This window comes from Parasphingorhabdus sp. (assembly GCF_965233695.1).
Classification (GTDB): domain Bacteria; phylum Pseudomonadota; class Alphaproteobacteria; order Sphingomonadales; family Sphingomonadaceae; genus Parasphingorhabdus.
Genome location: NZ_OZ247497.1, coordinates 2965409 through 3080751, shown reverse-complemented (window position 1 = coordinate 3080751; position 115343 = coordinate 2965409). Strand labels below are relative to the sequence as shown.

The 115343-nt window shown below is 52.9% G+C and carries 107 protein-coding genes and 1 pseudogene (2 of these 108 running past the window's edge); 36 read left to right on the top strand and 72 right to left on the bottom strand.

Features of this window, described 5'->3' with window-relative positions; all coding sequences use genetic code 11:
- Positions 1-840, top strand: partial view of an alanine/glycine:cation symporter family protein gene (locus tag ACO6S1_RS14635; protein WP_422343366.1) — the 3' portion only. Its footprint begins 588 nt before the window's first position; only the last 840 of its 1428 coding nucleotides appear in the window; its start codon lies beyond the left edge, outside the window; its stop codon occupies positions 838-840.
- Positions 818-1810, top strand: coding sequence for an aldo/keto reductase (locus tag ACO6S1_RS14630; RefSeq protein ID WP_422343365.1), 993 nt, complete (start codon positions 818-820; stop codon positions 1808-1810). Before ACO6S1_RS14635 ends, ACO6S1_RS14630 begins: the two co-directional genes overlap by 23 nt.
- 540 nt (positions 1811-2350) lie before the next feature.
- Here the strand turns inward: ACO6S1_RS14630 and ACO6S1_RS14625 are convergent.
- The 3 genes from ACO6S1_RS14625 to ACO6S1_RS14615 are packed head-to-tail and all read right to left on the bottom strand — an operon-like array spanning position 2351 to position 6659.
- Positions 2351-3646 carry an amidohydrolase family protein gene (locus ACO6S1_RS14625; protein WP_422343364.1) on the bottom strand — a complete coding sequence of 432 codons (1296 nt, stop codon included), beginning with the start codon at positions 3644-3646 and terminating at the stop codon, positions 2351-2353.
- Positions 3643-5043, bottom strand: a complete 1401-nt coding sequence (locus ACO6S1_RS14620; RefSeq protein ID WP_422343363.1) for an amidohydrolase — start codon at positions 5041-5043, stop codon at positions 3643-3645. Before ACO6S1_RS14620 ends, ACO6S1_RS14625 begins: the two co-directional genes overlap by 4 nt.
- A 29-nt stretch (positions 5044-5072) precedes the next feature.
- Positions 5073-6659, bottom strand: coding sequence for a peptide MFS transporter (locus ACO6S1_RS14615; RefSeq protein WP_422343362.1), 1587 nt, complete (start codon positions 6657-6659; stop codon positions 5073-5075).
- Between the two features lie 161 nt (positions 6660-6820).
- On the opposite strand from ACO6S1_RS14615, the gene ACO6S1_RS14610 reads away from it, so the two are divergent.
- Positions 6821-7411, top strand: a complete 591-nt coding sequence (locus ACO6S1_RS14610; protein ID WP_422343361.1) for a nitroreductase family protein — start codon at positions 6821-6823, stop codon at positions 7409-7411.
- Between the two features lie 80 nt (positions 7412-7491).
- Complete coding sequence (locus ACO6S1_RS14605; protein ID WP_422343360.1) at positions 7492-7836, top strand: GntR family transcriptional regulator; 345 nt, start codon at positions 7492-7494, stop codon at positions 7834-7836.
- A 7-nt stretch (positions 7837-7843) separates the two neighbouring features.
- Here the strand turns inward: ACO6S1_RS14605 and ACO6S1_RS14600 are convergent, their stop codons facing one another.
- From ACO6S1_RS14600 to ACO6S1_RS14580, 5 genes are all read right to left on the bottom strand, one after another.
- Positions 7844-9847 (bottom strand): tetratricopeptide repeat protein, encoded by a 2004-nt coding sequence (locus ACO6S1_RS14600; RefSeq protein WP_422343359.1) that lies wholly within the window; start codon positions 9845-9847, stop codon positions 7844-7846.
- Between the two features lie 4 nt (positions 9848-9851).
- Complete coding sequence (prsR, locus tag ACO6S1_RS14595) at positions 9852-11234, bottom strand: PEP-CTERM-box response regulator transcription factor (RefSeq protein WP_422343358.1); 1383 nt, start codon at positions 11232-11234, stop codon at positions 9852-9854.
- Position 11235: 1 nt separating this feature from the next.
- The gene (gene prsK, locus ACO6S1_RS14590) at positions 11236-13332 is read right to left on the bottom strand and encodes an XrtA/PEP-CTERM system histidine kinase PrsK (RefSeq protein ID WP_422343357.1); all 2097 of its coding nucleotides are present in this window, start codon (positions 13330-13332) and stop codon (positions 11236-11238) included.
- Position 13333: 1 nt separating this feature from the next.
- Positions 13334-14722 carry a TIGR03013 family XrtA/PEP-CTERM system glycosyltransferase gene (locus ACO6S1_RS14585; RefSeq protein WP_422343356.1) on the bottom strand — a complete coding sequence of 463 codons (1389 nt, stop codon included), beginning with the start codon at positions 14720-14722 and terminating at the stop codon, positions 13334-13336.
- A gap of 133 nt (positions 14723-14855) precedes the next feature.
- On the bottom strand, positions 14856-16247 hold the full coding sequence (locus ACO6S1_RS14580; protein ID WP_422343355.1) for a helix-turn-helix domain-containing protein: 1392 nt from the start codon (positions 16245-16247) through the stop codon (positions 14856-14858).
- A 290-nt stretch (positions 16248-16537) separates the two neighbouring features.
- Here ACO6S1_RS14580 and ACO6S1_RS14575 point away from each other — a divergent pair, with 290 nt between their 5' ends.
- Positions 16538-16957 carry a hypothetical protein gene (locus ACO6S1_RS14575; protein WP_422343354.1) on the top strand — a complete coding sequence of 140 codons (420 nt, stop codon included), beginning with the start codon at positions 16538-16540 and terminating at the stop codon, positions 16955-16957.
- Between the two features lie 96 nt (positions 16958-17053).
- On the opposite strand, the gene ACO6S1_RS14570 is transcribed toward ACO6S1_RS14575, so the two are convergent.
- The 4 genes from ACO6S1_RS14570 to ACO6S1_RS14555 form a co-directional block, all read right to left on the bottom strand.
- A complete protein-coding gene (locus ACO6S1_RS14570; RefSeq protein ID WP_422343353.1) occupies positions 17054-17434 on the bottom strand; it encodes a hypothetical protein in 381 nt (126 codons plus the stop codon).
- Between the two features lie 4 nt (positions 17435-17438).
- Positions 17439-18767, bottom strand: coding sequence for an amidohydrolase (locus tag ACO6S1_RS14565; RefSeq protein WP_422343352.1), 1329 nt, complete (start codon positions 18765-18767; stop codon positions 17439-17441).
- Positions 18768-18835: 68 nt separating this feature from the next.
- On the bottom strand, positions 18836-19462 hold the full coding sequence (locus ACO6S1_RS14560) for a DUF4893 domain-containing protein (protein ID WP_422343351.1): 627 nt from the start codon (positions 19460-19462) through the stop codon (positions 18836-18838).
- Complete coding sequence (locus ACO6S1_RS14555) at positions 19459-20244, bottom strand: 3-hydroxybutyrate dehydrogenase (protein WP_422343350.1); 786 nt, start codon at positions 20242-20244, stop codon at positions 19459-19461. Before ACO6S1_RS14555 ends, ACO6S1_RS14560 begins: the two co-directional genes overlap by 4 nt.
- A 127-nt stretch (positions 20245-20371) precedes the next feature.
- Here ACO6S1_RS14555 and ACO6S1_RS14550 point away from each other — a divergent pair, with 127 nt between their 5' ends.
- Complete coding sequence (locus tag ACO6S1_RS14550; protein WP_422343349.1) at positions 20372-21274, top strand: neutral zinc metallopeptidase; 903 nt, start codon at positions 20372-20374, stop codon at positions 21272-21274.
- Between the two features lie 9 nt (positions 21275-21283).
- On the opposite strand, the gene creD is transcribed toward ACO6S1_RS14550, so the two are convergent.
- On the bottom strand, positions 21284-22708 hold the full coding sequence (creD, locus tag ACO6S1_RS14545) for a cell envelope integrity protein CreD (RefSeq protein ID WP_422343348.1): 1425 nt from the start codon (positions 22706-22708) through the stop codon (positions 21284-21286).
- Between the two features lie 152 nt (positions 22709-22860).
- Between creD and ACO6S1_RS14540 the strand changes: the two genes are divergently transcribed.
- Genes ACO6S1_RS14540 through ACO6S1_RS14530 form a run of 3 tightly spaced genes read left to right on the top strand, consistent with a single transcriptional unit; the run spans position 22861 to position 25109 of the window.
- Entirely contained in the window at positions 22861-23988 is a 1128-nt protein-coding gene (locus tag ACO6S1_RS14540; RefSeq protein ID WP_422343347.1) for an alpha-hydroxy acid oxidase, read from the top strand.
- Positions 23989-24005: 17 nt separating this feature from the next.
- Entirely contained in the window at positions 24006-24518 is a 513-nt protein-coding gene (locus tag ACO6S1_RS14535) for a hypothetical protein (protein WP_422343346.1), read from the top strand.
- A gap of 45 nt (positions 24519-24563) precedes the next feature.
- Positions 24564-25109: a hypothetical protein gene (locus ACO6S1_RS14530; protein ID WP_422343345.1), complete on the top strand. Its 546-nt coding sequence runs from the start codon at positions 24564-24566 to the stop codon at positions 25107-25109.
- 16 nt (positions 25110-25125) lie between these two features.
- Here ACO6S1_RS14530 and ACO6S1_RS14525 read toward each other — a convergent pair whose 3' ends face one another.
- From ACO6S1_RS14525 to sdhC, 4 genes are all read right to left on the bottom strand, one after another.
- Positions 25126-25941: a class I SAM-dependent methyltransferase gene (locus ACO6S1_RS14525; RefSeq protein WP_422343344.1), complete on the bottom strand. Its 816-nt coding sequence runs from the start codon at positions 25939-25941 to the stop codon at positions 25126-25128.
- A 66-nt stretch (positions 25942-26007) separates the two neighbouring features.
- On the bottom strand, positions 26008-27840 hold the full coding sequence (gene sdhA / locus ACO6S1_RS14520) for a succinate dehydrogenase flavoprotein subunit (protein ID WP_422343343.1): 1833 nt from the start codon (positions 27838-27840) through the stop codon (positions 26008-26010).
- Positions 27840-28229 carry a succinate dehydrogenase, hydrophobic membrane anchor protein gene (gene sdhD / locus ACO6S1_RS14515; RefSeq protein ID WP_422343342.1) on the bottom strand — a complete coding sequence of 130 codons (390 nt, stop codon included), beginning with the start codon at positions 28227-28229 and terminating at the stop codon, positions 27840-27842. Before sdhD ends, sdhA begins: the two co-directional genes overlap by 1 nt.
- A 4-nt stretch (positions 28230-28233) precedes the next feature.
- Positions 28234-28632, bottom strand: a complete 399-nt coding sequence (gene sdhC, locus ACO6S1_RS14510; RefSeq protein ID WP_422343341.1) for a succinate dehydrogenase, cytochrome b556 subunit — start codon at positions 28630-28632, stop codon at positions 28234-28236.
- A 230-nt stretch (positions 28633-28862) separates the two neighbouring features.
- Here sdhC and ACO6S1_RS14505 point away from each other — a divergent pair, with 230 nt between their 5' ends.
- Together ACO6S1_RS14505 and ACO6S1_RS14500 are read left to right on the top strand one after the other, a co-directional pair.
- Complete coding sequence (locus ACO6S1_RS14505) at positions 28863-29591, top strand: SDR family NAD(P)-dependent oxidoreductase (RefSeq protein WP_422343340.1); 729 nt, start codon at positions 28863-28865, stop codon at positions 29589-29591.
- Positions 29588-30256: a hypothetical protein gene (locus ACO6S1_RS14500; protein WP_422343339.1), complete on the top strand. Its 669-nt coding sequence runs from the start codon at positions 29588-29590 to the stop codon at positions 30254-30256. The genes ACO6S1_RS14505 and ACO6S1_RS14500 overlap by 4 nt, the downstream gene beginning before the upstream one ends.
- A 38-nt stretch (positions 30257-30294) precedes the next feature.
- Here the strand turns inward: ACO6S1_RS14500 and ACO6S1_RS14495 are convergent, their stop codons facing one another.
- Positions 30295-31590 carry a serine hydrolase domain-containing protein gene (locus ACO6S1_RS14495; RefSeq protein WP_422343338.1) on the bottom strand — a complete coding sequence of 432 codons (1296 nt, stop codon included), beginning with the start codon at positions 31588-31590 and terminating at the stop codon, positions 30295-30297.
- Between the two features lie 323 nt (positions 31591-31913).
- On the opposite strand from ACO6S1_RS14495, the gene ACO6S1_RS14490 reads away from it, so the two are divergent.
- Both ACO6S1_RS14490 and ACO6S1_RS14485 read left to right on the top strand, forming a co-directional pair.
- Complete coding sequence (locus ACO6S1_RS14490; protein ID WP_422343337.1) at positions 31914-33791, top strand: ABC-F family ATP-binding cassette domain-containing protein; 1878 nt, start codon at positions 31914-31916, stop codon at positions 33789-33791.
- Between the two features lie 27 nt (positions 33792-33818).
- The gene (locus ACO6S1_RS14485; RefSeq protein WP_422343336.1) at positions 33819-34802 is read left to right on the top strand and encodes a 50S ribosomal protein L11 methyltransferase; all 984 of its coding nucleotides are present in this window, start codon (positions 33819-33821) and stop codon (positions 34800-34802) included.
- A 30-nt stretch (positions 34803-34832) separates the two neighbouring features.
- On the opposite strand, the gene phhA is transcribed toward ACO6S1_RS14485, so the two are convergent.
- Complete coding sequence (gene phhA / locus ACO6S1_RS14480) at positions 34833-35729, bottom strand: phenylalanine 4-monooxygenase (RefSeq protein WP_422343335.1); 897 nt, start codon at positions 35727-35729, stop codon at positions 34833-34835.
- A 44-nt stretch (positions 35730-35773) separates the two neighbouring features.
- Here phhA and ACO6S1_RS14475 point away from each other — a divergent pair, with 44 nt between their 5' ends.
- The gene (locus ACO6S1_RS14475; protein WP_422343334.1) at positions 35774-36451 is read left to right on the top strand and encodes a TIGR02117 family protein; all 678 of its coding nucleotides are present in this window, start codon (positions 35774-35776) and stop codon (positions 36449-36451) included.
- On the opposite strand, the gene ACO6S1_RS14470 is transcribed toward ACO6S1_RS14475, so the two are convergent.
- Complete coding sequence (locus ACO6S1_RS14470; protein WP_422346204.1) at positions 36448-36678, bottom strand: Crp/Fnr family transcriptional regulator; 231 nt, start codon at positions 36676-36678, stop codon at positions 36448-36450. The two genes, ACO6S1_RS14475 and ACO6S1_RS14470, sit on opposite strands and share 4 nt — an antisense overlap.
- Before the next feature lie 141 nt (positions 36679-36819).
- Positions 36820-37145, bottom strand: a pseudogene (locus tag ACO6S1_RS14465) (Crp/Fnr family transcriptional regulator); the annotation flags it as partial.
- A gap of 66 nt (positions 37146-37211) precedes the next feature.
- Here ACO6S1_RS14465 and ACO6S1_RS14460 point away from each other — a divergent pair.
- Positions 37212-38066 carry a sterol desaturase family protein gene (locus ACO6S1_RS14460; protein ID WP_422343333.1) on the top strand — a complete coding sequence of 285 codons (855 nt, stop codon included), beginning with the start codon at positions 37212-37214 and terminating at the stop codon, positions 38064-38066.
- Positions 38067-38227: 161 nt separating this feature from the next.
- On the opposite strand, the gene ACO6S1_RS14455 is transcribed toward ACO6S1_RS14460, so the two are convergent.
- The 8 genes from ACO6S1_RS14455 to ACO6S1_RS14420 all read right to left on the bottom strand — a co-directional run bounded on the left by ACO6S1_RS14455 (position 38228) and on the right by ACO6S1_RS14420 (position 47238).
- Entirely contained in the window at positions 38228-39736 is a 1509-nt protein-coding gene (locus tag ACO6S1_RS14455; protein ID WP_422343332.1) for a S41 family peptidase, read from the bottom strand.
- A gap of 132 nt (positions 39737-39868) precedes the next feature.
- Positions 39869-40987 (bottom strand): helix-turn-helix domain-containing protein, encoded by a 1119-nt coding sequence (locus ACO6S1_RS14450; protein ID WP_422343331.1) that lies wholly within the window; start codon positions 40985-40987, stop codon positions 39869-39871.
- A gap of 9 nt (positions 40988-40996) precedes the next feature.
- Entirely contained in the window at positions 40997-41854 is an 858-nt protein-coding gene (locus ACO6S1_RS14445; protein WP_422346203.1) for a sterol desaturase family protein, read from the bottom strand.
- The gene (locus ACO6S1_RS14440) at positions 41737-42156 is read right to left on the bottom strand and encodes a hypothetical protein (RefSeq protein ID WP_422343330.1); all 420 of its coding nucleotides are present in this window, start codon (positions 42154-42156) and stop codon (positions 41737-41739) included. Before ACO6S1_RS14440 ends, ACO6S1_RS14445 begins: the two co-directional genes overlap by 118 nt.
- A 23-nt stretch (positions 42157-42179) precedes the next feature.
- Complete coding sequence (gene ligA, locus ACO6S1_RS14435) at positions 42180-44276, bottom strand: NAD-dependent DNA ligase LigA (RefSeq protein WP_422346202.1); 2097 nt, start codon at positions 44274-44276, stop codon at positions 42180-42182.
- A 53-nt stretch (positions 44277-44329) separates the two neighbouring features.
- On the bottom strand, positions 44330-44638 hold the full coding sequence (locus ACO6S1_RS14430; RefSeq protein ID WP_422343329.1) for a putative quinol monooxygenase: 309 nt from the start codon (positions 44636-44638) through the stop codon (positions 44330-44332).
- An 87-nt stretch (positions 44639-44725) separates the two neighbouring features.
- Positions 44726-46390, bottom strand: coding sequence for a DNA repair protein RecN (gene recN / locus ACO6S1_RS14425; RefSeq protein ID WP_422343328.1), 1665 nt, complete (start codon positions 46388-46390; stop codon positions 44726-44728).
- A gap of 71 nt (positions 46391-46461) precedes the next feature.
- Entirely contained in the window at positions 46462-47238 is a 777-nt protein-coding gene (locus ACO6S1_RS14420; RefSeq protein ID WP_422346201.1) for an outer membrane protein assembly factor BamD, read from the bottom strand.
- A 127-nt stretch (positions 47239-47365) separates the two neighbouring features.
- Between ACO6S1_RS14420 and ACO6S1_RS14415 the strand changes: the two genes are divergently transcribed.
- On the top strand, positions 47366-49099 hold the full coding sequence (locus ACO6S1_RS14415; protein ID WP_422343327.1) for an FAD-dependent oxidoreductase: 1734 nt from the start codon (positions 47366-47368) through the stop codon (positions 49097-49099).
- Positions 49100-49217: 118 nt separating this feature from the next.
- Here the strand turns inward: ACO6S1_RS14415 and pnp are convergent, their stop codons facing one another.
- The 18 genes from pnp to ACO6S1_RS14325 form a co-directional block, all read right to left on the bottom strand.
- The gene (gene pnp / locus ACO6S1_RS14410) at positions 49218-51503 is read right to left on the bottom strand and encodes a polyribonucleotide nucleotidyltransferase (protein WP_422343326.1); all 2286 of its coding nucleotides are present in this window, start codon (positions 51501-51503) and stop codon (positions 49218-49220) included.
- A gap of 267 nt (positions 51504-51770) precedes the next feature.
- The gene (rpsO, locus tag ACO6S1_RS14405; RefSeq protein ID WP_422343325.1) at positions 51771-52040 is read right to left on the bottom strand and encodes a 30S ribosomal protein S15; all 270 of its coding nucleotides are present in this window, start codon (positions 52038-52040) and stop codon (positions 51771-51773) included.
- A gap of 25 nt (positions 52041-52065) precedes the next feature.
- The gene (truB, locus tag ACO6S1_RS14400; RefSeq protein WP_422343324.1) at positions 52066-53037 is read right to left on the bottom strand and encodes a tRNA pseudouridine(55) synthase TruB; all 972 of its coding nucleotides are present in this window, start codon (positions 53035-53037) and stop codon (positions 52066-52068) included.
- Positions 53038-53059: 22 nt separating this feature from the next.
- On the bottom strand, positions 53060-53572 hold the full coding sequence (locus ACO6S1_RS14395) for a DUF2239 family protein (protein WP_422343323.1): 513 nt from the start codon (positions 53570-53572) through the stop codon (positions 53060-53062).
- An 80-nt stretch (positions 53573-53652) separates the two neighbouring features.
- Positions 53653-54363 carry a class I SAM-dependent methyltransferase gene (locus tag ACO6S1_RS14390; protein ID WP_422343322.1) on the bottom strand — a complete coding sequence of 237 codons (711 nt, stop codon included), beginning with the start codon at positions 54361-54363 and terminating at the stop codon, positions 53653-53655.
- Positions 54363-54905: a GNAT family N-acetyltransferase gene (locus ACO6S1_RS14385; protein WP_422343321.1), complete on the bottom strand. Its 543-nt coding sequence runs from the start codon at positions 54903-54905 to the stop codon at positions 54363-54365. The genes ACO6S1_RS14390 and ACO6S1_RS14385 overlap by 1 nt, the downstream gene beginning before the upstream one ends.
- Positions 54898-55476, bottom strand: coding sequence for a thymidine kinase (locus tag ACO6S1_RS14380; RefSeq protein WP_422343320.1), 579 nt, complete (start codon positions 55474-55476; stop codon positions 54898-54900). The genes ACO6S1_RS14385 and ACO6S1_RS14380 overlap by 8 nt, the downstream gene beginning before the upstream one ends.
- Before the next feature lie 108 nt (positions 55477-55584).
- Positions 55585-55995: a 30S ribosome-binding factor RbfA gene (gene rbfA, locus ACO6S1_RS14375; RefSeq protein ID WP_422343319.1), complete on the bottom strand. Its 411-nt coding sequence runs from the start codon at positions 55993-55995 to the stop codon at positions 55585-55587.
- Positions 55995-56450 (bottom strand): PaaI family thioesterase, encoded by a 456-nt coding sequence (locus ACO6S1_RS14370; RefSeq protein ID WP_422343318.1) that lies wholly within the window; start codon positions 56448-56450, stop codon positions 55995-55997. Before ACO6S1_RS14370 ends, rbfA begins: the two co-directional genes overlap by 1 nt.
- Positions 56447-59005 carry a translation initiation factor IF-2 gene (gene infB, locus ACO6S1_RS14365; protein ID WP_422343317.1) on the bottom strand — a complete coding sequence of 853 codons (2559 nt, stop codon included), beginning with the start codon at positions 59003-59005 and terminating at the stop codon, positions 56447-56449. The genes ACO6S1_RS14370 and infB overlap by 4 nt, the downstream gene beginning before the upstream one ends.
- Positions 59006-59070: 65 nt before the next feature.
- Positions 59071-59760, bottom strand: coding sequence for a DUF448 domain-containing protein (locus ACO6S1_RS14360; RefSeq protein ID WP_422343316.1), 690 nt, complete (start codon positions 59758-59760; stop codon positions 59071-59073).
- On the bottom strand, positions 59741-61393 hold the full coding sequence (nusA, locus tag ACO6S1_RS14355; RefSeq protein WP_422343315.1) for a transcription termination factor NusA: 1653 nt from the start codon (positions 61391-61393) through the stop codon (positions 59741-59743). The genes ACO6S1_RS14360 and nusA overlap by 20 nt, the downstream gene beginning before the upstream one ends.
- Before the next feature lie 2 nt (positions 61394-61395).
- Positions 61396-61959, bottom strand: coding sequence for a ribosome maturation protein RimP (rimP, locus tag ACO6S1_RS14350; protein ID WP_422346200.1), 564 nt, complete (start codon positions 61957-61959; stop codon positions 61396-61398).
- A 143-nt stretch (positions 61960-62102) separates the two neighbouring features.
- Positions 62103-62783 carry an aquaporin gene (locus ACO6S1_RS14345; RefSeq protein ID WP_422343314.1) on the bottom strand — a complete coding sequence of 227 codons (681 nt, stop codon included), beginning with the start codon at positions 62781-62783 and terminating at the stop codon, positions 62103-62105.
- Between the two features lie 18 nt (positions 62784-62801).
- The gene (locus tag ACO6S1_RS14340) at positions 62802-63221 is read right to left on the bottom strand and encodes a VOC family protein (protein WP_422343313.1); all 420 of its coding nucleotides are present in this window, start codon (positions 63219-63221) and stop codon (positions 62802-62804) included.
- Positions 63218-63565, bottom strand: a complete 348-nt coding sequence (locus ACO6S1_RS14335) for an ArsR/SmtB family transcription factor (RefSeq protein ID WP_422343312.1) — start codon at positions 63563-63565, stop codon at positions 63218-63220. The genes ACO6S1_RS14340 and ACO6S1_RS14335 overlap by 4 nt, the downstream gene beginning before the upstream one ends.
- 78 nt (positions 63566-63643) lie before the next feature.
- Entirely contained in the window at positions 63644-64618 is a 975-nt protein-coding gene (locus ACO6S1_RS14330) for a calcium/sodium antiporter (protein WP_422343311.1), read from the bottom strand.
- A gap of 3 nt (positions 64619-64621) precedes the next feature.
- On the bottom strand, positions 64622-65845 hold the full coding sequence (locus ACO6S1_RS14325; protein WP_422343310.1) for an argininosuccinate synthase: 1224 nt from the start codon (positions 65843-65845) through the stop codon (positions 64622-64624).
- 90 nt (positions 65846-65935) lie between these two features.
- On the opposite strand from ACO6S1_RS14325, the gene ACO6S1_RS14320 reads away from it, so the two are divergent.
- Entirely contained in the window at positions 65936-66367 is a 432-nt protein-coding gene (locus ACO6S1_RS14320; RefSeq protein ID WP_422343309.1) for a DUF1801 domain-containing protein, read from the top strand.
- Here ACO6S1_RS14320 and ACO6S1_RS14315 read toward each other — a convergent pair whose 3' ends face one another.
- Genes ACO6S1_RS14315 through ACO6S1_RS14305 form a run of 3 tightly spaced genes read right to left on the bottom strand, consistent with a single transcriptional unit; the run spans position 66368 to position 69197 of the window.
- Positions 66368-67606, bottom strand: coding sequence for a class I SAM-dependent methyltransferase (locus ACO6S1_RS14315; RefSeq protein ID WP_422343308.1), 1239 nt, complete (start codon positions 67604-67606; stop codon positions 66368-66370).
- Positions 67607-67639: 33 nt separating this feature from the next.
- Positions 67640-68401, bottom strand: a complete 762-nt coding sequence (locus ACO6S1_RS14310; protein ID WP_422343307.1) for a molybdopterin-dependent oxidoreductase — start codon at positions 68399-68401, stop codon at positions 67640-67642.
- A complete protein-coding gene (locus ACO6S1_RS14305; protein ID WP_422346199.1) occupies positions 68394-69197 on the bottom strand; it encodes a cytochrome b/b6 domain-containing protein in 804 nt (267 codons plus the stop codon). Before ACO6S1_RS14305 ends, ACO6S1_RS14310 begins: the two co-directional genes overlap by 8 nt.
- 116 nt (positions 69198-69313) lie before the next feature.
- Between ACO6S1_RS14305 and ACO6S1_RS14300 the strand changes: the two genes are divergently transcribed.
- Positions 69314-69703, top strand: a complete 390-nt coding sequence (locus tag ACO6S1_RS14300) for a RidA family protein (protein WP_422343306.1) — start codon at positions 69314-69316, stop codon at positions 69701-69703.
- Positions 69704-69713: 10 nt separating this feature from the next.
- Here ACO6S1_RS14300 and rlmN read toward each other — a convergent pair whose 3' ends face one another.
- Positions 69714-70961, bottom strand: a complete 1248-nt coding sequence (gene rlmN, locus ACO6S1_RS14295) for a 23S rRNA (adenine(2503)-C(2))-methyltransferase RlmN (RefSeq protein ID WP_422343305.1) — start codon at positions 70959-70961, stop codon at positions 69714-69716.
- Between the two features lie 121 nt (positions 70962-71082).
- On the opposite strand from rlmN, the gene ACO6S1_RS14290 reads away from it, so the two are divergent.
- Positions 71083-72213, top strand: coding sequence for a hypothetical protein (locus tag ACO6S1_RS14290; protein WP_422343304.1), 1131 nt, complete (start codon positions 71083-71085; stop codon positions 72211-72213).
- A gap of 6 nt (positions 72214-72219) precedes the next feature.
- Here the strand turns inward: ACO6S1_RS14290 and ACO6S1_RS14285 are convergent, their stop codons facing one another.
- Complete coding sequence (locus ACO6S1_RS14285) at positions 72220-72714, bottom strand: hypothetical protein (protein WP_422343303.1); 495 nt, start codon at positions 72712-72714, stop codon at positions 72220-72222.
- A complete protein-coding gene (locus ACO6S1_RS14280) occupies positions 72711-73364 on the bottom strand; it encodes a histidine phosphatase family protein (protein ID WP_422343302.1) in 654 nt (217 codons plus the stop codon). Before ACO6S1_RS14280 ends, ACO6S1_RS14285 begins: the two co-directional genes overlap by 4 nt.
- A 252-nt stretch (positions 73365-73616) precedes the next feature.
- On the opposite strand from ACO6S1_RS14280, the gene dnaN reads away from it, so the two are divergent.
- The 3 genes from dnaN (at position 73617) to ACO6S1_RS14265 (ending at position 77520) form a co-directional block, all read left to right on the top strand.
- Complete coding sequence (gene dnaN, locus ACO6S1_RS14275) at positions 73617-74732, top strand: DNA polymerase III subunit beta (RefSeq protein WP_422343301.1); 1116 nt, start codon at positions 73617-73619, stop codon at positions 74730-74732.
- Positions 74733-74918: 186 nt separating this feature from the next.
- Positions 74919-75353 carry a hypothetical protein gene (locus tag ACO6S1_RS14270; RefSeq protein WP_422343300.1) on the top strand — a complete coding sequence of 145 codons (435 nt, stop codon included), beginning with the start codon at positions 74919-74921 and terminating at the stop codon, positions 75351-75353.
- Between the two features lie 67 nt (positions 75354-75420).
- On the top strand, positions 75421-77520 hold the full coding sequence (locus ACO6S1_RS14265) for a TonB-dependent receptor plug domain-containing protein (protein ID WP_422343299.1): 2100 nt from the start codon (positions 75421-75423) through the stop codon (positions 77518-77520).
- Between the two features lie 62 nt (positions 77521-77582).
- On the opposite strand, the gene ACO6S1_RS14260 is transcribed toward ACO6S1_RS14265, so the two are convergent.
- The gene (locus tag ACO6S1_RS14260; protein ID WP_422343298.1) at positions 77583-79325 is read right to left on the bottom strand and encodes an N-acyl-D-amino-acid deacylase family protein; all 1743 of its coding nucleotides are present in this window, start codon (positions 79323-79325) and stop codon (positions 77583-77585) included.
- 80 nt (positions 79326-79405) lie between these two features.
- On the opposite strand from ACO6S1_RS14260, the gene ACO6S1_RS14255 reads away from it, so the two are divergent.
- Complete coding sequence (locus ACO6S1_RS14255) at positions 79406-80296, top strand: alpha/beta fold hydrolase (RefSeq protein ID WP_422343297.1); 891 nt, start codon at positions 79406-79408, stop codon at positions 80294-80296.
- On the opposite strand, the gene ACO6S1_RS14250 is transcribed toward ACO6S1_RS14255, so the two are convergent.
- Together ACO6S1_RS14250 and ACO6S1_RS14245 are read right to left on the bottom strand one after the other, a co-directional pair.
- Positions 80288-80758: a hypothetical protein gene (locus ACO6S1_RS14250; RefSeq protein WP_422343296.1), complete on the bottom strand. Its 471-nt coding sequence runs from the start codon at positions 80756-80758 to the stop codon at positions 80288-80290. The two genes, ACO6S1_RS14255 and ACO6S1_RS14250, sit on opposite strands and share 9 nt — an antisense overlap.
- 37 nt (positions 80759-80795) lie before the next feature.
- On the bottom strand, positions 80796-82100 hold the full coding sequence (locus ACO6S1_RS14245; RefSeq protein ID WP_422343295.1) for an FAD-dependent oxidoreductase: 1305 nt from the start codon (positions 82098-82100) through the stop codon (positions 80796-80798).
- Positions 82101-82415: 315 nt separating this feature from the next.
- Here ACO6S1_RS14245 and ACO6S1_RS14240 point away from each other — a divergent pair, with 315 nt between their 5' ends.
- The 3 genes from ACO6S1_RS14240 to ACO6S1_RS14230 all read left to right on the top strand — a co-directional run bounded on the left by ACO6S1_RS14240 (position 82416) and on the right by ACO6S1_RS14230 (position 86372).
- Entirely contained in the window at positions 82416-83183 is a 768-nt protein-coding gene (locus ACO6S1_RS14240) for a CsgG/HfaB family protein (RefSeq protein WP_422343294.1), read from the top strand.
- A 78-nt stretch (positions 83184-83261) separates the two neighbouring features.
- Positions 83262-84290, top strand: coding sequence for a beta-propeller fold lactonase family protein (locus ACO6S1_RS14235; RefSeq protein WP_422343293.1), 1029 nt, complete (start codon positions 83262-83264; stop codon positions 84288-84290).
- Positions 84291-84350: 60 nt separating this feature from the next.
- Complete coding sequence (locus tag ACO6S1_RS14230) at positions 84351-86372, top strand: GMC family oxidoreductase N-terminal domain-containing protein (protein WP_422343292.1); 2022 nt, start codon at positions 84351-84353, stop codon at positions 86370-86372.
- 89 nt (positions 86373-86461) lie between these two features.
- On the opposite strand, the gene ACO6S1_RS14225 is transcribed toward ACO6S1_RS14230, so the two are convergent.
- Positions 86462-87028: a phosphoribosyl-AMP cyclohydrolase gene (locus tag ACO6S1_RS14225; RefSeq protein ID WP_422343291.1), complete on the bottom strand. Its 567-nt coding sequence runs from the start codon at positions 87026-87028 to the stop codon at positions 86462-86464.
- Positions 87029-87409: 381 nt separating this feature from the next.
- Between ACO6S1_RS14225 and prfB the strand changes: the two genes are divergently transcribed.
- Positions 87410-88537, top strand: a complete 1128-nt coding sequence (gene prfB / locus ACO6S1_RS14220; RefSeq protein WP_422343290.1) for a peptide chain release factor 2 — start codon at positions 87410-87412, stop codon at positions 88535-88537.
- 120 nt (positions 88538-88657) lie between these two features.
- Here the strand turns inward: prfB and ACO6S1_RS14215 are convergent, their stop codons facing one another.
- From ACO6S1_RS14215 to aspS, 4 genes are all read right to left on the bottom strand, one after another.
- Complete coding sequence (locus tag ACO6S1_RS14215; RefSeq protein WP_422343289.1) at positions 88658-89446, bottom strand: polyphosphate kinase 2 family protein; 789 nt, start codon at positions 89444-89446, stop codon at positions 88658-88660.
- A 93-nt stretch (positions 89447-89539) separates the two neighbouring features.
- Positions 89540-90517, bottom strand: coding sequence for a hypothetical protein (locus tag ACO6S1_RS14210; protein WP_422343288.1), 978 nt, complete (start codon positions 90515-90517; stop codon positions 89540-89542).
- An 85-nt stretch (positions 90518-90602) separates the two neighbouring features.
- Complete coding sequence (locus tag ACO6S1_RS14205; RefSeq protein WP_422343287.1) at positions 90603-91499, bottom strand: alpha/beta fold hydrolase; 897 nt, start codon at positions 91497-91499, stop codon at positions 90603-90605.
- Positions 91496-93280, bottom strand: a complete 1785-nt coding sequence (gene aspS / locus ACO6S1_RS14200; RefSeq protein WP_422343286.1) for an aspartate--tRNA ligase — start codon at positions 93278-93280, stop codon at positions 91496-91498. Before aspS ends, ACO6S1_RS14205 begins: the two co-directional genes overlap by 4 nt.
- A gap of 201 nt (positions 93281-93481) precedes the next feature.
- Between aspS and rnd the strand changes: the two genes are divergently transcribed.
- Both rnd and ACO6S1_RS14190 read left to right on the top strand, forming a co-directional pair.
- A complete protein-coding gene (rnd, locus tag ACO6S1_RS14195) occupies positions 93482-94672 on the top strand; it encodes a ribonuclease D (protein ID WP_422343285.1) in 1191 nt (396 codons plus the stop codon).
- A gap of 2 nt (positions 94673-94674) precedes the next feature.
- Positions 94675-94977, top strand: a complete 303-nt coding sequence (locus ACO6S1_RS14190; protein WP_422343284.1) for an I78 family peptidase inhibitor — start codon at positions 94675-94677, stop codon at positions 94975-94977.
- 7 nt (positions 94978-94984) lie between these two features.
- On the opposite strand, the gene ACO6S1_RS14185 is transcribed toward ACO6S1_RS14190, so the two are convergent.
- Genes ACO6S1_RS14185 through ACO6S1_RS14170 form a run of 4 tightly spaced genes read right to left on the bottom strand, consistent with a single transcriptional unit; the run spans position 94985 to position 100654 of the window.
- On the bottom strand, positions 94985-96490 hold the full coding sequence (locus tag ACO6S1_RS14185; RefSeq protein ID WP_422343283.1) for a Ppx/GppA family phosphatase: 1506 nt from the start codon (positions 96488-96490) through the stop codon (positions 94985-94987).
- Positions 96491-96503: 13 nt separating this feature from the next.
- On the bottom strand, positions 96504-98687 hold the full coding sequence (locus tag ACO6S1_RS14180; RefSeq protein ID WP_422343282.1) for an RNA degradosome polyphosphate kinase: 2184 nt from the start codon (positions 98685-98687) through the stop codon (positions 96504-96506).
- Complete coding sequence (locus tag ACO6S1_RS14175; protein WP_422343281.1) at positions 98688-99338, bottom strand: hypothetical protein; 651 nt, start codon at positions 99336-99338, stop codon at positions 98688-98690.
- Complete coding sequence (locus tag ACO6S1_RS14170; protein ID WP_422343280.1) at positions 99335-100654, bottom strand: heavy-metal-associated domain-containing protein; 1320 nt, start codon at positions 100652-100654, stop codon at positions 99335-99337. Before ACO6S1_RS14170 ends, ACO6S1_RS14175 begins: the two co-directional genes overlap by 4 nt.
- Positions 100655-100716: 62 nt before the next feature.
- Here ACO6S1_RS14170 and purM point away from each other — a divergent pair, with 62 nt between their 5' ends.
- Positions 100717-101823 carry a phosphoribosylformylglycinamidine cyclo-ligase gene (gene purM, locus ACO6S1_RS14165; RefSeq protein ID WP_422343279.1) on the top strand — a complete coding sequence of 369 codons (1107 nt, stop codon included), beginning with the start codon at positions 100717-100719 and terminating at the stop codon, positions 101821-101823.
- 6 nt (positions 101824-101829) lie between these two features.
- Complete coding sequence (gene purN, locus ACO6S1_RS14160) at positions 101830-102795, top strand: phosphoribosylglycinamide formyltransferase (protein WP_422343278.1); 966 nt, start codon at positions 101830-101832, stop codon at positions 102793-102795.
- 168 nt (positions 102796-102963) lie between these two features.
- Here purN and ACO6S1_RS14155 read toward each other — a convergent pair whose 3' ends face one another.
- The 3 genes from ACO6S1_RS14155 to ACO6S1_RS14145 all read right to left on the bottom strand — a co-directional run bounded on the left by ACO6S1_RS14155 (position 102964) and on the right by ACO6S1_RS14145 (position 104616).
- On the bottom strand, positions 102964-103539 hold the full coding sequence (locus ACO6S1_RS14155) for a LuxR C-terminal-related transcriptional regulator (RefSeq protein ID WP_422346198.1): 576 nt from the start codon (positions 103537-103539) through the stop codon (positions 102964-102966).
- Positions 103540-103679: 140 nt separating this feature from the next.
- Positions 103680-103829 carry a DUF2256 domain-containing protein gene (locus ACO6S1_RS14150; protein ID WP_422343277.1) on the bottom strand — a complete coding sequence of 50 codons (150 nt, stop codon included), beginning with the start codon at positions 103827-103829 and terminating at the stop codon, positions 103680-103682.
- Positions 103830-103842: 13 nt separating this feature from the next.
- On the bottom strand, positions 103843-104616 hold the full coding sequence (locus tag ACO6S1_RS14145) for a glucose 1-dehydrogenase (RefSeq protein ID WP_422343276.1): 774 nt from the start codon (positions 104614-104616) through the stop codon (positions 103843-103845).
- Positions 104617-104700: 84 nt separating this feature from the next.
- On the opposite strand from ACO6S1_RS14145, the gene ACO6S1_RS14140 reads away from it, so the two are divergent.
- A complete protein-coding gene (locus ACO6S1_RS14140) occupies positions 104701-105174 on the top strand; it encodes a nuclear transport factor 2 family protein (RefSeq protein WP_422343275.1) in 474 nt (157 codons plus the stop codon).
- 509 nt (positions 105175-105683) lie between these two features.
- Here ACO6S1_RS14140 and ndk read toward each other — a convergent pair.
- The 3 genes from ndk to ACO6S1_RS14125 all read right to left on the bottom strand — a co-directional run bounded on the left by ndk (position 105684) and on the right by ACO6S1_RS14125 (position 108123).
- Complete coding sequence (gene ndk / locus ACO6S1_RS14135; protein WP_422343274.1) at positions 105684-106106, bottom strand: nucleoside-diphosphate kinase; 423 nt, start codon at positions 106104-106106, stop codon at positions 105684-105686.
- A gap of 97 nt (positions 106107-106203) precedes the next feature.
- On the bottom strand, positions 106204-106641 hold the full coding sequence (locus ACO6S1_RS14130) for a DNA polymerase III subunit chi (protein ID WP_422346197.1): 438 nt from the start codon (positions 106639-106641) through the stop codon (positions 106204-106206).
- A 24-nt stretch (positions 106642-106665) separates the two neighbouring features.
- Complete coding sequence (locus tag ACO6S1_RS14125) at positions 106666-108123, bottom strand: leucyl aminopeptidase (RefSeq protein ID WP_422343273.1); 1458 nt, start codon at positions 108121-108123, stop codon at positions 106666-106668.
- Positions 108124-108374: 251 nt separating this feature from the next.
- Here ACO6S1_RS14125 and ACO6S1_RS14120 point away from each other — a divergent pair, with 251 nt between their 5' ends.
- From ACO6S1_RS14120 to rsmA, 4 genes are all read left to right on the top strand, one after another.
- Positions 108375-110600 carry an LPS-assembly protein LptD gene (locus ACO6S1_RS14120; RefSeq protein WP_422343272.1) on the top strand — a complete coding sequence of 742 codons (2226 nt, stop codon included), beginning with the start codon at positions 108375-108377 and terminating at the stop codon, positions 110598-110600.
- 99 nt (positions 110601-110699) lie between these two features.
- Complete coding sequence (locus ACO6S1_RS14115; RefSeq protein ID WP_422343271.1) at positions 110700-112064, top strand: foldase protein PrsA; 1365 nt, start codon at positions 110700-110702, stop codon at positions 112062-112064.
- Positions 112065-112067: 3 nt separating this feature from the next.
- Positions 112068-113072 carry a 4-hydroxythreonine-4-phosphate dehydrogenase PdxA gene (gene pdxA / locus ACO6S1_RS14110; protein WP_422343270.1) on the top strand — a complete coding sequence of 335 codons (1005 nt, stop codon included), beginning with the start codon at positions 112068-112070 and terminating at the stop codon, positions 113070-113072.
- Entirely contained in the window at positions 113069-113899 is an 831-nt protein-coding gene (rsmA, locus tag ACO6S1_RS14105) for a 16S rRNA (adenine(1518)-N(6)/adenine(1519)-N(6))-dimethyltransferase RsmA (protein ID WP_422343269.1), read from the top strand. Before pdxA ends, rsmA begins: the two co-directional genes overlap by 4 nt.
- Here the strand turns inward: rsmA and ACO6S1_RS14100 are convergent.
- On the bottom strand, positions 113896-115343 hold the 3' portion of the coding sequence (locus ACO6S1_RS14100; RefSeq protein ID WP_422343268.1) for a malate synthase G. It continues 667 nt past the right edge of the window; 1448 of the gene's 2115 nt are visible here — the last part of the coding sequence; its start codon lies beyond the right edge, outside the window; its stop codon occupies positions 113896-113898. The two genes, rsmA and ACO6S1_RS14100, sit on opposite strands and share 4 nt — an antisense overlap.

Below are 115343 nucleotides of genomic sequence, written 5' to 3'. Positions count from 1 at the left end.
TCCAATTTCGACAATAACCTGACATTCGGCGTTATCATGGCCTTTTTTGTCGGGCTGGTGGTTATTGGCGGTGTCAAATGGTTGGGCCGGGTAACGTCGATTATGGTGCCTATAATGGCGTTGGTCTACCTGTCGGGCGTGTTGACCATCATTGCTGTCAACTTTGCGCAAATCCCGGACGCCATCGCCCTGATCGTCAGCGATGCCTTTTCCGGGCAAGCCGCCGCCGGCGGCATGATTGGCGCTTTCATCGTCGGGATGCAGCGCGCGGTCTATTCTTCGGAAGCGGGTGTCGGGACCGCGGCCATTGCCCATTCCCAGGCACGGACACGAGAACCTGCTTCGGAAGGTGTGGTGGCCCTTATGGAACCGATGCTGGACACCGTGATCATCTGTTCCCTCGGTGCCATAGCCATTGTCTTGGCCGGCACATGGCAGGGCGCCGATCAGGATATCCGGATCACCGCAACTGCCTTTGCGCAGATTTCAGACTGGTTTCCGTGGCTGCTGACCATCGCCGTCTTGCTGTTTGCGCATAGTACATTATGCTCGGTCGGATATTACGGGTTGCAGGCTTATGAATTTCTGGTCGGCAAGGGCAAAATCCGAGCAATGATCTACAAGATACTCTATATCGGAATATTGCCGGTCGGCGCGCTGCTCGAAATTGCAACGGTCATTGATCTGGTCGATAGCGCCTTCTTCCTTGCCGCCATACCCAATGTCATCGTCCTTTATCTCTTTGCGCCGGAGATCAAACGAGAGCTATACGGGTATCTGCAGCGCCAGTCAGAGACGCAAGAGTTGGAGACGCAAGATGAAATATCGCAAACTCGGTAAAGAGCTCGAAGTATCAGCCCTGGGCCTCGGCTGTATGCCAATGTTCGGCATTGGCAGCGGCATGTATGGCCAGGCCAATATGACCGAGAGTCTGGCTACGCTCGATCGCGCGATAGAATTGGGTGTGACCTTTTTTGACACGGCCGAGGTATACGGCCCTTACAAGAATGAAGAGCTACTGGGTCAGGCGATCCGGGGACGACGCGACCGCCTGATCATCGCCACAAAATTTGGCTTTGATCTGACCAACCCGGCAAAAATCGGGACCGACTCCTCGCCCGCCAATGTCCACCGCGCATGTGATGCTTCTCTCCAGCGTCTGGGCATTGATGTGATCGATCTGTTTTACCAGCACCGCGTCGATCCCGATGTGCCGATTGAGGATACGGTCGGCGCGATGGCAGAGCTCGTGCAAGCTGGCAAAGTCCGCTATCTCGGCTTGTCAGAAGCCGGTACGGACACCATCAAACGCGCGCACAAGGTTCACCCGATCGCCGCATTGCAATCGGAATATTCGCTGTGGGAACGCAGTATCGAAGAGGAAATCCTGCCGCTCTGCCAGGATCTGGACATTGGCTTTGTACCCTATAGCCCCTTGGGTCGTGGTTTTCTCACCGGACAGATTACCAGCCGCGATGATCTTGATGCCGATGATTATCGCCTGCGCGATCCCCGCTATTCGGAAGAGAATTTCGACCAGAATCTGAAAATGGTCGACGTCGTCAAACAAGTAGCGGAGCGCCACGGCGTTTCGCCTGCGCAAATCGCGTTGGCGTGGCTATTGGCACAGGGTGATTTTATCGTTCCAATACCCGGCTCCAAACGCCGGGCGACGCTGGAAGACAGCATGGCAGCGGTAGACGTGGTCTTGACCGATGCGGATCTTGACGAGCTGGAAAAAGCAGCGCCCGTCGGCGGCACTAGTGGCCCACGCTATGGCGAGGCGATGATGGCGATGGTTCGGCTTTGATCAAAGGTGCCGACCAAGACTGATAACGCTTTCCTACAACGCCAGCGCTATTGTATGATTGAGCCGGTTATTTCTCAATTTTGAATATGGATAACGATGTTCCACGGTGGGCGTTTTATACGTCCTGCCCCAAAGCAATTTTCGTGTGAACTTTGAAAACCGCAGCACAGAAATGGCGCATGTGATTTGTGTGAACTTTGGAATACGTTGTGAATTTGCGAGATGATTTGGATGGTGCAGTTTTATCGCGCGAAGACGCGAAGGGGGACGACCTTTGATCAGTTCATCTGTGTCTCAATGCAGGGCGGAATGCCAGCATTTGAGATTCATATAAAATACATATAATTCAATGATTTAGGAATTTTCTAGCCAATATGAACTCTTCGCGGCGTCGCGCCTTCGCGCGAAATACACCCTGTGACTTGTGTGAACTTTGAAAACCGCAGCACAGAAATACAAGCAACGCTAAGTGCGGAGCACGGAGCCAGAGAAGCCTAGATAACCCCAGTGTGATTTGTGTGAACTTTGAAACTGGCGCTCTTAGCGATCATACGCCTTGGGCAGCGCCCCCGGTGCCGGATTACGATAGCGTTCCCGTAGCCGTTCCTGACGATTGGACAGCGACTGCTCGACACCATCGATAAACACACTTTCAACCTGCGTGGAAAGCTCCAGCGGATCGCCGGTCCAGATCACTACGTCGCCTTTGCGACCTGCTTTTAGCGATCCCAGCTGCGCGCCCATGCCCATAATTTCAGCCGGCTTGGAACTGATTGCGGCAAAGGCCTCATCCCAGCTCAGACCGGTGGCCCGCGGAACCTTGTTCAGCGCAACGAGATTGCCCGCATATTGCATCGAATAGCGCAATTGATGGGCATCACGGTCATTGATCATACCAATGGCAACCTCGACCCCAGCCCGCTTCATCCGGCCGATATTGGATTGCGTCGCAGCCAGATCTTCAAAACTATAAGGCAAATCACTCAAAGCCGAAGCCAGTACCGGGACTTTCGCCGCGGCAATGGCATTTGCGACCCGCCAGCCTTCGTTGACGCCAACGAGCACCAGTTTCAATGATGGAAAATCCTTACTCAGATCGAGTACCTTTAAAATGTCATTGGCACTCTCGACATGCACCAGCAGCCGGGTGGAACCATTGATCACCGGCAACAGGGCTTTGGCGTCGGATGCCTTCATCAGGTCGCTGTCGAACAGAGAAGGATTTCTCGAATAGGTTCGTGCTTCTTCCAGCATCGCCCGGAACAGGATATGCGAGGCAGCACGGCTACCCCCTGCCCGCCGATGGCCGGTTTCGCCCAGTTCGACAAACTGGAAGGCCCGCGCCTTGGTGATCGGGTCACTGTCCTGACCGAGATCGACAATCGCGCCATAGCCGCCAAAAATAGACTTGCCTGTGCTTGGAGATACGACCGCACGCGTGACACCGGCTGCCCGGTTTACCGCGACAGGCGCTGCGAAGGGATTGACCGCATATTGGACATCGAGCGCCGCTGAGAAAACCGAGTCTGCTGCATTGGTGTCATTGGTGGCTGTAACGGCGTTGACTTCAATCAGCCCAATCCGGCTGAAACCGGCAAAAATGCCTGGCGTCACCCATTTTCCCGACGCATCAATCTGACGTGCATTGGCCGGTATGGCGACATCGGTACCTGCCGCCACCACGAGGCCATCGCGGATCACAACGGTAGCGCCGTCTATTGGTGCACTGCCGTCACCAACGACGACCTTGCCGCCGGTAATGGCAACGGTTTCTGCAACCACTGGCGCAGCCATGAGGGCGAACGATGAAACAAGAAGTGCTACAAAACGCTTCATTTCACGTCTCCTTCACCAGGCTGGCCGAGTTCAAAATCACTCACGGGTCGGCGACTGGGGTCGCTGCTGTCATAGAGCATGGCACCATCGATCCAGACTTTCTCCGGTCGGGAATAGACGCTGAGCGGGTTATCGTTCCACAGCACAACATCTGCCATCTTTCCGGGCTTCAGGCTTCCGGTCTGATCGGCAATGCCCATAGCCTTGGCGGGATTATAGGTAATCCACTGGATCGCTTGCGCGTCGCTAATCTCGATACCCATGGCCCGGCCATCCGCCAACGCCTTGGACGCTTCCTGATTGAGCCGCTGGATTTGGTTCTCATCGTCGGAATGAATGATCACGCAGGCCCCGGCCTGTTGCAGCAGCGCGGCATTTTCCGGGATCGCATCATAGGCCTCCATCTTGAAGCCCCACCAATCAGCCCAGATGGCCGAACAGATTTCCTCCTTGGCAAGGATATCGGCAATTTTATAGCTTTCGACAGCATGATGGAATGCGGTTACTTTATAGCCAAATTCCTTGGACATATCGATAATCTGGTTCAACTCGTCAGCGCGATAGCAATGGTTGTGGACCAGAATATCGCCTTCCAGAACGCCAACCAATGTTTCCATCGCCAGATCGCGTTTCGGCGGTTTCGCGCCTTTTTGCTTCTTCTGATAGTCCTGCGCATTGATCCAGGTCTGACGCGTCAGGGAAAGGCTGCCCATGCGGGTCGCAGGCTTGCGGTTGCGGTTACCATAAACCCGCTTCGGGTTCTCACCACAGGCCATTTTCATGCCATAAGGCGCACCGGGGAACTTCATCGCCTGCACCGTGCGCGCAGGCACATTTTTCAGCGTGACCGCCCGGCCACCAAACAGGTTCGCCGAACCGGGCAGGATTTGCAGGGATGTAATCCCGCCATTGGCCAAAGCGCGAGAGAAACCGGGGTCTTGCGGCCACACGCTATGCTCTGCCCATACTTCCGGTGTAACGGGAGAGGTCGCCTCATTGCCATCGCTATGCGCAGCGACGCTGGGCGTCGGATAATCACCCAAATGGCTGTGCACATCGATAATGCCCGGCGTCACATATTTACCGGTCCCGTCAATGATGGTGCTGTCCGTCGGTATAATAGTTTCAGGGCCGCCAACCGACACGATTTTGCCCGCTGACATGAAGATCACGCCATCGTCGATCCGTTGCCCTTCCCCATCAAATATCGTTGCGCCCGTGATGACGATATTATCGGAGGGATAAGCTTTATAGGTCGAAGGAAAAGCAGGATTTGCCGAACCTTTGCTTGAACTGGTCGCCGATGCACTGGCCGTTTCGGTTTCAGCTGCGGTAGCCGCACAGCCCGTAACCAGTGCTCCGACAGCCACGACTGCCAGCAAATCCTTCAATTCCATAATCAACCTCTAAGCTATAATTGACCCATTCAAGATTTCGTTGTCGGATGAATACCGGCAGCTGATGGCTCACCAATTTCACGCTGACCTTCAAGATCATCGCCGACATTGTCGTCAGCGAGAGTATCCAGATGCATAAGTTTCTTGATCAGCGGAGAGATCACGATAACCCCGACACCGACGCCCACAGCCAGCCAGCCCACCGAAGAATAGACTTCCAGGACCCGGTCAGGTCCAGCGCCTTCAGCGCCAACGGCAGAGGCAATCAGACCTGCCGCAAAGTTACCGGTCGCCGAGGCAAAGAACCACGTGCCCATGATCAGGCTCGCCATATGTGATGGTGCCAAGCGGTTCATGGCACTGAGACCTACTGGCGACAAGCAAAGCTCACCGGTCGTATGCAGCAGATAAATCAGGAAGATGAAAATCACCGGAGTAAGGTTGCCGGAACCCGCCGCCAATGCGCCTGCCACAAGGACGAGAAAACCCGCACCCAGTTGGATCAGGCCCAACCCAAACTTGGCTGGTGCCGAAGGCTCCAGACCGCGCCGTCCCAGGGTCGTCCAGAGAATGGCGAATAGCGGGGCAAGCAGCACGATGTAAATCGCGTTGATTGACTGAAACACAGATGCAGGAACATCAATGCCGAAGAGATTTCGGTCAACACTGCGATCGGTAAACAGGTTCAGTGAAGACCCGGCCTGCTCGAACAAGGCCCAGAACAATATCGAACCAAAGATAAGGAACATCGCCGCGAAAATGCGATCACGATCTTCCGGTGCCAGCTTGGCAACCGCCGTATAGAGGACATATAGTACCAATATCGCGCCTGCTATTCCTAGCAAAGAACCTACTAAAGCCTGATACTGAATCAGAAACCAAACCAGACCGACAGTCGCAAAGCTCAATATGTAGAGCACCCACTCAAACTTAATTCCGCCAACTTTTCGTTCCAGACGCGCTGGATCGGACGCTTCGCCGCGCCCAACCAGTAACGGCTTACCCCAGACAAATACGATCAGACCGAGCAACATACCGATGCCGGCTGCACCAAAACCATAGGACCATCCATAGGTCTGACCAAGCCAGCCAGCGACAATCGCACCCAGAGCAGCACCGAGATTAATGCCCATATAGAAGATCGTATAGGCAGGATCGCGCCGGATATCGGTCCGTGAGTATAGTTGGCCGACGATCACGGAAATATTTGCTTTCAGGAAGCCTGAGCCAACAATGATAAATGCCAAGGCCAGCCAGAATATATTAAGCGCTGCATCATCTTGACCACCACTCCCTTCGAAAGCCATCAGAAAATGGCCGAAGGTTAGCAGCAAGGCACCAAAGGCAACCGCCTTTCTTTGTCCCAGATATCGGTCGGCGAGATAGCCACCGACAACCGGAGTGATGTAAACAAGGGCGGTATAAGCGCCATAGATAACCGATGCTTCACTGTCAGAAAACATCCAGTGCTGGACGAGGTAGAAAATGAGCAAAGCCCGCATGCCATAATAGGAAAAACGCTCCCACATCTCGGCAAAAAATAGAACAAACAGACCTTTGGGATGGCCGAGGAATGTTCCTTTCGCATCACCGGATTCTTGATACCCACTAGCCATTACATCGGCCTCCCTTGTAGTGTTGCAAGCTGTCTATCGCAGCTCAGTTGCACCGCACCCTAATCAAAAAATGTCGCGTGTGAAGCATATTGTTGCGCTTGTGACCAGTTTGTGACCAAAAGCAGCTTGCAATCATCCATCGCTTTTACGAGATGACAGATATGTTCAATGACCTTTCCAGCCTAAACAGCTATTTGCCTTCTCGCCGCTCCGGACGTCCCCGTAATATGATCGCGCCTGGTCCCAGCGACGAACAGATTGAGGATATTGTGGCAACAGCGCTGCGTACACCGGACCATGGCAAGCTCGCGCCTTGGCGCGTTATTCAGGTAAATAACGATCAGCGGGGGTGGTTAGCAACCGAACTGACCAAAGCCTATCAAACTGAAAAGCCGGATGCCGGGCGCTTGGAATTAGAAGCTTTGGAAACCATGGCGCACCAAGCCCCGACTTTACTCGTGGTCCTTTTCTCACCCGTCACTTCCACCAAGATACCCGTATGGGAACAGGAACTTAGTTGCGGCGCCTTTTGTATGAACATTATCCATGCCATTCACGCAAAAAACTTTGTCGGTGGATGGATTACCGGGTGGCCTGCCTATAATGACGACGTCCGCGACCTGTTTGGGCAAGCTCCGGAACGCGTTGCCGGATTCATTTTTGCAGGCACGGCAGACGGTGAACTGACCGAACGTCCGCGCCCGGAACTGGCCAGAGTATTTTCGAAATGGAAAAGTGAGCCGCACAGCTAACTGGTTTCAGGCAATACTAAACAACCGATAGAACAGACTTATCCCTTGCCTGCATCGCTGTATTATGGCAGTGATGCAGTATGAACAATGCAAGCAAACCAGTTTATTTGAAATTGCGGGATATTATCTCCGAATCAATCCTTGATGGCGAATATAGTGAAGGCGATATGTTGCCTTCCGTCCGTGCCTTTGCGGTGGAGCAAGGCGCCAACCCGCTGACGGTAGCGAAAGCCTATCAAGGGTTTCAGGAAGACGGCCTAGTCACGGTCAAACGCGGCGTTGGCATGTTTGTCGCCAATGGCGCCAAGGCGAAATTACGTGATGCACAGCGTGCAGATTTCATCAAAAATGTCTGGCCTCCTGTCGAACGTCAAATGAAACGACTGAACATCAAATTGGATGAGCTGCTTGAAAACGAGTCCTAAGCGGACTTTAAGAACCGGTTTTATTAGTTCTGCGTGCGACGACTAAACGGGCATTCGCAAGGCTCTGTCGATAATTCGCATTTTCGGGAACAATCGCGACAGCCTTTTCGAGCAAGTCGATCGCATCCTGGTTTCGCGTTTCATCCGCCAAAAGCGCCCGTCCGTATAAATGTGTAACAACTGGGCTGGATGGCTGAACATCATATGCAATGCGTCCCGCACTTATGGCTTTTTGTACCCGCCCCAGCTCGGTATAGGCTTGCGCTAGCCCGGCCATAATCAAAGCATCATTATAACCGATCCGTTTGCGCAGATTTTCCAAAATACCTAACGCTACGGTCCAATTTCCTGTTTCAAGATGCGCATAGGCCATCCACCGCAAGCCCGCGATATTGTTTGGATTATATGCGAGATATTGCGCCAAGACTTCACCTGATTCCTGCATGGCTCCCTTTGCTCGAAGTACATCGATCAATCGAAGCATGACTGGTTCAGAAAAACGAATTTTTCGGGCATTTTCCAAAGCTGATAAAGCCTCTTCATAATCACCGCGGGCGATTGCAGTGTCCGCGACTAGAATATGCGCATCGCTGGCCCCTGGATTGCTGGCTTGCAACCTTTTGGCTTGCGCATAAGCTTCATCAAAACTGCCATTGACGTAAAGAGCGCGAATATACGGGATGACCGCGCGGGCGTTATCGGGTTCTCGACCAACGTCGGCGCGCAAGATATCGATTGGAACCTCCGGTGCGAAAGCTCTCTTGGAGCCGATATTGTGATGAGCGGCCCGGTTGAGGATAGCAGATGCTTCTTGCCTTTTGTCTAATGCTTCAAGCGCGCGCGCAACCTGCCAGAGTGCATAAGAATCTGCTCCAGAGTTATTGACTTGCGACCATAGGGTTTTAACGACCTCGTTCGCATTGCCCGCGAGATATAATGATCGTGCCAGCATATTCTGGGCTTGGTGGTTATTAGGTTGGAGGGAAACCAAACGAGTGAACCGGTCGATTGCAGCATGATAATTACCTTGGCCGTGCTCAATCACACCCTGGACCAGCAAGACAGCCGGGACATCGTCGAGTTGACCTTCTGTTTTCTGCATCAGCACCCGCGCCAGATCATATTTCTCCGCTCGCGCAGCGAGAACAGCCTGAAGAAAAAAGGCGCGAGCGTTCTGACCATCCAGCGAAACAACTTTTCGAGCAACGATCAGCATATCTTTCATTCGGCCCATGTCGCCCAAGGTGGCAGCATATTCAATCAACAGTGGGACATGATTGGGATCAATCTGCAAGCCACGCTCAAACCATGGCAGAGCTGCACCAAGGCCAAACTGGAATCGCAAAAGTTCACCCTTATATTGCAGAGCACGAACGTTTTCTGGCTGCAGCGCGAAGGCTTCATCAACGGCTTCAATAGCTCCGGCCTGATCACCAGATCCGGCCCGGAACCGCGCGATGTCGACCCAAAGATCCGAGTTTCCAGGTTCCAATGCGATAGCCCTGTCAAAAGCTCCTGAGGCAAGGTCATCGTCTCCGGTTTCCAAGGCCATACGGCCCGTTATGCGCGCGGCATATGCTTGATTTTTTGGAAGAATGTCAGACGCAAATAACTGCTCTTTGGCTTTGTTCCATTTTCCCTGCAGTTGGAACGCATGACCAAATAGATGCCGGATTTCGGACGGTGTGGTTCCGAGCTCCAAAGCTCGCTCTAACTCCGCCTGAGCGCCAATACCGTCGGAAAGTCCCAAGAGTATCTCAGCCTGGAATATCCGAGCGCTAGCCCATTGTGGATCCGCTTTTATCGCATTCATCAATTCGATACGCGCTGACCTCACATCACCCTTTGATTGATGCTGCTGCGCCTTTGCAAAAGCGTCTCGGGCATCCTCGCTTCCGGTTGAAGATGCTGATATTACCGAAGAAAAACCAACCACTAAGATCGCGATAAGGGTTCCCGCGACCAGAAGCCTTAGTCCGTGCACCGGCACATTCCAAAACCGCGACCCCATGCTGCTAGCTTGCTTGCTGCAAATTATACTGTTTCAGAAGATCATAAAGCGTCGGCCGACTAATGCCTAAAAGCTTGGCGGCGTTTGAGATATTACCGTTTGTTTGTGATATCGCACGGATGATAGCTGTGCGATCCGCCGCTTCCCGCGCCGCTTTCAGATTTAGCAAGTCAACCGTGTCAGTTTCGTTGCTTTCCAGATCAAGATCCTTTGCAGCAATCAGCTTGCCGTCTGCCATGATGACGGCTCGCTTTATACGGTTCTCAAGCTCCCTAACATTTCCCGGCCATTTCCAGGCTTCCAGGGCTGCCAGTGCATCAGGTGCGATTCCCTTCACCGCAGGATTTATCTCATCAGCAAACTTCTTCTGGAAATGCCGGGCTAGCAAACTGGCATCGCCGGACCGCTCTGACAGGGGCGGAATCTTTATGACGATCTCAGCCAGCCGGTAGTAGAGGTCTTCGCGAAAACTATTATTGGCAATCATTTCCTCAAGATTTTGATGTGTCGCACAGACTATCCGTGTATCCACCGCGATTGCTTTGCGGCCACCAATGCGTTCAATCACTCGCTCTTGGATGAAACGAAGCAATTTGACTTGAAGCGGTAGCGGTATGTCTCCCACTTCATCCAGAAAAAGCGTTCCTCCACTGGCCTGTTCAATCTTACCTTCGGTTGTCTTAACAGCACCGGTGAAAGCCCCTTTTTCATGTCCAAACAACTCTGATTCGAGCAAGTTTTCTGGAATCGCAGCACAGTTTATGGCGACGAAGGACTTATCTCGTCGATCGCTGGCATCATGCAATCCTCGTGCAAGCAACTCTTTACCAGTGCCACTGGCACCCAACAGCATCACCGAGGCATTAGTGTTGGAAACGCGTTCAATCATTTGAGCGACCTTCAGCATTTCAGGAGCGCCGGTAATGATTTGCCCGAGCACCTGATTGCTGCCGTCATGCTTTGCAGATAGCGATGCGTTCTCAAGCTCCAACTTTCGAACGTGAAAGGCACGGCGAACGATCAGGCCCAGTTCATCAATATCGACCGGCTTCTGATAAAAATCCCAAGCCCCACTGGCGATCGCACGCAATGCGCTGTCCTTTTCACCATGACCCGATGCGACAATAATTTTCGTGTCCGGCTTCAGGCTTAATATGGCATCCATCGTCGCAAAGCCCTCCGTCGTGCCATCGGGATCTGGCGGTAATCCGAGATCCAGCGTTACAACATCGGGTTCTTCAGAGCGAAGCATATTGATAGCCGTTTCGCGATCACCGGCGACGATGACTTCAAAATCCTCATAAGCCCACTTCAACTGCCTCTGAAGTCCTGGATCATCTTCAACTATAAGAAGTTTCTCCAATGGTTTGTTATCTTTATCAGGCATGTTAAGCGGCCCTTTCATCTGCTAACTTGTCGTCGGTGATCGTGCTGGCAAGCGGCAGTATCAGCGTAAAACGGCTGCCTGCACCCTCATTGCTTTCAACTTCCAAACGCCCGTTCATTGCCATGGCCAAGGACCGCGCTTCATATGCACCGATCCCGAACCCTCCTGTCTTGCTCGACGCGAAAGGTTTGAACAATTGACTGCGAATAAACTCACTCGACATCCCTGTTCCACGGTCCAACACCTCAATTGCCACGCTCAAATCGCGGCGGCGGGCGTTTAATATTATGGGTTGTCCATCAGAGCTGGCATCAATCGCATTTTGGATAAGATGCCCCAGTATCTGATCAACCCGTGCGGGGTCTGCCATGGCGGTCAGATCATCTATCTGTTGACTTTCAATGGCATGAAGCAACCTTTTTTTCTCGATGATTGACTGTAGCAAAGCGGCCACTTTGACCGGCTTGGGTTCTTCTGGTTTCGCCTTATTGTGTTGCGAAAGTCGCTCCAGCAAACCATTCATTTTGTCTGCCGAATCCTGGAGTGTGGAAATCATATCGGCCTGAAAATCGGGATTGTCGGCGTGTTTTTTTGCATTGCGAGCTAGCAAGCTTAACTGGCTGACAAGATTCTTGATATCGTGCATGACAAAAGCCATTCGCCGATTAAACTCATCAAACCGTTGCGCCTCCGAGAGAGACTCCTGACTGCGGGCTTCGGACAGGTAACTAGCCACCTGCCGGCCAACCACACGCAACATATCAAGATCTTCCCAATCCAACGTCCTGTTCACACGCGGTCTTGCCAACAATACAATACCGGCTAACCGCTCGAAATGAACCAACGGGACGGCGGCCCACGTTTCTGGATCATTGGTCATCCATTCGGGTATCGCGCCCGGATCAATATCTTCTACCGTTTCCGCTCGCAGTGCGTCGAACTCAATAATATGCCCTGTATTTTCAAAGAATGGCACCGTTCTCGATGTGCAGGCCCGCGCCGGGACTTGGATAGACTGCCAATTCCAACGTGATTGCAAAGTCAAGCGGCCGGAATCGTCTGGCATCAACAATATGCCCGCTGGGGAATCTGTTATGTCTGCGATCGCTTTTACGACACGCTCATGGAACGGAGCACTATCCATTCCCGGACGTCCGATTGTATCGGTAAATCTGATCCATTCTGCCCGATAATCATAACGATGCTGGAAGAAGTTTTTGGCCAGTTTCACTCTGAACCAAGCGCGAAATTTTCCCGACGGTAACAATACCAATGCGGCAACCGACGTTCCAAACAGAAAGCTGATCTGTGCCAATCGAGCATAATCCCCGCCGATTATCTGAAGCGCTGTCGCGATGATGACCATCATCAAGAGGTACCCACCAATGGCTACCAGCGATAAAGAGCGAAACGCCACGCTACGCGATAGTTTGATCGTCCATTCCGTATTGCGGATAGATGCCAGTGCCAGGATCGGCGCGACACAGGCCATTGCTGGTCCGCGCATGGCGATGAGTTCGACCGAGAATTGTTGGGTCAGATAGGTAATCGTGAAAAGGTTTAGATCATAAGTCCATATCGCCGCCAAAGCAGCCATGGGCAATCGTATTCCCCACCGTGTTTCTGGTGCGGATATCGAATAAAGGTTGTGCACCAATACCAGCGCCCCGACAGCGAACAACATCCGCAGTACCAAAGCTGTAAAAGCTGCCATGCTCACCAGCCGAGGACTTCCGGCAAAAACGGGAATTAGAGAGTCGACAATTATCTGGCTGAGCAACACGAATGCCAAAGCGAAGTAAATTACCTTAACCGCAGTCGGCTCGTCCCGTCCTTCGCCACCCTTCAACAGCACAAACATGAATACCAGCCACCCCATGTTCCTGAGTGACTCGCTGAAGTTGGAAATCGGTGAGAATGCCCCTTCCACTGACACTGACAGAGCCCAAAAGCTTGTCAAAGACAACGCTATGACGAGCGATATCTGGGCAAGACTATGGTCCGTTTTACGTTGGAACTGCCAAATGGTCAGTGCAGCAAACAAGGTAGCCGCCAAACCATGTCCATAGATACTGATCTGAACCATCATCGCAGCCATATCAGCGGGCACCCTCAGGCCAAAGAACGACCCGGATTGTTTGCAACAGGATGACTATATCAAGAAAAGGCGTATAGTTTTTTGCATAATAGAGATCATATTCGAGCTTGTGTCGGCTATCTTCAATCGACGCCCCATAAGGATAGTTGATTTGCGCCCATCCGGTAATTCCGGGCTTCACCATGTGGCGTTCTGCATAGAATGGCATTTTGGTTTGCAAATCATCGACAAATTGGGGACGCTCCGGACGTGGGCCCACAAAACTCATTTCGCCTTTCAATACGCTCCATGCCTGCGGCAATTCATCAATACGGACTTTTCGAATAAAATTTCCGATTCTGGTAATACGCGGATCATTCTTACTCGCCCAAAGCGCTTGCCCGGCAGCCTCCGCATCCATTCGCATGGAGCGGAGTTTTAGAATCTTAAAAGGTTGGCCATAAAGCCCGATACGTTCCTGCTTGAAAAACGCGCCACCCTCGCTTTCCAATTTTATCAATATGGCAAAAATTGCAATTAGCGGGCCTGTTACGAGCAAAAGAAGCAGACTCAGGAATATGTCAAAGCTCCGCTTGAACACAGTCGAAATGCGCCGACCCGAGGAAAAGCCATCCGAAAAAATGAACCAGCTGGGGTTAACACTGTCTAGATCAACACGGCCAGTTTCCCGCTCAAGGAAACTGGACATATCATTCACATGGACACCAGTGGTTTTGATGGTCAACAAATCGGAAACGGGCAACGAATTGCGGCGCTCTTCCAGCGCTAGCACAACCTCGCTCACTTCCAGATCAATCACATGCTGAGGCAAATTTGAGATGTCATGTCGCTTGACTGCCGAGCTTACCACCGCCGGGCCTTCATTCATGTCTACAAAGCCGCTGACAATGAAACCGCTTTCAGGCTTGTTCGAGAGTGCAGCAATGCGATTGGCTCGCGGCCCTGCGCCTAGAATAAGCAAACGGCGTTTAAAAACAGCGCTATCCAATATGCTGCCCAAAACCACCCGAACAGCCATTAAAAGCAGGATCGCAAGGATCATCGCATACAAGGAATTTGATCGCCACAGCGTTGTCCCGGGCAAAGCAAAAGCCATAATCGAAAGAAATATTACACCCAAAGAAACGGCCACTAGAACTCGCGCTGCCGCAAATCTCAATGATTGGAGGGACTCTGTTCCATAAACTCCGACGGCAACCAGCGCGACTTCTAGTGCCAGCGCAAAACTGATGATTGGAAGGGGCCGATCAAAAATTGAACCTGCAGACATCCCGATCTGGTTCGCACGAAAAACCCAGCTTATTTCTGCGGCGATGACGAGCAGAAACAAGTCTAACAAACCCAAAAATATAAGTGGGTAGGGAATATAATGTTTGAACAATCTGATCATTGCGAATGCGAACTTCCGATATTGCATGCTCGCGATAACCAAAATTGGTAAGCTGTCGGTTAATTTTACACATGATTTTCAAAAAAACGCTGCAATTTCATAAAATTTGTTCATTTTTCCGACAGATGTATCGTTAATCGGCAACGAAATTGTAAGGTGTAAGCCCGAGTTCTCTTTCGTCAAATTGCAATATCCTGCTTTTTGGCGGTGCTGACCTTTGTGAACAGTTCGGCCGTGTACATGCCGGACAGCCCAAGCCAATCAGATCAGCGTTTTCTGAAGATAGATCTAATCCTCTAGCATCATATAGAGATGCTGCGAGATCGGCGGCCACGCCTAAGCCGATTGCAAATTCTGATTGATTCCTGCCCGCCCCCGAGCCAACACCTTGCACGGCTTGCGACAATGTGAACCAGGAAGACCCATCTTCCAGTAGAACCAATTGGGTATGCACTTCCCAAGGACGGTCAAAGGATCGATGGATATTCCAAAGCGGACAGCGACGAGGGCTTTCCGCCAATGAAGCGTTACTCGCGCCAACAAATCGCTTTGAGGCCATGCCCGACCGGTCAATGCGTAACATGAAAAACGGTAGCCCCCGTGCACCTACACGCTGTAGCGTTGTCAATCGATGGGCGACCTGCTCAAAGCTGGCACCAAACCGCCGCTCCAACAACAAAATTTGATATCCCGTTTGCTCACATGCCTTTAAAAACCGGGCGTAGGGCATGATCAAAGCTGCTGCAAAATAGCTAGACAAATGACTTTGAAAATGACGCTCGGCTGCCTTGTCTTGCAGGTCTGCGCCTGTAACCAGCGCCCTGATTTCAGACTGTGCCTCCAACTCACCAAGCAATATGGCTGCTTGGAAGGTGCGCGATGCGGTATCTAGCATTTCCGAAAGCTGCAACTGCCGGGAATGCAGGTCCAAGCGTCTCAACAAATCCGGCATCACGGCTTCCGGCAGAATTCTGATGGCGAGTTGATGCCTTGCTCTCAGTCTTTCAGCAATTGCACCATATAAATCTGCACTGCCAAGCCGCAATTCATCCGCAAGTGTTTCTGCCATCGCATCAAGATCTGCGAAATGATTGCGCCAACGCTCAATCTCCCTTTGCACAAGCTGCAAAGAATCTGCATTTTTGGATGCACTGGGAGCATATTCTCTTAAACCATGGTCAAAAACCCGGACGAAGGCTTCCGCCGTGTTCGGCGCCATCGCTAACCAGTCTTCCAATTCTGATCGGTCGATCGACAGATCATCAAACATTGGGCCGGCAAGACGCCTGCTTATACCATCAATTCCACCCCCGGGTTCGTCTGCAACCAATTGGCGCGGGTCAAAATCAAACCGGTCAGCCAGTAACAGCATCATACGCGCGCTAATCGGTCGCTGATTGCGTTCAATAAGATTCAGATAGCTTGCGGAGATATCCAGCGCGTCGGCCAGTGCTACCTGAGTCATTCCCGCACCACGTCTTAACCGTTTAACGGAAGCGCCAGCGAATATTTTTCTATCGGTCATGAAGAGTGTTTTGTAAATTAATTTACTTATTTACAACATAAATTTGAACTTATCTTAGATTTTTACATATTTTTTGTAAATTTTCTTAGCCTCGCTGTCCCTAGCTGGCGTATAAGATTGGAAATACACTCTAGCATGAGTTTACCAAATAGTTTCCTGGGGAGGAAAATCTATCCGTCGGAGCCTTGCCGCTCCGGCGGATTTTTATATGGCAGACTGAGTTCAAGTAAGTATTTTTTAATCAAGAAGCAGTAACTACGATCGCATTATCGCAAAGTTGGGTGATCCGAATGATTAAACAAGCCGTTCTATTTGTCGCTTCGACCGGCCTGCTAATCTATTTTATCATGCCGGTTGATGATGAAAAACAAAGCCAGCAACCGGTAGTTGAAAAAGAAGTTAAGCCGAAGGCCGCAAATAAAGTAGATTCAACTGACTCATGGGACGCGGGCAGCGGCGACGGCGAAGGTGAAGAAGCTTTTGTTTTTGGCGAACCTGTCACTTATTCTGATGATGAATATTTGTCAGGAGAGAACACGGTTGGTGATCAAAACTCTGTTTCCTCAACAAGCAATCAACAATCTGTAAGCGCAGCAAAGCCTAAACTTGGTCGCACGCCTAGAAATGGTGGGACGCCTAAATCTCGTCCGTCTGTCAGAACCGGTAAACCAAGAGACTTGAGCCCCCCTGGAGTAAGAAGACAGCCCTAAGTTTAGAACTAGCGATCGCAATCATCGCGCTCGAAAAATAATGTCATGATCGGGGAACGAGCTAGACGTTTAAGCCTAGAAGATATTTGGCTGTGGCTACCGGCAACGCTTCATAACATAGCGATCAGGTTCAATCACAAGTGTGAACTGATTTGAAGTCGCCATTGAAACTGGTCCCTCCATCTGAAATGGACCGCCTTGTTCGCCAGTTTCCTCATCAATGGCAAAATCAATTAGGTTCAGAATCAATCTTTCGTCGTTCCAACGCCAAGTGCCGGTCAAATCTTCAGAGACAAAATTTCCTCCTTCCAACAATGTCCAGTTGGAAGATTGATCACACGTTTCTTCTGCAAACGCCCAACGACCCTCAAAATATGACGCTTCAATGGTCGTGGATTCTTCCGCCAATGGTGACGGAGTCCCAACGGTTAAGGCGATGCTGGAAACCAGTCCATCAAAAACCGTAACCAGCATCATCCCTTCACCTATCTGTTCTCATAATATTCAATGCAGCCGCTGTTAGCGCTTCAGCACCAGTTGCAATAACTTTCTCAGCATCTGGCGCCCAAAGCGGACTGTGTAACGATGGTAATTTCTTACCCTCTTTCTTGGCCGTTTGATATTCATCCATGGGAACACCACCTACCCAGAAAATCATACTGTTGATTGATTCATCCGCCCGGCGATAGCGGCTAAAATCTTCTCCGCCCATGACGGGTTTCGATTGAACTACACGCTCTTTCCCAAAGCGAGCTTCGAAAAGAGACGCCATCTCCTTAGTGAATTCCGGGCTGTTGTATGTGGAAGGTGTAAATTCATCATCGCGAATACTCACAATGGGCATCCTATCGTCCGGAAGACCAGCTGTCACCGCTTCGCCTTTGGCAATTCGCTTGATCCCCTCGAGCAGTTTAGCCCGTGTCTCGTCAGAATAGCTGCGAACCGTCAGCAATAGATTGGCTTTGTCAGGAATTATATTATGCTTGAAGCCTGCCTGAAAACTGCCAACGGTGACGACCGCGGGATCTTGTGGGTCAATCTCTCGGCTCACAAGCGTTTGCAAAGCTCCAACGATGCGTGATGCCACCACAATCGGATCCTTGGTCGTATGTGGATAGGCACCATGACCACCCACTCCTTTTACTTCGATGTCTACGCTATCGACATTTGCAAGCGCATAGCCCGGCGAATAGCCGATGAAACCAGCAGGCGCACCCGCAGCATCATGAAATGCCAACACATATTCAGGCTTTGGAAAACGCGTATACAGGCCGTCTTCCAGCATCGCTTTGGCACCTTCACCTGTTTCTTCTGCTGGCTGCAAAATCATCACCAAGGTGCCGGACCATTGGTCTTTGTTAGCAACCAGCTGGCGGGCAGTTCCCACCCAACCGGTCATATGGGTATCATGTCCACAAGCATGCATCACGCCGGTATCATTCCCCTCGCGGGTTTTCGCCCTCACCTTTGCTGCAAAGGGCAAGCCGGTTTTTTCAACAAGTGGCAAACCATCCATGTCTGCCCGGATCATCACCGTCGGGCCATCGCCATTTTTCATCACTGCGACAACACCAGTGCCGCCGACTTTTTCGGTGACGTCAAAACCGAGCCGCCTGGCTTCGATGGCCAGCTTTGCTGCCGTTCGTACCTCTTCTCCGCTCAATTCGGGATTAGCATGCAAATCACGGTAAATTTCCATCAAGGAAGGCAAGTCCGCCTTGATCGCATCATTTAACGGATCAGCCTGCGCTGGTGTACAAAACAAAAATGAACCGGCCGCAACCAAGGCGGCTTTCGAAATCAAACGCATCACTATCCCCGAGCTATTTCACATAATTGCGAACCTAACTGCAGAAAGGGTAAATGTCAGGTTCAAAATTATTCCGCAATCGGTGTCAGCTCCATGACGTTCACCACAGACTCGTAATAGGGATAGGGAAACACCATCCGCCAGCGCGTTGGCCCGATCCGCTCAACAACCGCCGCCTGGTCTCGCTCCTTTGTTTTTCCATAGGATATGGCTTTGTCCTCATAACCATAAAATGACGTGCCCAGATAGACGGAATGGCGAGTGCCCGTCTCATACAGCCATCCGGCCGTGCGCTGAGAGCCCGTTAGTTTAGTGAAATGCCGTCTATCGCCATTGACGGTAACAAGACACCGAAAAGCTGGATAGGCGATGTAAGGCAAGCCGCCGCTGGCATCACCGTCTAGTTTGGTAACCGAGCAGGCATAAAGACCCGCCGGAATTTTGCTGTTGGGTAACGCCGCTTCGTCCTCGAACAACGGTTTTCTTGCAGCCAGCTTGCCCCCCTCACCCCCTTCAAGGGCGCCAGCACGACCTTCCTGCAACGCTTTTTGCCAATCATCCAGTCGCTTTTGGTCTGCCGCCGTGGCGTGGTCCCGCCACTGCGATTCCGGATCCGATGCATCTGTAGCCATCGCCATGGATGCCAGTCCGGATATCGTCAGGAAAATCCCGACTTTGACTGACGCCAAGATCATTGCGCCGTCCAGCCGCCGTCGATGGAGATATTCGCGCCGGTTATCGCGCTCGCTTCATCTTTGCAGAGAAATACTGCGAGCGCTGCGATTTGGTTGATCTGCACAAATTTCTTGGTCGGTTGTCCGGCAAGCAGCACGTCATTCATGACTTGTTCGCGCGTCATGTTCCGCGCTTTCATAGTGTCGGGTATCTGGTTTTCGACCAGCGGGGTCCACGCATAGCCCGGCGAAATTGTATTCACCGTTATACCTTGCTGCGCAACTTCGAGGGCCACCGTTTTGCTGAAACCCGCAATTGCATGTTTAGCGGCATTATAGGCCGACTTATAAGGGCTAGCCACCTTGCTATGCATGGAACCTGTATTGATGATCCGGCCCCAGCCCCGTTCTTTCATCCCCGGCAAGACCGCTTTGGTTGTGTGAAAAGCACTGTTGCAAATAATGTCCATAATCGCATCCCATTTGTCCTCGGGAAACTCATCGACCGGGGCGACATGCTGAATACCTGCATTGTTGACGAGAATATCGACTCCGCCCAATTGTTCAGCGCAATCTGTCGCCATTTGCCGGATTTCTTCCGGCTTGGTCATATCGGCATTGCTATAGGCGGCCCTGGCTCCGCTCAAGCTTTCCAATTCCTGCCGCAGCGTTTCGATTTCGTTTTTGTCACCAAAACCGTTAATCATCACGGCGGCGCCTTCGGTCGCCAGCGCTTTCGCATATCCACCGCCGATACCCGAAGTCGAACCCGTAATCAGCGCCGTCTTACCCTTCAAAAACATGCTTTTTCTCCTTTGCACGACCTTAAAACAGTCGCGAGTGACTGCAACGGCTTTTTGTAAAAGAATTTCCAGAGGCTTGCGCTTTTGTTGAATTCAAGCGATTTGGGATGCAACAGGAGAAGAAGCCATGCGTTTAGACGATCTCGATCCCAGCAAAAATGTCCGCGACCATGGTCGCGGCGGCGGCGGCCGGCAATTTGGCGGTGGTGGCGGTGGTCTTGGCTTGTTACTCAGCTTCCTTCCGATGCTACTTGGCAGAAAAATGGGCTGCGGAACGATCCTCCTTATCGGTGGTGCGGCACTCGCCTTCATGTATTTTGGCGGTGGAGCGAGTATGTTGACAGGTGGCGGTACCCAAGCAGGTGGTTCTGGTGATGCTGTTGCCTATGATACGCAAGAAGAAATATTTGCTGGTCAGGTTCTCGCCTCAACCGAGCAAACATGGTCCAAATTATTTCAGGCAAATGGATCACGCTATCAACCGACAGTTATCAATTTTTACCAAGGTGGTGTCAGTTCCAATGGCTGCGGTTCGGCCAGCTCGGCAGCGGGACCTTTCTATTGTCCTGCCGACCAGGGCATTTATCTCGACACATCGTTTTTCAACGAACTGGAAACAAAAATGGGTGCCAGAGGTGATTTTGCCAAAGCTTATGTAATTGCCCATGAAGTCGGGCATCATATACAGAATCTCGAAGGTACGGCCAATCAGGTGCGGCAAGCACAGAGCCGCGCGAGCAAGGCAGAAGGCAATGCGCTGCAAGTCCGGATGGAGCTACAGGCGGATTGCTATGCCGGTGTCTGGGCCGCACAAAATGCCAATCGCATGGAACCGGGTGATGTCGAAGAAGGTCTGACCGCTGCTCATGCGATTGGCGATGATACGTTGATGCGCGGAGCCGGACAGCGTCCGGTAGAGAGCATGTTTACGCATGGCACTTCCGAGCAAAGGATAGAATGGTTGAAAAAAGGAATGCAGACCGGCGATCCGGCCGCATGCAATACATTTGCACGCGGCGCGGTTCGCTAGAGCTATCGCTTAATTTGCTGAAGTTTTCTGCAAACTGCGCGACCAGTCGAGCCTCCTGGTGACGAACATCACCCCGGCCAGAGCAGTAAAGATCAGCAATGATCCAATGAGCAGCGAGTAAGCCTCAAGGCTCAGCAGGATATAGATCACGCCGTAAAGCGCAGCCAGCAATCCGCCAATTATCGATGCCCGTCGCCAACTCGACAGGACCGATGCGGCATAGGCCGTAATCAATCCGATGGTGGCGATTGATGCCACTACATAAGCCAGAGCAAAGCCGATAATCTCTGCAAAGGCCAGGAGCAGAATGAAGAATAACACAAGCGCGACACCGACCAATATATATTGGACAGATGAGATGCGCACACCGCCAATCAGATCGAATAACAAGAAGGCAACAAAGGTAAATCCGATAAACAAGAAGCCATATTTGGTTGCCCGGCTTACTTGATCGTAAAGATCAACCGGCTGGATCAGGTTCACAGTCACGCTGGAACCATTGCCCACACCGCCCCCATCATAAGAAGTGTATGACCGGCCACCGCTTTGCGGATAAATTTGCTGTCCCGGCTGTGTCGAGGTCAGTGAACTTCCCAGTGCCAGATTCGAAATGCCGTATTTGGCAGTAAAGCCGGTTTCCGTCACTTCATTGTCAGGGAGGAAACCACCCGTAAAACTGGGATGCGGCCACTTTGAAGTGACGGACCAGTTAGTCTGTCCCGCATCGGGCACCATTGTCAGGCTTTCGGTTCCGCGAAATTTCACATCAAATTTGACGGCCATTTCGCCATCTTCAAGCGCTGTTGCATCCAGCCATGAAAAGAAACCGGTATTGCCTGTCTCGCCAAGCCCCTTGCCCGGTTGCAGGACGAGCGACTGATCATCAACGGTCAGCTTGTTGTCTGCAGCCAGACCGCGTGCGTCGGAAAGGCCAAAGCGTATTTCCGCGCGGGCAAAATCAATATCTGCCCGATCAATCCCGGATCGATCAAAATCTTCCGGTAATTTGAACGATGCGGATCCCGTAACATTGGTATTATAAATCACCACCTCATAGATGGAGCGGCTTTTCACCTCGGTCTGGATATCACTGTCAAAGGTCATGACTTCCGGCGAGATGTACAATTCGCGCGTCACTACGTTGGTCCGGGTAACGGTTTTACCATCCTGTTCCACCGATTCCTGAACTTTAGCCTTGTAAGGCAATATGATTTTTGGACCCGCAAAAACCTGCTGGCCACCCCACCCGGTAACAATGGATTGCTCGGCCTGGTCACTCTGGCTTTGACGGTCATAAATAAGCAGCCAGCTTGCAAACAAGGGAATTGCGAGCAAAAAGCCCGTCAGCAATACCAACAGGAATTTGGCACCGGGCGATCGTTCCGGTCTTGACGGCTGGTCCGATTGCTGGATTTCTTCGGCGGTTTCAGTCATTGTGAATTTTCCCTCTAAATTCCTGTAGTCGTTTGGCTGCTGCTCTTGCAAGCCGCCGCCATTGCTCTAATCATAAGCCTCATGCTCTTATATCCGAGCGACGAATCGAGGCTTACGTGCGACGAATTAACACATTACGTGATTGCCACAATGTGAACGACTTTCGTTCTTTGGCCAAAAAACAGCTACCCTTTCCGATCTTTGATTATATCGACGGCGCTGCCGATGATGAAGTTACCCGACGGCGCAATACCGCAGCTTATGAAACCTGTGATCTTGTGCCCAATGTCCTCGCCGGTGTCGAGACGATAGACATGAGCACAACAGTGATGGGCCAAAAATTGGCTATGCCCCTGTTCCTGTCCCCCACTGCTCTACAGCGGCTATTCCACTGGCAAGGCGAACGCGGTGTAGCCAGAGCTGCAGAAAAATTCGGTACCTTTTTCGGTATATCTTCACTGGCGACTGTCAGTATCGAAGAAATTGGTGAGAGCATCAGTACCCCAAAAATGTTCCAGCTTTACATACACAAGGACAAGGGGCTTAACAAATCCATGGTTGAACGCTGCAAGGCCGCAAAGTTCGATGCGATTACCCTGACGGTTGATACGATCGTAGGAGGCAATCGCGAACGTTGCCTGCGCTCAGGGTTCACCAGCCCGCCTAAAATTACACCTGCCAGTTTCTTCAGTTACGCAACCAAACCGGCCTGGGCGTTAAACTATATGTTCCGCGAAAAATTTGAACTTTCCAATCTCAAAGATCATGTCGCAGAGGGAACCAATGTTGCTTTATCGGTAGCGGAATATTTTTCAACCATGCTCGATCAATCGCTCAATTGGAGCATGGCGGAGGAGGTTCGAAAAGACTGGGGCGGTGAATTCTGTTTGAAAGGCATTATGTCCGTCGAAGATGCTAAACGCGCCGTTGATATAGGTGCAACAGCGATCATGGTCTCCAACCATGGCGGCCGGCAGCTGGATGGCTCACGCGCACCATTTGATCAGCTTGCCGAAATTTGCGACGCTGTCGGTGACAAAATTGATGTTATTTGTGACGGCGGCATCACCCGGGGGAGCCATGTACTGAAAGCGCTGAGCGTCGGTGCCAAAGCCTGTTCTGGCGGCCGACTGTATCTCTATGCTCTGGCAGCCGCCGGTCAGGCAGGGGTTGAACGCAGTCTCAGCTTGTTGCAAGCTGAAATTGAACGGGACATGAAACTTATGGGCGTGACATCCGTTGACCAGTTGAACCGCGATAACTTGCGGTATCGGACTTGAAGAGAAACAGGAAATTGATGATGCAAAATTTCATTAAACTGGCCATAGGGCCATCGGTCGCTGCGCTACTCCTGACAGCACCAGTTCAGGCACAAAAAGCTGATCCTGATCAGTCAATGGAAGAACATGCGGAGGATGCGGCAACCACGCCAGCCAAAGATGTTGGACTCAAAAAGACCAAAATACCGGCGAAGCTTATTGCAATACAGGACAATCCCTATTCGCTAGATGGTCTGCGCCGCTGCGCCGCGATCATCAAGGAAGTGAAAGAATTGAATGATGTTTTGGCTGCCGATGTGAACGAAGAGGTCGATAAATCGAAAGCTGAGAAGCGGGAAGAAACAGCTGGTCGTGTCGCTGGCGGACTCATCGGCGGACTAATTCCATTTCGCGGTATCGTTCGTGAAATATCGGGTGCTGCTGGTGACGAACGGAAATATAATGCAGCAGTCTATGCTGGAGTAGTCCGGCGCGGCTTCCTGAAAGGTGTTGGACTGGAACGGGGTTGCAAAGCGCCTGCACGTCCGTAAAATGCGATTTGGGGGCAAAACAAGGGGGCATTGGGGAAGGACATCATGTCCATCAACAAAGTCATTGCCAACCTGTTGGCCGCAGTATCTGTAAGCTTTGCCACTCATGCCCAGGCTGAGATGCCACACAAAGATCTTCCGATGGAACGACATGCCGAAAATGCCGTTATGCAGCCGGTAAAGGATGTGAACCTGCGGAAAGACGCGATCCCTGAAAAGCTGATTGCAATTCAAAAACATCCCTATGATCTTGAAAATATGCGCAGTTGCCCTGCACTGGAAAGAGAGATTGTCCAGCTGGATGCCGTTCTTGGACCTGATATCAATCAGTTACAGGAGAAAAGCCTGACCGAAAAACGTGAGGCCGGTGTGAGCCGAGTGGCTGGTGCAATGATCGGTGGTTTAATCCCGTTTCGCGGGGTGGTCCGGGAGTTAAGCGGTGCCAATGCCTCAAAGCGCCGGTTTCTGGAAGCGATTGCGGCGGGCAATGCACGGCGAAGCTTTTTGAAAGGTGTTGCGGTGACGAAAGGCTGCCTCACTCCACCCCAACCTCGCACATTGGCATTGACCTACAATTTTCAGGGGTTTTAGGGAGTTCGTCTAGACCTTAGCGCGCCCGTACAATCCAAATACCACCCGGCAATGCCACTCGTCCACCTTCATCATGTGGGGCAAGGGCCTTTTTCAGTGCGGTCAGAAGCCGGGATTTCAAATTGTCATCAACCTCTCCCAACGCCCGCGAAGCTGGACCAATCTGGGATGAAAAATAGACGGCGTCGTCGACGCCACCTGTTTGTGAAAGGCAGATTTCGACGCTATGTGATGTCATCGAGACATCTTCAAAACCCGCCTCGGTCAATATGCTTTTGAGCCGTTCTGCATCCGCAAATGCAAAAGGGCCCGGTGCATGGGGATCGGTTTCAGGTGCGTCGGGCAATAGTGGCTTAATCGCCGCCATGGGAACCATCACCCACAGATTCACTTTCGGGCTCTGCCAGCAGGCAAAGACCATTCGGCCACCGGGTTTCAGATTGGCTTTGATATTGATAAAAGCCGAAACAGGGTCCTCGAAAAACATTACGCCGAAGCGCGACATGATCAGATCAAAACCCTCTTCCGCCTGATACTCCGAGGCGTCCGCGAGTAAAAGCGTCCCGCGACCATTAGCCCGTAACCGGGCCAACTCCAGCATGGGTTCCGACACATCCACACCGGTGACATCGGCACCCGCGTCGATCGCGATCAAAGAGGTTTCACCTGTGCCGCAACCAATATCCAATACACGCTCACCCGGCACAATCGCGGCCGCGTCCATCAACAGCGATGTTACCGGCGCCAGCAAAGCGTCCATGACGTCCTGCTGCTCGGTCCACTTTACGCCGGCATTGTCATTCCAATATTCAATCTGGTCTTCATTGGACATGACGGGTGCAGACTCCGTTTAGATGATCGGGATTGGTCAATAATCAACGCGAGCCCTTGAAAATCGTCAATAAACCCGTTTCTTCGGTTTCACATATTCGGCTTCGTCCGTGAGGGTATAGTCATGGACTGGGCGATAGCTGATGTCGACCTTGCCGGTACCGCGCGCCTTATTAGGCCCGCCCCAGCCGTCAAATGTCGCAACCGTGTGCTTCATCCATTCCTTGTCGTTACGGTCTTCATAATCCTCATGCATGTGGGCACCGCGACTTTCCTTGCGGTTGGCGGCACTTTCCATTGTGACAACCGCCTGTGCCATCAAGTTGTCAAGCTCCAACGTTTCGATGAGATCGGTATTCCAGATTAATGAACGGTCGGTAACACTTACATCACCCATTTTGTTGTTAACCGCCCGCATCTCTTTGACGCCCTGAGCCAGCAATTCGTCGTCGCGGAAAACCGCACAATTTTTCTGCATCGTCTTTTGCATTTCCAAACGTAAAGCAGCGGTTGTTGTACCACCTTTTGCGTAACGGAAATGGTCCAAGCGAGACAGCGACAGATCGGCTGAATCTTTAGGCAATGGCTTATGCGACGTGCCAGGTTTCAGCTTCTCTTTTAAACGTAGCCCAGTTGCCCGGCCAAAGACAACCAGATCGATCAGCGAGTTGGAACCAAGACGATTTGCTCCATGCACGGATACACAGGCCGCTTCGCCCACGGAATAAAGCCCTGGGACCACAGCATCCGGGTCATCTTTCGTCGGATTCACCACCTCGCCATGATAATTACAGGGTATGCCGCCCATGTTATAGTGCACCGTCGGTACCACAGGCAGCGCCTGACGTGTGAGGTCAACACCCGCGAAAATCTTGCCGGTTTCAGTAATGCCTGGAAGGCGTTCAGCCAGCACGTCCGGAGCAATGTGGTCTAGGTGGAGATAGATATGATCTTTCTCTGGTCCAACACCGCGGCCTTCGCGAATTTCGGTTGCCATGCAGCGAGACACCACATCGCGAGACGCAAGATCTTTCGCGCTGGGCGCATAGCGTTCCATGAAACGCTCGCCTTCGGAGTTGGTAAGATAACCGCCCTCCCCGCGCGCGCCTTCGGTAATCAGGACGCCTGCACCGTAAATGCCGGTGGGGTGAAACTGAACAAATTCCATATCCTGCAAAGGCAGACCAGCACGTAGCGCCATGCCGCCACCATCGCCGGTACAGGCATGGGCAGATGTTGCGCTATAGTAACAGCGGCCAGAGCCGCCTGTTGCCAGTACAACGGCATGGGCACGGAACCGATGAATCGATCCGTCTTCCAGACAGATAGCGATCACACCGCGGCATTCGCCGTCTTCCATGATCAAATCGATGGCAAAATATTCAATGAAGAAATCCGCGTCATATTTCAGGCTCTGTTGATAGAGCGCATGGAGCATCGCGTGACCGGTGCGGTCAGCGGCAGCACAGGTACGTTGCACCGGAGGTCCTTCACCCATGTTTTGCATGTGGCCGCCAAAGGGCCGCTGGTAGATGGTACCATCTTCATTACGCGAAAAAGGCACACCGGCATGTTCCAATTCATAAACCGCCTGCGGTGCTTCGCGAACAAGATATTCAATCGCGTCCTGATCACCCAGCCAGTCAGAGCCTTTCACTGTATCATACATATGCCACGCCCAGTGATCCGGCGTGTTGTTACCCAGGGAAGCCGCAATACCGCCCTGTGCTGCAACGGTATGAGAACGGGTTGGAAAAACTTTCGTGATACAAGCAGTTTTCAGCCCAGCTTCCGCCGACCCCATCGTGGCGCGCAAACCGGATCCGCCAGCCCCTACGACGACGGTGTCGAAGGTGTGGTCAATAATCTTGTAGGCGGGTTTTGAATCTGTGTCAGTCATTAAGCGACCACTCCGGTAAAGGCGACCTTGGCGACAGCGAAAATTCCAAGCGCTGCTCCGCCAATGGCGAAAAAGTTAAGCAAGATGATGAGGCCGAACTTCAGGCCATGATCAGGGACATAGTCCTCAATCAAAACCTGCAAGCCAAGCCGCAAGTGCCAGAAAATGCTGACTAGCATCAACATCATCGGAACCGCAACCAGCGGCGATGACAACCAGCCGATCAGCAGTTCATGTTCGTAATTTGGCAACCGCAGCAACGAGATCAGCAGCCAGGCGATAAGCGCAAGATTTCCAACCGCAGTAACCCGCTGAATAATCCAGTGATGGGCGCCTTCCCGAGCAGAGCCAAGACCGCGAACCTTACCAATATTTGTTCCTGATCCCATCGTCTTATCCAATCAGCTTTGAAGAGATGAAAGCCCAGAGCCCGGCTGTAGAAAGCAGCGCCAAGACGGGTACAAGCGCCGACCATAATTTGTTCGTCTGGAGCTCATATCCTGCACCGGCATCAAGCACAAAATGGCGCAGGCCGGAATATGTATGTTCGAACAGGGCGAAGGTCATACCAATCATCACGATGAAACCGGGAATAGTTGTCATAATACCGACGAAAAATTCATAAGCCTCAGGTCCAGCCGAGATACTGTAGAGCCACCAAACCAATATCGGCGCGCCCAGCAAGGCAAGGGCATCGCCCGTGGCCCGATGAAGAATAGAGACCAGCATATGCGGCCCCCATTTATAAATTCCCAAATGTGGCGATAATGGCCGGTTCGTTGGCTTAACCAATTTTTGTCCCCTGATCAGAGACTCCGCATCTCGCTGGAGTCTTTGTAAACGAACCAGTGCTTTAGCGAAAACATGACCGCATGCAAACAGGATAGCAGGGTTTTTATATGCTGGCGGTCAAGTTTTCGAGTGCAAATAGCTGACAGACCCATGCAAATCCCGAAAGCGCTGTCAAATTTGTGAGGCTTTCGCCATCTCGTGTTGGACCTTTGACGCAGCTGGCCCTATTCATGCTCAACATGACAGATGCAAGAACACATATTTTGGTGACCGGTGCAAGCCGCGGTATTGGCAAAGCGATTCTGGATAGTTTTGATCCCGTCAGGGTTGTCGCTGCAGGGCACAGCACTTCTGGTGATGCGGGGCTGCTGAAGGCCGATTTCTCAAAAGCCGATGAAGTCTCTCGACTGTGGCAGGATAGCCTGGACCGGCTGGATGGCCGAATTGATGTCCTGATCAATAATGCCGGCATCTTTGATCCTAACCCGATTGCCAGCAGCGATGTTGAGTGGCTGGAAAGCTGGAACCGGACAATGCAAATCAACCTCACGGCATCGGCGCAGCTTTGCCGGTTGGCTGTGCAACATTTTCAAGAACGGGAAGTAGCGGGACGGATTGTCAATATCGCCAGCCGCGCTGCCTACCGCGGAGACAGTCCCGATCATTGGCATTATGCAGCATCAAAAGGCGGAATGGTGGCGATGACCAAGACCATTGCCCGTGCTTATGCCAGCAAAGAGATATTGGCCTTTGCCATCTGCCCTGGTTTTACGATGACGGGGATGGCCGATGACTATCTGGAAAGCCGAGGAGGTGACAAGCTGCTCAAGGACATTCCGCTCGGCCGTGTGGCACAGCCCGAAGAAATTGCATCCATCGCCATATATTGTGCGCTTGACGCGCCGCCGTCGATGACCGGCGCGGTGCTAGACGCCAATGGCGCGAGCTTCGTCCGGTGACACCCCGAATTTTGCTAGATACAGCGGAAATCCCTAATGGCGGTGGTGAGCTTCGGCTTTTCCAGCGTGGTCAGGAATTTTCGATCATGCTGGGGAGCAACGAGCTGATGAACAGCCGACTCAGCGGTTCGGAAGAAGCATTAGCCACGCTGCCCTTTGAACGTTTGACCGATCGAGCCAATGCACGCATATTAATTGGTGGATTGGGCATGGGCTTCACCCTCAGAGCCGCTTTGCCTTTGCTGGATGCAAAAGCAGAGATCATCGTAGCCGAACTGATCCCCGCTGTTGTACGATGGGCACAAGGACCGATGGCCGAAATATTTGATGGTAGTCTTGATGACCCTCGCGTTGCCATCGAAACGGCAGATGTATTTGATCTAATCTCTCAAAAAGACAATCACTATGATGCGATCCTGCTGGATGTGGATAACGGACCGGACGGGATCACCCACGCATCCAACGACCGATTATATAATCCCGCCGGATTAAAAGCTGCCCAAAAGGCTCTGCGCCCAGGTGGTATATTGGCAATCTGGTCCTCTGCCTCAGACCCAAAGTTCACACGAAGATTAGCCGATGTGGGCTTCTCAGTAGAGGAAGCACCGGTGCGTGCGCATGGCAAACGTGGGGCCCATCATATGATCTGGTTGGCGCAAAAATAGCATTGTTCGGGCGTTCGCGTTTGGCACAAAAGCGGATGCTAGGGATTAGGCTGATTGCCGGAAAGCGAGGGTTGTAAAGGCTTGGGAAGTGGCAAGTTGGACAGTCCGAGCCAGTCATTTGCAGATAGGTCATTTGCGGGCTTACCATAATAACTATCAAGTATGGCAAAGGGTATCCCAAAGGGTTTGCCCCAACCACTGTTCCACATCGCAACCACTCCGGTGCGGGCCGTGGGATCAAATATAATCGTCGCACGGTATCCATCCACCGCCCCACTATGTCCGATCAATCGCCGACCGTTATAGGTAAAATTGCGCCAACCCAGTCCATAGGATGGTTCAGTCAGGGCACGGGCCAGATCGCCGCCATAAACCCGCCCCGTTTCAACGCGCGGACTATGGGCCAGTTCGAGAGCCTCGCTCGACAGAACGTCCTTATTCGCGCCCAACTGCGCACGAAGCCAGCGCGCCATATCCACTATATTGCTATTTACACCAGCCGCTGCGGGGAGACGCCAATATGATTCCACTAAGGTCCGCACTTCATCGCCGCGATGCGGTCGTGCCCAGCTTTCAGCACCAGTTAGACCGATCATACCGAACTGTGCGCTCTCCATACCAAGCGGTTCAAACAATTGCATCTGCGCAGCGTCGTCATAGATAGTACCTGTCGCCTGTCCCAAAATCTCGCTGGCGGTATCAAATGCAATATTCTGATAGCTATGGCAGGTGCCAGGCATACACTGTAGCGGCGCAGTTCCCAGCCGTTTACGGAGCAGGCCCGGGCTCTCGCCGTCCTCCAGTTTACGGTCATATGCATTTTTGGTGAGTCCAGTCTGGTGCGACATAAGCTGTGCCAACGTGACCCGTGACATAGCTTCTCCAGGAAGCATGAGCGACGTCTGCCAGCGGTTCAGTGTAGCATCAAGATCAAGTCCACCTTCTTCGGACAGCTTTGCCGCGAGTAACCCTGCCACTCCTTTTGATACCGAGGCCCAGCGGAAAACCGTATGCGGCGTTACCCGCTCGCCGCTGCGTTTATCGGTTACGCCATAGGTTTGTACAAAGCGAAGCTCACCATCCTCGACAATTGCGACAGCGAGCCCTGCCATTTCAGGCCGTGCAGCGAGCGCTGCGATGCGACGATCAAGGCTGAGATAATCGATCTTGCCCTGCCAATCATCGGGTTCCGTTGGCAATCGATCCTGCGGTGCAGCTTCGGCAGTTGCCGACAACGGGAGCGGGAAATCTTCCTGAACGAAGGCGCGATAGCCGTACCAGCTGACAAGTAATATGGCTGCAAGCCCGAACAGCGGTGCCAGATATCTTCCCATTGAATTGTCCCAAGTTGGTGATCCAGCCTTAATGCAAGAACCTTACGGTTAGAGCTCGGCATCTCGACTAGCTGATTTACAGGTTAAAACAATCCAGCGGAGCAATACAAGATTCTATGTGGTTGAAGATGGTTGCGATAAGGGCACAACCTGCGGCAGTTCTAACCAGAAAAGGCGCTGATACTTTGTCGATAAACTAACCTGGTGTCCGCCTTCTGCATAAGGCGTAGCTTCTCAAATACTGAAAAGCTCAAAGAACAGCTCGAAAGCTTTCAACTTTACACTCACTAGCCGAATCCCCAAAGCTCCGCTAACGAGCGCCCATGCTTAATTTTAGCAACATCACGGTACGCCTTGGCGGCACAGTTATTCTCGACGGGGCCACCGCCGCCCTGCCCCCTGGCGCGCGCGTGGGGATGATTGGGCGCAATGGTGCCGGCAAGTCCACTTTGATGAAAGTGGTCGCTGGATTGCTGGAGCCAGATGACGGCAATGTCGATTTGCCCAAGGGCGCTCGCATGGGCTATATTGCGCAGGAAGCACCCGCTGGCGCGGAAACCCCGCTGGAGACTGTTTTGGCCGCTGATACCGAGCGAGCGGCACTGCTGCTGGAATCGGAGGCCACAGACGATCCACACCGGATTGCCGAAATTCACGAGCGCCTCAATATGATCGAAGCGCATAGCGCCCCTGCCCGTGCCGCAAAAATATTAATCGGTCTGGGCTTTGATGAAGAAGCACAGCAACAACCAATGGACAGTTTTTCCGGTGGCTGGCGCATGCGGGTGGCACTTGCGGCCTTACTGTTTTCGCAGCCCGAATTGCTGCTGCTCGACGAACCATCCAATCACCTCGATCTGGAAGCGACGTTGTGGCTGGAAAATTTCCTGACCAGCTATCAGGCTACTATATTGGTGATTAGTCATGAACGGGATTTGCTGAATAATGTAGTCGATCACATTCTGCATCTGCAGGGCGGAAAGACTACGCTCTATCCCGGCGGCTATGACGCATTTGAGAAACAGCGCGCCGAACGTCAGGCGCAAATGGCCGCCTCCCGGGAAAAGCAACTGGCCCAACGCGAAAAACTGCAGGCGTTTGTCGACCGATGGGGTGCCAAGGCCCATAGCGCAAAACAAGCGCAGAGCCGTGTCAAAGCCCTGTCCCGCATGGAGCCCATTGCAGCTGCCATTGAAGACCCTTCGCTCAGCTTTCATTTTCCAAGTCCGGCGGAACTCAAGCCCCCGCTGATCACACTGGACAATGCCGCCGTCGGCTATGGCGACAATATCATATTGTCAGGCCTTAACCTTCGACTTGACCCCGATGATCGCACGGCTTTGCTCGGACGCAACGGTAACGGCAAAACAACCCTCGCTCGCCTTCTCGCCAGTCAGTTGGCACCCAAAACCGGTGCAATGAACAAGTCCGGAAAGCTGACTGTGGGCTATTTCACGCAATATCAGGTGGAAGAACTGGATACGACCGACACTCCCCTCGAGCATATGACGCGGCTGATGAAGGACGCGAAACCCGGAGCTGTCCGCGCGCAACTCGGTCGATTCGGTTTTTCCGGCGATAAAGCTACCATGAAAGTTGGCAAACTTTCTGGAGGCGAACGCGCACGATTGGCCCTCGCCCTGATCACCCGTGATGCCCCGCATCTGTTGATCCTCGATGAGCCGACAAACCATCTCGACGTCGATGCGCGCGAAGCTCTGGTCCACGCGCTCAACGAATATAGCGGCGCGGTGATTTTGGTCAGCCATGATCGCCATATGCTGGAGTTGACCGCTGATCGTCTGATCATGGTCGACAGTGGCAAAGCGCAAGAATTTTCCGGAACACTTAACGACTATACCGACTTTGTGCTGGGTAAAAACCAGGAAGCCAAGCCGACCGCTGGTGGCGGAACCGGCGGCAATCGCAAGGAAGAACGCCGTCAGGCCGCCGAACGCCGCAAGCAACAATCGGATCTGCGAAAAGCCGCCAGCGCTGCTGAAAAGAAAATCGAATCTCTCGGCAAGGCACTGTCAGATATTGATCGCGCGATGTTCGATCCGGCCAGTGCTGAGAAAGACTATGCCGACTTAACGATGACCGAGCTGATGAAATTGCGGGCATCGATTCAGGAGGAGCTTGAGAAAAACGAGGCAGCTTGGCTGGAAGCCAATGAAGCGCTAGAGATGGCCAATGCCTGAGCACGTTTTTAGCCCGGTGATCATCGGTTGACCGATACATGGAAGATCACTCTGCCGTGCACGCGCGAAGAAGCAGAGCTTTTGGCAGCGGACAATCTGTTCGTCAGTTCAGCCGACAGCATACCGACTATTGTCACACGCGAAGCGGACCCCGAAACCCCCGATGATTGGGTGATTGAGGTCTATTGTGATGCCAAGCCTGATGGCGCGTTTCTGGCAAAAATTTCCAGCCTCTCGCCATCTGCGACGCTATCCAGAACCAAAGCCTCGGTAGAAAAACTGGCCGATGAGGACTGGGTCACGCTTAGCCAGAAAGGGCTGGAACCGCTTAGCGCAGGCCGATTTTATGTGCACACATCAAACAGCCTGCCGCTCGACAATGGGAAGGTCACCAATATCTGTATAGATGCCGGTCAGGCCTTTGGTACCGGTCATCACGAAACAACCAAGGGCTGTCTGGAAAGTCTGGATCGGCTCAAAAAACTGGGCCGGTTTTACGACAATATCATTGATGTTGGAACGGGCACGGGCCTGCTCGCTTTTGCTGCTCGCCATCTTTGGCCGACGGCCCAGATCATTGCCAGTGATATTGATCCGGTGGCAATAGATGTCAGCGCACAAAACGCTTCGGTTAACAACATTATGATAGGGCATGAGCGCCGGGCGATCAGACTGGAAATAAGCAACGGCCTGGATCATCCCGCATTGCGCCAACGTGCGCCATATGATTTGATTATTGCCAATATTTTGGCCGGTCCGTTAGTCGCTCTTGCGCCTCAGATTGCTGCTGCTGCAACCTCTAACACAACGTTGATCCTTGCTGGCCTTCTGAAAGCGCAACGTGCAGAAGTGCTGCATGCTTATATCAGGGTCGGATTTCGCCTGCGGCATAGCCTGATCGAAAACGAATGGCCTTGCCTGACGCTGGTCAAGGCTCGAGAATATGGCCCGGCGAAAACACACAGGATCCTCCGGTCGCCTTTGGCATCCGATTATTTTGGTGAATGCTAGTGGTTTAAGCTGTTAGCGAAGAGCAACCTATCAGATCACGACAGCCGAATCCGATTGCGCGCTGGGATGATCCTGGGTGCCGTGGGTCAATACAACATCACTCTCAACGATTTCTGCGATTTTTATGTCTGGCATGTCGGCAATTTTTTCATAAACCGGCTTAAAATCGGTTTCGACAGTTACGCGTAACAGTTCATCCAGACTGGGAATGACAAAATAATTCTGTTGAAAATCGTCAATGCGATATTCTGTGCGCAGTACGCGTTCGAGATCGAAAAGGATGCGATTGGGGCTGTCGCTATCCAGCGCAAAAATGCTTTCGCCAAAACTTGATACGATACCGGCACCATAGATGCGCAGACCTTCAGGCTCTTGAATCAATCCGAATTCAACTGTGTACCAGTAAAGCCGTGCCAGCTGCTTTAGCGTTCCGAACTCCAGCGCCCGAAGACCACCGCGCCCGTAAGCTGCCATATAATCCGCAAAGCGCTGATCCGCGAGCATCGGAACATGACCAAAAACATCATGAAAAATATCCGGTTCCTGCAGATAGTCCAGTTGATCGGGTCTCCGGATGAAATTACCGGAAACAAAACGCCGATTGGCAAGATGATCGAAAAACACATCATCCGGCACGAGCCCGGGCACAGCCACCACTTTCCAGCCGGTAGCGTCCATCAATATCCGGTTCAGTTCTTCAAAATCGGGAATGCCGGGCTTTGACAGCTGCAATATGTCGATACCGTCAAGAAATGCCTGCGCCGCACGACCGGGCAACATGTCGCGTTGACGCGCATAGAGCGTATCCCAAGTGGCATGCTCTTCGGCAGTATAAGCCGACCAATTCTGGTCTATAGTCCAATCCGCATTTGCGTGCGCAGGCGGCTTATCATACACATGCGTTTCTGGGTCGGGGGTTGTTAACATAGAGGCATCCTACAGCAAAAAAGGTTTCAATGGCAACTTCTCGGATGAAATGGCCCAAACGCATATTTACCAGCCTGTTGGTATTGATCATGCTGTACCTTATTGCCGCCCTGTTCGGTAGCATATTTCCCGCCAATCAGTTTTGGGAAAGTCCGGATGAGGGCATAGAATTATTCATAGAAACCAATGGTTTGCACACTGGCATCGTCATGCCGATGCGCAGCGACGCCCATGATTGGGGGACGTTGATCAGGCCCGAACATCTTGACGATCCGGCGAGATATGGCACCCATATATTGGTCGGCTGGGGCCATGAGGGTGTTTATCGCAACGCTGAACAGTGGCAGGATCTGCGTTTCAAGGACGCCGCGAGTGCAATTATCGGCAGCAGCAATGTTTTGCTGCATGTTTATCACCTGAACTATCCACAAGTTTATCCCCCCTATCGCCGCAGCTTTAAAGTCAGCGAAGCGGAATATCGTTTGATTGTTGAAGCCATCGAGCGACGATTTGTACTGAATGAAGCAGGTCAACCAATTCCTTCTAAGGGATATGGAAAAAACGACCTGTTCTATGAATCACGTGGGCACTATAATGCTTTCTATACCTGCAACAGCTGGACCGGCGATGTCCTGCGCCAGGCGGGAGTTAGAATGGGCATCTGGACTCCTTTTCAAGGCGGCGTGATGCGCTGGTTTTTGGAGCCAGAGCCCCAAGGCTAACGGGTAAATGATCCGTTCAATGCCTTTGAATCATGGACCGTGATTTTTCCGTAACGTTTTGAGATAAGGCCGTCTGCCTCCAGCTTGGCGAGAGCCTTGCCTAACGAGATCCGGGACAGGCCAGCAAGATCAGCCAGTTCCTGCTGCGTGACGCATATCGCCACCTCTCCTTTATGTTCACCGCATTGCCGCGCAATCGCTTGCGCTGCCCGTCCGACTGTGGACATATGGCGATCTGTCTCAATCTGGTCGAATGCCTGCCGCACCAAATTGGCCATGGCCTTCAACAATATGCGCGGGACTCTGGGATCGGATTCTATCGCTGCCTGGAATTCCGCCTCGCCGATACGAAGTAATTTTACGTCACTGCCGGCAATCGCATCCACCAAGCGGGGAAATTCTCCCAAAAAGGCCTGTTCTCCAAAACTTTCCCTGGCCCCAATAATGCATACAGGGTGAGTTTACCTTCCATCGAATAACGACCAATTTGGACGGTTCCGCTTTTAATATGCCAAAATTCTCGCCCGGTGTCGCCGCGTTGCTGGATGATTTCACCCTTAGCAAAACAGCGAGGGCTGCCATGTTCAAGCAACCGGCAGCGAACATCATCCGGCAATACCGTTACAAATCCGGTAGCCGAGAAAGTCGAGCCTGAAATGTGCTGTGTTTCCGCCAATTGCAAACCTCTTAGCATTTCACATAGCAGCTATCTGTTAGGTGGCGAAAGAACGCAAGAGGCGTTGCAACCAAAGGATACTCGATGCGGCCGGAAATCTACGCGATCATTGGGGTTTTTGCGCTTTTCGGCGTTCTGGAACTTTTCCGCACCAGACTGTTTTCGAAACCGGAGCAAACTTTCAAGGATGCGGCAGTGGAAATTATCGGTTCCGTTGTTCTTCTGGTTTTCACGCAGCCCACGATCATTGTTACTGCCCAGTTTCTGATGGGTGCGGCCGCTCCGCAATGGGCGGGCGCGCTTGCTGGCATTCCTCTCGTTGCCGCAATCGCCCTGTTTCTGATCTTCGACGACATGACCCAATATTGGATGCACCGGCTCTCTCACCGCATCCCGTTCCTGTACAATCTGCATCGGGCGCATCACGACGCGAAATATATGAGCATCCGTTTGGTCTATCGGAACAACATCTTCTATTATTTTCTTATGCCCAGTATTTGGTTCTCGGGCATTCTTATCTACTTAGGTCTAGGCTGGGTCTATGTTGGCTTTATCATCGTCAAAATGACCGTCATTATTGCTGCACATAGCGACGTTGCATGGGACAAGCCGCTTTACAACATCAAATGGCTGTCTCCTGTGATGTGGCTGGTGGAGAGAACAATCTCGACACCCGCGACCCACCATGCCCATCACGGCCGCCATATGGAAGATGGCGCGACAAACTATAAGGGCAACTACGGTAACCTACTGTTTTTCTGGGATATACTTTTCGGAACGGCCAAGATTACACGCCGCTATCCGGATAGCTATGGTGTCGAAAATTTGGCACCGGCAACCGTTGGACAACAACTCGCTTGGCCGCTTTTCCCTGAGAACAAGGAAGGCGGTTATGGTGTAAAAGAGCTTGCGGCGAAAGAAGCCGAAGCGAGAACGTAATTTAGAGTTGGGGTGGGGAACAGAGCGGCTGACGGATGGGGGAAACTCCGTCAGCCGCTTTGTTTATTTCCTGATCCACGCAATCATTGACCAGTTTGGGGTGGGGACCCCGGGGCGACTGACGGATCGGGGGAAACGTCAGTCGCCCTAATCATTCAAAATCATTCAAACAAAGCTTTGGCAGCTTCCAATGCCGGATCAAAGCCGGCTCGAAAAGCATCTACCGTTAACGGAACCACCTTGTCAGGCGCGATACCCTGCCCGGTTTCAAAGCCTTTTAGATCATTAAAATATCGGATCATCGGAATCCGCATCCGTATCTGGCTTTCTGGAACGGTCAGCGTGAACTGCAACCCGCCCGTATTGCCATCAGGGCTGCCTCCGGTTTTTTCGCCGACCAACACTGCCCGATCATTGCCTTTCAACAACGCGATTAAAGTGGCACTTGCAGAACTGTTGCTGTCGCTGGTCAGCACGATAAGCTTGCCTCTAAATCCATTTTTCGCAGGTTTTACCGGCTTTATTAGATTCTCAACGAAAGCCCGTAGCGAGTAGCTTCCATCATCATTTCTGCTGAACCCCAAGGCGCTGGGATTTATCGCGCGCTTGTCCCATGTCCATAAATAGTCTTCCAGGCCTTTATGATTCAGGGTTTTTACCCTTGCATCAGTCGCCAGTTTTACTGGTTTGTCGAATAGATAGGATGTCAAAGCCTGTTGTGCATCATTTGATCCGCCACCATTTTGTCGCAGATCGAGTATCAGATTTTCACGCCGTTCGTCCCTAAGTGTATCAAAAATTGGATCGAACAGCTCTTTCGGTTTCACCGGATCACGATAGTTCACGAAAGTATCCACTTTAAGATAGGCGCTTTGGCTTCCCAGGCGCTCAAAACCTATTGCATCCTTGAAATTGGCCGCCGGTGCATCTGCTGCCAGCTTGCTCAATGCTCTCCATTTCTTGTGAATTATCCGTTCAACAACAATATCTCGTTTTGTACCCGCTGCATTCGTTACGGTGACGGTAGCTGACGGTTTAATATCCCAAAGCAATGCGCCGAAATGATCAATTGCCCCGCCACGAAATTCGAGAGATTCCGAGATACCTGAACGTCTTGACCACTCCGTATACCCATCCACCGGAATCAGGGGAGCCACTTCTGCGATCATCTCTGCAATTGGCCGACCATCGATGGCCAGTATCTCGTCGCCCCGGCTCAGTCCGGTTCCGGCTGGAATGGTGACAATCGCGCGGTCCTCGATCAGCGTCCAGCGCAGAGGCAGATAGACAGGATTAACGTCGCGTTCCTTTGCAAGCTGATTTGGTAGCTCCGCCTTGGTATGGTCGCAGCGGATAAGGGTCAGCACATTTTGAATCTCCAGATAGAAATCGCCAATGGTCATGCCCTTTTCGGTGGCCGCTTTTGCTGCAATGGCCGCCCATGCCTCTTTCAACGTTTCGGCATCGGTGTAACGGGTATAGCCGGGATGGATGCGTTCATAGGCTTCTTCAGCCAGCGCGACATCGCTGGCAACCTGTGCTGGTGTAAGCATTGTGGCTGCATCATATTCAGGATCGGGTGCCTGGCTTTTGCTCTGGGCACAGCCTACACTGGGCATGGCCAAGGCGGTTACGAAAACGCTGGTAGTAATCATTTTCTTGTTAAACATTGTAGGTCTCCATCTGTCATCAAATTCAGAGCGCCGGATATTGGCCGGGGCATGAAAAACAGATGATCGAATATCGTGCGGCTTGCGCCTCAATCGCTGTATTGAGACCCTAAATACGGATTATGAGACGTTTCAACGGACCATGTTCCGACGATAATCTGTCGGAGTCATGCCTGCTAATTCCTTGAAAACCCTGTTAAAGCTGGCCTTGCTGTTAAAACCGGAGGCAAAGGCAACCTGAATAAGATTCTCGTCGGTTTTACCGAGCAAGCCCTTGGCATGTTCGACGCGCAAGCCGTTGATAAATGCATTGAAGGTCAAACCAAGGCCCTGATTCAAGGCCCGTGAAATGTAACTTTCATTACTCGCCTGACGCGACGCAACGTCACGAATATTCAGGCGCGGTTCGAGATACCATTGTTCTTCCCGCACCTTCTGTTCCAGCACGCGCCCTTCCGCTGACCAGTCACGCTGCTCCGGTTCTGCAGCAATCCCGCCGTGCGCATTGCCTATCTTTGGATAAGGTTCCCGGATAGAGGAAAGCGCATCCAGTCCGGCCCCGGCTACGATCAGCATGATCACCAGCTGAAAGGGATATTCCTGATTATAGCTCATGGGAATGATGGCCACGTCGATAATCTCAATCAACAGCCACAAGAAGATGGCTATCGCCGCGACAATGATCAGTCTTGAAATCCAGCGCGGGTCAAAATCGGAGGCGGCGGACTGAGTGGTTTGCAGATAGAGTCGATAGCGCTTCATCAACCGGAAGACAGCAATGGCTGTGATAATCGCGAACATTATCACCAGCAGCGTTTCGAACCGGACCAGATAGGGTTCATGAAATGCCGCATTATAAGCCCATTTGGCCTTGTAATCACCCAAGGCGGTAAACGCCCAGATATAATAGACCGTCTGCACCAGTCCCGGTAGTATCAGATATTTGCGCCAGCCGAGCGGTCCACCATGCATGAGACAATAGGCATGGAGATAGAATAGCGGCGCAATCCAGAGTTTCGCATTGAAGGGAAAGAAGGTCAGCCCAGGCCAGACATCATAAAATCCTGCATAGCCAATAATCTGCGGCGTTAGTGTGAACGCAGTGGCGAACAGGGTCGCTGCCAGAAACAGGCTTGCCCGCCGCTCCAGATTGCGCATTAACAGGAATATGATGCTTGCATAAACCGGCAGGGCCGCCGCAAGCATGAGTGCGCTGCGCCACCCGATATCGATATTTTCCGGATCCCCCATTTGCCCCGACTAGTCCTGATAATCAGGTTTCTTGCGGGTCAAGGGATAGGCGAACTGCTTCAGATAACCCTTCGGCACATCTTCCGGTATCCCATAGCCTTCCGGCCATTTGGACGGTGGCAAATAAAATGTTCCGAACAGCTTGTCGATCCATGGAAAATGAATCGCAAAATTAACATCAAATGCTTCCCGCTCCAGTCCGTGATGCCAGTGATGGAAACGCGGCGTCGCAATCCAGTGGCCGAGCCAGTTGAAATCACCCTTGATATTCGCGTGCAGAAGGGACGAATAGATATAGACGAAGGCAATATAAGCCTGAAGCACTGAAGGACTGAAACCCAGTGTCATCATTGGCAACGAGGTTATCCCCCGCAGCAATATGATCTCGATAAAATGCATCCGCGCGCCCGCTAGCCAATCCATCGACTTGGCGGAATGGTGCACCGCGTGAAAGCCCCATAGAAACGGCCAGCGATGAAATGTCCGGTGAAAGAAATATTGCACCAGATCGGTCAGCACCAGCACGATCACAAATTGCAAAATCCACGGGATGGAGGCGACCATCGCCCGGAATGCATCCCAGCTATTGGTATTGGCAACCACGACATTGGAAGGCGCCAGTGCCAGGAACGTCAACGCCTGCACCATCATCGAGCTGATCAGATAGTAGAAAAGATCCTCCCGCCATTCGATCCGGAACAGACGCTGTGATCGTTTATGCGGCAATATCCGCTCCAGCGGCGCAAACATCAGTCCAGTGACCACCATATTGACGATGAAGAAATCGAGGCCAAAGAATATACCCCAGCTGTTGGTATCCTCCGGCTGCACATTGGCGCCGCCGAGAAACGCAGCGGTAATGCCGATAGCCAATGCCGAAAAGCCCAAGGCCTTGCGTGGACGAGGAGCAGGCTCAACAAGGCAAGCGCATAGGAACCCAGCAACAACAAATGGACCGCCCCGCGAAATCCGGTCCATTCCTTCACCGCTTGCAGCTCAGGCGTGGCAAACCATTCGGGAAAGCGCAGCGCGATCACCATGCCCAGCCCGGCAATGGCCATCACGACCGCAAAAAAGCCGGCCAGCCAGCCGCTGCCAAAACGGCGCACCTCTGGCGGTGCCTCCAGATCTTTCGCAAGCTGCTTTAATATTCCCTGTTTCTTGGCCACTTATAGTCCCCGTAAAATTCAGCCTATCCAGCCGCTTTGACAATATCCGCCCATGCTGCCTCGTCGATCACTTCTATGCCCAGCTCTTCAGCTTTCTTCATCTTTGATCCGGCACCGGGACCGGCCACCAAAAGATCGGTTTTTACACTCACCGAACCAGATGCCTTGGCACCCAAAGCCTCAGCCTGCGCCTTGGCTTCATCGCGGCTCATGGTTTCCAGCTTGCCGGTAAATACAACCGTTTTGCCAGCTACGGCGCTGTCCCGGGTCTCCACGACATAATCGGGCGGTGTCACTTCGCTGAGCAGGTCGTCCCAGACTTCGCGATTATGCGGTTCGTGGAAGAAATCGGCCAGTGCCTGCGCCACCGTCGGGCCAACGCCGTCAATGGTGGTGATCTCGTCACGGACAGCCTCGTCGTCGCGCGCCGCCATTCCGATTTCGGCCAGTTTTGGCAGAGTTGTGAAATTCTTCATCAAATCGCGCGCTGTCACTGCGCCAATGTGGCGGATCCCAAGCCCAAATAGAAGGCGCGCTGCATCGGCAGAGCGTTTCTTTTCCACAGCCGCCAACAGATTATCCACAGACTTTTCCTGCCAACCATCCCGCGCCAATATGTCATCGCGGTACTTATGCAGCCGGAATATGTCTGCAGGGCTTTCGAGAAAGCCCGCGTCGATAAACTCGGCGATACTTTTTTCGCCCAGTCCGTCAATATCGAGCGCGGCGCGCGACACGAAATGCACCAGCCGCTGAAACCGCTGTGCTGGACATATCAGACCCCCCGTACAGCGGACATCGACCTCACCCTCTTCGGCCACGGCCTCACTGTTACATTCCGGGCAATGATCGGGGAAAATATAGGGTTCTCGCTTCTCATCGCGGGTCAGATTTTCGACCACCTGCGGGATAACGTCACCCGCGCGCTGAACCACCACCCGGTCGCCTGGACGCACGCCGAGCCGCTCTATTTCATCGCGATTATGGAGGGTCACATTGGATACGACAACACCACCGACCGTCACGGGTTTGAGGCGTCCCACCGGGGTCAATTTGCCGGTGCGCCCCACTTGAATATCGATGCTTTCCAGCGTCGTCTGCGCCTGTTCCGCCGGGAATTTATGGGCCAGCGCCCAGCGCGGTGCCTTTGCAACAAAGCCAAGACGTTGCTGCCAATCGAGCCGGTCTACTTTATACACGACTCCGTCAATATCATAAGGCAGATCAGCCCGTTCCGCCTCGATATGGCGGTAGTGGGCGAGCATCGCGTCCAGAGTTTCAAACCGTTTGACAAGCGGCGACAGCGGCAAGCCCCAGGAAGCGATTGCCTTCATGACGTCAAAAGCTGTGTCCCCGGGCAGCGCGCTCGCCACGCCCCAGCCATGGGCCCAGAATCGGAGGGGCCTCTTGGCCGTTATCTGCGCATCCTTCTGTCGTAGCGATCCCGCCGCCGCGTTGCGCGGATTGGCAAATTGTCGAATCTTCTCGGGGTCGAAAGCGACTTTCTTCGCCGCCGCATCGGCCTTGCCTTCGTCCATTAGGCGCGAGTTGAGGCCATCAAAATCGCTCTTGGCCATATAGACCTCACCGCGGATTTCGAAGACTTCGGGGATAACCTCCCTCTCCCCCGACCCTCTCCCCTGAAGGGGTGAGGGCTTAAGTGTCTGCGGAATATCGGCGATCATCCGCACATTCGCGGTAACATCTTCGCCAATCTGGCCATCACCCCGCGTAGCGGCCAATACCAGTTCGCCTTTCTCATAGCGCAGCGAGCATGACAGACCATCAATCTTGTCCTCCGCCGTCACCGCAACCGGTTCATCCTCTGGCAGGTTCAAAAACCGCCGCACCCGCGCGAGCCATTCGGCGATATCCTCATCCGAAAAGCCATTGTCGAGGCTCATCATCCGCTGCTCATGCGCGACTTTCGAAAGCGGGGACGCTGCAACAGCCGCGCCGACCAGCTTGTTCGGGCTATCATCCCGCACCAGATGCGGGAAAGCCTCTTCCAGCTCGTTATTGCGCCGCACCAGGGCGTCGTAATCCGCATCGGAAATTTCCGGCGTGTCTTCGGCGTGATAAAGCTTGTTATGCTTGGCGATCACCTTCGCCAGACGCATCAGTTCATTCGCGGCTTCTGCTTCAGAGAGATTGATGTTTTCTGACAAGTTGATCAAATTCCAACGACAGGAGCAACCTCGAACCGATGCCCAAATCCCTCGATCATCGGCCGCCCCTTGCCAATTGCTTCTTGCACAGATTCCAGTTGTAGTGAAGCAGCGTGCGCTTCCTTATTCTGCCAATATTCGGTGATCCAAATTGCGTTTTCATCGCTGATATCTTTAGAAATTGCGTAAGATAGGTTGCCCGGCATATCGCGCGTCCCCTCCGCTAAAATAGAGATAAGTTCGTCGCGTTTCCCCTCGGCAATTTTCATCTGCCCGATGATCCCGTACGCAGTTTCGATTTCTTTACCTTCCATTCTAGCAACTCCCACTGAAGCAATATTTGGCAGAACAGCGCCAACTAGACCACCGCCAAAAAACTGAATCAAACGCCTCCGGTCCACTCAAACCCCCTCCAGCAAACGATCCGCCTGCGCCCTTGCCTCGTCGGTAACGTCGGCACCGGACAGCATCCGCGCAATTTCCTGCCTGCGCCCGTCATCATCCAGCGCATTGACATCCGTGCGGGACACCGTGCCGTTGGAACTTTTGTTGATCAGCATATGGGCATTGCCCTTGGACGCCACTTGCGGGCTATGGGTCACGACCAGCAACTGCGCTGACTTCGACAGGCGCGCCAGTCGGTCGCCAATGGCTGATGCCACGGCGCCACCGACACCGCGATCAACCTCGTCGAAGATGATCGTCTTGGCCCCGCCCTCTTCAGCCAAGGCAACCTTCAACGCCAATATGAAGCGCGACAATTCACCGCCGGAAGCAATCTTGCCAAGCGGTGCCAGAGGTGCACCGGGATTGGTCGAGATCAGGAATTCGATCCGGTCCATGCCGTTCGCACCCCAGCGGTCTTCCTCCAAAGGCTCCAGCAAAGTTTCAAACCGCGCCGCGTCCAGTTTCAGTGGCACCAGTTCCCCGGCGACCGCTTTGTCCAAAGCCTTCGCTGCCTTGGTCCGTTTCACCCGCAACGCTTCCGCAGCATCGACATAGGCTTGCTTAGCGGCTTTCACATTTGCCTCCAGAGCCCCCAATGATTTGCCGCCATCGCTAATCGCCGACAGGCGCGTTTCCAGATCGGCCAGCAATTGTGGCAAGGCATCGCCCTCAACCCGGTGCTTGCGGGCCAAAGCGCGCAAATCAAAGAGACGCGTTTCCATATCGTCGAGCCGCTGCGGATCAAAGGTCAGCGCATGGGCCGCATCATTGAGCTTTTCTTCCGCTTCGCTGGCTTCGATTACGGCGCGATCAAGTGCCTGCAAAGCCTCTGTCAGCAAGGGATGGTCTTCTGCAATCCGGTCCAGCCGCCGCGCCGCCGCGCGCAGGGATGCCAGACCACCATTGGATCCATCAAAGGCCGCTCTGATCGCCTCAAGATCGCCGGTTAGTTTCTCACCCTTCATCATCGTTGCCCGTTCGAGAGCCAGTTCCTGCTCTTCGCCCGGCTGCGGTGCGAATTTTGAAAGTTCAGCTACGCTATGCTCCAGATATTCGCGATCCTGTTCCGCAGCTTCCTGATCGTTAAGCGCTTTTTCCAAAGCCGCTTTCGCAGACTGCCAGCCTTCAAAAGCCTGTCTGACTTTTGCGCCATCGGCACCGGCATAGGTATCGAGCAAAGTCCGATGCCCCTTTGGGTTGATCAGCCCGCGATCATCATGTTGGCCGTGGATTTCAATCAGTCTGCTGCCCAATTCCCTGAGCAGTGTCGCAGAACAGGGCTGATCATTGACGAACGCCCGGCTGCCGCCATCGGCTTTCACCGACCGTTTGATGATGAGCGGTTCACCCGGCTCCACATCAATATCATTATCCTGCAGATATAGAGCCAATTTGCTGCCCGCTTTTGGTGCATCAAAACTCGCGGTTACCTGCGCCTTTTCGGTGCCCTGGCGCACCAATCCGCTATCGGCGCGATTACCCAGCGCAAGGCCCAGAGAATCCAGCAGGATCGACTTGCCCGCTCCGGTTTCGCCGGTAAGCACAGAAAGGCCAGACCCGAATTCCAGGTCCAGCGCCTCAATAAGAACAATGTCACGAATGGAAAGAGACTGCAGCACAGCCTTCTCTTAAATCACGTTTATCTTAGCTGCAACGTCCATGGACATGGATCGCAGCAATTTACACGGAATCAGGTTGCGCCGTGCTTTTGTACCAGATCATAAGCCCGCTCGTACCATTTCGAACCGGGATAGTTTGCGCCCAGAACCGCTGCGCTTTTCTTAGCTTCCGCCGGAATGCCCAAAGCAAGATAGGATTCCGTCAACCGCATCAGGGCTTCGGCCGCGTGAGTCGTGGTTTCATATTTTTCGATCACTACCCGAAAACGGATAGTTGCCGCCAGCCAGTTGCCACGGCGCTGGTAAAATCGGCCAATTTCCATTTCCTTGCCAGCGAGATGGTCGTTGACCAGATCCATCTTCAACAAGGCATCGGCGGCATAGCGGCTATTGGGATAGCGGCGTGCCACTTCGCCCAAGGTTGCGAGTGCTTGCTCGGTAATCTTTTGATCCCGCGTAACATCGCTAATCTGCTCGTAATAGCTCAGCGCGATTAGATAATAGGCATAAGGCGCATCCTTATTACCCGGGTGGATCGACAAGAAACGTCTCGATGACTCGATCGCCTTGTTATAGTCACCGGCGACATAGTAGCTAAAGGCACTCATCTGCTGCGCACGGCGGGCCCATGGTGAATAGGGATGCTGCCGTTCAACTTCGTCAAACAGGGCCGCTGCAAGCTTATACTGTCCGCGGTCGAGACGGTCTTTTGCCGCATTGTATAGCGTGTTCACATCACGTGCGACATAACGGGTATCTGCGCCTCCGCCACCACCGCCGCCGCCAAGCAAGGCACAGCCCGAAAGAGTGGTAACCGACAGGCCCAAAAGAGCCGCTTTGATGATCATGTTTTTCATAACACTTCCCTTAACCACTAATGCGCTGCCAGCCAATAGCCTAATTATCGGCGCAGTCTATCCGCAAGCGCCATAACCGCCTCTTGATATCTGCACGATGAACAGTCAGAATGAAGCCATGACTAATCCCCCAGAAACCCCGCTTTCCCCTCCTGCACAAAATAACAGCGGCGTTCCCCGCGTTGATGGCGCGGATCCGTATCAACGGGAAGAGCAGACCTTTCCAACCCTGAAAGAAAGTCATCTCAATCGCATTCAATCCTTTTGTGACAAGGAAACGCTGAAGGATGGTGAATTGTTGTTCGAACGTGGCCAGCGGAGTGTCGATTTCTTCATCATCCTATCCGGTGCGGTAGAGATTTTCGACACGGATGACGATGGCAACGCGAATGTCTTTACCGTCCACCGGAAAAACCAGTTTACCGGCGAACTGGATCTGTTCAATGATCGAGAAATCCTGGTCAGCGGGCGCGCTTCCGGTGTGACCGACGTGCTGCGCTTCCAGCGCGCCGACTTTCGCCGTATGGTCGTGTCCGAACCCGATATTGGCGAGATCATCATGCGCGCCTTCATCCTGCGCCGGGTGGGCTTGATCCAGCATATGCAGGGCGGTGTTACCGTGATCGGGCGTAACAAGGACAGCATAACCCTACAAATTGACCGTTTTCTGACCCGCAACGGCTATCCCCACCGGATGCTGGATATAGATGCGGATAAGGACAGCGCGAACGCGATGGAAGGTTTCAGCATCGAACGCAGCGACTTGCCTGTCGTTATCCTGCCTGATGGACGGTTGCTAAAGGCGCCATCCGATAAAGAATTGGCCGATGCGCTGGGCTTGACCGAGGAACTGCATCCCGACCATCTCTATGACTTGGCAGTGATCGGCGCAGGTCCTTCCGGCCTTGCCGCAGCCGTCTATGGCGCATCGGAAGGGCTTGAAACCATCATCATCGAAAAACTCGCGCCGGGTGGTCAGGCCGGGACCAGCTCGAAAATCGAGAACTATCTTGGCTTTCCAACGGGAATTTCCGGTCAGGCGCTGGCCGGACGCGCCCAGATACAGGCACAGAAATTTGGCGCAAAACTGGCGATTTCGCGTAATGCGGTAGGATTGGATTGCAACGGCGAATATAACAAAATAATTCTGGAAGGTGATGAATCTATTTGCACCAGAGCTTTGGTTATCGCAACCGGCGCCAGCTACCGCAAACTTGATCTGGAAAATGATGAAAAATTTGAAGGTCAGGGCATTCACTATGCGGCTACACCGATGGAAGCAAAGCTATGCCAAAATGAGGAAGTGGCGGTCATCGGTGGCGGAAATAGCGCCGGACAGGCGGCAATGTTCCTTTCGCAAACGGCAAAGCACGTCCATCTGCTGATCCGCAGCGACAGCCTGGCCGCCAGCATGTCGAGCTATTTGATAGACCGCCTCGAAGCCTCTCCAAAGGTAACGATAAGATTCGGAACGGCAATCACAGAACTGATCGGAGAGGATTATCTCGAATCCTTGCGCTGGAAAGGGCCTGACGGCGTTGAAGATAAAGATATCCGCAATGTTTTTGTCATGATCGGCGCGGTTCCCAATACCGGTTGGATTGGCGATTGCCTGCAACTGGATGATGGCGGTTTCATCCGCACCGGCAGTGATTGTCAGGGTGAACCAACGGACAGTCCCTACATGACAAGCCGCCCCGGCATTGTCGCAGTGGGTGATGTGCGGTCCGGGTCAGTCAAGCGTGTGGCATCCGGTGTTGGAGAAGGCTCTGTGGTGATTCAGGCCGTCCATAAATATCTCGCTGCCCAGAAAGAAGCCGAACAGGCCGAAGCCCAAACTGAAATGGCGTGACAACCGCCCTTGCGGCCTGGTTTCCGATCTGTCTGAAAGCAGAACCGGAACAACAATCCGCACCATAAAAAAGGGCCCCGCTTGCACGGAGCCCTTTTCATTCAATCCTTGAAACGATCTAGTCTTCGGTGATTGAGCTTGGCAATGGAATATCGCCGCCCTCATCCTTTGGACCGTCATTGTTGCGACCACGACCGCGGCCACCGCCGCCGGCGCCGCCATCACGACCGCGACCACGACCACCGCCGCCGGCGCCATCACGACGCGGACCACGGGGCTTGTTTTCGCGTGGAGGACGTGTGTCTTCCAGCTCTTCACCGGTTTCCTGATCAACAACCCGCATCGACAGGCGAACCTTGCCGCGCTGGTCGATTTCGAGAACCTTGACCTTGACTTCCTGACCTTCGGACAGTTCGTCGGCAACCTTCTCGACACGCTCATTCTTGATTTCAGAGACGTGGACGAGACCGTCTTTGCCGCCCATGAAGTTTACGAATGCGCCAAAGTCAACGAGGTTCACGACTTTACCATCATAGATTTTGCCAACTTCGGCTTCTTCCACAATGCCGGCAATCCATGCCAGAGCCGCGTCAATCTGTGATTTGTCGGAAGAAGAAACCTTGATCAGGCCTTCATCGTCAATATCGACCTTCGCGCCGGTTTCCGCAACAATCTCGCGGATCACTTTACCGCCAGTACCAATAACGTCGCGGATCTTCTCTTTGTTGATCTGCATCGTTTCGATACGCGGAGCATGTTCGGACATTTCGGTACGAACAGAGCTAAGCGCCTTGCTCATTTCACCAAGGATGTGCGCGCGGCCACCGCTAGCTTGTTCCAGAGCAGACTTCATGATTTCCTGCGTAATGCCGGCTACCTTGATGTCCATCTGCAAGGAGGTGATACCTTTTTCGGTACCCGCAACCTTGAAGTCCATGTCGCCGAGATGATCTTCGTCGCCGAGAATGTCGGAGAGAACTGCAAAATCTTCGCCTTCGAGGATCAGACCCATCGCAATACCGGAAACCGGACGCGCCAGGGGCACACCGGCATCCATCATCGCGAGCGAACCGCCACAAACGGTCGCCATTGAGGACGAACCATTGGATTCGGTGATGTCAGACAGCACACGGATCGTATAAGGGAATTCATCCACTGTCGGCAATACCGGACGCAGCGCGCGGAAAGCGAGCTTACCATGGCCGGTTTCGCGGCGGCTGGTAAAACCAAAACGGCCTACTTCACCAACCGAATAAGGCGGGAAGTTATAGTGCAGCATGAAGTTGGTGTAGCTCAATCCGTCCAGACCATCGATCATCTGCTCGGCATCTTTGGTACCAAGCGTGGTGGTTACAATCGCCTGTGTTTCACCGCGGGTGAAGAGCGACGAACCATGGGTCCGTGGCAACAGGCCAACCATGGCTTCGATCGGGCGAACCTGATCAAGCTTACGGCCATCGATACGGGTACCATCTTTGATGATCGCGCCGCGAACGATTTCCGCTTCCAGTTTCTTGACCATCTTACCGGCAGTCATCTGGGTCTGGCCGTCTTCTTCGGCATATTTCTCTTTGGCTTTTTCACGAACCGCATTCAGCGCGTCGGAACGCTCTGATTTGTCGGTTTTCTTGTAAGCCGCAGCAATATCGTCACCAACCAGCTTGCGCAGGTCTTCTTTGATATCGCTATTATCTTCAGCAGAAGCCAGTTCCCAAGGCTCTTTCGCAGCCTGTTCAGCCAGATCGATGATCAGGTTCGCAACGTCCTTGGAGGCTTCATGCGCGAATTGAACGGCACCAAGCATGACGTCTTCGGAAAGCTCTTTGGCTTCCGATTCCACCATCATCACAGCGCCAGGTGTGGCCGCTACAACCAGGTCAAGTTCGCCTTCGGCAACTTCTTCCATTGATGGGTTCAGCTGATATTCGCCTTCTTTATAACCCACACGAGCCGCACCAATGGGGCCCATGAAAGGAACACCGGAAATGGTCAGCGCAGCAGAAGCCGCAACCATCGCCAGAATATCAGGCTCGTTCTGACCGTCATAGCTCATCACCTGACAGATCACGTTGATTTCGTTGTAGAAACCTTCTGGGAACAGCGGACGGCAAGGACGGTCAATCAAACGCGATGTCAGCGTTTCTTTTTCCGTCGCACGGCCTTCGCGCTTGAAGAAACCGCCTGGAATACGTCCGGCGGCTGAGAATTTTTCCTGATAGTGTACGGTCAGCGGGAAGAAATCCTGTCCTTCGCGTACCGATTTAGCGGCGGTGACTGCGCACAGTACAACCGTTTCGCCGAGGGTCGCGAGTACCGCGCCATCAGCCTGACGGGCAATACGGCCCGTTTCGAGGGTGAGGGTTTGTCCGCCCCACTCCATTTCAACTTTCTTTACATCAAACATTCGTATTTTCCTTTGTCCCGCCTGCCCTATGCAGTGCGGGGGCTTTCTTTTTGTCCAGCAATCCGGCTGAACAGCGGTTCGGGGTCATTTGTGCCCCAATTGTCACCAAACTCACCTTATTGCGAAATTCGGTGTTTCCGTACCCCTGCGGAGGCAGGGGTCCATCTCCTATGTCATCATCTATTTGAAATGGCGGGAGATGGGCACCTGCCTGCGCAGGCGCACAATGCGAAAACGGCCTCCATCGGGAGGCCGCTTCCAAAACTCTTATTTCCGGAGACCAAGGTCTTTAATCAACTTGGAATAGCGAGCCGCATCTTTCTTGCGGAGATAGTCCAGCAAGCTGCGACGCTTGTTGACCATCATCAGCAGTCCGCGACGGGAATGGTTATCTTTGTGATGACCTTTAAAATGCTCGGTCAGGTTCACAATACGCTCGGTGAGGACTGCAACCTGTACTTCCGGGGAACCGGTATCGCCTTTTGTCTGGCCGAATTTTTCAATCAGTTCCTGCTTTTTTTCTGCGGTAATCGTCATAATCTAATTTTTCCTTCGAACATCTTTACATATTAAACCCGCGAATGACCTTGATGGTCCCATCAACAGACTCTGCCAATGCAACCGGAGAACCATCTTCGGTTGCTAGAAAAGTCCCGTTTATGGCGGGGTTCCCAATCATTTCCCGTTCGTCCAGCACTTGGCCTTGCCGAAGCAGTCTCGCCTGATCAGGAGTGAGGTCAAAAGCCGGGATGTCGTCCAGCCCCGCCTCAAGTGGCAAGAGATAATCTTTAATGTCCGCGCCCTTACCAATTTCATTGAGTTTGTCCAGTGAAATCGCACGTTTCAGCGTAAACGGCCCTGCCTTGGTGCGGCGCAGCATGGTGACATGACCCACGGTGCCAAGCGCACGCGCAATATCGCGCGCCAAAGACCGGATATAAGTGCCTTTGGAGACATTGGCGATGATAGTAACAGAATCTATCCTCTCCCCTTGAGGGAGAGGAAACGGAGACTTGGCAGCTTGCTGCCTTAGTCGAGTTGGAGAGGAGACGGAGAGAGTATATATCTCCACCGTCCGCATCTTCATCTCAACCGCCTCGCCAGCCCGCGCCAGATCATAGGCCCGCTTGCCATCAATTTTCAGCGCGGAATATTTTGGCGGTATCTGTTCAATCGGCCCGGTGAATTGCGGTAATATGGCCTCCACCTCGGCTAATGTCGGCAGATGCTCGGACGTCTCACTCACATCCCCCTCGGCGTCCAGCGTCTCGGTCTCGCTGCCAAATGCAATCGTGAATTCATAAAGTTTCGACGCATCCAGCATCCGCCCGCACAGCTTTGTCGCCTCACCCAGCGCTATCGGTAAAACCCCGGTAGCGAGCGGATCCAGCGTCCCGCCATGGCCGACCTTGGTCTTGTCCTTGCCTTTGCCGAGCAGTCCCGCCTCGCGCAAGTTGCGTTTCACTGCGCCGACAGCCTGTGTCGACCCCAATTCAAGCGGTTTATCGAGTATGATCCAGCCGTGCGGTTTCAAATATTTTTCCTAGAGAACGATATCACGAATTGGGCCATGCCAGACCAATGGCGTGATCGCGGACAGAAGCCGACCATTGCTCAGAAAGCAATTCAAAACGTTCCTTATCATCGGCATATAGAGCCCGTATCGCTTCCTCAAATTGTGGCCAGTCCCCGGCAATAACAGTTAGAAAATGGTAAGCTGCATCCTGTCCGGTTCGCTTGTCTGTACCGGTTTTCCGCGCCTGTTCAACCAGTCGGCGTAATGTTGCCGATGCCCCGCCGGATTGTTTAGCAAGCCAGTCCCAATGCCGCGGAAGCAAGGTGACTTCTTTGGAAACCACGCCAAGCTTAGGACGGCCCCGCTTTGCCGGTGCTTCTGTTTCACTGGTAGCTCGCAAATCAAAGTCAATTTGATTCCCGGTCTCGTCATCGAAAACCAATATGTCCGAGCTGCGTTTGACCTCGGGTAGAGCACGCAAGGTGTCAATAATTTCTGAGCGAGTCCCCGTTGCCAACCAATTTGCTTCTGAAAATGCTGTGTAAGTGGTCATGACCAATCCTTTCGGACGTGCATTTATACCCCGATAATATTCGAGTCAATATACCCGGGTAAAATATTTACTCGCGCCGACTAAATCGGCTTCTTCCACTCCATGACCAGAAAACCGGGTACTCGCGTGTAACGGTCACTTTTCGGGTCATTCTGGTCGGGCGGCGTTGGTTCTGAAAAATAGGTGAGTTGCAATCCATTGCCCAGAAAAGCCTCAAAATAGGCGCTTAGCGGGCGATGCCAGTTGAGGATATCGATGCCAGCCCATTTTTCGCGTGTCGCACGCTCCTCGGAATAATTGTCCATCTGAAAGCTTTTCGCGGCACCGGTGAGGCTGCGATTCCAGGTGCCGGCGGTGAAAAAGCTGGTCAGATTGGCGATGAGCAGGCAACCACCCGGTTTTGTCACGCGGGCCATTTCTGCGATGGCTGTTCGAAAATCTTCGATATCGATGAGTGACAAATAGCCAATGGTCAGGTCGTAACTGGCATCTTCAAAGGCCAATTTTTCGCCAAAACCAATGGCATAATCGCCCTGTGGATCGCGCTCTTGCGCCTTTGCAATAAGACTGGATACAGGATCAATGCCCGATCCGGACATGCCGCGTGCCTGCAGCATGCGGACAAACCGCCCCTCCCCGCAACCGACGTCAAGAAATCGCCCTCCAATCGCACTTGCGCGATCAAGCATGACAGCGTCCAAAAACGTGCGCCTTGTCCAGTCGCCGTGGTCACCGATGGATTCAATCCACGCCTCGGCCGACTGCACCCAGCCATTCACATCATCTGTCATTACCGGTTCGCCCACTCCTCCTGGAGCAAGCCAAATACAGCCGTGTCACGAATAAAGCCAGTCCAGGTAATCCGGTTCTTGCGTAACGTCCCTTCATGCTTGGCACCCAATTTGAGCACGGCCGCCATGGAGCGTTTGTTGCGCGTATCCACGCGGAATTCGATGCGGGTGAAACCGCAAGCAAAGGCATGATCGATCATGAGCTTTTTCATGACATCGTTAAAGCCGCTGCCGCGCACGGAAGGGGCAATATAGGTTCCGCCTATTTCGGCGACTTTGGTGGTCAGATCGGGATTGATATAATTGCTCATTCCGACCAGCATATCGTTCTCGGTATTTATGACGGCGAAGCGCACCCAATTATCGGTGCGATGAAATATCTCCATCGCCTTGTCAAAATGCTCGCCCAGCATCGATACAGGATAGATATCCCAGACTTCCCGATCCTCGGCGCACGTGGCGCGCAAGGGTTCGATATGATGTTCGTCCAGAGGTTCCAGACGCACCGGGCCTTCTTCCAGGACAGTCGATAACTCAGCCATTAAGTTTTTCCATGAAATGCTTGCGGCACAGCGCAACGTAGAGTTCATTGCCTCCAATGGCGGTTTGCTGGCCCGCGAGTACCGGATTGCCGTCCTCGTCCACACGCATGTTCATCGTTGACTTGCTGCCGCATTCACAGACCGCTTTGATCTCGACCAGTTCATCAGCAATAGCGAGCAATTGCGCACTGCCGGGAAATAGGGACGCCTGAAAATCGGTGCGAAGGCCGTAAGCGAGTACGGGAATCCGTAGCTGATCGGCGACCAAAGCAACCTGGAAAACCTGATCCTTGGTCATAAACTGCGCTTCGTCAATCAGCACGCAATCCAGCGTATTGTCATCATGTTCTGTACTGATTTCGGCAAGCATATCTGTTTCTTTTTCAAAGATATGCGCCTTCTTCTTCAGGCCGATACGCGAGTTGATCCAGCCCGCCTCTTCCCGATCATCCAGAGCCGCCGTCCATAGCATCGTGCGCATGCCGCGTTCGCGATAATTGAAATCCGCCTGCAGCAATGTCGTTGATTTGCCCGCATTCATCGAGCTGTAGTAGAAATAGAGTTTGGCCATAAATAGTCTCTAAACCCGTCATCCTGAACGGGTTTCAGGATCTCCGTTAACCATATGACCTTGAAATAGATCCTGAATCAAGTTCAGGATGATGAAAACGCGTAATTCCTATTCCTCGCCGCGATCTTCACCCAAATCCTGAGCAACCTTTGGATTGTTCAGCAAATTCTCGATATGCTCGGCTGTATCAAAACTCTCGTCAGCGAGAAATTTGAGTTTTGCGGCATATTTCATCTTCACCCGGCTGGCGACTTGCTTTTGAAAATAGGCCGTATTGGTTTTCAGCGCCTTCAGCACATCAGCTTCATTCGCGCCCAGCAAGGGTTTCACAAATACGGTCGCATGGCGCAAATCCGGGGACATGCGCACCTCGGTCACACTGACCGAATGGGAAGTGAGCACATCATCATGCACTTCGCCGCGCATCAGCAGTTCGGACAGAATGTGTCGCACCTGCTCGCCCACGCGCAAGAGGCGTACCGATCGGCCTTCTGGGGATGTGTCGTTATATTTTGCCATTATTTAACCGTCGGTCCAACCTTAGCAGTAGATGTAGCCTTTACCAAAAGCGCCCCTGCCTCATCATATAGCTGGGCTTCCAGAAAAGCGATCGACCGCCCCATGCGGACAATCTGCCCTTCCCCATAGACCCGGCCCGGCAGAACCGGCTTGATGTAGGTCACGCTTAGATCCAGCGTCAGCGGCGCGATTTCGCCGCCAGACTTCACCAGCACCGGAATGCCAATTACCTCATCGACCATGGCGGCAACAAAGCCGCCCTGGATTGTCCCGCGGGGGCTTGTAAAGGCCTGAGGCGCATCAAATTTCATCCGGACAGCGCCGGTTTCCTTGTCCGCTTCCAGAATGACGGCATTGACCGCTTCGGAACAGGGTGGGCGTTTAAAGCCCAACACGTCCTCTTGCTTCAGCGCCTCAACCAATTCCGTTCCCCAAAAGGACTGATCGGCCGTCAAAGAATGCGTTCTTTCTCTTCAACCTCAAAGACTTCCAGCATATCGCCCGGCTTGATGTCGTTGGTGTCTTCGAGCACCGCACCACATTCCATACCGGCGCGCACTTCCTCGACATCGTCCTTGAAGCGCCGCAGCGAAGCGATGGTCGTTGCACTGACGATAACATCCTCGCGGGTAAGCCGTGCGAACAGGCCTTTGCGCAGCGCGCCTTCGGTGACGAGCAAGCCGGCAGCCTTGTCTTTCTTGCCGGATTTGAACACCTCTTTGACCTCGGCGCGGCCCATGACATTCTCGATCTTCTCCGGACCCAATTCACCGGCCATTTCGGCGCGGATATCATCGGTCAGGTCATAGATGATGTCGAAATATTTCAGCCGCACGCCATCCCGCTTGGCGATTTCGCGGGCCTTGGCATTGGGCCGTACGTTAAAGCCGATAATCGGGGCTTTACTGGCGCTCGCCAGCGTCACATCGGACTCGGTAATCGCACCGACACCACTGTGCAGGATGCGGACCTTGATATCGTCATTGGATATCTTGTTCAGAGCCTGGACAATTGCCTCGGTACTGCCCTGCACGTCGGCTTTGACCAATAGCGGGAATTCAACAGCACTGTCCGCAGCCGCAGAGAACATATTCTCAAGGCTGGTCGGCGCCTGCGTCGTGCGCTGCAATTTCTCTTGCTCGGCACGGTAGGTCGCGACTTCGCGGGCGCGCGATTCATTCTCGACCACGGTCAGCTTGTCGCCAGCAGAGGGGACGCCCGAAAGACCCAGCACTTCCACCGGAACCGATGGCCCGGCTTCCTTGGGCTGCGCGCCCTTGTCATCGATCATCGCCCGGACTTTTCCGGTTTGCGAGCCCACGACGAAGATATCGCCGCGTTTCAGCGTACCGCGCTGAACCAGAACAGTCGCCACTGGCCCGCGTCCCTTGTCCAGCTTCGCTTCGATCACAATGCCTTCAGCCGGACGATCCGGACGGGCTTTGAGTTCAAGCAATTCTGCCTGCAAGTGGATCTTCTCGATCAGCTCGTCCAGATTGGTTTTCTTGAGCGCAGAAACCTCTACATCCTGCACATCACCAGACATGGCTTCCACGATCACTTCATGTTCGAGCAAGCGGGTACGAACCGTGGTCGGATCAGCGCCCTCCTTGTCGATCTTGTTGATCGCCACGATCATCGGCACATTGGCCGCTTTCGTATGGTTGATTGCCTCAATCGTCTGCGGCATCAAGCCATCGTCTGCCGCAACCACCAGGATCACGATATCGGTGGCATTGGCCCCGCGCAGCCGCATGCTGGTAAAGGCTTCATGGCCCGGCGTATCGAGGAAGGTGATCTTGTCACCATTTTTCATTTTGACCTGATAGGCGCCGATATGCTGCGTAATCCCGCCAGCTTCACCGGCAACCACATCGGTTCCGCGCAGTGCGTCGAGCAATGATGTCTTACCATGATCAACATGGCCCATGATTGTCACCACAGGAGGACGCGGCTTCAGCGTTTCTTCCGGATCGACATCCGATTCTGTATCAATTTCGACATCAGCTTCGGATACACGCTTGATATTGTGGCCAAATTCCTCGACCAACAGCTCCGCTGTATCCTGGTCAATCGTCTGGTTAACAGTCACCATCGAACCCATGTTGAACAGGGATTTGACGAGATCAGCGCCCTTTTCGCCCATACGCTTGGACAGTTCCTGCACGGTAATCGCCTCCGGCACGACCACATCGCGGATCTGCTTCTCACGCGGTTCGCGCGGTTGACCAGACATTTGCGCCCGTTTTTCTTTTTCACGCGCGCGTTTCAACGCGGCAAGCGAGCGTGCACGCGCTGCGCCGTCTTCACCGCGCAGAGCCCGGTTAACGGTCAACTTGCCAGACTGGCGGCGATCATTACGATCGCTGCGCCCGGTTTTTGGTTTCGCTTTTGGTTCAGGCCGTTTTGGCGTTTCCACGGGCGTAAATTTCCGGGCCGGTGGATGTTTTGCAGTCGCTCCCGCTGGTTTCTCTTCTGCGGTTGCTCCGGCTTCTGCGGCTTCTGATGTCTCTGCGGCTTCTGCAACCGAAGCGGCAGCGGCTTCTTCCGCCGCCTTGATCTCTTCCTGAGCCTTTTTAGCGGCTTCTTCTTCCGCCTTGCGCTTCTCTTCCGCCCGCTTTTTCTCGTCGGCGGTCTGGTCTTTCTTGGCCTTGGTATCGCGTTTGCGCGCTTCTTCCATGGCGTTCAGGCGCTCTTCTTCGGCCTGACGCAGCAATTGCGCCTGTTTTTCCTGACGCGTCATCACGTCTTCCTGCTTCGGCTTGGGAGCCGGAGCCGGTTTTTTGGCTACTACCGGAGCAGGCGCAGGCACCGGAGTTTCCGGCACAATATCCTTGGCGGCTTCCTGAGCACCAGGCTTACCCACCAGTTTGCGGCGCTTGACCTCGACGACGACCTTGTTGGTCCGCCCATGGCTAAACGTCTGTTTGACTTCACCAGGCTCTACCGAACGCTTTAGTCCCAATGGCTTGCGTGCAGGCTTTGCGGTATCTTTGTTATCATCACTCATCGAACAGACTTAATCCTTAAAAAATTCATTACTTCAATATCTTAACTGATCAACTTACAATCAGTTCACGCAACCTTCTTCTCCGCCTCGCTGCCGCCATCGACTTTATCACATCCGATAAAGCGACACCATCTATCCAGCATGTGCGATATTCGCCCCGCTGCGCGCTTGTCGGTTATTCCGATATGCACGACATTTTGACGGCCCAATGCCACAGAAAGGCCCTGTCGGTCCACCGGCAATATCTGACCCCGGACATCCTGTCCTTCACGGTCGCTGCCGACGCGCCAGGCCTGATCCAGTTTCGCCGACCCGTCACGGCCTGCATCAGCGGCATGCAAGAGCATGTTCAAATCGCCCTGCCGTGCTGCCGTTTCGATCTTTTCGGAACCGGTTAGGAGCATCCCGCCGCGCGATTCCAGCCCTAACCTGTCTAATGTGGCGCGTTCCAGCGCTTTTTCAACCTGTTCGGGCAAATCATCGGGAATAGCGAGTTTTCCGGTTTTAAAGGCGCGGGCCAATGCGCCTTTCAATGCGCCCTTGGCCTGCGCTTCTTCCAATGCACTGCGATTGACACTGATCCAAGCACCCCGGCCGGGCGCTTTGGCGCGGACATCGGGGGCAATTGTGTCATCGGGGCTGAGCGCCAGACGCACCAATGCTTCCTGAGGAAGACTTTCCCCAGTCAATATGCATTTACGGTGTGGTGCGCGATCTAAAGGTTTAGAAGGCGTCTCATTGGGGAGCTTCCGCATTAGCGTCCTCCCCTGTTTCTGACTCCGCCGCTGGTGCAGCTTCGGCTTCAGCATCCGGAGCCGCCTCTTCCTCGTCTTCGAACCAGTGCGCGCGGGCGGCCATGATAATCTCATTGCCCTGCTCTTCGGTCAGACCATATTGCGCCAGCACGCCATCGGGCTCCGGCTTGCGATTGTCGTTGCGACGGCGCGGTTCGGACTTGCGCTTCAAGACCAGCTCGTCGGTCGCCAGATCGGCAACATCGTCGAGCGTCTTGAGACCTGCCTTGCCCAGAGTCACCAGCATCGCTTCGGTCATGTAAGGCAGTTCGGCAATGGCATCTTCGACACCCAGCTCGGTACGCTCTGCCTTGGCAGCTGCCTCGCGGCGCTCCAATGCTTCCAGCGCGCGGCTTTGCAGCTCGGCTGCCAGTTCATCGTCAAAGCCTTCAATACTCGAAAGCTCTTCGGGAGCGACATATGCGACTTCTTCCATTTCGCTGAAGCCTTCGGCAACCAGAAGCTGCGACAAGGTTTCATCCACGTCGAGATCTTCCTGGAACATCGCGGTGCGGACGGCAAATTCGGCCTGACGCTTCTCGCTGCTGTCGGCTTCGGTCATGATGTCGATGGCCAAACCGGTCAACTGGGACGCGAGACGGACATTCTGTCCGCGGCGACCAATGGCCAGGCTCAGTTGATCATCAGGAACAACCACTTCGATGCGGCCTTCTTCCTCGTCGATCAGCACGCGGCTCACCGTTGCCGGCTGCAGCGCATTCACCACGAAGGTCGCGATATCGTCGGACCATGGAATGATGTCGATTTTCTCGCCCTGCATTTCCTGCACGACGGCCTGAACACGGCTACCCTTCATACCCACACAGGCACCGACCGGATCGATCGAGCTGTCCTGGCTGATCACACCGATTTTGGCGCGGCTGCCGGGGTCACGGGCGGCGGCTTTGATTTCGATAATGCCGTCATAAATTTCAGGAACTTCCTGTGCGAACAGGAGCTTCATGAAATCAGGATGGGCGCGGGACAGAAATATCTGCGGCCCGCGGTTTTCGCGGCGGACATTCATGATCAGCGAACGGACACGGTCGCCAACACGGGCGGCTTCGCGCGGAATTTGCTGGTCACGGCGGATAACGCCTTCGGCGCGGCCCAGATCAACAACCACATGGCCGAATTCCACCGATTTCACGACGCCGGTGATGATTTCGCCAGCACGGTCCTTGAATTCTTCATATTGCCGCTCACGCTCAGCGTCGCGGACTTTCTGAAAGATAACCTGTTTCGCGGACTGCGCATCAATCCGACCGAGATCAACAGCAGGCAGCGGATCAACGATAAAGTCACCGACCTTGGAACCTTTTTCAAGCTTTTCAGCCTGCTTCAGGTCAACCTGCTTGAAATAATCCTCAACTTCTTCGACAACCTCAACCACACGCCACAAGCGCAAGTCGCCGGTTTGCAGGTCGAGCTTGGCGCGAATATCATTCTCGGCGCCGTAACGGGCCCGCGCAGCTTTCTGGATCGCCTCTTCCATCGCCTCGACCACAATGGCCTTGTCGATCATCTTTTCCGATGCAACCGCATTGGCAATTGCTAGCAATTCAGCCTTATTCGCAGAAATGGCACTGGCCATGATTAGTCTTCCTGTTCTTCGTTTAGAGGTTCTTCTTCAATTTCATCCGCGCCATCGGCAGTAACCGGGATGGTCGCAGCAATCAGGGCGTCGGTCAGAATCAGCTTCGCGCTATGCACGTTGTCGAGGGTGGTCGTTTGACGCCCCGCCTTGCGATCGTCAATCGCTATTATCTCACCATCTTTGCCTTCAAGCAAGCCGCCCAAAATTCCTCGGAGCTGTTTCTTGCCCGAAACCGCCTCGATCAGATTGATCCGCGCCTCGTGCCCGGCCCAATTCGCATAATCTTTTGCGCGGGTTAGCGGGCGGTCAATACCGGGCGAGCTGACTTCCAGCCGATAAGCTTCCTCGATCGGGTCACGGCCCGCTTCTTCCAGCTCGTCAAATTTCGCCGAAATACGGCGCGACAAGGTTGCACAATCGTCAATGCCAAGCTGCCCTGTTTCCGGACGCTCTGCCATGATCTGCAACGTGGGCTCATCCGCGCCGGAGACAAACTGCACGCGCACCAGCTCAAAACCCAAAGCTTCCGCTTCCGGTGTGATCAGGTTCATAATGGCAGTCATATCCGTCAAATCTTGCTCCAGTCAAAATGCAAAACTCTTTCGTGCCGGCCCCGTTTGGCGCCAGCCCCTTCAAAATCTCGCAATGTTGGGATGACTGCTATTTAGGGACTGATTCCCAAATTTGCAACGCCTTAATTTTGTCCCTAATCCTGGACCGCCAGCAAAGGCGCAAACAGCCAGCGTGTAACCATCCATGCCAAGGCCGCACCGGCAAATTGGGCGGCGACAAATCCGGCCACATCCAGCGGTGCGATTCCGGCAAAGCTGTTAGAGAAGGCCCGGCCCACGGTGATGGCCGGATTGGCAAAGCTGGTCGAGCTGGTGAACCAATATCCCGCCGAGATATAGAGCCCTACCGCCGGGGCCACCCAATCGGGGCGAAAGCGCACTGTACCCAATATCGTAAACAGCAACCCGAAAGTGGCGATCAATTCTCCGAGCCATTGGCCGCCGCCGGTTCGGGTTTTCTCGCTCAGCTGGAAAACCGGCAATTCAAACATCACATGCGCCGCCCAAACCCCGATCAGACCACCGATCAGTTGCGCAATCACAAACAAAACGCCAACTTTCAGTGTCAGTTCTTTGCGCAAGATCATGACGAAGGTGACTGCCGGATTGAAATGCGCTCCGGATATCGGCGCCAATATGGCGATCAGCACGAATAATATCGCACCGGTTGCCAGCGTATTGCCGAGCAGTGCAATGGCGACATTTCCGCCTGCCAGATTTTCGGCCATGATCCCGGAGCCGACGACGGTGACAAACAGGAAAAACGATCCCAGTGCTTCGGCGCCGAGCTTTTGCGCCCTTGAAAAACCCCCCATTTTTGCCGTCCCCTGGCTTCAGCAGCAACTTGCGCTGGCTTCACTCTGTTTCAGGTTCGGCGGCTTCCCATAGTGAGTCACCTGCCCGTCCGTGTGGAAAACTTCCCAGATCAGACCGTCAGGGTCGCTGGTCCAGTTTTTCTCCGATGACGCGTAACAACAGGTCGTTGCGCCTTCTTCGAACCGCGGACCGGCGGCATCCTGCACCCGTTGATAGGCTGTCTCCAGCTCTTCGAGATTTTCTGCCTGCAGGCCAACATGGGCGATGCCTGTTTGGTCGCTGGCGGGTTCAATCGAAAAATTGATATACGGGTCGTCCAGCATCCATTTGATATAATCGGGTTTCACGACGGCAGGCTTCTCGCCAAATAGCTTCGCGTAATAGGCCCGGGATTTTTCGAGATCCGATACTTTCAGGTTGAGGTGAAATCTTTTCATGCGCCTTGTCCTTCCATACATGTTTCGGCCGCGTCTGCGGGCAGGCAGTCGTCGCCCGCGCAGCAATTTTCCAAGAGAAACGCCATCAGCCGGTTCATCGCCTGAAAATCGGCGCGATAGATGATCGAACGGCCGTCTCTTTCGTCACTGACCACGCCGCCATTTTTGAGGTGCGACAGGTGAAAGGACAGCGAGCTGGCCGGCATATCGAGCTTTTTCGCGATTTGCCCCGCTGGCAATCCGCTACGCCCCGCCTGCACCAGCAAGCGGAATATCGCCAGGCGATGCTCCTGCGCCAGAGCAGAGAGGGCATTGACGGCGGTGTGGCTTCGAATCGTTTCCATATTTCCAGTAATATCGAAATATAAACGCCGAGTCAATCTCCGCGGCCCTTTCGTAACCTTTAACAGCCTGAAAAGGGCTTAAACAGCCACCACATTGTAAACGAGCTGTACAATATAAATGATCAGGAGGACCGCCCCCTCCCACCGCGTTATCCGCCGCCCGGTAGCAGCAAAGATCATCAGCAACACAGACGTAGCGATCAACAATGGCAGGCCATAGTTGGTAATCTCACCGGGGATAGTTCCCGGCGCAATCACTGCGGTAACGCCGCCAATCAGCAGCAAGTTGAAGATGTTCGAACCTAGCACATTGCCAAGCGCAACCGCACTCGCGCCCTTGTAAGCCGCGATGACCGAGGTCACCAGTTCCGGCAGGGAGGTTCCGATAGCGATGACCGTCAGACCAATGACAGCCTCGCTCATGCCGATCAAACGTGCCAGATCAACAGCGCCCTCAACCAGCCAGCGGCCTCCAGCAACGATCAGCACGATACCGCCGACAAGGATGAGGATGGAGCGCCAGAGCGGCTCTTCATCATGCAGATGGGTATCTGTCACCTCAAGCGACTCTGCCTTTTCATGCAGCGCGCTTGCTCCGACGGGTTGGGTCCGTTCGGCCCAATAGGCATAGCCAAGATAGATGCCGAGAAGGCCCAGAAATGCTAAGCCAAAGATCATTGAGGTCCCTGTTGTGCTTGCGACAAGCCATAATAGGATCGTCGCGACAAGCGCTAGACCGCCATCGCGCCACAAAGGGCCGCGAGGAACCACCATCGGCAGGATCAACGATGCTGTGCCCAGGATCAGCAGACTATTGGCCAGATTCGACCCGACGACATTGCCCCAGGCGATACCAGGCGATCCCGCACGCGCTGCTTCCACGCTGGCAACCAGCTCAGGTGCAGATGTACCAAAGCCGACAATCGTGAGACCGATAAGCAATTCCGACATGCCTGCCCGCTCGGCTACCCGAACGGCACCGCGCACTAACAATTCGCCACCGACAATCAAGACGACGAAACCGACGAGCAACGTTAATAGGGAAATCAGCAAGAGCTAGCCTCTGCGTTTGCCGAGCAGCCGCAGCCGCAGGGCGTTAAGTTTGATGAAGCCTTCCGCATCTTTCTGGTCATAAGCGCCAGCATCATCTTCAAAGGTCACAACATCTTCGCTATAAAGATTATAATCGACATCGGCCCTGCGACCAACCACATTCACCGAACCCTTGTAGAGCTTCAACCGCACCGTTCCGGTGACCCGCTCTTGGCTCTTGTCAATCGCGGCCTGCAACATCTCACGCTCTGGTGCGTACCAGAAGCCGTTGTAAACCAGTTCCGAATAGCGCGGGGCCAGCTCATCCTTCATGTGCATCGCACCGCTATCAAGTGTCAGTTGCTCTATCCCACGATGCGCCGCGTGATAAATTGTACCACCGGGCGTTTCATACATGCCGCGCGATTTCATACCGACAAAGCGGTTCTCGACCAGATCGAGCCGGCCGATGCCATGCTCCCGGCCGTATTCGTTGAGTTTTTCCAGTAAAGTCGCCGGGCTCATGCCTTGCCCGTTAACCGCAACACCATCACCATGTTCGAAATCAATCGTGATATATTCAGGCTTATCGGGCGCATCTTCTGGATTATTGGTCCGTGAATAGACATAATCCGGCACTTCTTCCCAAGGGTCCTCCAATATTTTGCCTTCGGAGGATGTATGCAGCATATTGGCATCAGTCGAGAAGGGCGCTTCGCCGCGCTTATCTTTAGGGACGGGAATCTGGTGCTTTTCAGCAAATTCGATCAATCTTGTACGACTAGTCAAATCCCATTCGCGCCATGGTGCGATCACCTTAACATCGGGATTCAGGCCATAATAGCCCAGCTCAAAGCGGATCTGATCGTTGCCTTTGCCGGTTGCGCCGTGGGAGACCGCATCTGCACCTGTTAGCTTCGCAATTTCGATTTGACGCTTGGAAATCAGCGGTCGCGCTATTGATGTGCCGAGCAGATATAAGCCCTCATAAAGAGCGTTGGCGCGCATCATCGGGAATACATAATCTTTCACGAATTCTTCGCGCAGGTCATCGATGAAAATATGCTCTGGCTTCACGCCTAACATTTCTGCGGTCTTGCGCGCTGGGCCAAGCTCTTCGCCCTGCCCCAGGTCGGCAGTGAAGGTGACCACTTCACAATTATATTCCTGCTGCAACCATTTCAGGATAACACTGGTATCAAGGCCGCCGGAAAAGGCCAGAACCACACGTTTTACGGAATCGGTCATTCTCATACTTTCAAAAAAGGAATAGCGGCGCGCCTAACAGGCTGAAACAGCCCGCGCAATATGATATGCAGCTGATAGGAGGATAGAAACGTGGCAAAAACACAGGTGAAAAACAAAACTGCCCCCACAGAGGCAGATGTACAAACTTATCTTGATGCTGTGACACCCGAATGGAAGCAGGAAGACGCCAAGACCATCGCTGCAATGATGGAAAGGCTTTCGGGTCATAAGCCGAAAATGTGGGGACCCACCATGGTTGGCTATGGCCAGTATCATTATGTCTATGACAGCGGCCGCGAAGGGGACATGATGCGCACCGGATTTAGCGCCCGCAAGACCGCTCTCACGCTCTATTGCATCGGCGGTTTTCAGGATAAGGAAAAACTACTGGCGAAACTGGGCAAACACAGTCTTGGCAAAAGCTGCTTATATGTAAAACGCTTGTCCGATATTGATCTGGATGTGCTTGAAGAAATAATCGTTAAGGACCTGGAATATATGACAGAAAAATACCCCGAGTAATCAGCCTTGCAGTTGCTTTTCCGTTTCTCCGATATAGTCCCGCGTCAATGGCAGCGTATGCCGGTTTCGGCTAAACTGAATCTGGTAATTGCACATGCTGCCGCTTTCAAACGCAGCCGTCGCTCCAGCCAGATAGAATGTCCACAGCCGGAAAAACCGTTCATCATATAGTGCTATAATCTTGTCTTGGTTCGCGACCGTCCGCTTGTACCATTCCCGCAAAGTCAAAGCATAGTGCAGCCGGAGCGTCTCAATATCTGTGGCCATCAGGCGGAAATGTTCACTTGCCTCGACCGTCTCACTAAGCGCGGGAATATAACCACCGGGGAAGATATATTTGCGAGTGAAGGCATCGGTTGTTCCCGGCTTTCCCATCCTGCCAATCGTATGAAGTAGCATCACCCCCTCATCCGTCATCAGGTTCGCGACACATCGGAAAAAGGTTTTGAAATGCGGCGTGCCAACATGTTCAAACATGCCGACAGACACAATCCGGTCAAACTGGCCCGCTTCGCGTTCGGCAAGATCGCGATAGTCGATCAGCTCAAATTTGACTTTATCAGCTACGCCTTCTTTTTCCGCGCGTTCTTGCGCAACTTTCAACTGTTCTTCGCTTAGGGTGATGCCTAGCACTTCAACGCCAAATTTTTGGTGCAGATAGAGCGCCATCCCGCCCCAACCGCAGCCAATATCGAGCACACGCTGCCCCGCTTTCAAGTCCAGCTTAGCGGCAATATGGGCTTTCTTGTCCAGCTGTGCCTGCTCCAGTGTATTGTTCGGGTCCGTCCAATAGGCACAGCTATATTGCATGTCCGCATCGAGGAACAGTTCGTACAAATCCCGGCTGAGGTCATAGTGATGCGCGACATTGGCTTTGGACCGGCTTTGCCCATTGATCCGATCCAGACGGCCTGCAATCAGGTTTTTTGCTTTCTTGAAAGCACTCGGATCACTTAATCTGCCCCCACGCTCCCAACGTCGGTTGGCGCGGAGCAATTGAATCAATTCCATGATATCGCCCTGCTCTACGATAAGACGCCCGTCCATGAACGTTTCCGCCGCCCCCAGACGCGGATCAAGCAGTATCTGACGCATAACGCCTTTGTCGGCGAGACGCACGACAACATCGGGAAAGCCAGCTTCCGGCTCTCCAAATTTTTCAGTTGAGCCGTCGGGGTGATTGATGACAATCGACCCTTTTTTAACAACGCTCCCTAAAAAGCGACCCAGAATGGACATTTATGTTTTTCCTTTAGCACAAAATATCCCCCATCAAATTCCTGCATACCATTCGTAATTGGCGACATCTTCCCAATATCCGCCCTTGCCTAAACCGATATTGTCCAGAGAAGCGACCGCTTCAATCCCGGTGACATATTTGGCATGCTTATACCCCAATTGCCGCTCAACGCGCAGCCGCAAGGGCGCCCCATTTTCGATTGGGACAGCCTCACCATTCAGTCGATGAGCCATAATCGTTTGCGGATGAAATGCGTCGAGCAAATCGATACTTTCGTAATAAGGTCGACCGCCGAGCCGATCTGCGCAGTGAAATACCAGAAACTTTGCCTTGTCCTGCAATAGGGCCAGATCCAGCAGCAATTTAAGCGGCACGCCAGTCCACTGACCAATCGCGCTCCAACCCTCAACACAATCATGCCGGGTGATCTGGGTACGCTGCGGCATGGACTGTAGCGCCGATAGCGAGAAACTCTGCGGCTTGGCGAACAGACCCGTAAACCGCAATTGCCAGTCGGCAAAACCCTGCGCTGCGCTGGCTGCATAATCTGAAGTCCCCGGGTCACGGGTTCCGTTCGCCCGGAATTTGGGAGAAAGATCGGCAACCGTATATTCACTGGCCAGTTCCATCCGGTCGCCCAGCGCACGTTGCACCAAAAAATTGGCGTCCTCAGCACTGGCAAGAATATTCTGAAAGCCCGGACTGCGACTAAGCGCATCACAACCGCTCAGCAGTCCGCCTGCACCGAGAGCAGCGCTGGTAATCAAAGACCGCCGCGTTAGTAATTTACGCATCACCATCCCCTTTCCTTTTGCCGCCCGCGATCATAGCCCAGGTTTGCTTGAATGGACCGGCCAACAGCAAGGTCATCATATGAACCATGAAAAACAGCAGCAAAAGAAACATACCGATAAAATGGAGCGACCGCGCCGATTGCCGCCCGCCGAACATGTCGGTCAGTAAAGGCCAATTCGCATCCATCGCCGGTGACATCGCCAGTCCGGTAAAAATCATCAATGGCAATAAGATAAAGATCACCACGACATAGCTGATTTTCTGAAGGCTATTATAGATATTGACGGCACCGGGCGTATGAAACCGCAACCGCATGTGGTTTTTCACATCCCGCCAGATATGGGACGGACGCCATTCTGCGCGAGTGATATGCAAATCTTTTTGTACATGCCGATTGAACAAAGACCGGATCATGAAAAACGCCAGTCCGACACTAAAAATCCAGGCAAAAAAGAAATGCCAGCGCCGACCCTCAGCCAGGCTGTAATAAGACGGAATGGTCGCCCAGCCCGGAAACGCCCAAGTTTGCACCTTGCCTTCGCTGTCCCGCCAATTGCCAATAAACCCAGTGGTGTCGATCTTCGTCTCACCGACCCGCACATAGCCTATTGTCTGCGAAGACCCGACCGCTGCCCAGGCATAATCGTCATTGGCCCCATATTCGCCCCAATATAGACGGGGATGCGCGTTGAAAATCGTCAATCCACTCATGATCAAAACTAGCAAACACAATGCATTAATCCAATGCCAGAGGCGAGTGGTCAACCGATGGCGCAAAGGCTTTCTGTTTTGCATTTCTGTCATTGCTATTGTCATTCTAGACAGTTGTTCGACAAAAGAAAGTTAGTCGTTACACTGCACAATAAGAAAGATAATAGGCGATCGCCAATATCGCGCCTTTGGAGAAATTTATGACTCAGAATAGTAAGGTCATTCAGATCAATCCCGACCCACTCGCTCCCTACGCGATTGCGCCGGGCTGGCGGGTTGGTGATTTGCTTTTTCTGTCTGGACAAGCGGCCATCGACGAAGCTGGTAACATCATCGGCGCTGATGATTTTGATCAACAGGTCGCCCAGGTCTTTGCCAATATTGATCGCGTACTGGCCGCCGGTGGCAGCAGCAGGGACAGGATTGTCAAAGTCACGATCTATTTGACCGACATGGCCAATTTCCCGAAAATTGTGGAAGCGCGAAAACAATATTTCTCGCCGCCCTACCCCGCCGACACAATTGTTGAAGTCAAGGCCCTGGCGATACCCGGATTGATGGTTGAAATTGACGTAATAGCAACCGCTTAGAGCGGATCGCTCAACCCAAAGCGGCTTGCTTTTCTTCGGCCAACCGGTCCAGTTCAGCGCGACTTTTCTTTTCACTGGCAGATTTGAGCTGACCGCAAGCAGCCATGATGTCGCGGCCGCGCGGCGTGCGGACGGGCGCGCTAATTCCGGCATCAAAGATGATCTTGGAAAAGGCCTTGATCCGTTCTGGCGCCGAACATTCGTAATCGGAACCGGGCCAAGGATTGAACGGAATCAGGTTGACCTTGGCTGGCAGATCATATTGCCGCAACAAGTTGACCAACTCACGCGCATCTTCGTCGCTGTCATTCTTGTCTTTCAGCATGACATATTCAAACGTTATCCGCCGGGAATTACTGGAACCAGGATAATCGGCACAGGCTTGCAGCAGTTCCTCAATCGAATATTTGCGGTTGAGCGGCACGATTTCATCGCGTGTTTCCTTGTTCACGGCATGGAGCGAAATCGCGAGATTGACATTTATCTCTTCGCCAGCCCGCGCAATCATGGGCACGACGCCACTGGTCGACAAGGTAATCCGGCGACGCGAAAGAGCCAGGCCGGAGCCGTCCATTACGACCTTCATCGCATCCCGTACATTCTCGAAATTATAAAGCGGCTCACCCATGCCCATAAGCACAATATTCGTCAGCAGGCGTCCGTCAGACTTATAGGCCTGATTATATTCTTTGGTATTCTCCGCCTCTTCTTCATCGGCAAAATCCATCACGCCCTTGGGCCACTCACCCAAAGCATCGCGGGCCAGCATGACTTGGCCGACAATCTCGCCGGGGCTGAGGTTCCGCACCAGCCGCATCGTGCCTGTGTGGCAGAACCGGCAATTGAGCGTGCAACCGACTTGCGACGAAATACATAAAGTCCCGCGATCTTCGTCGGGGATGAAGACCATCTCGTAATCTTGATTGTCAGCGGACCGCAGCAACCATTTGCGCGTTCCGTCTTCCGACAAATGGGCCTCGACAATTTCCGGCCGTCCAATAACAAACCGCTCTGCCAGCCAAGGGCGCAAAGTCTTGCTCATGTCGGTCATTACAGCAAAGTCATCAATGCCGCGATGATACATCCAGTGGAATAATTGCTTGGAACGCAGCTTGCCTTGCTTTTCCTCCAGACCGGCTTCGATCAACACGTCCCGGATTTCAGCGACGCTCAGACCAATCAGGTCAACGCGCCCGTCTTCACGAGGCGTGACTTTGGCGGGAAGCGGGACAGGATCAATATGGCCGGGAATCTGCATGGGAGCGCATATAGGGAGACATCAGACGAAAAGCTAGCTGCGATAAAACACCCTGCATGAGGGTAATGAAGGCAAACAAACCGCTATGGACAGCGTTGAGGATCGCGAATAACAAAAATCTATGCGATATATTTTATCAGCCCTAATCGTCCTGAACTTGGCAATATCATTGGTCCAACCGGCCACCGCGCAGACTGCGCCTGCTCCCAATATTTCTTCAGCACCGGTATTTGTGAAACCGAAACCAATCGATGCCGACGCCCCCCTTATTGAACAGCAGCGACCTGAAATACTCGATTTAGACATTCCCGCTGCAAACCGCGCTGATCTGTCAACCTGCCGTGCTGACGCTACTTATCAGTTGAATGATGTCGTCAAAACATGCTGGCCTCTGTTGCAGGCGGCCAAGCTATTTACCCGTCTCGATTTTGCGGCTTATGAAACGAAAGAAAGCCTTCGACGAAGCAGAAAAGATATAGCCGAAAACAAAACTAAGGCGCTCGAACTTGCAACAGAATTAGTCACCCTTATCGGAGAACCAGAGTTCCCGCTGGAACATTACTATCTGATGAAAAGCTATGAAACCAAGGGCCATTTGCACAAAGCCCTTGGTGAGTTTGAAATGGCGCTTGAAGCAGTCGACAAACGAATTGCCCTGCTTATCGATATGCCGGTTTATGACATGGAGTTTCATCTTGCTTTTGCCCAACATAATCGGTCCGAGTATCTTTTGGAATTAGGCCGCCGTACCGAAGCCCGGCAAAATTTCGAGGCGGCCTTTCCGTTACTGTTCACTGCTTCTGGATATAAAAACGGCTGGCCGATATCGAACCACAGTGAAACAATCATCATCGATGCGCTGCGCTCTGACGATCACGACTTCGCTCTGGAGGCGGTTAACCGCTATCTGACGGCGACCGAGAATATGGAGAAAGGAATGCAATTCGGCCTCACCGACCATATTGACCTTAAGTTATATATTCTGGCTGGGCGCGGAGATGTGGAGGAAGTCGTCGCCCTCATCAACGAACGCAACGCACAAAATGCTGATCGCTACTCATTATGCCCCAACAGCGACCGATATTTTCCGTACGTCCTCGCTCCTCTCCATAAAAATCCGATAATTGCAGACAAACTCTCGGCCATGAAATGCAGTGTGAAATCTCTCGCCAAAGTCGATGATGCTGCGATCAAAGGAATTTTTGACTATGACGGAACAACCCAGCTTCTGCCTCCACGGTCAGAACCTTAATCGGTTCTATCGGAGCCGGGAACAACCGAGCGACGCCGCATCAATTGCGGTCGCGGCACCACGGAGCAGGTAAGCGTCGACTATCGGCTTGCCATCGCGACCAGTGCTTTCGATCGTCATGCTGTTGGCAGACCGCAGCGCCGCGATAATCGCCGCGTCCATGCGTCTGTCCTGGGACCACCCGTCCGATCGATTAGCGGTAAGCTGAAACCTGCGCCCACCAATGCCGACCATGACTCGGCTATTGCTGGATCGATCGCGGCTCAGCCGCACGTGAAATTGGGCGCGAATGCTGCGTTTTGGCCAGAAACCGACCGAAGCGTAGGATTTGCGTTCTGCCTTGCCGGTAATTTCCTCTGACTCCGCGATGGCATAGCAGCGCGGGACGTTGGGATCACGAAAAGCGCCCCAGCTGTTGAAAATTCCAAGGGAATCCCTTGCTGCAATGGGCGTAGAAAACGCGGCAATGCACAGTGCAAAGAGGAACGTCAAAGCCCTCACGCCTTTTCGCCCTCTCCTGCACCAAGATGTACGATTGTTTCCACGCCATCGACAATTTGCACCATCGACCCTTGCGGCAAACTGTTCGCCATGGGCGCGTTTATCAACGCAAGTGGCGGCTGTCCGGTCAACAATCCGCGCAAGACCCGGCTTGTCATGCCATGACTGACAAGCAACATATCCTGCTCGAAGGACTGGTCCGCAATCCAAGTCGTTAGACGACTTACTATGTCCCGATAGTTTTCCCCGCCGGGCGCCTGTGTCAGGAACAAGCCCTGATCATGATCGATCTGCAATTGGCCGTTCAGGTCACTATAATAAACGCCTTCCCACTCACCCATGTCGATTTCTCTGAGGCGGGGATCAGGTGTGACCTGATGCCAGTCCATTTCTATATGCTCGCATACAACAGATAGGGTTTGCAATGCCCGGCCGGTGTCGGACGCTACGAGGTCAAGTCCAGAAAAACCATCCAGATAGCGCGCCAGCGCCCGACCCATTTCGTCGGCTTGCGCAAAGCCGCGCTGCGTCAATGGGGTATGGGCGTCATTCCCTTGAATACGACCGGCAAGATTGAAAATTGTCTCGCCATGGCGGGCAATGAACAGGCGTTTGCCTCTTGTGCTCAAATCGCTGCTTAAACTGTTCATTTCTATGATCTAATTTATCCCTGAATGGCGCCTTTGGTCGATATCTCTAGAGGGTTTAACGGCATTACGGGTTTTTTCCACAGATTTTCACCGGAATAAGCCTCCACCACTCTGGATCGGGCTTGCCCTATTGGTTGATATTGTTAATGAAGCGATGACTATCTGTGAATTGCGTGGAGTCTCCGGCTGCACCCCATCCACAGCCATTGGGGTAGAAAACATCTCTCCAGGACAGGAAATGAAGGACGGTTTATGAAAGCGACAATTGAACGCGCAGCACTGCTAAAAAGTCTGGGCCATGTCCAGTCGGTGGTTGAGCGGCGCAACACCATTCCCATCCTGTCCAATGTTTTGATCGAAGCCAGCGAAGGCGGCGGTATCAAATTGATGGCAACCGATCTTGATCTACAAGTCGTCGAAACCGTCGAAGCGCAGGTGGAAACAGCCGGTTCCATTACCGTGTCTGCCCACACGCTGTTCGATATCGCTCGCAAATTGCCAGACGGCTCTCAGGTTCAGCTTGATGCCGCCGAAGGCAAGATGAAAGTCAATGCGGGCCGGGCGCGGTTCAACCTTCAGACCCTGCCTCGCGATGATTTTCCAATCATTGCCGAAGGTGATCTGCCCACCAGTTTCGAACTGCCCGCAGCATCGCTGGTCCAGATTATCGACAAAACCAAATTCGCGATTTCGACTGAAGAGACCCGCTATTATCTGAACGGTATTTTCCTGCACGTACAGGATGAAGAGACACCGGTCCTGAAAGCCGCTGCGACCGATGGTCATCGCCTGGCCCGCGTCACCTTGCCCCGCCCTGCTGGAGCAGAAGGCATGCCGGATGTGATTGTACCGCGCAAATGTGTCAATGAGCTGCGCAAGCTGCTCGACGAGAATAGCGAAAGCAACGTCCAGATTGACCTGTCGGCCAGCAAGATCCGCTTCACATTGGGCACAGCGATCCTGACCAGCAAGCTGATTGACGGAACCTTCCCGGATTATACCCGGGTGATCCCGACCGGAAACGACAAAATCCTGAAAATCGATCCCAAGAGCTTTGCGCAAGGCGTCGATCGTGTGTCGACCATCGCTACGGAAAAAACCCGCGCGGTCAAGATGGCGCTGGGTGATGATAAAATCACGCTTTCCGTCACTTCACCCGAAAACGGGACTGCAGCGGAAGAAGTCCCCGGGTCCTATAAGGAAGATGCCTTCGAAATCGGCTTTAACTCACGCTATCTGCTCGACATATTGGGCGAGATTGAGGGCGATAATGTAGAACTGCACCTCGCTGATGCCAGTGCACCAACGCTTATCCGTGAGAATGACAAAAGCGCAGCGCTTTATGTACTGATGCCAATGCGAGTGTAAGTGCGTTCAGGCACGAATCCCAACCGCCGCATTCCGTCTTGTCAGGTTTGCAAACGCCTCGACTTAGCCGCTCTAAGCTAAGCTCAAGATGACGATTTTGGCCTGTATTTGTGACGCTTAGTCATTTGCAAAAATCAATGCTGGCCATGTTTTCTTCACCCGATTATAGCGCGTCGGGCGTTCATCATGACCCGACATCGAACATTCTTTCGGTCCACTAAGGACAGTATTCCCGGGCATCTGCTGGCCTTATTGGCGCTGCTGCTCAGTGCGCTGGCGCCGCAAGGTTTTATGCCCACTCAAATGGCCAATGGGTTTTCGATTAAACTCTGCTCGGGCCATGCAGATACGACCCTCGCCATTACGCCGGATCATCCCGATTATGAGCTTCTGTCGCTGGTTTATGACAGCAACCAAGATGGCGGCGAACCAGGACCGCAAACAGAAGCGCCGTTGTGCGATTTTGCCGCTGGGTCGACGACCGGACTGACTTCGGCGGCTAGCGATATCACGGTGGCTATCCTTGCCCCTCCGATCCACATTCCAGATAACGCAAAGCGCTTCGCGATCCGCAACCGGATCAATATTCCGCCAGCCACTGGTCCACCTGTTACAGTCTGACTTTGCTTATATCGGTCTTCCCGGGAACCCCCAAAGGCCAAAAATCAGACAATTACAGGATAATATCATGAAATATCGTGCTTTCGCAGGCACATTGGTCGCTGCGTGCGCCCTTGTTGCCCCTGCATTTTTTTCCTCTGCACAGGCGGAAGAAGATCCCCTCACCTATATCATAGTCACCGGCCAGCGGGACATGGAGACAACCGATACCATCGACCGTGAAAAGGAAATTATTTCCTCACCCGATGCGGCATCCCTGGTTGCCCGGGCACCGGGTGCCGCCTTGATCGACAATGGCGGCCTTTCCGGTCAGGTCCAATATCGCGGGATGTTTGGTGATCGAATATTGGTCCGCGTTGATGGCCAGCGATTTTCTTCCGGCGGCCCCAATCTCATGGACCCGCCGCTTCACTATGCGCCCTTGCCACTGGTCGACAGAATTGAACTGGATCGCGGGATCAGTCCGGTCCGTAAAGGGCCCGGTTTGGGCGGCGGTGTCAACGCGGTGCTGAAGCAATCACACTTCAACGACAGCGGAGCCATGCAACCGACAATTGACCTGACCGCTGGTTATCGCAGCGGCGACAACGGTTATTTGCTTGGCGGCATCGCCGGGCTTTCCAATGACCGTCTGAAATTCGGCGTTATCGCGTCCTTTGAGGAAGGTGATGACCAGCAATTTCCCGGCGGCACCATCGCTTCAACCAGCTTTGAACGGTTGACCTATGGCGCAATGGCAGGACTGAAGGTCGGCAATGGCAATATCACCCTTTCCTATCGCAGACAGGAAACCAACCCGACTGGCAATCCCCCCTTCCCGATGGATATCCAGTATTTTGACACTGATTTCCTGAGCATCGCATATCAAGGGCAATTGGCTGATGGATTATATCTGGAAGTCGATGCTGGTCATGTTGCCGTTCGCCATTTGATGGATAATTTTTCGCTGCGACCCGCCCCTGCGAGCCCGATGCAGTTACGTGCAACTTTCGCAGATTCCGACAGCAGCACCGCCGCGCTGGGATTGCGTATCGGCGAAAGGGACCGCCATGTCCGTATCGGCGCAGATGTCGAGACGGTCGACAAGGATGTGCGTATCACCAATCCGGCAAACTCAGATTTTTTCCTGACGTCTCTGACAAATATTTCAGGCTATAGGATAGGTGCTTTTGTCGAGGGTCGCACCCGCTTGGGACCGGTTGAAGCAGAGTTTGGCCTTCGTTTCGACCATCACCAGATGGATGCCGGCAGCCCGCAATTGGGAAGCGCGGTGCCGATGGGCCCCCGTATTCTTGCAAATGCCTTTACCGCTGCAGATCGCGACTGGTCTGACGGCACCTTTGACGCCGTTGCCCGGCTATGGGCTCCGCTCGGCGCATTTACCCCGCGCCTGACACTGGCGCGCAAAACCCGCGTTGCTAACGCCATCGAACGCTTTTCATGGCTACCTACGGGCGCAAGCGGTGGTCTGGCAGATGGCAATATTTATGTGGGCGATCTCAATCTCGACAATGAAAAAGCATGGATTGCAGAAATTGGATTCGATTATGAAAATGCCGATTTTTACGCAAGACCGACGCTTTTCTATCGCCGCGTCAATGATTTCATTCAAGGCGTTCCTTTCGACGCGACACCCGGGGTTGTGGACAGTCCTGTCGAGATGATTGCAGCTTTGAACGGTGATGCAACGCCGCTGCGCTTTGCCAATGTCGATGCGGAACTTTACGGTCTGGATATTGACTTTGGTTGGAATATTGCTGGCTCGCTCCATCTCGACGGGACCGCCAGCTATGTTCGAGGCAAACGCCGTGACATAGATGATAATCTGTATCGCATCGCACCACCCAATGCGCGCATGGCTCTGTCTTGGCAGGAAGAAACTTGGCGCGCAGGGATCGAACTGCATGCCTTTGCCGACCAGAATAAGGTTTCGGCCACCAACGGCGAAGAAACCACCAATGGCTATATGCTTGCTGGCCTTTTCGGCCATATTGCGATTACTTCGAATCTGTCGCTTGATACCAGCATCGAAAATCTGCTGGATAATGACTATTCCCAGCATCTCGCAGGCTATAATCGTGTGAGTGGTTCCGATGTACCGTTAGGCGCCCGGATTCCCGGTGCGGGACGGTCTGCCTTTATCCGATTACGTTGGACGGGTTTGTAGTTATCGCAACCGGGAAATGAATCAATTGTGCTCCGCACCAAGTGCGGAGCACAAACTTTAGACTATTCCGCTGCCTCCATCATTTCAACCATCTGTGGACCACGGATCAAACCACCAGGACGTTTGTCTGTCACGACGCCGCCCTTGAAGGTTATTTCGCCCGACTTGATCGTGTAATCATAGCCATCCGCTTTTTGCAGCAAACGTTTGCCGCCAGCTGGCAAGTCAAATGCCAGCCAAGGCTTGCCTAGCTTGATACGGTCCATATCGATCACATTCACGTCAGCGAGATAGCCGGGTTTCAGGACCCCGCGGTCGTTCAGGCCATAGAGGCGCGCAGTGTCGAGACATTGCCGCTTGATCGCATTCTCGATGGTAATAGTTCCGCGTTGCCGGTTCTTCACCCAATGTTCGAGCATGAAGGTCGGGCTCGCGGCATCGCAGATCGTGCCACAATGGGCACCGCCATCGGAGAGACTGTTCACCGTATCATCGGCATGTTGCAACGGATGGAGAAAGTCGAGATTGCCGTCAATATAGTTGAGAATCGGCAGATAAATGAGGCCTTTGCCGTCATCAGACATCAACAGATCATAGGCATATTCTGCCGGGGTAACGCCAGCAGCGTTGGCGCGCGCATTGATGCTTTCCTCAACGGTCGGCTCATAATTGAAACCATCATCCATTTGATAGTGCATCGCCCAGCCATCCGTGACAATGAACTGCACCGGTGCCATATCGACATTTTCTGCCGGTAGACTGGCCTCACCAATCAGCTTAGCCCTGAATTCAGGATTGCTGAGACGGGCATATTTTTCTTCCCACGGAAGGTCGGCGATCGTTTCCCAACTTGGCTTACGGACAAACGGATGGACCGTTCCCTGCCACGCCATGATGATTCCGTTGCCGCGCAAGGCGATCTGCGCGACAATGTTCGCGCCGTTGTCGTTTTCTGCGCGCATATTGGCAATTTGCTCTTCGAGCGGCTGGTCTTTGGCAATGGATTGCAGTGCCGCGAACGTCACCGGCAAACCAGTCTCCCGGCTCAGATCGCCCATCCAGCCAAATTCATCCCACTCGCGGTTGAGATCGCTCGCCATCTCGAAAACGCCATAACCCACGCGGCCCATGGCGCGGCCGATGCCGATTAATTCTTCTTTGGTGGCGGTGGTCCCCGGAACCAATTCTCCGTCGACCGACCGATGGAGCACCGTGCGTGATGTGGAAAAGCCCAACGCACCGGCTTTCAAGCCATCTTCAACGATCTTCGACATTTGCTCGATATCATCGTCAGTGGGAACCGCGCCCGGCTTCTCCCGATCGCCCAATACATAGGCACGGATTGCGCCATGCGGCACATGGGTGGCCACATCAATCGTACGCGGCAGCTCTTCCAGCGCATCCATATATTCGGGGAACGTTTCCCAGTTCCATTTCATTCCCTCGGCCAGCGCCGTGCCTGGAATATCCTCTACGCCTTCCATCAAGCCGATCAGCCATTCATGCTTGTCCGGTTTGGCGGGCGCAAATCCGACACCGCAATTGCCCATGACGACGGTCGTGACACCATGCCAACTGGATGGCGCCATTTCATCATCCCATGTCGCTTGTCCGTCATAGTGCGTGTGCACATCCACAAAGCCGGGGGAAACAATCTTGCCGGTAGCGTCAATTTCTTCTCGGCCTTGTGTCGTCACTGTACCAACCAAGGAAACACGGTCACCATCAATGGCAACGTCGGCCGTGAAAGGCGCACCGCCTGTGCCATCAACCACCGTTCCGCCGCGAATTACCAGATCATGCATCGAGTCTCTCCTGATTATTTTTCTGAGCAATAACAGATTTAACTGGATGATTAAAGCTGTCTCCTGCTATCTGTTTGATCATGGTAAGAACAGCATCTTGGAACCCTGATCCGGCCAGTGGTATTGCAATCAATTGGGTCGAAGCCAACGGCCAGACATTTGAAGTGGCGCAGGCCGGTGAGGGCAAGAAATTGGCGCTTTGTCTCCACGGCTTTCCGGAACTGCACTATTCTTGGCGCTTCCAAATTCCATTGCTGGTCGAGCAAGGCTATCGCGTCTGGGCTCCGAATATGCGCGGCTATGGCGGATCGAGCAAACCAACCAGCGTGCGCGATTATGCGCTGGATCATCTCTGCGCAGATGTGGCTGCTCTTATTGACGCCAGCGGCGCGGAAGAAGTCACGCTAATCGCGCATGATTGGGGCGCGATTGTCGCTTGGGCTTTTGCGATCCAGCAAATCCGTCCGTTGAAACGGCTCGTTATCATGAATGTGCCCCACCCGATGGTTGGCCGGCGCGAGATACGCCATTGGCGGCAGCTCAAGCGCAGCTGGTATATCTTCTTTTTCCAAATTCCCTGGCTACCGGAATTTCTGATTTCGCGCGGGGGTGGCAAAGCTATTAAGGGGGCTTTCTCTAATATGGCATGCGACCAAAGCAATTTTCCAGCCGAGGCTTTGGAGGTTTACGCAAAGGCCGCCATGCGCCCCGGATCGCTGACTGCTATGCTCAACTATTATCGCGCCTTGCTCCGGCATGGAGGTATAGTTGATGTTGAGGATAAAGTGCTCGACATCCCGACGCTGATGATCTGGGGCGAGGAAGACAGCGCGCTGAATATCAAATGCACCGAGGGCACGGAGCAATGGGTTCCCAATCTGGAGCTCCATCGCCTACCAAGCGTTTCCCATTGGGTGCAACAGGAAGCCCCAGAGAAGGTCAATGCAATTTTGCGAAAGTGGCTAGGCTAAAAATCTGCCTCGATGAGTTTGTATTTCAGTCCAAATTGTTTCCGGATCAGAGTCTAACTCACTTAAGTCAATTTTACCTGAGAATCCCTTTGTCGACGCGAACATAAGGTTGTGATTTTCATCTAGATTCAATCGTTTGATCTCTTCCCAACCCATCGTCACAGGGCTTCCATGCCAACTCAGAACGATTATCCCATCAGCTTTTACCAGCAAGGCTGGAGTACCCTCCTTCGCAGCATGGTACTTGCTCCTAATTATGCTGAAAAAGAAGTAAGGTAGCCACCAGCTAACCATAGCAACAAGATACATTCCATAAGCCTCAATGAAACTTTCTGATCTCTGTTCGGGATCAAGAAACGAGATAATCGCAGCAACCGAGAGAAATCCGGCTATGGAAACCGAAATCAACGCCCATCGATAATCGAGCAGCGATGGCAACTTTTTGTATCGATACTCGTTCAACAAACTATCCGCTGAACAATGCCAGTCATTGATAGAGTCACTTCCGCGCCGCAATCATATCCGCAATATCGGTAAACTTCTCTCGCGGTGCTCCTTCTCGAGCATTGGCAACCTCGGCTTCCTCAATCTTTTTCCAGTCCCGAAATGTTACCGCTTCAACACCCCGGCGTTCAAACAAACGGTCTAGCCCCTTGCGGCCCTCTTTGTTGTTCCCGGACCCGATATCTTCTGCGACCGCTTCGATGATCGCAAAGCCATCCGGCTTGTTCGTTCCAATGGTTCCGCTCGGCCCACGCCTTGCCCAACCGACGCAATAAAGCCCCGGCAAAATCCGGCCATCGACATTGGCAAAGCGGCCGCGGCCATGCTCGTAAGGCACACCTTCAATCGGCGGCGTTCGATAACCAATACAGCTGATCACCATGGAGCAATCGAGCTCATAGCGTTCGCCAGTTCCTTTGGAACGCAGGTCTGCATCCAGTTCGGTTTTTTCGATGATCAGCTTTTCAACTTTTCCATCGCCTTCAATCGCGACCGGCATGGCAAAAAAATCAAAATCAATCTTCACCGGTTTGTCGCGCAATTCGCCTGCGCGCGTAAAAAAGCTTCGCAAATGGGTCACGGATTTGCGCATGCCGGGCTCCAACATCGCATCGGCGCCTTCATCTGGAAAATCCAGAGTGTCTATAACCGGCCGAGCCCGCTCCAAATGACCCAGCTCTCCCAATTCCTTGGGTGTCATAGCAATTTGATGCGGCCCGCGCCGCCCGAGCAGTGTGATCTTCTCGATATTACTTTGCTTCAGTTGGTCAAGCGCATGCGCAACAATATCGCTGCTGGCAAACTCAGCTTCCGTCTTCGCCAAAATGCGCGCCACATCCAGTGCGACATTGCCATTGCCGATCACCGCCACGCTTTTGCCGTCCAATGGTGGATCCAAATCTCTGAAATCAGGATGTCCATTATACCAACCGACAAAGGCCGCGCTGCCGATCACACCGGGCAGATCACTACCCTCAATGTCCAGAGCGCGGTCATTTGGAGCGCCCGTCGCCAGTATCACCGCATCGTAAAAGCCCTGTAGCTCCTCAATGCTGACATCCTCTCCGACAGTCACGTTCCCGGCAAAATGTACATTGTTGCCCAATGCCGTTTTTTCGTATCGCCGCGACACCGCTTTGATCGATTGATGGTCGGGGGCAACGCCAGTGCGGATCAAGCCAAAAGGAACAGGCAGCCGGTCGATAATGTCGACAGTCACATCATCGCCATATTTTTTTTGTGCCGCCTCAGCCGAATAATAGCCCGCTGGCCCCGACCCGATGATCGCGATATGCCGCATGCACTTTCCTCCCAGACTCAAGGTCATTTATCTTTTTACGCATGCTAACGGCATAATTATAAAAGGAAAGAGTTACGGCCCATTCCTATCTTTTCTATTGGCAGACAGACAAAAATCAGCATGTCTAAAACGTGCTATAGATCACAACCACAGGAGCGTATCACCGGTACAACACTGAAAAGAACCCATAAAGCATGCTAGACTTTGTATCATCGCGTAAATTTTGGGGTCGTAAACTTCTCTGCCGCGTGGCATGGAGCTGTTCGGTTCAGCTCTTCGGTGCTGGCAGGGTATTTTAAAACTGGAGGGAATATCATGTTGAAGAATATTATTACTGCCTTAGCCGTTTCATCCATCGCACTTTCAAGTGGTGCTGCGATGGCCGCTGGAAAATCCAAAGGACAAAAGGCGCAAGAACGCGGCGTAGCCGAAATCCCCGTTTGCTATAAAAAGCTAGGCACTATCGCCATTGTCGAACCGGAACAACGCTGGTGGGTTAGCTACGAGCTAGGTTCTCCTGAAGCATTGATTAAAACATTTGTTGCGCGGTCCGGCTGTTTTGGTCTGGTTGACCGTGGCCGCGGTCTGGCCAGTAGGGCTGTTGAACGGGCCTTGGCCGATTCCGGAGAGCTGCAGCGCGGTTCCAATGTTGGCAAACGGCAAGTAAAGGCCGCTGATTATGTGATGGTTCCTGATATCATTTCTGCCAACGCCAATTCCGGCGGGGGCGGTGTCGGCGGTGCCCTGTTGGGCGGCTTGGGACGCCGGGCTTTTGGCGGTGTTTTTGGCGGTGTTAAGGTCAATAAAAAAGAGGCCAACGTTACCCTTTCATTGGTCAACGTACGGACCACAGAGATGGAACGCATTACAGAAGGCTATTCACGCAAATCTGATCTGAAATTTGGCGGCGGTGGAGGCGGCTTCTTTGGCGGCGCACTGGCGGGTGCTGCTGGCGGTGGTTATACCGACACGCAGATTGGCCGCGTTATGGCCCTCGCTTATCTTGACGCTTATACAAAAATGGTGACGCAACTTGGCGGTCTTCCCGAAGACCCAAGTGCGGCTGCACCCGAAGCGGAATGAGGTCATTGCACCGTGTAGGATGATTTATCCCCGGCAAGGCGCGCACTTTGTCGGGGATTTTTACGGGAGACTGGCGCTATGAATAGATTTGCAATCGCTTTTATTTCGGCAGGTCTGTTTGCGGCATGCACCGCTTCTGCGGAGCAGGCAAAACCCTATGAGCAGCATCCCTCAGAAACTCTGCTGGTGGGCAACAAGGGCGAAGACACTTTAAGCTTTATCGACCTTAAGACCGGCCGCGAAATAGCCCGCCGCGATACAGGGAAGAACCCGCACGAGGTCGCTATTTCACCGGATGAACGTTTGGCCGCGGTTGTTTCTTATGGCGCTGAGCATATTGATATTTTTGATATTTCCACTCATGAAAAAGTGGAAACTATCGCCCTCACTCCGAACAAAAACCCCCACGGTATTGTTTGGTTAGACGATGGCCGGATAATTGCCTCGACTGAAGGCAGCAATAGCATTGCCATCGTCTCCCCACCGAGTGGCGAAAATCAGGCGCGCCTTGTCAGTCAAATCTCGACCGGACAGAAAGGCAGCCATATGCTGGTAGTAACGCCAGATAAAAGCCGCCTCTTTGTGAGCAACATGCAATCGGGAACCGTCAGCGTTATTGATCTCGCGAAAGGCACCAAGATCAAAGATATTCCGGCCGGTACGGAGCCGGAAGGCCTCGCCATCACGCCCGACGGAAAATCGGTCTGGGTAGCCGATCGCCGGGGAGATATGCTGCGAATAATTGATGTCAATAGTCTGACCGAAGTGGCGCAGCTAAAAACCGGAAAATTTCCGATCCGCGTGGCTATTAGCCCCGATGGAAAAACAGCTGTCACCTCCAACCTTGTTGATGGCTCAATCGGTTTATTTGACGTCGAAACACGACAACCCAAGGGTAGCATCACGGTAAGTGGCAATCAGGATGCGGCCCAGGTCACGATACTCTTCTCGCCTGATGGCAAACGGCTCTATGCTGCCGAAACCGGACTGAACCGTATTGCCGAAATCGATATGGTCTCCGGGAAGCTCATCGGCCGGCTGGCGGGCGGCACCAATGGCGACGGGCTGGGCATTGCCGGAACCCGGGAGGTGCCCACCGACCACTAAAGCAAAGCTCTGAAAGACTGACGATAATATTTTTCTAGGGTCGCACTTAGGAAGATAGCAATGCAAAAACCGTTTAATCCCCTGCAGGCCCGCATGCTAAAAGCTCTGGCCGAAGCCATGTTTCATGGAACTCCAATGGCGATCTCCCCATCCCAAATGGTCGAAAATCTTCAGGAGCATTTCTCAAATATCGACGGCGATAAGCCTAAGGAAATCGGGCTAGCGCTTTACGGGTTATTCCTGATCCTGGGCGGGCCGTTTTTCTTCCTCGCGCCTCCGAAGCTCCGGCAGACATTGATCCGCCGACGCTTGCAGAACAGCCGGGTTGATCTTTTTCAGGATATTGCTCGAACGAAAGGGGTGATCCTGGCCGGTTATTATGGACACTGGGAACATGGCGATGAAGAGGCCAATTTCGACAATCCGATTTATCAGCGATTGAAATATCAGTTGCCCGCACAGCGTGACCGATCCGCACCCGATGAACTGCCGATAAAACGCGAAGCCAAACGCGATCTGAAAACAGAAGTCTTTGTTGGCCATGACGCGATACCGGAAGCCGCTGATGTGATCGTCATCGGTTCGGGTGCTGGCGGTGCGGTGGCAGCTGCGTCCGTCGCTGATGAAGGTCACGAAGTCTTGATCCTCGAAGCGGGCCACAACTATCCCTCGTCCCGTATTACCCATGAAGAAGCGCGGATGACGGCCCGTTTGTTTAAGGACGGCGCGCTGCAGACAACCAAGGACCGGGACGTGATCATCTTTCAGGGCCGCGTTGTGGGCGGATCAACCGTCATCAACAATGGCATCTGCCTTAGAATGAAGCATGCTGGCTTGGTCCATCCGCAAGCCGAAGATGTCTATAAAACTTGGGCTAGTCTTGGTGCGCCGATTAGCGAGTCAGAGCTGACAACCAGCTATGAGGCTGTCGAGGGAGCGCTGGAAGTTTCCGAAATATCAGCCATATCAGGGCGCAATAACGGTCCGCATCTGATCAATGGCTGGAACAAATATGCAGCGCAGTCGAGCGATCCAATGGACAAGCAGGCCATCACCGCCTGGTTCCAGAAAAACTATGGTCCGAAAACGCCAGATAGCGAATGCGTCTATTGCGGCTATTGTAATACCGGCTGCCCCTATGGTCGAAAAAAAGCGATGCCGGAGAGCTTTCTGACCCATGCCACCAGTACCGATCGCGACAAACCAGCGCGCATCCTGGACGGCGCAGAGGCCACTGAAATCATCTGGAAAGTTGATGACAGCGGGACTCGCATTGCCGAAGCCGTTGAAGTTACTTTGCGCGATGGCCGCAAGCGCAAAATAGCCGCACGCAAAGGCGTTGTTGTTGCTGCAGGCGCCTTGGCTTCCAGCAATTTGCTGATTAACAGCGGCATCGAGAATTCCGGTGATGGAATATCACTCAATATCGCCTGCCCGGTCGTCGCGCTCATGCCTGAGGGACAGGATATGAATGTCTGGAACGAAGACCAGATGGCCACTTATGTTGATCGTGGTGACTATTTGATCGAAAGCCATTTTCAGCCACCCATGAGCATGGCAACGCTGGTTCCGGGATGGTTCGACGAACATTTTCGACGCATGCTGAACTATAACCGGTTGGTCTCTGCGGGCGTGCTGTTTCCGGCAGACCGGCTTGGCAAGATGGACGGCGGCAAACTGAAACTGAAAATCGGAGAGCCAGAACTGGCCCTGCTCCGTCGGGCGCTCGCAACAATGACCAAGGTGCATTTTCTGAATGGCGCGATCGAGGTCTATCCCGCGCTGCTCAAAGGCCAAACGCTCCGTCAAGGCATGACCGATGCCGAAATTGATGCGTTTTACGAAAAGGCCATTGTCGAACCTGACGATGTGGTGCTGTCCAGCTCCCATCCCCATGGCGGCAATGCGATCAACGCCGATCCAGCCAAAGGTGTCGTGGATCTCGACCAGCGCGTCCATGGTACGACCAATGTTTATGTCACCGATGCCAGCGTGATGCCAAGTTGCATCCGCGTCAATGCACAGCTGACCACAATGGCGATGTCACACCGGGCAATGGCGGGAAAGAAGCGTTTTGGATGATATATTTGGTTGGACAGCTCTAACAATGGACAACAATTATCCATTGAGAAACGAGACGCCGACTTTCGTCGGCGCCTCGCCCCTATCGGTTAGCCTCCAAAGGGAACCGAACTGTGATGTAGGTTGATTTTCAGCTCACCATCGGCACCGCGCACATATCCAAAGCTATATTCCACTTTGGTATCGTTGCCGTCGGTATCGGTGAAGTAATAGTTGCCCATGGCCATTGCGCTATCGCTATCAACGACGGTGCCTTCGTTTTCCCAACGCACAGCAGTCCATGGTTTGATCGCGAAGCCTTTGTCTTCAGAACCTTCCGTGCCGACAAAGTAACTCATTGCTTCTTCAAAGGTGCCGCGGAACTGATCTTCGGCTGCCAGAGTTGGCTTGAAAAGAATAGTCGCACCGTCGCCATACGCATAGAATTTCTTGATATGCTCGTCAGCAGCGGCCCGGTAATCACCTTCTTCAGTGAACGCTTTTCCAATAGCAACAATGCCTTCTCCCCATGCTGTTTGCGCAGCAGTTACTTCTTCAGCGGTTATTGGTGCCGCTGCCTCTGAACTTTCCGCCGTAGCGTCCGCTGAGGTCGTCTCAGACGTGCAAGCTACGAGAGCCAACGGGGCTGCTGCAAGCAGAATAGCAATTTTCTTCATATTAATTTCCTCGTTCAATTTAGCGCCAAACTCAACCATGTGTGGATACATAAAACTACATGTTGATCTAGCAAAAAATACCAAACCCCAACTCCTGTTGAATTATACTAGCCAGGGAGATTTCATGTTACACTCCAATTGTCACACCGAATAGGCCTACTCGGTGCGACCCGGATATTGACCCGACGGCATCGAAGGGCAAATCAAAAATATTAGGTACTTTTGATAGATATCATCAATGATTGATTCTGCCTGTTCCTGCTGTAGGTCAGTATCAAAGGCGAAAGTTTTGGGAGCGCTGCACTGGTTCCGTGGATCGATACTTTACATCACCGCTATATCGTCTAATCGAAGCGCCAAGAGATATTTGGAGACTTTGTAATGCGTGCGGAAGCTCAAGCGCATGTGGATCGGATCAGCGCTGCGCTGGACCTGCTGAAAACTTCGCTGAATTGGGACGTTGCATTGCGGCGGCTGGACGAGTTGAACGCGCGGGTTGAAGATCCAACATTGTGGGATGACCAAGGCGCCGCCCAAGCGGTGATGACCGAGCGGCGGCGACTGGACGAATCCATTACCGCCGCGCGCGAAATTCAGCAGGAAATGGACGACGCGCTTGAATTTATCGAGATGGCCGAGGAAGAAGGCGACGCGGGGCTGGCCGACGAAGGCGTCGAAACATTGAGCAAGCTTGCCGACCGCGCCGACCGTGACAAGGTCCAGGCACTATTATCTGGCGAGGCCGACAATCTTGATGCTTATCTCGAGATACATGCTGGCGCCGGCGGAACGGAGAGTTCGGACTGGGCCGAGATGCTGCTGCGCATGTATCAGCGCTGGGCCGAAGCACGCGGTTATAAAGTCTCCATGGTCGACTATCAGGCGGGTGATCAGGCCGGCATAAAATCCGCCACGCTCGAAATTAAGGGCGAGAATGCCTATGGTTTTGCGAAGACCGAAAGCGGTGTCCACCGGCTCGTCCGCATCTCTCCATTCGACAGCGCAGCCAAACGCCACACCAGCTTTTCCAGCGTCTGGGTCTATCCGGTGATCGACGACAGTTTCGAAGTCGAGATTAACGAAAGCGATCTGAAAATCGATACCTATCGCGCCTCCGGTTCCGGCGGCCAGCACGTCAATACCACCGACAGCGCTGTGCGCATTACCCACCAACCCACGGGCATTGTCGTCGCCTCGCAAAATGACCGCAGTCAGCACAAGAACCGCGCCACCGCGATGGGCATGCTCAAAGCGCGCCTGTTCGAGGCCGAGCTGCAACGGCGCGAAGCCGAAGCCAGCGGCGAATATCAGGCGAAAACGGATATCGGCTGGGGCCACCAAATCCGCTCCTACGTCCTGCAACCCTATCAGATGGTCAAGGACCTGCGTACAGGCGTGACGAGCAGTGCGCCATCAGACGTGCTTGACGGCGCGCTCGATCCATTTATTGCCGCCGCTTTGTCGCAACGTGTGACGGGTGAGACAGTTGATGTCGAGGATGTGGAATAGGGCTACAGCCTTGCATCTGTTCGGAACCAGACAAAGTATGCAGAACAGAAGAAGTGAGGCAGCGAATGAGAATTGAATTTTTCTAGTTTGCTTTTACAGCCAACGCAGTGTCAACTTTGGTCACTCCGCTTTGTAACCAAATGCTTCTTCCGCCATCTTAACCAGTTCGGGATCTGCTTCGGGCAATTCATCCGGCAACGCGGCTTCCAATGTTTCCGCGACATAGGTCATGGCAGCAATCCGCGCGGTCTTTTTGTCGTTTCCGTCAATGACCTTCCACGGCGCCCAGCGCGTGTCCGTTTGTTTGAACATGTCCTCGATGGCATTAACATAATCCGCTCGTTTGGAACGGTTACGAAAATCTTCCGTCGTAATTTTCCATCGTTTGTGCGGAATGCTTAAGCGTCGGGCAAATCGCTTGTCCTGTTTATCCTGTGTCACATGGAAGAAAATCTTGATCAGATTGATCCCGCTATCAATGCGCTGCGCTTCAAATTCGTTGATTTCATCATAGGCGCGTTTCCATTCGGTTTCACTGCAAAAGCGCTCGACACGCTCAACCAGAACGCGGCCATACCAGCTGCGATCGAATATCGTGATATTGCGCTTTGCTGGTAGTTTCAGCCAGAAACGCCAGAGGAAATGATGGTCTTTTTCAACCTGTGTGGGAGCGCCGATTGGGCATACTTCGAAATAGCGCGGGTCCCATTCACTGGTCATGCGGCGGATGGATCCACCCTTGCCTGCTGCGTCCCAGCCTTCAAACACGATCATCGACCGGCTGCCATGAATGATATGCTTGAAATGAATCTGCGCGAGCCGTTCCTGTAACTGCTTCAGTTTCTTGTCATAATCGCCATCAAAATCCTTGTCAGATTCATAGTCGGATAATTTGATCGTCTTGCTCATACTTGGTCCCGCAATGTCCTTCAGCCCGCTCTTACGGACATGATGGCATACTATAGGATATGGAAAAGACCGAATCGATTAACCCTGTTTGGATTAATTGGATTCGGCCGTGGCCAAGGCCTCTACTGACTCCGACCGGGCATAGCGCAAGTCCATGTCATCCCTCGCGCGTTGGCGATCTTCGACGCGGCGGATTGCCTGACCGATTTCGCTTTTGTTGCCCGTCAGTTGGCCTGCCTCGTCATAGAATGCCAACGCCATATCGAGCGCACCGGCTTTCTCTGCACAAAGGCCGCGGTTGAACGCTATCGAGACATGGGCACTGCCATTGGCAGCGACCTCATCCCACATGCGGCAAGCTTCCTGCTCATCCGTCTTGGTCATCTTTACCGCTGCTTTAAAAAATTTGGCAGTTGCCTTGTCCATACCTTTGCGGCTTTCCAGCACCCGAATATTCTGAAGCCTTTCGATCGGGGCAAGGTCACGGCGCACGGCATAAGCGGCGCTATCGATCATTCTGCGGATGACCTCTTCGCTGCTGGCAAAGCTTTCCTTTCGGCCGCATACCGTTTGTTCATCGCTATTCGATTTGCGGTCGGAATAAATCGTCTGGCCATTGCTGAACCGGGACATTCTGATTTGCGCTTGAAAATCGATCACCCTTTTGAGGCAGGACACTTCAATGCTTTTGCGTTTCTCGCACTTGCCCTTGTCATTGCGTTCCACACAGCGATCGCGATAGGCCGTTGTCGGATATTCTTCGACACCAGCGGTCGCGGTTCCCGACAATGTCCCCTCAGGCTCAATAGCTGAGCGTCCCGTCATGATCTTAAAATAGGACGCGCCATCAATCTCTATATTGTTCAGCTTGTCCTCGATAGCAAAAGCCAGCGCGGTGCCGTCACTGCCGCCAAAGCGATCAATCGCAATCGACTGAATTTCCGCAATATCATCCGCCCGTGCCGCATAGAGGCCCTCTATGCGCAACGTTTCTGCCTGCGCCGCCGTTGCCAGACACAGCGCGCTCAATCCAGCAAACGCCGCTTTCCCGGTAGATAGAATTCGCATCATATTGCCCCTCTAAGTCATTCACCCTTATGACTTATAGTAGCTTGGCTGAACGCGCAATTACAGGCCCGTTCATAGACCGGGATGGTCAAACAGGCATAGCAAGACCATTGGCAACATAGCCTGCAATCCGTTCCGGTGCCTGCATCGGCATGAAGTGCGACAGTTCCGGAATATGCAGCTCTTGTGCATTTGGAAATATGTCTGCCAGGCCGGGCCAAGTGGGGCTGTTGGCAAAATCCCGAACGGATTCGACATCCTGGCCAGCCATTTGCGCACGCAAGATAACGGTCGGCAATTCAATTTTTTTCACAATCGGATAAGGGTCAAGCGAACGAAAACCTTCATAGACCGACGCCTCCAGATAAGGCGGACACGCCAAAACCAGGTTATCGTCCTCGTCATCGGGCAACAGGCCATATTGGCAATAGTCCATCAAAACATCTTGTCGCCAGAGCTTGAAGGGATGACGATCCTTAAAGGCAGCAAACATCTCTTCCGGCGATGACCAGCTGTTCCGCCGCCTTGATACGGGATTATTGTTCGGGTCAATATCGCTCAATGCTGGCGGATTTTTGTAAGCGTCCGGATCGGTAATAGTCGGGTCTACCAATAGGAGACGTTCAAATCGTTCGGGCATAATAGCGGCGGCCTGTACTAATGCATGTGCGCCCATGCTGTGGCCAACACCTATTACATGTCTAAGATCAAGCCCGGTCACCAAAGCGCCCACATCCCTGCCCATCAAGCTCCAGTCGCTCAAACTATCGGGCTTATAACTACGGCCATGGCCGCGCTGGTCCACGGCGATAATGTGATAATCGGGCGGCAAGGCAGCGATGGTCTTGTCCCAACAGCGCGCATGAAAGCCGGTGGCGTGGACCATCAAAATGGTCGGATCGGCCGGATTACCCCACTCGAAATAGCAGAGATCCGTTTTGCCATGTTGAAAACGTTTTTCTGTTGGTTGCCCCGCTGCGCTCATCCTTCTTTTGGCGGCTCCACCACGCGGATATGCAATTCACGCAGTTGCTTGGGCGAGACACCGCTTGGCGCGCTCATCATCAAGTCTTCCGCTTTCTGATTCATCGGGAAAAGCACAACTTCGCGGATATTAGGTTCATCCGCCAGCAGCATGACGATCCGGTCCACGCCCGGAGCTGACCCTCCATGCGGCGGCGCGCCATATTTCAGCGCGTTGATCATGCCAGAAAATTCGCTGTCAACAGCGGTTTTGTCATAACCGGCAATTTCAAAAGCTTTATACATGATGTCGGGACGATGGTTCCGGATAGCGCCGGATGACAGCTCGATACCATTGCAAACAATATCATATTGCCAAGCCAGAATATCGAGCGGGTCTTTGTTCTCCAGTGCCTCCATCTCGCCCTGCGGCATGGAGAATGGGTTATGTGAGAAGTCCAGTTTTTTCAATTCTTCGTCATATTCATACATCGGATAATCAACGACCCAGCAGAATTTGAATTCATCGTCGCTGATCAGGCCTAGTTGCTCTGCTGCACGCGTTCGCGCAACACCAGCCAATTTGGCAGCTTCTGCTTCCTTACCAGCGGCAAAGAATACGCCGTCATCAGGTCCGCAGCCGAGATCAGCCAGCAATTTCGCCGTACCCTCTTCGCCATGGTTTTTGGCAATCGGTCCGCCAGCAGCTCCCTCTTTCATGTTGATGTAACCCAGACCCGCAAAACCTTCGCCGCGTGCCCAGTTATTCATGTCATCAAAAAATTTGCGGCTGTTCTTGCCCGCTTCCGGCGCAACGAACGCACGTACGGTGCCGCCGGATGCGGTGATCTTGTCAAACAGACCAAAGCCGGAACCTTTGAAATGATCCGACACATCCTGAATGATGATCGGATTGCGCAGATCAGGCTTGTCCGAGCCATATTTCAGCATCGACTCTTTGTAAGGAATGCGCGGAAACTCACCGGCAGGCGTTACGAACTTGCCATTGGCAAATTCTTCAAACACACCAGCCAGCACCGGTTCCAGCGCCTGAAACACATCTTCCTGTGTGACAAAGCTCATCTCGAGGTCGAGCTGGTAAAATTCACCGGGAGAGCGATCTGCACGGGCGTCTTCATCGCGGAAGCACGGTGCGATCTGGAAATAGCGGTCAAAGCCCGCGACCATCAGCATCTGTTTAAACATCTGCGGCGCCTGTGGCAGCGCATAGAACTTTCCGGGATGTACACGGCTTGGCACCAGATAATCACGCGCACCTTCTGGAGATGAAGCTGTCAGGATCGGGGTCTGAAACTCTGTGAAGCCCTGTTCAACCATACGGTTGCGCAGCGAAGCAATCACCTTGGAGCGCAGCATCATGTTGGCGTGGACTTTCTCCCGCCGCAGGTCGAGAAAACGGTAACGCAAGCGGATATCTTCCGGATATTCCTGCTCGCCAAAGACCGGCATGGGCAATTCTTCCGCAGGTCCCTGCATTTCAACCGCTTCGGCCACCAGCTCGATTTCGCCCGTGGGCAAATTTGGATTCACCGTTTCTGCCGAACGAGCTGCAACCTTGCCGGTGACGGTAATAACCGATTCTTTGCGCGCCGAGTCCAGCAGCTTGAACGCATCACTGCCTTCTTCGCTAACAATCTGGGTCAGGCCAAAATGATCGCGCAGGTCTACAAACAACAAGTTTCCATGATCGCGAACGTTGTGAACCCAGCCCGACAGGCGGACTTCTTCACCGACATTGGCGGCGCGAAGCTGTGAACAATTATGGGAGCGATATGCGTGCATGATGAACCTTTGATAACTAAATTGTTTCCCGGTTGGAAACTTATGGGGCGTAACACAGGCCAAAGCCTCTTTTGTCAAGGACGAAGGTATATTCGAAGGCCATAATTTGCCCGTAGCAAAAGTCGATCCGCAGTTATTGATAATAGACAATCTCTATCGGAAATGTTTGCGGCCCTTGTTTCAGGCTGTATAGAACTCTCCATGAAAATTCATCCTTTACTGACTGACAATCAGGATATTGCCAATATTTGCGAACGCTTTTCGACCGCCGACTTTGTCGCTGTCGATACAGAATTTATGCGGGAAAACACGTACTGGCCGATCCTTTGCCTGATTCAGATCTCAGATGGCAAGGAAGCCGCTGCCATTGATCCACTCGCCAAAGGCATTGACTTGACGCCATTACTCGACTTGCTGGTCGACAATGAAGATGTCCTGAAAATCTTTCATGCGGGCGGGCAGGATGTGGAGATTATCCACAATATGACGGGCAAGACACCACATCCGATATTTGATACGCAAGTGGCAGCGATGGCTCTAGGGCCCAGTGAACAAATCGGTTATGCCAATCTGGTCGACAGCTGGCTTGGCATTACACTTGATAAAGGCGCCCGTTTTACCGACTGGTCGCGGCGCCCGCTAAATGATCGGCAGATTGAATATGCCATTGGCGATGTCACCCATTTGTCAAAGATATTTCCGATGATGCTGGAAAAGCTTATCGAAACCGATCGCGGCATGTGGATCAATGCGGAGATGGAAAAGCTTGCTGACCCTGAAAACTATGTAAACGATCCTGATAACTCCTGGCGTCGTGTCAAATTTCAGGGTCGCAATCTGGAAGCACTGGGCAGGCTTAAAGCCCTTGCTGCCTGGCGGGAAAAAGAGGCCCAGTCGAAAGACATGCCACGCGGACGGATTATGCGCGATGAAACATTGGCAGATATTGCTGCCCATCCGCCCAAAGACCAGCATAAATTATCGCAAGTGCGCGGTCTGTCGTCGGGCTGGAAAAACAACGATATCGGCGAACGCCTGATGGAGGCCCTTGAGAATGCCGAGCCGCTCGCCAAGGAAGAACTGCCAGATCGCAATGGACGGCGCCCCAAATTCAGCAAGGAAAACGCATTGGTCGCCGACCTTCTGAAATTATTGTTGAAGATTCGATCTACCGAAATGAACGTTGCTTCAAAACTACTCGCCCGCGCCGATGATCTGGAGAGGATTGTTGGCGGCGAGCGCGATGGCGTCGCCTTGCTGCAGGGTTGGCGCTACGAGGAATTTGGACGCGATGCGATTGATTTGATCGAAGGCCGCATGAGCTTCACCGTCAAGGATGGAAAACTGAAAATGACGCATCAACCGGAAACACAGGATGAGGCAGCGGAGTGAGGTTGTACCTGCCCTTCGTTGTGCTGGGCTCCGCTGTCCTGTTTGCCTGTACAACAGCCGGTACAAAACCCGATGTTCCAGAACGCGGCGTAACGCCGGGATTTGTGTGTAATAGCGACGATCTAGGCGAATTTGTCGGACAATCGGCAGATGGTAATGTCGGCGCAAAAGCACTCAATCAGTCTGGCGCAAAAAGCCTACGCTGGATTCCGCCCAACAGCGCTGTTTCTATGGACTTCCGTCAGGACCGGCTCAATATCGAGTTTGATGAAAACATGACAATCACCCGGATCAGTTGCGGCTAACCGGCGCTTATTCGGTCACCAGTACCGGTTCCAGTTTCAGCAAATTGGCAAGTTGTAAGTGTCGCTTTGCGACGGCATCACCGTAAAGCGGTTTCAAATCAGTGGCCATGACAATCTCCAGCCGGCCGTCGACTTTCCGCAATTGCGTTTGTTCAAGCGGATTGCGGGTACCGCCACTTAATCGTTGGCCTAACCGCATCGCCAGGCCCCAGCAAATCGCACGCTGTGTTGCTGTTTCACTTGCAAGCTTGCCACCGCCTGGAAAAATATCCGTTCCTCCGCCGAAACTGGTGTACAATGTTTGGCCCAGTTGTTCCCGTTCCACTCCCGTAATACCAACCCAGTTTCCGTGAAGCCCCATCACCAAGCCCCGCTCAGCCCGGAAATTGGGGTTTGCGCGCCAAGCAACATCGCCAAGATTGCAGGCTGCTTGCCGGATCCGCTGCCATTCCGGTGGATCGTCGGCAAAAATAGGGGCGATCCATTTGCCGAGTAACTTGCTGTTCGCTGGAAAACGTGCTTGCGCGGCTCCGGATTCTTCGGTCGCCAGCAATAGCGGATCACGCTTGCTCTCTGGCTTACTGACATTTTTGAATAGCAGCCCCTCTCGAACACCATAGGCCGAAACAATCATGGTGCTACTGCCGAGATAGCGCACGACAAAGGATAATAACCACGCGGCATCGTCCAGTGTCGGAATACGGGATGTTGACAGGCCGGGTACTTCTTTCAACTTTGCCTTGTTCATACGCGCCAATTGGCTGACCAAACGACGTGCCCGTTGGGGCTGCATTTCATAATGGTGGATTACCGGCAAGGGATAGCCGCTATCAAACATATCAAGCCGGGCGAGCGACCGCCATGATCCGCCAACCAGATAAAACGGCAAATCCTGACCATTTTGATCCCAACCGGTTTTCTTGAGCATCTTGCGCACTTGACGTTTCAATTTGTCTTTGCCCTTCGCTCGCAACTCGGCGACGCGCAACACACCCAGTGGAAAACTGTACCGCTCAAGCACCTTACCCTTGTCGATCATGGCAAGTTCCAGGCTACCCCCGCCAAGATCCCCGACGATACCGTGAGCATCCGGTATCGCGGAAAGAACGCCTAATCCGGCCATTTCAGCCTCTTCCTCGCCTTTCAGGACCTGAGTATCAAATCCGATCTGCGCGGCAACTTTCAACAGGTCTTTGCCATTACTGGCATCACGTACCGCAGCAGTAGCGAAACTCTTGATCGAATCGACATCCATTTGTTTACAAAGCCGGTAAAAGCGCTCTAGCGCCTGTATGGCCAATGCCATGGAATCGTCCGCAATGGCTCCGCTCGTCGCAAGTTCCTTGCCCAGACCCGCCATTACTTTCTCATTGAACAATATCGCCGGAACGCGCGCCGGTCCTTGATATACGACCAAACGTATGGAATTTGATCCGATGTCAACAATCGCCGTTCGGCGGTTGATCCGCGGCGATTTTCGTTTTCTTGTTATTTGCAATCCCCCCACCTGCATTTGCTAATCGCAATCAGATTTTTTTCTGACGACGGCGCAAAGACAGCCGCGGCACAGCCGTATTTTTGTCTAATGCCTTGCCACGGCCGGACAACGACGGATTGGTCATAAAATAGCGGTGGAGATTAAACGGTTTGTTTGATGGTTTGATCCGCGTGTAACTGCCGTTCGGATTTAACTCCCAGCTTTGTTCATCGTCGATAAGGTTAGCAACCATAACCTGGTCCAATATCTGATCGTGGACTGTCGCATTGGTGATTGGGATCATATATTCCACCCGACGATCAAGGTTTCGCGGCATCCAGTCGGCTGAGCTAATGTAGACCGCAGCCTCATCGTTGGGCAAATCCGCACCGTTACCGAAAGCCCAAATCCGACTATGCTCCAGGAAGCGGCCGACGACCGATTTAACCCGAATATTGTCAGACATTCCAGGCACGCCAGGACGCAAGCAGCAGATACCGCGAATAACCAGATCGATCTCAACACCCGCATTGCTCGCAGCATAAAGCTTCTCGATCAGCGCTGGATCAACCAGGGAATTCATCTTCGCCCAAATCATTCCGGGCTTGCCCGCGCGTTCATTGGCAATTTCCCGGTCAATCAAGTCCATCAGATCGCGCCGCATATAGCGCGGTGACATGGATATTATTTCGAGCCTTTCTGGCTCTACATAACCAGTAATATAGTTGAATAGCTGTGCGGCATCTCGTGCAGCTTTGGGATCGGCGGTAAAGAAACTAAGGTCTGTATATATTTTTGCCGTAATCGGATGATAATTGCCGGTACCAAAGTGGCAATAGGTCCGATAACCTTCCTGCTCTTTACGAATTACCATCGAAATTTTCGCGTGGGTTTTCCACTCGATAAAGCCATAAACAACCTGGACACCGGCCCGCTCCAAGGCGCTGGCCCAGAGCAAATTCTGTTCTTCGTCAAAACGCGCCTTCAACTCGACAATAGCGGTAACCGATTTTCCGGCTTCCGCCGCATCAATGAGTGCCCGGATGACAGCCGACTGTTTGCCGGCGCGATAAAGTGTCTGCTTGATTGCAACAACATCTGGATCGGCGGCAGCTTGTCGAAGAAATTCAATAACCACTTCGAACGATTCATAAGGATGGTGGACCAATATATCCTTGTCTCGAATCGCCGCGAAGCAATCCCCGCCATGATCGCGAATCCGTTCCGGAAAACGCGGACTATAGGGTGTGAATTTAAGGTCTGGGCGGTCTTCATCTACCAGCAGGTCCAAGTCCCCGATGCCAACCAGGCCATCAATGCGGGTCTCGGTGGCACCTTCGGTCAACAAATTTTCACGCAGCATTCCAACAACAGGTTCAGACAAATCTGCACTCAATTCCAATCGGATAACGTCTCCCCGGCGGCGGCGTTTAATCGCACTGCGAAAGTAACGGACCAAATCCTCCGCTTCTTCTTCGACTTCGATATCGCTATCGCGAATGATCCGAAAAATACCGCTATTCGACACATCATAGCCCGGAAAAATCTGCGCCGAGTAAGATTGGATAACTGATTCCACCGACACATATTTCGCTACTCTACCAGGAATCCGGATGAAACGCGGCAGTCCCGAGGGTATCATTACCAATTCCCGGATCCGCTGCCGATCAGATTGGCGAACAAGATCAAAAACCAGACTTAGCCCCTTGTTGGGAATGAATGGAAAGGGATGTGCAGGATCCAATGCTTGTGGTGTGAGAACGGGAAAAATCTGGTCTAGAAAATGTTGCTTTAGCCAAGCCTCATTGGTTGCATCAAGCGCATCGACTGACAAAACACGTATATCCTGATCCGCAAGGGCGTGCGTGAGCTGTTCCCATACCTTTTGCTGATTGGCAGTCAGGATATTGCTCTGGGTTGCTATTGCAAGCAACTGCTGGCTTGCCGTTAATCCATCGGCTGAACGTTCTTCTATATTTTGACGGAACTGGCCCACGAGTCCGGCAAAGCGAACCATAAAAAACTCATCGAGATTATTCCCCGATATGGACAGGAAACGAAGCCGTTCGAGTAATGGGTGCGAGCTATTTTGCGCTTCTTCAATCACCCGCTCGTTAAAACCCAGCCAGCTGATTTCACGGTTGAAATAGCGATCTGAATCGCCATCCTCAATTTTGATCAAGCTTTGGTCTTCATTAGTCGATTCTGGCGCTTGGGGGACAAGACTATCCATTTAACCTTCCTCAATATTCTGTGGCGCAGCAGACCCGCTGTTCTGCTGTTCTGCCATCATCTGATGTTGCGACAAGGCTTCCATGGCTATGCCACGGTTAATAGGTTTCTTTCTCTCTATAGCAAGATTATCCATTTTTTGCGCCAAAAGCTGAATATTCCGATAACTGCGTTCCATCCTCTTGTTGAGATAGAGTATGGCTTCTTTCGATACAGATAATCCGCGCAACGAAAAATATTGTTGCAGCAAACCCTCGATCATCGCCTCGTCAGGCGAATTGATTTCAATCAATAAAGAAGCCGCCAAGCGGGATTTTAAATCAGGTAGCTCCACGTTCCATTCAGAAATAGGCTTGCCGGAGACAAACAGCAGTGGCTTGCGCTCTTCTTTGGCGCGATTCCATAGGTGGAACAGGTCGGTATCAGCCACCAGTTCGGCATCGTCGGCAATATAACCACCACTATCGTGCTCAAACTTGCGCGCCATCGCGGACTTTCCTGAAGAGGGATCGCCCACCAATATCGCTGTCAGGTTTGGCCAGCTTTGCCAGTTTTGCAAGTAATAATGCGCTTCGGCGTTCGCGTCTGTGACAATATAACTATTATCTTTGGCGGACGATACGGCGTCCAGGGGAAGTGCGATCTGACTCACTGGTCCTGCTCATCACTCCCGGAATCGGTATCTTGCGAAGATGCTGCTCCCGGTCTGCTGATCCTCAACGCACCGGCGCCCTGCTGAACCTGCCAACCTCTAGCGCGCAGTGCCGAAGCCAAATCAGCCAGATTGCCAGTAAATGACACACTCATTACTGATACACCGCCCAGCGCTAGGCTTGACGTCGATGCAGAAGAGACGCCTGGTACTGAGCGAACAGCCGATTCACCGCGACTGACCGCACCGACATCAGGTGTGTCGAATTGAACAGTTACAGTTGTTGCCAGACCGACAGAAGTAACTGGCGCCGCGCTTTCCACGCCGGCTCCATTATCACCGCTAGTCGTCGCGGCATTGGCACCGGATTCCGAAGCCAATTCCGCCTCGATCTCTCTTTCAAGCGCTTCAAGATCGAAGGCATCATCCTCGATTATCAAAGATTTATCCGTCCGCAAAACTCCACGAGATAATGCGCTACTATATATCTTGTCCAAACGCACAATTGCCTGATCCAACATCGCAGGAATACCTTCGCTGGACTTTGTCTTCAACGCGAAACTATCGATATATTTGTTGTCAGGACCATAACGCGCACTGAATCGCCCCGTCACTGGACCACCCGGATACTCATATTCCATCCGAACAATCGGAATGATGACATCAGCCGCACCAAATTGATCCAATATTGTTCGCCACCACTGTCGGTTACGTCGCTCCGCCTGGCCGGCAGTAAGCACGAGTGATTCGCTGTCAGATCCATAGGCGCGCACATAATCAATGGCACTGTCACCAGCCCGGAAACGGGCCCAAGCTTTTTGCCATTCAGTCCTGTTTTCAAATACTTGAGGCGACCCGCCACTCCACATAATGGGTAGGACCAACAAAGGCGGTGATCGCAATCGCCTACCGCCGACGCCAAGAATCTGTCCAGTGCGGGCGCGGTCAAACATTACACCCAATCTCGCAATATAGCGGGTCGGGCCGATTTGCTCTTCTTCAACTACAATCGCAGAAACGATATTGTTCAGTGCGCTATCAGACAATCCGGCGGTTTCTCCGCCCTGTGTGCGTGCATAGAGCATTTTCCATGCTTTTCGTTGCGCCTCTTCCCAGCCTTTCTGACGGGCCTCGAAAGCATTTTTCCCACGGGAATCAACTTCAACGCCAAAAACCTCGAAATCGCCGCTACTTGCAAGCGGCGCAACACCACGATCAGTGCCTTCAAGCTGTGCATAGACGAGTCCGGCTGCAGCCAGACCGATAAAGGCAAACAGGACACCAAATCGGTATTTAAAACTGCTCAAAAATCTCATTTCCGCTCTTTTGACGATTATGACGTGGAAATCCACCCACGACTTGTCTAATCGCCTAATTTATGAGTGACAAACGAAATGAACCGGAATCTTACACTTATGCGAAAGCCGGTGTATCGATTGAGGCAGGAAACGCGCTAGTCAAGGCTATCGCCCCGCTTGCCAAAGCAACTGCACGTGCAGGTGCCAACGCCGAATTAGGCGGCTTTGGGGGATTTTTCGACCTCAAGGCGGCGGGTTATGATGACCCGTTGCTGGTTGCCGCCAATGACGGTGTGGGCACCAAGCTGAAATTGGCAATTGACCATGACCGTCATGACACGGTCGGTATTGATCTGGTCGCCATGTGCGTTAATGACCTGATCGTACAGGGCGCAGAACCGCTATTTTTCCTGGATTATTTTGCGACGGGGAAACTGGAAAACGGAGTCGCCGAACGGGTTGTCGCTGGCATTGCCGAAGGCTGCAAAATGTCCGGCTGTGCCTTGATTGGTGGCGAGACCGCGGAAATGCCGGGCATGTATGCGGAAGGTGACTATGACCTGGCAGGCTTTTGTGTCGGTGCCGTCGAACGCGAGAAGGCTTTGACAGGCGCGCAATTGGCCGACGGCGATCTATTACTGGGCCTTGCCTCCTCCGGCATACATTCCAATGGCTATTCCTTAGTGCGCCGGCTGGCGGAGGACAAAGGCTGGAAATTGGATCGACCGGCACTGTTCGACCCCGACGTGCTGTTGATTGAAGCTTTGATCGCGCCGACCCGAATTTATGTGAAATCCTTGCTACCGCTCATGCAATCAGGCCGAATCAAGGCGCTGGCCCATATTACCGGCGGCGGATTGCTGGAAAATATTCCGCGCGTATTGCCGGATGACATGCATGCCCATGTCGATGCCGACAGCTGGGATCAGTCACGCCTAATGGCTTTTCTGCAAGCGCAGGGCAATATCGAGCCGGAAGAAATGGCACGGACCTTCAATTGCGGGATCGGTATGATATTGGCCGTATCTGGCGATGATTTGGCTTCGGTGGTTACTGATCTGCAAGCCGCTGGAGAGACTGTGCATCAGGTCGGCGTTATCAAATCTGGCAGCAAAGGCTGCACAGTGACAGGCGCAGCAGGGACATGGTCGGCCTTAGGCGATTGGACCGCAACCCATGATGGCTGATGCCAGATGAAAGAGCGGGCCAAAGTCGCCGTCTTGATTTCGGGTCGTGGGTCCAACATGGCTGCATTGGTTTACGCCGCAAAGGCGGATGATTGTCCTTATGAAATCATACTCGTTGCTTCCAATGACCCGGCAGCGCCCGGCCTGCAGCTTGCGGAGGCAGAAGGTATTGATACGTTCGCTCATCCTCATAAGGGACTGAACCGCGCAGAGCATGACCAGATCATGCATGAGGCGGTGACCAAGACGGGTGCTGAATATATCGCGTTGGCAGGCTACATGCGGATATTGAGCGATGAATTCGTCAGCAAATGGCGAGATCACATGCTGAACATCCACCCCAGCCTTTTACCGAAATATAAGGGTCTGAACACTTATCAACGCGCCTTGGATAGCGGCGACACCCATGCCGGATGCAGCGTGCATCTGGTAACTCCAGAGCTTGATGATGGACCGGTGCTTGCACAAACCGCTGTCGCGATATTGTCCGATGACACTGCCGATCTTTTGGCCGAACGTGTGTTAATCGCCGAACATCAGCTTTATTCCACAACACTGGCAAAATATGTCACGCGCGAGATGGATCCCAACTGGATATTGGCTGAAGTGCGAAAGCGGGCCCTGGCGTTGGAAGAAACATATGAACGCTGCAGTTTCGGAGCGCCCGGCTGGCGCGTTGGCAGCGAGAAAACCGGAAAATATTTCGCTTATTTTTCTCACCGGCACTTTGGCGAGACCGGCACGTCTCTGTTCGTCAAAACCAGCGGCCTGGATGAACAAAGCGCCTTGCTTGATGCCGATCCGGACCTCTATTTTGCACCCAAATTTTACGGAAAATCGGGGTGGATCGCTATCCGTCTCGACACTGGCCGAACCGATTGGGGGCATATTGCCGATTGTTTGAAGAAAAGCTGGCGCATGGTCGCACCAAGGCGGCTGACCAGGATGCTGGATATCGCGGACGAATTTTAGGGGAATTCGCATCGCGGGATGAAACATAAATCTTTGATGGCAAGGAGGAGGGAGGATTCGCCACCAAAAGTTCTTTTCTGGGATGACATTTCATCCGCGATGCTTGGTATTGATCTAGCGATCATCTCCATAAATACCGATACGGCATTAGGACCGTAGTGGCTCTACTCACATTCCCGCTTCAACTGCCAGTCGAACCATGTCGGCTGCACTGGGAACATCCAGCCGCTTCATCAGGATAGCGCGATGCATCTTAATCGTACGCTCACTTAAATTGAGTTCATGCGCAATCTGCTTGTTTAGCAAACCCTTGGCAATGAAATTTAAGACTTCCCTTTGCCTATTTGAGAGATCTTTGACGATCTCCGTCGCGCGCATCCGCCTTGCCTTGGCCAGACTTGGTCCATCCGCATCTATCTCTACCTGAGATCCCAGAAAATATTCGAGTTCGCCGTCCTTATCAAACAGAGGCGCAACGAGAACGGCATTTTGAAAAGCCGTTCCGTCCTTCTTGTAGTTAAGAATCTCGACAAGCACCGGTTTGCGTTCCCGCACACCGCGCCTGATTTCTTCCGTCAGCCATGGCTCCGTTGCCGGTCCGGCAAGAAAGCGGCAGTTCCGTCCAATGATAAAATCGGGCGTATATCCGGTCAGATCAGAAAAGGCCTGATTAGACGCCACAATAGGGTTGTCGGGAAGGCGCGGATTGCTGATCACCGAAGCAATCGGGCTGTTATCGATCAACGCTGTTACAGTGGTTTTGGGCAAATCAACCTTCGGGACTGATTGCCGCTCTACTTTGTTATTCCCATCCTCTGCGTTCATAAATTAAACTTAATCCATCTCAGCCCGCTATGGCAAGCAGAATGCCCCGATATTCAAAGCTATTTTGATCCGCCCTTGCAGCGCTTCGAGCAATATTTCACATCATCCCAAACATCTTTCCATTTCCTCCGCCAAGTAAACGGACGACCGCAGGTCACGCAGATTTTCTCTGGTAGATTCGCTTTTTTGATTTGTTTTTTTGCTGGCATTTCAAGCGTGTTACTATGGAACAACGCCCTCTACTACCGATTTTGCATTATCGACCCTGATGGCCGCGCCGTTGATAAATTTGGATTCGTCCGATGCTAGAAACAATACCGTGTTGGCAATGTCGTCTGGCTCTCCCAGAGCACTGGCCGCTGGCCCTTCACTGGCGGGCCGCAGATCGTCTCTGCCCATCATCTTGGGTCCGATTTCTTCAACCATAGGTGTCAAGATTCCCGCGGGATGAACACTGTTGCAGCGAACATTATAACCGTTATTGGCGCAATGCACGGCGATGCTGCGGGTCAAGCTTTCAACTGCGCCTTTGGCAGCAGCATAAGCCGCAACAACCGGCTCTCCCTGAATCGAGGCAATGGAAGCCATATTGATGATCGATCCGCCACCGGATGCCTTCATCGCTGGCACCGCATATTTGCATCCGAAAAAGGTTCCGTCAGCGCTGACCGCCATCACGAACCGCCATTCTTCCGCGGTCTGGGTCTCGATGGTTCCCGGCTCCACGACGCCGGCATTGTTGACAAGTATATCGAGCTTACCGTGCCGCGATACGACATCAGCGATCAGATCTTCCCAAGCCGATTCGTCGCGAACGTCCTGAACGTGAAATTCGGCAGCACTCCCAATTTCTGAGGCGACTCTTTGACCATTTTCCTGATCCATATCTGTCAGAATGACCTTCGCGCCCTCTCGCGCGAACATACGGGCGTCGGCCTCTCCAAGCCCCTTTGCTGCGCCAGTAATGATCGCGATTTTGCCTTCAAGTCTGCCCATCGTCCATCCTCTCTTTTTTGCCAACTATCCTTTGATTAGCAGCACATGCTACGCACTGGCCCTAACAATATGAGGGAGAGCGGGATGGATAAAGTAGAACAGCTATTAGCGCGGGAAGAAATTCGCGACATCCTGCACTGCTATTGCAAGGGCATTGATCGCCGCGACTGGAAACTGGTGCGCTCTTGCTTCGCGGATGACCATATTCACAAGCATGCTGAATATACAGGCCCGCCCGACGAATTTATAGGGTTTGCCAGTCAGATATTGGAAAAAGTGCCTGACACGCATCATTCCATTTCAAATGTTCATATCGATTTCAGCAGCGATGGTAACAGCGCTTCAACAGAAGCCAATTTCGTAGCCTATCATTATATTCAGGAAGGCACGCCTGAATTCACACCCGTCCCAACCGGCGGCAAAGCCACCGACTGGATTGTGGCCGGTCGATATTGCGACAAGTTTGAAAAGCGCGACGGGAAATGGATTATCGTCCGGCGCGAAGCGTTCCACGATTGGGAGCGTTACGAAGAGGCTAATCCCAGGCCCAATTCATAACCATCCTGCCAATTCCGGCTCATGCGAGAACCAGTTGCATTTTTCTCAAGTTTACAAAGTTTACCAAGTCCTTTTGGGGAATTTTCAGCGCCTCATAGCGCCCGCCAGCTATTTCAAAAGTTACAAAAGCTACATCTAGATAGGCGCCTCTAGACTGTTACGATTTATTCAAAGTTGAAAAAGAGCCGCAGTTGTTACTATCACACCAGCGCCTTTGTAGGAAAGACAGCCCGCAATAGGCTTGCCAAGCGGTCGGTGCCGCCCTTTGGGCGCCGGCCGGAGAACATGTCGCGGCATTCGCCCTGCCGCCGCCAAAAGCAAAAGCGGTCAAGGCACAGGTCATTAGCAACCTGAAATGCTTGATGAAATTTGCGCTGGTCTCCTTCCCACAATTTTAACCGTCTGGCGCTGGTTTTCCCACTCCAGCGCCGACGATCAAATTGCGGTCGGACAGACCATGCTTAGGATCCCGCAAAAGCCTTATAAAACTGAGGCTTATGCAAAAACTCTTATCCTACGATTTCGTCTTCGTTGAAGAAATAGGCGATTTCGATCGCTGCATTCTCATCGCTATCAGAACCATGAACGGTATTAGCTTCAATGCTCTCGGCCAATTCTTTGCGGATTGTACCGGGTGCTGCGTCCGCTGGGTTAGTCGCGCCCATGATGTCGCGATTGCGCTGCATGGCGTTTTCGCCTTCAAGAACCTGAACAACAACGGGTCCGCTGATCATGAAGTCTACCAGTTCGCCAAAGAAAGGACGTTCTTTATGAACAGCGTAGAAACCTTCTGCCTGCTCGCGGGTCATGTGGATGCGCTTGGAAGCGACAACGCGCAGACCAGCCTCTTCCAGCATTTTGGTGACCGCACCGGTCAGATTACGCTTGGTAGCGTCGGGTTTGATTATCGAGAATGTCCGTGTACCGGCCATGATTTTGCTCCGTAAAAATAGTAAGAAGAGAGGGTGAATCTAAAGTTGCGCCGCCCTTAGCCGCTGCACTGCAACATGGCAAGTATTGAGACGATGCCTAAGGCCCTTCGACCCAGCGACCGCCATCCTGCTTCCAATAGCGTGGCGTAACATCGTCCGTTACGGACAAGGCACGCCAGGCTGTTCTTGCATTATCGATCTGCTCTGCTGTGAACAAATAGAACGCGCGATCAAAAGCCAAGGCATCATCGCGCCATTCGCCGTCGGTAAGGGCCACAAACCGGGCGCCATTAGTAGCCTCACATTGAGCGGAGATGAGAATAGGTTGCGCATCGTCCTGCTCACCGCCCGCCAGCCCGTGCGCGAGAAAACTCTCGGGAGCAGCCTGCCACAGCGCCTTGCTGAGTTTCTCCAGTTGGCCGACAAAGCTCGACACCAGCAACATTCTCTGCCCGCCATCCAGTGTTTTCTGGGCCAGCACCGGCACCAGCTTTTCTGCAGGATCGCGGGTCAGATGATAGAAGTCGACCTGCACAGTCAAATAATCCTGGCCGTCAGGCTATTGCTCAAAATTATCGGCAACATATTGATCCAGCAAACGCACACCAAAGCCCGTCGCTCCCTTGTCCCAGACTGCACCAGGTTTGTCTGCCCAGACCATTCCGGCAATATCAAGATGCGCCCATTTGACGCCATCTTTGATGAATCTTTTCAGGAATTGTGCCGCTGTAATCGATCCTGCGCCCTTGCCACCGACATTTTTCATGTCAGCAATGGGGGAGTTGATTTGCTTGTCATAAGCAGCGGTCAGCGGAAAGCGCCATAACGGATCGCCTGCGGTTTGACCGGCAGCGAGCAGCTTGTCCGACAAGTCGTCATCATTGCTGAAACAGCCAGCATGTTCATTGCCGAGAGACACAATGATCGCACCTGTAAGAGTCGCGAGATTGACGACAACCTCTGGTGCAAAGGTTTCCTGTGTCCAGTGAAGAGCGTCGCACAAAACCAAACGCCCTTCGGCATCGGTGTTGATAACTTCGATTGTCTGACCGCTCATACTGGTCACCACATCACCCGGACGCTGCGCATTTCCATCCGGCATATTTTCAACCAGGCCACAAATGCCGACTACATGGGCTTTGGCTTTCCGGCCAGCCAATGCCTTCATGGTGCCGGCAACCGCACCCGCACCACCCATGTCCCATTTCATATCTTCCATACCGCCAGGAGGTTTCAGAGAGATTCCGCCCGTGTCAAAAGTCACGCCTTTGCCGACGAGAGCAAGCGGCTTTTTCTGTGCGCCATTGGTACCATCCCACCGCATCGCCAGCATGCGCGGCGGCCGAACCGATCCCTGGGACACACCCAGAAGCGCACCCATGCCGAGCTTTTCCATCTCTTCTTGACCGAGCACGGTAAATTCTACACCCATGCTTTGAAGCTCTTCGCAGCGCGCCACAAAGCTCTCCGGATAAATAACGTTGGCAGGTTCCGAAACCAGTTCGCGGGTCAAGGATACGCCATCGGCCACAGCCGATAGATCCTGCCAGATTTGCGCCGACTCCAGTTCGCTATCGAGCACAGTGATCTCTTTCAGCGTAGGTTTTGTATTTTCCGGCATAGTCGTGCGGTATTTGTCGATTCTCCAACTACGCAGTTTCGCGCCGAAGAGCAGACGTGCCAACTGATCTGGTTCAAGGCCTTTGCCATTGACGGCCAAGTGCTTCAAACCTGATGTCATCAGTTTGGCAATAATTGCACCGCCTGCCGCCTCGCAGTCCTTGCGTTCCCCATTCCCGATTCCCGTCAGAAAAACTTGAATGACTGCGTCACCTTGCGTGACGAATGTCTGAAATGTCTGACCGGTCTTTCCTTCGAACCGTCCTGCTTTCGCTGCAGCTCGCACCATTTCCGCCTGTTCGACCTCAATCTCCGCGCTATCCAGTCCATCTTTGCCGATCGCAAAAGCAATCGCATCAGGTGTTGAGGAAAGGCTAGCGGCAAATGTGAATTTCATGGGTCAAACGTCCTTGTTATTCGATCAATCGCGCTGTCTTGGCGGATATTTGATCTTCTGTTCAGGGATGATCAATGAAAGATTGGCTCTGTCATTGCAATCATCATTTCATCCCGTTTAGTGGATAGCGAAAAATGTGACATAGAAAATTTGCAGAGGAAGCAATCTGATGCAATAGGGCGGAGATCAGGTTGGCAGCGAAACGAAGATCGCCAATTTTCCATGAGGCCAAAGGTAGGTTAATCTCGTCGATGAAATCCTCTATCGCACTGATTGCATTAGCTCTTCCGTTGGCAAACTCCCCAAACGCTTTGGCCCAATCCGATATGGATGCCAAAACTTCAGTTGCTGAGCCCGCAGCGGTGCCTTCTGATGATATTGAATTCAGCGCCGATACAATCGACTATGATTTTGAAAATGACATAGTGACTGCCAAAGGCGACGTATTACTCAATCGCGATGGGTATAAACTGCGTTCCGACACCGTAACATGGAACCGCAAAACAGGTGTGGTTGAGGCAACTGGAAATATCCGATCGACCAGCCCCGATGGTGACACCGCCTATGGTGACAGCATTGTGCTCACCGACAGTTTGCGGGACGGCATCGTTGACAACCTCTTGTTGGTTCTTGAGGATGGCAGTCGCCTAGCCGCCCGAAAGGGGGAACGGTTTGCCGATGGTTCGTTATCCCTCGACAACGCCGCCTATACTGCTTGTGCGGTTACAACAGATGATGGATGCCCGAAAAACCCTAGTTGGGAAATAAAGGCTGTCAAAGTTCGCTATGACCCCGTGAAAAAGCGGGTGAGCTATGATGGAGCCCGGATAGAAATTTTTGGTCTGCCCGTTATTCCTCTGCCTGGCCTTTCTCATCCAATCAGCGATGAAAACCGCAGCGGGATTTTGGTTCCTAACCTGAGATTCGACTCAACAAATGGTGTTGCGGTTTCCCTGCCCTATTACTTCAACCTTGCACCCAATCAGGATGCAACCATTACAACTCAGGTGTTTACCGAAGTTGCTCCTTTGATTAGCGGCACGTTTCGCAATCTGGACGAGAAGGGTGCATTTCAGATGACCGGATACGCGACCTATAGTTCGCGTATTCCCACAGGTGCGGCCGGCCCCTTACCGGATGCGGAGAAAGATTTTAGAGGCTATTTTGCAACGAGTGGTCGATTCATCTTGAATGAAAACTGGACCATTTCGCAATCTGCCCGTTTGGTGTCAGACCGAACCTTTCTTCGCCGTTATGACATCAGCGATGATGACAGTCTGCGCTCAACAATTAACGTAGAACGAATAGACGACAGCAGCTATTTCTCTCTCGCCGGCTGGGCTTTTCAAACGTTGCGCGCCGGAGATCCGCAGAATCAGGTTCCTGTTGCATTGCCAGTACTCGACTATCGCAAACGCTTTGTGGAACCGATATGGGGTGGCAACACGGAAATTCAGTTGAATAGCCTGGCGATCGAACGAGCCGAGGGACAGGATACGCAGCGTGCCTTTGCCTCCGCCCGCTGGGATTTACGAAGATTGACCAGTATGGGGCAAGAAATCACGCTGACAGGTTTTGCCCGGGGTGATGTATATAACAGCGACGACAACGCCCTAAACGAAGCCGGCATATATAGTGGTGAGAGTGGTTGGCAGACCCGAGGTATCGTAACTGCAGCGCTAGACATAAAGTGGCCATTTATCGGCGAGGCTTTTGGCGGCACGCAAACTGTGACACCGCGTTTTCAGGTGGTTGCAACCCCTGCCATATCCAATCTCGATCTTCCGAATGAAGATTCCCGTTCGGTCGATTTGGAAGATACCAACCTCTTCGCTCTCAATCGTTTCCCCGGTTATGATCGCTATGAGGACAATGTCCGGGCCACTTACGGCGTGGAATGGAATCTTAGCAGGCCCAATCTGTCCATCAATGCCATTGTTGGACAAAGCTATCGGTTAGCGAATAACAGCAATATCGTGCCCGAAGGAACAGGATTATCTGAACGGTTTTCTGACATTGTCGGCCGCACGGAAATTCGATTTAAGGATGTTGTGAAATTAACCCATAGGTATCGACTTGATAAAGATAGCGCTGCCGTCAGACGCAACGAGATTGATGCCACTGTTGGGTCAAAAAATACGTACATGCAAATCGGCTATTTGCGGCTGAACCGTAATATCGGGGCTGGAGTAGAAGATCTCAGCGATCGTGAAGAGGTACGTATCGGCGGCCGTTATCAGATCGATAGATATTGGTCGGTCTTTGGATCCGCAATTGTTGATCTGACCGATGCCAGAGAAGACCCGACCTCATCTGCAGACGGGTTTGAACCGGTTCGCCATCGTGTTGGTGTTGCCTATGATGACGGCTGCCTTTCGCTTGGTGTAACTTGGCGCTATGATTATGATGACACTGGCGATGACCAGCGCGGCAGCACCTTCCTCTTCCGGCTGGCTTTACGCAACTTGGGTGTGTAAGGCGTCTGTTAACGATAATCGATTGCTAATATTAGGTTCAGCCGAAATATGATAGCCATTGACCAAAAGATGTTCTTAGAGTTTGAAAAGAAACAAAAAATGAATTTTATGCGTACCCAGTTTTTCAACAAAAATGCGAAATATGTGTTGGCGGTATCAGCCGCATTGCTATCGACGACGCCATTATCAAGTCAGACTGTTCCAGACAATGGTGTCCCGCAAACCGGGCTTAATATCCCGGAAGAACTTACTATTTTTGGGAAGAATGATCCCAATGTCCGCCGGGCAACTGCGCTGATCAACGGCGACATCATAACTGGAACGGACGTCGAACATAGGCTCGCGCTGATAATCGCTGCCAATGGCGGCGATGTTTCCGACGAAGAGAGAGTAAGACTCCGTGCGCAGGTGCTAAGTAATCTGATCGACGAAACGCTGCAGATACAGGAAGCGGAAGCGAACGAGATTGTAATTTCCAACGAAGAGATTGAGCAGACTTTCAATCAGGTTGCGCAACAGAATTTCAAACAGGATGTAGAAGCATTTGATAGGTATCTCCGTACGCGTGGATCTTCGACAGATACTCTGAAACGTCAAATCAAAGGCGAACTGGCATGGAGTCGTTTGCTTCGGCGGAACATTCAGCCGTTCATCAATGTCGGTGATGACGAGGTGAATTCGATCATCGAAAGGCTGAACGCCTCCAAAGGTACGACAGAATATCGTATTGGCGAGATTTATATGTCGGCTTCGCCAGATGCGGCGGAACAAGTTGCCGTAAACATGCGCAAAATATTAGACCAGATTCGTCAAGGTGGGTCTTTTGTAGCCTATGCGCGCCAGTTCTCGGAGGCTTCTACGGCCGCAACCGGCGGTGATCTGGGTTGGGTGCGCCCGGCTCAACTTCCACAGTCTCTTGCTGAAGCAGCGACACAAATGCAAATCGGCCAAGTTGTTGGACCTATTGAGGTTCCTGGCGGCTTTTCGATCTTGTATCTAATTGATCAACGACAAATCCTTACTGCTGACCCGCGCAATGCAGTCTTAAGCCTAAAGCAATTGGCTATCAGCTTCCCGGCAGACACTACCGAAGAACAGGCGACCGCGCGAGCAGCCCAATTTGCCTCGGCAACACAGAATATCAAAGGATGTGGCGCGGCAAACGAAGTGGCCGCTTCGATCGGCGCACAGGTTGTCGACAATGACCAAGTGCGGTTAAGAGATCTGCCTGGTCCGCTACAAAATACTATTGCCCAATTGCCTATTGGACAGGCCAGCCAGCCATTTGGTTCGGTCGCCGACGGCGTCCGTGTCTTGATCCTCTGTGGCAGGGACGATCCGCAATCGGCTGCTGCGCCATCATTTGACCAGATCATGTCGCAATTGGAAAACGAACGCGTCAATAAACGTGCTCGGATTTATCTGCGGGATCTTCGGCGTGATGCCATAATTGAATATAACTAATTCATGTCGAGGGCGAACAGACCCTTCGCAATTTCATGCGGCGATCCTGCAGGCGTAGGCCCCGAAATTATTTGCAAATCCTGGCTTGAACGAAATAACTTTGCAGCGCCCCCTTTCTTTGTAGTGGGTAATTTCGCGGACTTTGACGGGCGCTATAATATACCTGTCACAAAGATTTCCGAACCGGCAGAAGCCCGTGAGGCATTTGATAAAGCTCTGCCGGTTTTGCATATCCACGATGGTGAGATCGCGACATTGGGTGAACCTTCGCTAGATGGAGCGCAATGCGCCTTGTATGCTCTCGAAATTGCCTGCGGCTTGGCTCGTTCTGGCGATGCTGGAGCAGTCGTCACCGCCCCTGTGTCCAAGTCACAGCTATACAAAGTTGGTTTCCGTTATCCGGGACAAACCGAATTTGTCTCGGAACGTTGCGGTATTGCGCGCGAAAATGCCGTTATGATGCTTGCCGGACCATCTTTGCGTGTTATCCCTATGACCACACATATTCCCTTGGATAGTGTTTCAGGCCAATTGACCCAAGCTTTGATCGTGGCCCGCACCAAATCAGCGGCCAAGGCGATGACGCGCAATTTTGGTATAGAAAACCCCCGTATCGCGATCGCTGGCATAAACCCACATGCGGGCGAGAATGGTAATTTGGGTGAAGAAGAAAAGCTTATAATGCAGCCCGCCATTGATCAGCTGCGCGAACAGGGATTAGACATAACGGGTCCGCTACCTGCTGATACGATGTTCCACGAAGAAGCCCGATCGAAATATGATATTGCGCTGTGCCCTTATCACGATCAAGCTCTCATCCCTCTAAAAACACTACACTTTTTTGATGGCGTGAATATGACTCTAGGTCTCCCGATAGTCCGGACTTCACCCGATCACGGGACTGCTTTTGACATTGCTGGACAGAATATCGCTGATCCTCGCTCAATGATTGCTGCCATTGAAATGGCTGCCACCGCTGTGTCAAATCGCGAGATATACGACCTTTGAGCGATCCATCCTCTCTGCCTCCATTGCGGGAGGTGATCAAAAAGCACGGCCTTTCCGCCAACAAAGCGCTCGGACAGAATTTCTTGTTCGACACCCAGTTACTGGCCCGTATCGCCGCTGTACCTGGCGATTTGTCCGGAGCATCGGTCTTTGAAGTCGGGCCCGGTCCCGGTGGACTGACACAGGCACTGCTGCAAGCGGGTGCCAAGGTAACAGCGGTAGAGAGGGACGAGAGGTGCCTGCCGGCCTTGCAAGACTTATCTGACCATTTTCCAGGCCAACTTACTGTTATCAATGAGGATGCGCTGGCTATTGATTTATCGGAATTGTTCGACCGACCATTCCACATCGCATCTAATCTGCCCTACAATGTCGGTTCAGCCCTTTTGGTCAAATGGTTGTCCAGCCCGACCTGGCCGCCTGCTTGGCAATCGCTTACACTTATGTTTCAACGCGAAGTCGCCGATCGCATTGTCGCCAAAGAGGGTTCCGGCGCCTATGGGCGGCTGTCAATATTGGCGCAGTGGCGCTGTGATGCCAAGCTCGCCATGTCGGTCCACCGCTCCGCCTTTACACCGCCGCCCAAGGTGATGTCAGCGATTGTCCATTTGACTCCAAAAACGCAACCCGAGGGTGTGGACCCAGAGATACTCGCCAGACTAACACAGACGACGTTCAGTCAACGTCGTAAGATGTTGCGTCAAAGCCTGAAGAGTCTCCCCGGCGGACTAGCGGCTTTGGCCGCAGCACAGATTGACGGTGCGCGACGACCGGAAACGGTAAGCGTAAATGAATTTGTAGCCATGGCGCGTTTTTTGTCTGCCTAACTCACCGCTTTCAATTTCCGGCGATAGGCGTGCAGCAAAGGTTCTGTATAACCACTTGGCTGCTCGACTCCCTTGAATACCAAATCACGCGCGGCCTGAAACGCCAGGCTGCCTTCTGGATCATTGGCCATAGGTCGGTATAAAGGATCGTCTGCATTTTGTCCGTCAACCTTGGCCGCCATGCGCAGCAGGGCCGCATCAACTTGCTCGGCCGAACAAACACCGTGGAGCATCCAGTTAGCCATATGCTGAGATGAAATCCGCAAGGTCGCGCGATCCTCCATTAATCCGACATCATTGATGTCTGGCACCTTGGAACAACCAATACCTTGATCAATCCAGCGCACAACATATCCCAATATACCTTGGGCATTATTATCCAGCTCGCGCTCAATCTCTTCTCCGGACCAATTATGTCCGTCTGCCAGAGGAATGGTCAGAAGTTTGTCGAGCGATGGAATGCCCTCGCCAGCAACCTCTTTCTGGCGGGTAAATACATCCAGCCGGTGATAGTGAATAGCGTGTAATGTTGCTGCTGTCGGGCTTGGCACCCAGGCAGTATTTGCGCCGGTCATCGGATGTCCGATTTTCTGTTCCATCATGTCTGCCATCATGTCGGGGGCTGCCCACATGCCCTTACCGATCTGTGCTTTCCCGGACATGCCGCAGGCCAAGCCAATCGCGACATTGCGCGCTTCATAAGACTGGATCCAGTCGCTGGACTTCATATCGGCTTTGGCAACCATTGCCCCGCCCTGCATGCTGGTATGGATTTCGTCACCGGTGCGATCGAGGAACCCGGTGTTGATAAAGACAATCCGGTCTTTCACCGCGTGGATACAGGCCGCGAGATTGGCAGAAGTCCGCCGCTCTTCATCCATCACGCCCACTTTGATGGTATTGCGGCTGAGGTGCAGCAAATCTTCGACTGCATCAAACAAATCATTGGTGAATGCACATTCCTCAGGTCCGTGCATTTTTGGCTTCACAATGTAGATAGAGCCAGTCTTACTGTTACGATAATGACCGAGTTCTTTCAGATCATGCATGGAAATAAGGCTGGTAAACACGCCATCGAGCAAGCCTTCCGGTGCTTCTGACCCATCCGCCAGCAAAACAGCCGGATTGGTCATCAAGTGACCGACATTGCGAACGAACATGAGACTGCGACCAGGCAACGTGAATGCATTGCCGTCCTGATCCGTATATTCACGATCCGGATTGGCGCGACGTTCTGCTTCTTTGCCGCCTTTCAAGAACTTCGCTGCAAGGTCACCGCGCATCAGGCCCAGCCAGTTCGTGTAGGCGAGCACCTTGTCCTCGGCATCGACAGCCGCCACCGAGTCTTCCATATCAATGATCGTCGTCAGCGCAGCTTCCAGATAGACATCCGCAATATTGGCCGGATCATCCTTGCCAATCGGATGCTCGGCATCAAAGATCA

Bases quoted from the DNA above. Each gene is read 5' to 3' on its own strand.
- ACO6S1_RS14310 (WP_422343307.1), bottom strand. From the start codon at position 68,401: ATGCGTAAATTACTAACGCGGCGGTCTTTGATTACCAGCGCTGCTCTC.
- ACO6S1_RS14570 (WP_422343353.1), bottom strand. From the start codon at position 17,434: ATGATGCTGGTTACGGTTTTTGATGGACTGGTTTCCAGCATCGCCTTA.
- ACO6S1_RS14360 (WP_422343316.1), bottom strand. From the start codon at position 59,760: ATGCGGAAGCTCCCCAATGAGACGCCTTCTAAACCTTTAGATCGCGCA.
- ACO6S1_RS14260 (WP_422343298.1), bottom strand. From the start codon at position 79,325: ATGCATGATCTGGTAATTCGCGGCGGAACGGTGGTTGATGGCACAGGC.
- ACO6S1_RS14560 (WP_422343351.1), bottom strand. From the start codon at position 19,462: ATGATCTTGGCGTCAGTCAAAGTCGGGATTTTCCTGACGATATCCGGA.
- ACO6S1_RS14235 (WP_422343293.1), top strand. From the start codon at position 83,262: ATGAATAGATTTGCAATCGCTTTTATTTCGGCAGGTCTGTTTGCGGCA.
- ACO6S1_RS14120 (WP_422343272.1), top strand. From the start codon at position 108,375: ATGAAATCCTCTATCGCACTGATTGCATTAGCTCTTCCGTTGGCAAAC.
- ACO6S1_RS14460 (WP_422343333.1), top strand. From the start codon at position 37,212: ATGCGGCCGGAAATCTACGCGATCATTGGGGTTTTTGCGCTTTTCGGC.
- ACO6S1_RS14450 (WP_422343331.1), bottom strand. From the start codon at position 40,987: ATGGGGGATCCGGAAAATATCGATATCGGGTGGCGCAGCGCACTCATG.
- rimP (WP_422346200.1), bottom strand. From the start codon at position 61,959: ATGACTGCCATTATGAACCTGATCACACCGGAAGCGGAAGCTTTGGGT.
- prsR (WP_422343358.1), bottom strand. From the start codon at position 11,234: ATGCCTGATAAAGATAACAAACCATTGGAGAAACTTCTTATAGTTGAA.
- ACO6S1_RS14385 (WP_422343321.1), bottom strand. From the start codon at position 54,905: ATGGCTGAGTTATCGACTGTCCTGGAAGAAGGCCCGGTGCGTCTGGAA.
- sdhD (WP_422343342.1), bottom strand. From the start codon at position 28,229: ATGGGATCAGGAACAAATATTGGTAAGGTTCGCGGTCTTGGCTCTGCT.
- ACO6S1_RS14395 (WP_422343323.1), bottom strand. From the start codon at position 53,572: ATGACCACTTACACAGCATTTTCAGAAGCAAATTGGTTGGCAACGGGG.
- ACO6S1_RS14455 (WP_422343332.1), bottom strand. From the start codon at position 39,736: ATGTTTAACAAGAAAATGATTACTACCAGCGTTTTCGTAACCGCCTTG.
- phhA (WP_422343335.1), bottom strand. From the start codon at position 35,729: ATGTTAACAACCCCCGACCCAGAAACGCATGTGTATGATAAGCCGCCT.
- ACO6S1_RS14270 (WP_422343300.1), top strand. From the start codon at position 74,919: ATGACCCGACATCGAACATTCTTTCGGTCCACTAAGGACAGTATTCCC.
- ACO6S1_RS14215 (WP_422343289.1), bottom strand. From the start codon at position 89,446: ATGAGCAAGACGATCAAATTATCCGACTATGAATCTGACAAGGATTTT.
- ACO6S1_RS14305 (WP_422346199.1), bottom strand. From the start codon at position 69,197: ATGCAAAACAGAAAGCCTTTGCGCCATCGGTTGACCACTCGCCTCTGG.
- ligA (WP_422346202.1), bottom strand. From the start codon at position 44,276: ATGCGTCTGGCGAAGGTGATCGCCAAGCATAACAAGCTTTATCACGCC.
- ACO6S1_RS14150 (WP_422343277.1), bottom strand. From the start codon at position 103,829: ATGCCAGCAAAAAAACAAATCAAAAAAGCGAATCTACCAGAGAAAATC.
- rpsO (WP_422343325.1), bottom strand. From the start codon at position 52,040: ATGACGATTACCGCAGAAAAAAAGCAGGAACTGATTGAAAAATTCGGC.
- ACO6S1_RS14290 (WP_422343304.1), top strand. From the start codon at position 71,083: ATGCGATATATTTTATCAGCCCTAATCGTCCTGAACTTGGCAATATCA.
- ACO6S1_RS14380 (WP_422343320.1), bottom strand. From the start codon at position 55,476: ATGGCCAAACTCTATTTCTACTACAGCTCGATGAATGCGGGCAAATCA.
- prfB (WP_422343290.1), top strand. From the start codon at position 87,410: ATGCGTGCGGAAGCTCAAGCGCATGTGGATCGGATCAGCGCTGCGCTG.
- ACO6S1_RS14325 (WP_422343310.1), bottom strand. From the start codon at position 65,845: ATGACCGATTCCGTAAAACGTGTGGTTCTGGCCTTTTCCGGCGGCCTT.
- ACO6S1_RS14490 (WP_422343337.1), top strand. From the start codon at position 31,914: ATGCTTAATTTTAGCAACATCACGGTACGCCTTGGCGGCACAGTTATT.
- rlmN (WP_422343305.1), bottom strand. From the start codon at position 70,961: ATGCAGATTCCCGGCCATATTGATCCTGTCCCGCTTCCCGCCAAAGTC.
- ACO6S1_RS14390 (WP_422343322.1), bottom strand. From the start codon at position 54,363: ATGACAGATGATGTGAATGGCTGGGTGCAGTCGGCCGAGGCGTGGATT.
- ACO6S1_RS14550 (WP_422343349.1), top strand. From the start codon at position 20,372: ATGCGTTTAGACGATCTCGATCCCAGCAAAAATGTCCGCGACCATGGT.
- ACO6S1_RS14265 (WP_422343299.1), top strand. From the start codon at position 75,421: ATGAAATATCGTGCTTTCGCAGGCACATTGGTCGCTGCGTGCGCCCTT.
- ACO6S1_RS14625 (WP_422343364.1), bottom strand. From the start codon at position 3,646: ATGAAGCGTTTTGTAGCACTTCTTGTTTCATCGTTCGCCCTCATGGCT.
- ACO6S1_RS14610 (WP_422343361.1), top strand. From the start codon at position 6,821: ATGTTCAATGACCTTTCCAGCCTAAACAGCTATTTGCCTTCTCGCCGC.
- ACO6S1_RS14615 (WP_422343362.1), bottom strand. From the start codon at position 6,659: ATGGCTAGTGGGTATCAAGAATCCGGTGATGCGAAAGGAACATTCCTC.
- ACO6S1_RS14170 (WP_422343280.1), bottom strand. From the start codon at position 100,654: ATGAGATTTTTGAGCAGTTTTAAATACCGATTTGGTGTCCTGTTTGCC.
- ACO6S1_RS14115 (WP_422343271.1), top strand. From the start codon at position 110,700: ATGAATTTTATGCGTACCCAGTTTTTCAACAAAAATGCGAAATATGTG.
- rnd (WP_422343285.1), top strand. From the start codon at position 93,482: ATGAAAATTCATCCTTTACTGACTGACAATCAGGATATTGCCAATATT.
- ACO6S1_RS14505 (WP_422343340.1), top strand. From the start codon at position 28,863: ATGCTCAACATGACAGATGCAAGAACACATATTTTGGTGACCGGTGCA.
- ACO6S1_RS14340 (WP_422343313.1), bottom strand. From the start codon at position 63,221: ATGAAAAGATTTCACCTCAACCTGAAAGTATCGGATCTCGAAAAATCC.
- ACO6S1_RS14470 (WP_422346204.1), bottom strand. From the start codon at position 36,678: ATGTCCACAGTCGGACGGGCAGCGCAAGCGATTGCGCGGCAATGCGGT.
- ACO6S1_RS14240 (WP_422343294.1), top strand. From the start codon at position 82,416: ATGTTGAAGAATATTATTACTGCCTTAGCCGTTTCATCCATCGCACTT.
- nusA (WP_422343315.1), bottom strand. From the start codon at position 61,393: ATGGCCAGTGCCATTTCTGCGAATAAGGCTGAATTGCTAGCAATTGCC.
- ACO6S1_RS14600 (WP_422343359.1), bottom strand. From the start codon at position 9,847: ATGGGGTCGCGGTTTTGGAATGTGCCGGTGCACGGACTAAGGCTTCTG.
- ACO6S1_RS14315 (WP_422343308.1), bottom strand. From the start codon at position 67,606: ATGTCCATTCTGGGTCGCTTTTTAGGGAGCGTTGTTAAAAAAGGGTCG.
- ACO6S1_RS14140 (WP_422343275.1), top strand. From the start codon at position 104,701: ATGGATAAAGTAGAACAGCTATTAGCGCGGGAAGAAATTCGCGACATC.
- aspS (WP_422343286.1), bottom strand. From the start codon at position 93,280: ATGCACGCATATCGCTCCCATAATTGTTCACAGCTTCGCGCCGCCAAT.
- ACO6S1_RS14580 (WP_422343355.1), bottom strand. From the start codon at position 16,247: ATGACCGATAGAAAAATATTCGCTGGCGCTTCCGTTAAACGGTTAAGA.
- ACO6S1_RS14630 (WP_422343365.1), top strand. From the start codon at position 818: ATGAAATATCGCAAACTCGGTAAAGAGCTCGAAGTATCAGCCCTGGGC.
- ACO6S1_RS14205 (WP_422343287.1), bottom strand. From the start codon at position 91,499: ATGAGCGCAGCGGGGCAACCAACAGAAAAACGTTTTCAACATGGCAAA.
- pnp (WP_422343326.1), bottom strand. From the start codon at position 51,503: ATGTTTGATGTAAAGAAAGTTGAAATGGAGTGGGGCGGACAAACCCTC.
- ACO6S1_RS14255 (WP_422343297.1), top strand. From the start codon at position 79,406: ATGGTAAGAACAGCATCTTGGAACCCTGATCCGGCCAGTGGTATTGCA.
- ACO6S1_RS14345 (WP_422343314.1), bottom strand. From the start codon at position 62,783: ATGGGGGGTTTTTCAAGGGCGCAAAAGCTCGGCGCCGAAGCACTGGGA.
- dnaN (WP_422343301.1), top strand. From the start codon at position 73,617: ATGAAAGCGACAATTGAACGCGCAGCACTGCTAAAAAGTCTGGGCCAT.
- ACO6S1_RS14475 (WP_422343334.1), top strand. From the start codon at position 35,774: ATGAAATGGCCCAAACGCATATTTACCAGCCTGTTGGTATTGATCATG.
- ACO6S1_RS14430 (WP_422343329.1), bottom strand. From the start codon at position 44,638: ATGGAAGGTAAAGAAATCGAAACTGCGTACGGGATCATCGGGCAGATG.
- ACO6S1_RS14210 (WP_422343288.1), bottom strand. From the start codon at position 90,517: ATGATGCGAATTCTATCTACCGGGAAAGCGGCGTTTGCTGGATTGAGC.
- rbfA (WP_422343319.1), bottom strand. From the start codon at position 55,995: ATGGCAAAATATAACGACACATCCCCAGAAGGCCGATCGGTACGCCTC.
- ACO6S1_RS14620 (WP_422343363.1), bottom strand. From the start codon at position 5,043: ATGGAATTGAAGGATTTGCTGGCAGTCGTGGCTGTCGGAGCACTGGTT.
- purN (WP_422343278.1), top strand. From the start codon at position 101,830: ATGAAAGAGCGGGCCAAAGTCGCCGTCTTGATTTCGGGTCGTGGGTCC.
- ACO6S1_RS14230 (WP_422343292.1), top strand. From the start codon at position 84,351: ATGCAAAAACCGTTTAATCCCCTGCAGGCCCGCATGCTAAAAGCTCTG.
- infB (WP_422343317.1), bottom strand. From the start codon at position 59,005: ATGAGTGATGATAACAAAGATACCGCAAAGCCTGCACGCAAGCCATTG.
- ACO6S1_RS14415 (WP_422343327.1), top strand. From the start codon at position 47,366: ATGACTAATCCCCCAGAAACCCCGCTTTCCCCTCCTGCACAAAATAAC.
- prsK (WP_422343357.1), bottom strand. From the start codon at position 13,332: ATGGCTGCGATGATGGTTCAGATCAGTATCTATGGACATGGTTTGGCG.
- ACO6S1_RS14125 (WP_422343273.1), bottom strand. From the start codon at position 108,123: ATGAAATTCACATTTGCCGCTAGCCTTTCCTCAACACCTGATGCGATT.
- ACO6S1_RS14555 (WP_422343350.1), bottom strand. From the start codon at position 20,244: ATGTTTTTGAAGGGTAAGACGGCGCTGATTACGGGTTCGACTTCGGGT.
- ACO6S1_RS14605 (WP_422343360.1), top strand. From the start codon at position 7,492: ATGAACAATGCAAGCAAACCAGTTTATTTGAAATTGCGGGATATTATC.
- ACO6S1_RS14420 (WP_422346201.1), bottom strand. From the start codon at position 47,238: ATGATCATCAAAGCGGCTCTTTTGGGCCTGTCGGTTACCACTCTTTCG.
- ACO6S1_RS14280 (WP_422343302.1), bottom strand. From the start codon at position 73,364: ATGAACAGTTTAAGCAGCGATTTGAGCACAAGAGGCAAACGCCTGTTC.
- purM (WP_422343279.1), top strand. From the start codon at position 100,717: ATGAGTGACAAACGAAATGAACCGGAATCTTACACTTATGCGAAAGCC.
- creD (WP_422343348.1), bottom strand. From the start codon at position 22,708: ATGACTGAAACCGCCGAAGAAATCCAGCAATCGGACCAGCCGTCAAGA.
- ndk (WP_422343274.1), bottom strand. From the start codon at position 106,106: ATGGCCGGTACACGGACATTCTCGATAATCAAACCCGACGCTACCAAG.
- ACO6S1_RS14535 (WP_422343346.1), top strand. From the start codon at position 24,006: ATGATGCAAAATTTCATTAAACTGGCCATAGGGCCATCGGTCGCTGCG.
- ACO6S1_RS14575 (WP_422343354.1), top strand. From the start codon at position 16,538: ATGATTAAACAAGCCGTTCTATTTGTCGCTTCGACCGGCCTGCTAATC.
- sdhA (WP_422343343.1), bottom strand. From the start codon at position 27,840: ATGACTGACACAGATTCAAAACCCGCCTACAAGATTATTGACCACACC.
- ACO6S1_RS14185 (WP_422343283.1), bottom strand. From the start codon at position 96,490: ATGCAGGTGGGGGGATTGCAAATAACAAGAAAACGAAAATCGCCGCGG.
- pdxA (WP_422343270.1), top strand. From the start codon at position 112,068: ATGTCGAGGGCGAACAGACCCTTCGCAATTTCATGCGGCGATCCTGCA.
- ACO6S1_RS14245 (WP_422343295.1), bottom strand. From the start codon at position 82,100: ATGCGGCATATCGCGATCATCGGGTCGGGGCCAGCGGGCTATTATTCG.
- ACO6S1_RS14300 (WP_422343306.1), top strand. From the start codon at position 69,314: ATGACTCAGAATAGTAAGGTCATTCAGATCAATCCCGACCCACTCGCT.
- ACO6S1_RS14585 (WP_422343356.1), bottom strand. From the start codon at position 14,722: ATGATCAGATTGTTCAAACATTATATTCCCTACCCACTTATATTTTTG.
- ACO6S1_RS14495 (WP_422343338.1), bottom strand. From the start codon at position 31,590: ATGGGAAGATATCTGGCACCGCTGTTCGGGCTTGCAGCCATATTACTT.
- ACO6S1_RS14525 (WP_422343344.1), bottom strand. From the start codon at position 25,941: ATGTCCAATGAAGACCAGATTGAATATTGGAATGACAATGCCGGCGTA.
- ACO6S1_RS14530 (WP_422343345.1), top strand. From the start codon at position 24,564: ATGTCCATCAACAAAGTCATTGCCAACCTGTTGGCCGCAGTATCTGTA.
- ACO6S1_RS14180 (WP_422343282.1), bottom strand. From the start codon at position 98,687: ATGGATAGTCTTGTCCCCCAAGCGCCAGAATCGACTAATGAAGACCAA.
- ACO6S1_RS14225 (WP_422343291.1), bottom strand. From the start codon at position 87,028: ATGAAGAAAATTGCTATTCTGCTTGCAGCAGCCCCGTTGGCTCTCGTA.
- ACO6S1_RS14145 (WP_422343276.1), bottom strand. From the start codon at position 104,616: ATGGGCAGACTTGAAGGCAAAATCGCGATCATTACTGGCGCAGCAAAG.
- ACO6S1_RS14335 (WP_422343312.1), bottom strand. From the start codon at position 63,565: ATGGAAACGATTCGAAGCCACACCGCCGTCAATGCCCTCTCTGCTCTG.
- ACO6S1_RS14565 (WP_422343352.1), bottom strand. From the start codon at position 18,767: ATGCGTTTGATTTCGAAAGCCGCCTTGGTTGCGGCCGGTTCATTTTTG.